Annotated in this window: 106 protein-coding genes (1 of these 106 running past the window's edge); 64 read left to right on the top strand and 42 right to left on the bottom strand. The window is 60.6% G+C overall.

The annotated features are described in order from the left end of the window. The 6 genes from yidC to WB650_RS24660 all read right to left on the bottom strand — a co-directional run. Nucleotides 1-243, bottom strand: the beginning of a protein-coding gene (gene yidC / locus WB650_RS24685; RefSeq protein WP_422303703.1) for a membrane protein insertase YidC. It extends 1467 nt beyond the left edge of the window; only the first 243 of its 1710 coding nucleotides appear in the window; the start codon lies at nt 241-243; its stop codon lies beyond the left edge, outside the window. Between the two features lie 416 nt (nt 244-659). Beyond that, complete coding sequence (locus WB650_RS24680; protein ID WP_422305647.1) at nt 660-782, bottom strand: hypothetical protein; 123 nt, start codon at nt 780-782, stop codon at nt 660-662. Nucleotides 783-791: 9 nt separating this feature from the next. Then, nucleotides 792-1112, bottom strand: coding sequence for a membrane protein insertion efficiency factor YidD (gene yidD / locus WB650_RS24675; protein WP_422305645.1), 321 nt, complete (start codon nt 1110-1112; stop codon nt 792-794). Continuing rightward, nucleotides 1112-1411, bottom strand: a complete 300-nt coding sequence (gene rnpA, locus WB650_RS24670) for a ribonuclease P protein component (RefSeq protein WP_423962446.1) — start codon at nt 1409-1411, stop codon at nt 1112-1114. Before rnpA ends, yidD begins: the two co-directional genes overlap by 1 nt. A gap of 85 nt (nt 1412-1496) precedes the next feature. Then, nucleotides 1497-1655 carry a 50S ribosomal protein L34 gene (gene rpmH, locus WB650_RS24665; protein WP_422295156.1) on the bottom strand — a complete coding sequence of 53 codons (159 nt, stop codon included), beginning with the start codon at nt 1653-1655 and terminating at the stop codon, nt 1497-1499. 477 nt (nt 1656-2132) lie between these two features. Further along, nucleotides 2133-2369 (bottom strand): hypothetical protein, encoded by a 237-nt coding sequence (locus WB650_RS24660; protein ID WP_422305643.1) that lies wholly within the window; start codon nt 2367-2369, stop codon nt 2133-2135. Between the two features lie 226 nt (nt 2370-2595). On the opposite strand from WB650_RS24660, the gene mnmE reads away from it, so the two are divergent. The 9 genes from mnmE (at nt 2596) to WB650_RS24615 (ending at nt 13707) form a co-directional block, all read left to right on the top strand. Then, the gene (gene mnmE, locus WB650_RS24655) at nt 2596-4035 is read left to right on the top strand and encodes a tRNA uridine-5-carboxymethylaminomethyl(34) synthesis GTPase MnmE (protein WP_422305641.1); all 1440 of its coding nucleotides are present in this window, start codon (nt 2596-2598) and stop codon (nt 4033-4035) included. A gap of 292 nt (nt 4036-4327) precedes the next feature. Further along, nucleotides 4328-6205 carry a tRNA uridine-5-carboxymethylaminomethyl(34) synthesis enzyme MnmG gene (gene mnmG / locus WB650_RS24650; RefSeq protein ID WP_422305639.1) on the top strand — a complete coding sequence of 626 codons (1878 nt, stop codon included), beginning with the start codon at nt 4328-4330 and terminating at the stop codon, nt 6203-6205. Nucleotides 6206-6291: 86 nt separating this feature from the next. Further along, on the top strand, nt 6292-7050 hold the full coding sequence (rsmG, locus tag WB650_RS24645; RefSeq protein WP_422305637.1) for a 16S rRNA (guanine(527)-N(7))-methyltransferase RsmG: 759 nt from the start codon (nt 6292-6294) through the stop codon (nt 7048-7050). Nucleotides 7051-7227: 177 nt separating this feature from the next. Then, nucleotides 7228-8022 carry a ParA family protein gene (locus WB650_RS24640; protein ID WP_423962414.1) on the top strand — a complete coding sequence of 265 codons (795 nt, stop codon included), beginning with the start codon at nt 7228-7230 and terminating at the stop codon, nt 8020-8022. A gap of 235 nt (nt 8023-8257) precedes the next feature. Then, on the top strand, nt 8258-9181 hold the full coding sequence (locus tag WB650_RS24635; protein ID WP_422305633.1) for a ParB/RepB/Spo0J family partition protein: 924 nt from the start codon (nt 8258-8260) through the stop codon (nt 9179-9181). Between the two features lie 332 nt (nt 9182-9513). Next, nucleotides 9514-10878 carry an aromatic ring-hydroxylating oxygenase subunit alpha gene (locus WB650_RS24630; RefSeq protein ID WP_422305630.1) on the top strand — a complete coding sequence of 455 codons (1365 nt, stop codon included), beginning with the start codon at nt 9514-9516 and terminating at the stop codon, nt 10876-10878. A gap of 12 nt (nt 10879-10890) precedes the next feature. Further along, nucleotides 10891-11436: an aromatic-ring-hydroxylating dioxygenase subunit beta gene (locus WB650_RS24625; RefSeq protein ID WP_422305628.1), complete on the top strand. Its 546-nt coding sequence runs from the start codon at nt 10891-10893 to the stop codon at nt 11434-11436. A gap of 1 nt (nt 11437) precedes the next feature. Beyond that, on the top strand, nt 11438-12250 hold the full coding sequence (gene hcaB / locus WB650_RS24620; protein WP_423962412.1) for a 3-(cis-5,6-dihydroxycyclohexa-1,3-dien-1-yl)propanoate dehydrogenase: 813 nt from the start codon (nt 11438-11440) through the stop codon (nt 12248-12250). 296 nt (nt 12251-12546) lie between these two features. Further along, nucleotides 12547-13707 (top strand): acyl-CoA dehydrogenase family protein, encoded by a 1161-nt coding sequence (locus WB650_RS24615; protein ID WP_423962410.1) that lies wholly within the window; start codon nt 12547-12549, stop codon nt 13705-13707. 309 nt (nt 13708-14016) lie between these two features. On the opposite strand, the gene WB650_RS24610 is transcribed toward WB650_RS24615, so the two are convergent. From WB650_RS24610 to WB650_RS24590, 5 genes are all read right to left on the bottom strand, one after another. After that, complete coding sequence (locus WB650_RS24610) at nt 14017-14253, bottom strand: hypothetical protein (RefSeq protein ID WP_422305755.1); 237 nt, start codon at nt 14251-14253, stop codon at nt 14017-14019. A 153-nt stretch (nt 14254-14406) separates the two neighbouring features. Beyond that, nucleotides 14407-15591, bottom strand: a complete 1185-nt coding sequence (locus WB650_RS24605) for an acetyl-CoA acetyltransferase (RefSeq protein WP_423962408.1) — start codon at nt 15589-15591, stop codon at nt 14407-14409. Nucleotides 15592-15607: 16 nt separating this feature from the next. Then, nucleotides 15608-17017 (bottom strand): OB-fold domain-containing protein, encoded by a 1410-nt coding sequence (locus WB650_RS24600; protein ID WP_422305752.1) that lies wholly within the window; start codon nt 17015-17017, stop codon nt 15608-15610. 269 nt (nt 17018-17286) lie between these two features. Continuing rightward, on the bottom strand, nt 17287-18387 hold the full coding sequence (locus WB650_RS24595) for a biotin/lipoyl-binding protein (RefSeq protein WP_422305090.1): 1101 nt from the start codon (nt 18385-18387) through the stop codon (nt 17287-17289). Beyond that, nucleotides 18360-18635 (bottom strand): YtcA family lipoprotein, encoded by a 276-nt coding sequence (locus tag WB650_RS24590; RefSeq protein WP_422305089.1) that lies wholly within the window; start codon nt 18633-18635, stop codon nt 18360-18362. The genes WB650_RS24595 and WB650_RS24590 overlap by 28 nt, the downstream gene beginning before the upstream one ends. Nucleotides 18636-18727: 92 nt before the next feature. Here WB650_RS24590 and WB650_RS24585 point away from each other — a divergent pair, with 92 nt between their 5' ends. The 4 genes from WB650_RS24585 (at nt 18728) to WB650_RS24570 (ending at nt 23189) form a co-directional block, all read left to right on the top strand. Beyond that, entirely contained in the window at nt 18728-20227 is a 1500-nt protein-coding gene (locus WB650_RS24585; RefSeq protein ID WP_422305088.1) for a TolC family protein, read from the top strand. 239 nt (nt 20228-20466) lie between these two features. Then, on the top strand, nt 20467-20640 hold the full coding sequence (locus WB650_RS24580; RefSeq protein WP_422305086.1) for a hypothetical protein: 174 nt from the start codon (nt 20467-20469) through the stop codon (nt 20638-20640). A 535-nt stretch (nt 20641-21175) separates the two neighbouring features. Then, nucleotides 21176-21562, top strand: coding sequence for an STY0301 family protein (locus tag WB650_RS24575; protein ID WP_423962406.1), 387 nt, complete (start codon nt 21176-21178; stop codon nt 21560-21562). 469 nt (nt 21563-22031) lie between these two features. Next, complete coding sequence (locus WB650_RS24570) at nt 22032-23189, top strand: TIGR03118 family protein (protein WP_422305084.1); 1158 nt, start codon at nt 22032-22034, stop codon at nt 23187-23189. A 45-nt stretch (nt 23190-23234) separates the two neighbouring features. On the opposite strand, the gene WB650_RS24565 is transcribed toward WB650_RS24570, so the two are convergent. From WB650_RS24565 to WB650_RS24555, 3 genes are all read right to left on the bottom strand, one after another. Next, nucleotides 23235-24713, bottom strand: a complete 1479-nt coding sequence (locus tag WB650_RS24565; protein ID WP_423962404.1) for a kelch repeat-containing protein — start codon at nt 24711-24713, stop codon at nt 23235-23237. Between the two features lie 52 nt (nt 24714-24765). Continuing rightward, nucleotides 24766-25656, bottom strand: coding sequence for a phytanoyl-CoA dioxygenase family protein (locus tag WB650_RS24560; RefSeq protein ID WP_422305539.1), 891 nt, complete (start codon nt 25654-25656; stop codon nt 24766-24768). Nucleotides 25657-25718: 62 nt separating this feature from the next. Next, the gene (locus tag WB650_RS24555; protein WP_422305541.1) at nt 25719-26162 is read right to left on the bottom strand and encodes a pyridoxamine 5'-phosphate oxidase family protein; all 444 of its coding nucleotides are present in this window, start codon (nt 26160-26162) and stop codon (nt 25719-25721) included. A 133-nt stretch (nt 26163-26295) separates the two neighbouring features. On the opposite strand from WB650_RS24555, the gene WB650_RS24550 reads away from it, so the two are divergent. The 3 genes from WB650_RS24550 to WB650_RS24540 all read left to right on the top strand — a co-directional run bounded on the left by WB650_RS24550 (nt 26296) and on the right by WB650_RS24540 (nt 30350). Further along, nucleotides 26296-27597 carry a hypothetical protein gene (locus WB650_RS24550; protein WP_423962402.1) on the top strand — a complete coding sequence of 434 codons (1302 nt, stop codon included), beginning with the start codon at nt 26296-26298 and terminating at the stop codon, nt 27595-27597. Nucleotides 27598-27820: 223 nt separating this feature from the next. Continuing rightward, entirely contained in the window at nt 27821-28486 is a 666-nt protein-coding gene (locus tag WB650_RS24545; RefSeq protein WP_422305545.1) for a hypothetical protein, read from the top strand. Between the two features lie 244 nt (nt 28487-28730). Next, nucleotides 28731-30350 (top strand): pentapeptide repeat-containing protein, encoded by a 1620-nt coding sequence (locus WB650_RS24540; RefSeq protein WP_422305547.1) that lies wholly within the window; start codon nt 28731-28733, stop codon nt 30348-30350. Between the two features lie 8 nt (nt 30351-30358). On the opposite strand, the gene WB650_RS24535 is transcribed toward WB650_RS24540, so the two are convergent. Then, nucleotides 30359-30763 (bottom strand): YybH family protein, encoded by a 405-nt coding sequence (locus tag WB650_RS24535; RefSeq protein WP_422305549.1) that lies wholly within the window; start codon nt 30761-30763, stop codon nt 30359-30361. A 117-nt stretch (nt 30764-30880) separates the two neighbouring features. On the opposite strand from WB650_RS24535, the gene WB650_RS24530 reads away from it, so the two are divergent. After that, on the top strand, nt 30881-31786 hold the full coding sequence (locus WB650_RS24530; protein WP_422305551.1) for a LysR family transcriptional regulator: 906 nt from the start codon (nt 30881-30883) through the stop codon (nt 31784-31786). Nucleotides 31787-31881: 95 nt separating this feature from the next. Here WB650_RS24530 and WB650_RS24525 read toward each other — a convergent pair whose 3' ends face one another. After that, nucleotides 31882-32583 carry a PaaI family thioesterase gene (locus WB650_RS24525; RefSeq protein WP_422305553.1) on the bottom strand — a complete coding sequence of 234 codons (702 nt, stop codon included), beginning with the start codon at nt 32581-32583 and terminating at the stop codon, nt 31882-31884. Nucleotides 32584-32708: 125 nt separating this feature from the next. Here WB650_RS24525 and WB650_RS24520 point away from each other — a divergent pair, with 125 nt between their 5' ends. Next, nucleotides 32709-33494: a hypothetical protein gene (locus WB650_RS24520; protein ID WP_423962399.1), complete on the top strand. Its 786-nt coding sequence runs from the start codon at nt 32709-32711 to the stop codon at nt 33492-33494. Nucleotides 33495-33509: 15 nt separating this feature from the next. Here the strand turns inward: WB650_RS24520 and WB650_RS24515 are convergent, their stop codons facing one another. Then, entirely contained in the window at nt 33510-33890 is a 381-nt protein-coding gene (locus WB650_RS24515) for a hypothetical protein (RefSeq protein WP_423962397.1), read from the bottom strand. Nucleotides 33891-33980: 90 nt separating this feature from the next. Here WB650_RS24515 and WB650_RS24510 point away from each other — a divergent pair, with 90 nt between their 5' ends. After that, nucleotides 33981-34925, top strand: a complete 945-nt coding sequence (locus tag WB650_RS24510; RefSeq protein WP_422305559.1) for an alpha/beta hydrolase — start codon at nt 33981-33983, stop codon at nt 34923-34925. 10 nt (nt 34926-34935) lie between these two features. Here WB650_RS24510 and WB650_RS24505 read toward each other — a convergent pair whose 3' ends face one another. Continuing rightward, nucleotides 34936-36300: a hypothetical protein gene (locus WB650_RS24505; protein ID WP_422305561.1), complete on the bottom strand. Its 1365-nt coding sequence runs from the start codon at nt 36298-36300 to the stop codon at nt 34936-34938. A gap of 74 nt (nt 36301-36374) precedes the next feature. On the opposite strand from WB650_RS24505, the gene WB650_RS24500 reads away from it, so the two are divergent. From WB650_RS24500 to WB650_RS24470, 7 genes are all read left to right on the top strand, one after another. After that, nucleotides 36375-37247 (top strand): ion channel, encoded by an 873-nt coding sequence (locus tag WB650_RS24500; protein ID WP_422305563.1) that lies wholly within the window; start codon nt 36375-36377, stop codon nt 37245-37247. 92 nt (nt 37248-37339) lie between these two features. Next, complete coding sequence (locus WB650_RS24495) at nt 37340-38437, top strand: acyl-CoA desaturase (RefSeq protein ID WP_423962394.1); 1098 nt, start codon at nt 37340-37342, stop codon at nt 38435-38437. 174 nt (nt 38438-38611) lie between these two features. After that, a complete protein-coding gene (locus WB650_RS24490; protein ID WP_422305567.1) occupies nt 38612-39895 on the top strand; it encodes a class I SAM-dependent methyltransferase in 1284 nt (427 codons plus the stop codon). Nucleotides 39896-40217: 322 nt separating this feature from the next. Continuing rightward, on the top strand, nt 40218-40721 hold the full coding sequence (locus WB650_RS24485; RefSeq protein WP_422305569.1) for a Fur family transcriptional regulator: 504 nt from the start codon (nt 40218-40220) through the stop codon (nt 40719-40721). 52 nt (nt 40722-40773) lie between these two features. Then, the gene (locus tag WB650_RS24480; protein WP_422305571.1) at nt 40774-41190 is read left to right on the top strand and encodes a rubrerythrin family protein; all 417 of its coding nucleotides are present in this window, start codon (nt 40774-40776) and stop codon (nt 41188-41190) included. Between the two features lie 117 nt (nt 41191-41307). Continuing rightward, on the top strand, nt 41308-42651 hold the full coding sequence (locus WB650_RS24475; RefSeq protein ID WP_423962390.1) for an anaerobic glycerol-3-phosphate dehydrogenase subunit C: 1344 nt from the start codon (nt 41308-41310) through the stop codon (nt 42649-42651). Nucleotides 42652-42656: 5 nt separating this feature from the next. Next, a complete protein-coding gene (locus WB650_RS24470; RefSeq protein WP_423962389.1) occupies nt 42657-43238 on the top strand; it encodes a DUF3501 family protein in 582 nt (193 codons plus the stop codon). A gap of 90 nt (nt 43239-43328) precedes the next feature. Here WB650_RS24470 and WB650_RS24465 read toward each other — a convergent pair whose 3' ends face one another. After that, entirely contained in the window at nt 43329-44864 is a 1536-nt protein-coding gene (locus WB650_RS24465) for a hypothetical protein (RefSeq protein ID WP_423962387.1), read from the bottom strand. A gap of 354 nt (nt 44865-45218) precedes the next feature. Between WB650_RS24465 and WB650_RS24460 the strand changes: the two genes are divergently transcribed. The 26 genes from WB650_RS24460 (at nt 45219) to gmd (ending at nt 77909) form a co-directional block, all read left to right on the top strand. Next, nucleotides 45219-45383, top strand: coding sequence for a hypothetical protein (locus WB650_RS24460; RefSeq protein WP_423962386.1), 165 nt, complete (start codon nt 45219-45221; stop codon nt 45381-45383). Between the two features lie 328 nt (nt 45384-45711). Next, on the top strand, nt 45712-47610 hold the full coding sequence (locus WB650_RS24455; RefSeq protein WP_422300619.1) for a hypothetical protein: 1899 nt from the start codon (nt 45712-45714) through the stop codon (nt 47608-47610). 140 nt (nt 47611-47750) lie between these two features. Further along, a complete protein-coding gene (gene nusG, locus WB650_RS24450) occupies nt 47751-48266 on the top strand; it encodes a transcription termination/antitermination protein NusG (protein ID WP_422300618.1) in 516 nt (171 codons plus the stop codon). 3 nt (nt 48267-48269) lie between these two features. Further along, on the top strand, nt 48270-48848 hold the full coding sequence (locus tag WB650_RS24445; protein ID WP_422300617.1) for a hypothetical protein: 579 nt from the start codon (nt 48270-48272) through the stop codon (nt 48846-48848). A gap of 413 nt (nt 48849-49261) precedes the next feature. Beyond that, nucleotides 49262-52294: an SLBB domain-containing protein gene (locus tag WB650_RS24440; RefSeq protein ID WP_423962382.1), complete on the top strand. Its 3033-nt coding sequence runs from the start codon at nt 49262-49264 to the stop codon at nt 52292-52294. 19 nt (nt 52295-52313) lie between these two features. Next, entirely contained in the window at nt 52314-53042 is a 729-nt protein-coding gene (locus WB650_RS24435) for a lytic transglycosylase domain-containing protein (RefSeq protein WP_422301519.1), read from the top strand. Further along, nucleotides 53029-54708 carry a capsule assembly Wzi family protein gene (locus WB650_RS24430; protein ID WP_422301517.1) on the top strand — a complete coding sequence of 560 codons (1680 nt, stop codon included), beginning with the start codon at nt 53029-53031 and terminating at the stop codon, nt 54706-54708. The genes WB650_RS24435 and WB650_RS24430 overlap by 14 nt, the downstream gene beginning before the upstream one ends. A 25-nt stretch (nt 54709-54733) precedes the next feature. Then, nucleotides 54734-55783 (top strand): hypothetical protein, encoded by a 1050-nt coding sequence (locus tag WB650_RS24425; RefSeq protein ID WP_422301516.1) that lies wholly within the window; start codon nt 54734-54736, stop codon nt 55781-55783. 33 nt (nt 55784-55816) lie between these two features. Then, nucleotides 55817-56995: a glycosyltransferase family 9 protein gene (locus WB650_RS24420; protein ID WP_422301514.1), complete on the top strand. Its 1179-nt coding sequence runs from the start codon at nt 55817-55819 to the stop codon at nt 56993-56995. A gap of 1 nt (nt 56996) precedes the next feature. Continuing rightward, a complete protein-coding gene (locus WB650_RS24415) occupies nt 56997-58214 on the top strand; it encodes a glycosyltransferase family 4 protein (RefSeq protein WP_422301512.1) in 1218 nt (405 codons plus the stop codon). 54 nt (nt 58215-58268) lie between these two features. Continuing rightward, complete coding sequence (locus WB650_RS24410; RefSeq protein WP_422301510.1) at nt 58269-60689, top strand: arylsulfatase; 2421 nt, start codon at nt 58269-58271, stop codon at nt 60687-60689. Between the two features lie 68 nt (nt 60690-60757). Next, the gene (locus WB650_RS24405; protein ID WP_422301508.1) at nt 60758-61468 is read left to right on the top strand and encodes a DUF4410 domain-containing protein; all 711 of its coding nucleotides are present in this window, start codon (nt 60758-60760) and stop codon (nt 61466-61468) included. An 85-nt stretch (nt 61469-61553) separates the two neighbouring features. Continuing rightward, a complete protein-coding gene (locus WB650_RS24400; RefSeq protein WP_422301506.1) occupies nt 61554-62900 on the top strand; it encodes a glycosyltransferase family 4 protein in 1347 nt (448 codons plus the stop codon). Continuing rightward, nucleotides 62897-63928, top strand: coding sequence for a glycosyltransferase family 2 protein (locus WB650_RS24395; RefSeq protein WP_422301504.1), 1032 nt, complete (start codon nt 62897-62899; stop codon nt 63926-63928). The genes WB650_RS24400 and WB650_RS24395 overlap by 4 nt, the downstream gene beginning before the upstream one ends. Further along, on the top strand, nt 63925-64956 hold the full coding sequence (locus WB650_RS24390; protein WP_422301502.1) for a glycosyltransferase family 2 protein: 1032 nt from the start codon (nt 63925-63927) through the stop codon (nt 64954-64956). Before WB650_RS24395 ends, WB650_RS24390 begins: the two co-directional genes overlap by 4 nt. Before the next feature lie 208 nt (nt 64957-65164). Then, nucleotides 65165-66277 (top strand): glycosyltransferase family protein, encoded by a 1113-nt coding sequence (locus WB650_RS24385; RefSeq protein WP_422301501.1) that lies wholly within the window; start codon nt 65165-65167, stop codon nt 66275-66277. Next, nucleotides 66278-67162 carry a class I SAM-dependent methyltransferase gene (locus WB650_RS24380; RefSeq protein ID WP_422301500.1) on the top strand — a complete coding sequence of 295 codons (885 nt, stop codon included), beginning with the start codon at nt 66278-66280 and terminating at the stop codon, nt 67160-67162. 12 nt (nt 67163-67174) lie between these two features. Next, on the top strand, nt 67175-68347 hold the full coding sequence (locus tag WB650_RS24375) for a glycosyltransferase family 4 protein (protein WP_422301499.1): 1173 nt from the start codon (nt 67175-67177) through the stop codon (nt 68345-68347). Then, entirely contained in the window at nt 68328-69428 is a 1101-nt protein-coding gene (locus WB650_RS24370; RefSeq protein WP_422301497.1) for a CgeB family protein, read from the top strand. The genes WB650_RS24375 and WB650_RS24370 overlap by 20 nt, the downstream gene beginning before the upstream one ends. After that, nucleotides 69421-70932 carry a hypothetical protein gene (locus WB650_RS24365; RefSeq protein ID WP_423962377.1) on the top strand — a complete coding sequence of 504 codons (1512 nt, stop codon included), beginning with the start codon at nt 69421-69423 and terminating at the stop codon, nt 70930-70932. Before WB650_RS24370 ends, WB650_RS24365 begins: the two co-directional genes overlap by 8 nt. A 5-nt stretch (nt 70933-70937) precedes the next feature. Beyond that, entirely contained in the window at nt 70938-72182 is a 1245-nt protein-coding gene (locus tag WB650_RS24360; RefSeq protein ID WP_422301493.1) for a glycosyltransferase, read from the top strand. Further along, nucleotides 72183-73955: a carbamoyltransferase gene (locus WB650_RS24355; protein ID WP_422301491.1), complete on the top strand. Its 1773-nt coding sequence runs from the start codon at nt 72183-72185 to the stop codon at nt 73953-73955. A gap of 57 nt (nt 73956-74012) precedes the next feature. Further along, the gene (locus tag WB650_RS24350; protein ID WP_422301489.1) at nt 74013-75035 is read left to right on the top strand and encodes an NAD-dependent epimerase/dehydratase family protein; all 1023 of its coding nucleotides are present in this window, start codon (nt 74013-74015) and stop codon (nt 75033-75035) included. 6 nt (nt 75036-75041) lie between these two features. Then, complete coding sequence (locus WB650_RS24345) at nt 75042-76373, top strand: glycosyltransferase family 4 protein (protein ID WP_423962375.1); 1332 nt, start codon at nt 75042-75044, stop codon at nt 76371-76373. 19 nt (nt 76374-76392) lie between these two features. Then, the gene (locus WB650_RS24340) at nt 76393-76755 is read left to right on the top strand and encodes a D-lyxose/D-mannose family sugar isomerase (protein ID WP_422301485.1); all 363 of its coding nucleotides are present in this window, start codon (nt 76393-76395) and stop codon (nt 76753-76755) included. A 137-nt stretch (nt 76756-76892) separates the two neighbouring features. Continuing rightward, nucleotides 76893-77909, top strand: coding sequence for a GDP-mannose 4,6-dehydratase (gene gmd / locus WB650_RS24335; protein WP_422301483.1), 1017 nt, complete (start codon nt 76893-76895; stop codon nt 77907-77909). A gap of 9 nt (nt 77910-77918) precedes the next feature. Here gmd and metH read toward each other — a convergent pair whose 3' ends face one another. Next, the gene (gene metH, locus WB650_RS24330) at nt 77919-81449 is read right to left on the bottom strand and encodes a methionine synthase (RefSeq protein ID WP_423962373.1); all 3531 of its coding nucleotides are present in this window, start codon (nt 81447-81449) and stop codon (nt 77919-77921) included. Between the two features lie 52 nt (nt 81450-81501). Between metH and WB650_RS24325 the strand changes: the two genes are divergently transcribed. Both WB650_RS24325 and WB650_RS24320 read left to right on the top strand, forming a co-directional pair. After that, nucleotides 81502-81744, top strand: coding sequence for a hypothetical protein (locus tag WB650_RS24325; RefSeq protein ID WP_423962371.1), 243 nt, complete (start codon nt 81502-81504; stop codon nt 81742-81744). Between the two features lie 49 nt (nt 81745-81793). Then, nucleotides 81794-82714 carry an NAD-dependent epimerase/dehydratase family protein gene (locus WB650_RS24320; protein ID WP_423962369.1) on the top strand — a complete coding sequence of 307 codons (921 nt, stop codon included), beginning with the start codon at nt 81794-81796 and terminating at the stop codon, nt 82712-82714. Between the two features lie 130 nt (nt 82715-82844). Here WB650_RS24320 and WB650_RS24315 read toward each other — a convergent pair whose 3' ends face one another. From WB650_RS24315 to trmFO, 10 genes are all read right to left on the bottom strand, one after another. Next, nucleotides 82845-83930 carry a Zn-dependent alcohol dehydrogenase gene (locus WB650_RS24315; protein WP_423962367.1) on the bottom strand — a complete coding sequence of 362 codons (1086 nt, stop codon included), beginning with the start codon at nt 83928-83930 and terminating at the stop codon, nt 82845-82847. A 26-nt stretch (nt 83931-83956) separates the two neighbouring features. Continuing rightward, complete coding sequence (locus WB650_RS24310; RefSeq protein WP_422301473.1) at nt 83957-85042, bottom strand: Zn-dependent alcohol dehydrogenase; 1086 nt, start codon at nt 85040-85042, stop codon at nt 83957-83959. 144 nt (nt 85043-85186) lie between these two features. Next, on the bottom strand, nt 85187-85849 hold the full coding sequence (locus tag WB650_RS24305; protein WP_423962365.1) for a hypothetical protein: 663 nt from the start codon (nt 85847-85849) through the stop codon (nt 85187-85189). A 634-nt stretch (nt 85850-86483) separates the two neighbouring features. Continuing rightward, nucleotides 86484-86909 (bottom strand): hypothetical protein, encoded by a 426-nt coding sequence (locus WB650_RS24300; RefSeq protein WP_422300666.1) that lies wholly within the window; start codon nt 86907-86909, stop codon nt 86484-86486. Nucleotides 86910-87028: 119 nt separating this feature from the next. Then, nucleotides 87029-88570 (bottom strand): hypothetical protein, encoded by a 1542-nt coding sequence (locus tag WB650_RS24295; protein ID WP_422300667.1) that lies wholly within the window; start codon nt 88568-88570, stop codon nt 87029-87031. Nucleotides 88571-88575: 5 nt separating this feature from the next. Continuing rightward, the gene (locus WB650_RS24290; protein ID WP_422300668.1) at nt 88576-90135 is read right to left on the bottom strand and encodes a hypothetical protein; all 1560 of its coding nucleotides are present in this window, start codon (nt 90133-90135) and stop codon (nt 88576-88578) included. Nucleotides 90136-90147: 12 nt separating this feature from the next. Next, nucleotides 90148-91002 carry a class I SAM-dependent methyltransferase gene (locus WB650_RS24285; protein ID WP_422300669.1) on the bottom strand — a complete coding sequence of 285 codons (855 nt, stop codon included), beginning with the start codon at nt 91000-91002 and terminating at the stop codon, nt 90148-90150. A gap of 6 nt (nt 91003-91008) precedes the next feature. Continuing rightward, nucleotides 91009-92358 (bottom strand): glycosyltransferase family 39 protein, encoded by a 1350-nt coding sequence (locus tag WB650_RS24280; RefSeq protein WP_422300670.1) that lies wholly within the window; start codon nt 92356-92358, stop codon nt 91009-91011. Nucleotides 92359-92471: 113 nt separating this feature from the next. Beyond that, a complete protein-coding gene (locus tag WB650_RS24275) occupies nt 92472-92741 on the bottom strand; it encodes an HU family DNA-binding protein (protein WP_422292440.1) in 270 nt (89 codons plus the stop codon). A gap of 22 nt (nt 92742-92763) precedes the next feature. Further along, on the bottom strand, nt 92764-94113 hold the full coding sequence (gene trmFO / locus WB650_RS24270; RefSeq protein WP_423962362.1) for a methylenetetrahydrofolate--tRNA-(uracil(54)-C(5))-methyltransferase (FADH(2)-oxidizing) TrmFO: 1350 nt from the start codon (nt 94111-94113) through the stop codon (nt 92764-92766). A gap of 124 nt (nt 94114-94237) precedes the next feature. Here trmFO and WB650_RS24265 point away from each other — a divergent pair, with 124 nt between their 5' ends. After that, on the top strand, nt 94238-94591 hold the full coding sequence (locus WB650_RS24265; protein WP_422302883.1) for a YciI family protein: 354 nt from the start codon (nt 94238-94240) through the stop codon (nt 94589-94591). Between the two features lie 95 nt (nt 94592-94686). Further along, nucleotides 94687-95943, top strand: a complete 1257-nt coding sequence (locus tag WB650_RS24260; RefSeq protein WP_422302885.1) for an RNA polymerase sigma factor — start codon at nt 94687-94689, stop codon at nt 95941-95943. Here the strand turns inward: WB650_RS24260 and WB650_RS24255 are convergent. The 3 genes from WB650_RS24255 to dprA form a co-directional block, all read right to left on the bottom strand. Next, nucleotides 95927-96850 (bottom strand): hypothetical protein, encoded by a 924-nt coding sequence (locus WB650_RS24255; RefSeq protein WP_422302887.1) that lies wholly within the window; start codon nt 96848-96850, stop codon nt 95927-95929. The two genes, WB650_RS24260 and WB650_RS24255, sit on opposite strands and share 17 nt — an antisense overlap. 32 nt (nt 96851-96882) lie before the next feature. After that, nucleotides 96883-99201 carry a type I DNA topoisomerase gene (gene topA / locus WB650_RS24250; protein ID WP_422302889.1) on the bottom strand — a complete coding sequence of 773 codons (2319 nt, stop codon included), beginning with the start codon at nt 99199-99201 and terminating at the stop codon, nt 96883-96885. Nucleotides 99202-99290: 89 nt separating this feature from the next. Next, entirely contained in the window at nt 99291-100490 is a 1200-nt protein-coding gene (dprA, locus tag WB650_RS24245; protein ID WP_422302890.1) for a DNA-processing protein DprA, read from the bottom strand. A 263-nt stretch (nt 100491-100753) separates the two neighbouring features. Between dprA and WB650_RS24240 the strand changes: the two genes are divergently transcribed. Beyond that, nucleotides 100754-101335, top strand: a complete 582-nt coding sequence (locus tag WB650_RS24240) for a hypothetical protein (RefSeq protein ID WP_422302892.1) — start codon at nt 100754-100756, stop codon at nt 101333-101335. Nucleotides 101336-101526: 191 nt separating this feature from the next. Here the strand turns inward: WB650_RS24240 and pyrF are convergent, their stop codons facing one another. Continuing rightward, nucleotides 101527-102447: an orotidine-5'-phosphate decarboxylase gene (gene pyrF, locus WB650_RS24235; RefSeq protein WP_423962359.1), complete on the bottom strand. Its 921-nt coding sequence runs from the start codon at nt 102445-102447 to the stop codon at nt 101527-101529. 68 nt (nt 102448-102515) lie between these two features. Here pyrF and WB650_RS24230 point away from each other — a divergent pair, with 68 nt between their 5' ends. Together WB650_RS24230 and WB650_RS24225 are read left to right on the top strand one after the other, a co-directional pair. Next, on the top strand, nt 102516-103223 hold the full coding sequence (locus WB650_RS24230; protein WP_423962357.1) for a hypothetical protein: 708 nt from the start codon (nt 102516-102518) through the stop codon (nt 103221-103223). Nucleotides 103224-103248: 25 nt separating this feature from the next. Continuing rightward, nucleotides 103249-103659 (top strand): GFA family protein, encoded by a 411-nt coding sequence (locus tag WB650_RS24225; RefSeq protein WP_422302898.1) that lies wholly within the window; start codon nt 103249-103251, stop codon nt 103657-103659. Between the two features lie 3 nt (nt 103660-103662). On the opposite strand, the gene WB650_RS24220 is transcribed toward WB650_RS24225, so the two are convergent. Then, nucleotides 103663-104343 (bottom strand): DNA-3-methyladenine glycosylase family protein, encoded by a 681-nt coding sequence (locus WB650_RS24220; protein WP_422302900.1) that lies wholly within the window; start codon nt 104341-104343, stop codon nt 103663-103665. Nucleotides 104344-104418: 75 nt separating this feature from the next. Between WB650_RS24220 and WB650_RS24215 the strand changes: the two genes are divergently transcribed. The 3 genes from WB650_RS24215 to WB650_RS24205 are packed head-to-tail and all read left to right on the top strand — an operon-like array spanning nt 104419 to nt 106333. Then, entirely contained in the window at nt 104419-104868 is a 450-nt protein-coding gene (locus WB650_RS24215; RefSeq protein ID WP_422302902.1) for an FAS1-like dehydratase domain-containing protein, read from the top strand. Further along, a complete protein-coding gene (locus tag WB650_RS24210) occupies nt 104865-105302 on the top strand; it encodes a MaoC family dehydratase (RefSeq protein WP_422302904.1) in 438 nt (145 codons plus the stop codon). The genes WB650_RS24215 and WB650_RS24210 overlap by 4 nt, the downstream gene beginning before the upstream one ends. Then, nucleotides 105299-106333 carry a lysylphosphatidylglycerol synthase domain-containing protein gene (locus WB650_RS24205; protein WP_423962354.1) on the top strand — a complete coding sequence of 345 codons (1035 nt, stop codon included), beginning with the start codon at nt 105299-105301 and terminating at the stop codon, nt 106331-106333. The genes WB650_RS24210 and WB650_RS24205 overlap by 4 nt, the downstream gene beginning before the upstream one ends. Before the next feature lie 3 nt (nt 106334-106336). Here WB650_RS24205 and WB650_RS24200 read toward each other — a convergent pair whose 3' ends face one another. The 6 genes from WB650_RS24200 to WB650_RS24175 all read right to left on the bottom strand — a co-directional run bounded on the left by WB650_RS24200 (nt 106337) and on the right by WB650_RS24175 (nt 111748). Beyond that, nucleotides 106337-106492: a hypothetical protein gene (locus WB650_RS24200; RefSeq protein ID WP_422302908.1), complete on the bottom strand. Its 156-nt coding sequence runs from the start codon at nt 106490-106492 to the stop codon at nt 106337-106339. Nucleotides 106493-106761: 269 nt separating this feature from the next. Continuing rightward, entirely contained in the window at nt 106762-107073 is a 312-nt protein-coding gene (locus tag WB650_RS24195) for a type II toxin-antitoxin system Phd/YefM family antitoxin (RefSeq protein WP_422302910.1), read from the bottom strand. Nucleotides 107074-107155: 82 nt separating this feature from the next. Continuing rightward, nucleotides 107156-108016: a hydrogen peroxide-dependent heme synthase gene (gene hemQ, locus WB650_RS24190; protein WP_422302911.1), complete on the bottom strand. Its 861-nt coding sequence runs from the start codon at nt 108014-108016 to the stop codon at nt 107156-107158. 17 nt (nt 108017-108033) lie between these two features. Next, nucleotides 108034-109461, bottom strand: a complete 1428-nt coding sequence (locus WB650_RS24185) for a cobyrinate a,c-diamide synthase (protein ID WP_422302913.1) — start codon at nt 109459-109461, stop codon at nt 108034-108036. 27 nt (nt 109462-109488) lie between these two features. Further along, nucleotides 109489-110259: a VOC family protein gene (locus tag WB650_RS24180; RefSeq protein WP_422302915.1), complete on the bottom strand. Its 771-nt coding sequence runs from the start codon at nt 110257-110259 to the stop codon at nt 109489-109491. A gap of 148 nt (nt 110260-110407) precedes the next feature. Then, the gene (locus tag WB650_RS24175) at nt 110408-111748 is read right to left on the bottom strand and encodes a cytochrome P450 (RefSeq protein WP_422302917.1); all 1341 of its coding nucleotides are present in this window, start codon (nt 111746-111748) and stop codon (nt 110408-110410) included. A gap of 141 nt (nt 111749-111889) precedes the next feature. Here WB650_RS24175 and WB650_RS24170 point away from each other — a divergent pair, with 141 nt between their 5' ends. Continuing rightward, nucleotides 111890-113473, top strand: a complete 1584-nt coding sequence (locus WB650_RS24170; protein WP_423962352.1) for a DHA2 family efflux MFS transporter permease subunit — start codon at nt 111890-111892, stop codon at nt 113471-113473. An 848-nt stretch (nt 113474-114321) separates the two neighbouring features. Next, nucleotides 114322-115020: a hypothetical protein gene (locus tag WB650_RS24165; RefSeq protein WP_422302921.1), complete on the top strand. Its 699-nt coding sequence runs from the start codon at nt 114322-114324 to the stop codon at nt 115018-115020. A gap of 129 nt (nt 115021-115149) precedes the next feature. Here WB650_RS24165 and rpsU read toward each other — a convergent pair whose 3' ends face one another. Beyond that, nucleotides 115150-115311, bottom strand: a complete 162-nt coding sequence (gene rpsU / locus WB650_RS24160; RefSeq protein WP_423962444.1) for a 30S ribosomal protein S21 — start codon at nt 115309-115311, stop codon at nt 115150-115152. Between the last annotated feature and the right edge of the window lie 32 nt (nt 115312-115343).

The following is a 115343-nucleotide window of genomic DNA, read 5'->3' as shown; positions in this document are numbered from 1 at the left end:
CTGCCCGGTTGCTCCCGCCGTCGCAGCTGCTCCAGGAGCCGTCGAGTTGCTCAGCGTCCCGAATGCGTTCGTCCCGTTATCAGCCGCATTCCCCTGCGCAGCCTTGGCCGCCTTGGCCTGCTCAGCCGCCTGCTGCTGCTGTTGCGTAGGGGCAGGAAAAAACCGCTTCAGCACCAACTCCTGGTAAGCCACCACCAGAATGATCGACAAAATAACCGCAAGCAGTACGCGACTAGAATCCAACTTTATTTCTGTTCCTGCGATTCTCCCCCTTCCCTCGAGGGAAGGGGTTAGGGGTTAGGTTGCCCGGCATCGAGCTGAATCCGTGCGCTCCAAATGCCTCGCCCGTTATTTCACGGGAGAGGAGGCTGGCCGCATCGCGGCCAGTAGGTGAGGGTTCTGTGATCACATCGCAAAAGCTCGCACTGACATTTTTTTGTGTCATTCTGAGCCGCCGCAGCGAAGAATCTCGACGGACGCTCCGGCGTTCGGCGCCAGCCATGCAAGCGCGCGCCGACGCGCGAGATCCTTCGCTACGCTCAGGATGACACAAAGAAAGATCACCCGATCCCTTCATCTCTCGACTCCACGCCCGCACGCCGGATCAAGTGAGGGTTCCGTGATCACCTCGCAAAAGTCTGCACGCACATTTTTTTGGGTCATTCTGAGCCGCCGCGGCGAAGAATCTCGACGGACGCTCCGGCGTCCGGCGCCATCCATGCAAGCGCGCGCCGACGCGCGAGATCCTTCGCTGCGCTCAGGATGACACAAAGAAAGATCATCCGATCTCCTCATCTCCCCACCCCATGCCCGCGCACCGGATCAAACCCATGCCCACCCATCGGATTGCACCGCGCGATTCGCCACAGCGCCATCGCACCGCCGCGAACGATCCCGTACTCCCCAATCGCGTCGCGCGCATACACGGAGCAGCTAGGCTCGAACCGGCACGCCGGCCCGTGTATCGCATGAATCACCGGCGACACCGCCGCGCGATAAATCGCAACCACCCCGACCGCAACGAATCGCGGCAAGGCACCAATCTTTCGCGTCGTGCCATCCGGTCCCCCTTCCCACCATGGGAAGGGGTTAGGGGTTAGGTTCTTCGCCATCAATCACCCCGCCCGCCAATTCGCCCCTTAAGATTCCGCGCCGCCATCATGAGCTCATCATCGATCGTCGCCGATTCGAGCGCACCTGCGCCGCCGCGCGCGATCACCACTAAAGAGGTCCCGACTGGCAGAGATGCCCGCAGCCCTTTCCTGAAAATCTCGCGCACCCGTCGCTTCACCCGGTTCCGCAGCACCGAGTTGCCGATCCTGCGCGACACCGTCACCCCCAACCGCGACCGCTCCGGCTCGTGCTCGAGTCGCGACGCATACACGACAAAATGAGGACTCTGAAAGCGCACTCCATTTCGCTGGAGGCGCAAAAATTCCGCGCTCCGATGCAGCCGGTCTGCCGCCGCGAAGCTCAATTGCGCGCGCACCGGATGGTTAGCCTGGCTGCTTGGGCGGGATCGAGATTGCAAGGCGTGCACGGCCCTTCGCACGGCGGCGCTTGAGTATCTTGCGTCCGCCCGGCGTGGCCATCCGCGCCAGGAATCCATGGGTTCGTTTGCGTCGGCGGTTATGCGGTTGGTAGGTCCTTTTCATTACTCGGGGCCAGCTTCACTCGTTTTTAGAATTCCGACCGCGAAGGTCGGTTAATAAGTCGGGTATCTTTTCGGCGCGATCTCTTTCAGTTTTTGAGGTGGATATAAACTTCGAACGACCCCGAACACGCAATCGAACCATACCGCGCGCCATTGAGCAAGCGCCAAAGGCCAGCAGAGAGCGGGAACTTGATTGTATGTGAAACCCGCGGTCGGTTTCACACTTCCGTCGGCAGGGGTGACCCCTGCACCCAGTGATAAAGAAATCGCGAAATGTCGAAGACGCCATTTCGCTCCCAGGTTCCTGACTTTGGTGGCACAGGCTTTAGCCTGTGATTTTCTAGTCCAGGCGAATCCAGGAAAGAATCACAGGCTGAAGCCTGTGCCACGTGCTACACGGCATTCTGGTCCCCCTTCCCGCTCGGGAAGGGGTTAGGGGTTAGGTTCTCAGGCCTCATCCACGACGCTCGCCGCGTCACTACTCCCCCTTCAACCGGGGATCATCATCCGGCACACAAATCGAATACGAATACCGCTGAACATACACGTTCTCGCTATCACTCTTCTCCGTATCGATCACAGTCGCGCGAAAATCCTCGCAACTCTCCCGCGACGAAAAACCATCGACATGCTCCCACTCCGACAGCGGCGTCTCCCGCTGCAACCCCCGCCGCGCACAATCAATCGTCGGCGCGATGAGAATCCATCCAGCCAACACAACCGCCGCGAAATGCGAGAACTGCCAACCGGCTCTTTTGCACTCATTGGACACAGCACCGGGATTCTTCGCTTCGCTCTAGAATGACACAAGAACAAAACCTCGGAGCAAAATGGCGTCCTCGCCATTTTGCGATTTCTTTTCACTAAGGTGCAGGGCTTAGCCCTGCCCGCGGAGGTGTGGAACCCGGGAGGGTTCCACTACAATTCAATTCCTGAGTTCCATGTACCTCCCCGACACGATCGTAGCCCCTGCCACTGCACCTGGCCTCGGCGCCGTCGCGATCGTCCGCCTGTCCGGCCCGCGCGCATTCGAAATCCTCGACGCTATCTTCCGCCCCATGCATTCTGCCGAGTTCACGCCGCGCATGATGCGCCTGGGCGACGTTGTCGATCCCGCCACCGGCGCGCGCATCGATCGCGCGCTTGCAGTCGTGATGCCGCATCCGGCGAGCCTGACCGGCGAAGACGTAGCCGAAATCCAATGCCACGGTGGACCATACGTCGTCCGCAGAATCATCGCGCTTGCCCTCGATGCGGGCGCGCGCGTCGCAGAGCCAGGCGAATTCACCCGACGCGCATTCCTCAACGGCCGGATGGATTTGGCTGAAGCGGAGGCAGTCGCCGATATCGTCGCTGCGCGCAGCGATTCCGCGCTCGCAAATGCGTTATCGCAACTCTCCGGCGCACTCTCACAACGCGTCGATGAACTGCGCGCACAGGTGATCGCGATCCGCGCGCATCTCGAGGTCGAGATCGATTTCTCCGACGAGGACATCCGACTACCGTCGCGTCGCGAAGTCGCCGCCGAAATCGAGCGCTTAATCGCAGACGTTACCGTCTTGCACGACAGCTTTGCGCGCGGCCTCCTGATGCGCGACGGCGTCCGCGCGACTATTCTCGGCAAGCCCAACGCCGGTAAGTCGAGCCTTCTGAATCTTTTGCTCGGCGCCGACCGCGCGATCGTGACCGCGATCGCCGGCACCACCCGCGATGTGATCGAAGACTCGGTCCAGCTCGGCCCGTACGCGCTCGTCCTCAACGATACGGCGGGTGTGCGCGAATCGACCGACGACGTAGAGAGAATCGGAATCGAGCGCACGCTCCGGTCTGCCCGCGACGCCGACCTGCTGATCGCGATGTTCGATTCCTCGCGTCCGCTCGAGCCGTCCGACCTCGATGTGATTCGGATAACGAACGACCGCCCAGGCCTCGCAATCCTGAACAAGCGCGATTTACCTGCGGCAATCGCGTCCGCCGATCTTCGCGACCAAGGCTTGCGGATTCCGATCCTCCCATTCTCAGCAATCAACCTCGACGAAGCCGCGACGCTACGTGCGGAGCTCATCAAAGCAATCGACGCGCTCATTGCTGATCCCTCGCCCGTTATTTCACGGGAGAGGTTAGGTGAGGGTTCTGCGGCCGCGGCCACAATTCCCACTAATGATCAAATCGCAATCTCCCGCGAGCGTCATCGCGATGCGCTCGCGATGGCTCTGGAAGCGCTCAAGAACGCGCGCAACGCTGTGCTATCGTTGATGCCGCCGGAGATCGTAGCGGTCGATATAATGGCGGCCGCATCCGCACTTGGCTCGATTACCGGCGAAGTAAGCGGCGAGGACGTCCTCGACGCAATCTTCCGCGACTTCTGTATCGGCAAGTGATGCGTGGCACAGGCTTCAGCCTGTGATTCTTTCCTGGATTCGCATGGAGCAGAAAATCACAGGCTAAAGCCTGTGCCACCAAAGTCCGGAACCCGAGAGCAAAAGGTCGTCCTCGACATTTCGCGATTTTCTTCTAACTGGGTGCAGGGGTCACCCCTGCCGAAGGAAGTGTGAAACCCACCGCGGGTTTCGCATACAATCTAGTAGTATAATTTCCCTACTATCAGGCGTGACGCTGCGTCAGCGCCGCTTTGCGCGACGCGTCGATGCGGGCCATAATCGCTGGTTCGCTATGAAGTATGACGTGATCATTGTGGGCGCCGGGCATTCCGGGATTGAGGCGTCGCTGGCGGCGGCCCGGATGGGCGCCAGCACCCTGATGCTCACGCTCAATCTCGACCATATCGGGCAGATGTCGTGTAATCCGGCAGTGGGCGGGATTGGCAAGGGGCACCTGGTGCGCGAGATCGACGCGCTCGGCGGCGAGATGGGCCTGGCGACCGACGAGACCGGGATCCAGTTTCGATTTCTGAACACGCGCAAGGGGCCCGCGGTGCGCGCGCGTCGCGCGCAAGCCGACAAGGCCGCATATCGCACGCGGAGCAAGCGTGTGCTGGAGCGCACTGCCAACTTGCAGGTGCGGCAGGCGAGCGTCGAGCGCCTGATCGTCGAGGACGGCGCGGTGCGGGGGGTCGAGTCGCAGATTGGCGAGGTGTTCGAGGCGCCGACTGTGATTCTCACCACCGGCACATTCCTCAAGGGCCTCGTCCATATCGGGATGAAGAATTATTCGGCGGGACGGGCCGGCGATTTTGCCGCGATGGGTCTCAGTGAGAATCTGGCGCAGTTGGGTTTTCGAATCGGGCGGCTGAAGACCGGCACGTGCCCGCGTCTGGATGCGCTCACCATCGACTACTCTGCGTTGGAGATCCAGCCGGGCGACGAGCCGCCGCCGCCGTTCTCGTTCCGCACTGAGAGAATCACGCAGGAACAGATTCCCTGCCATCTGACGTTCACCAACTCGCGCACTCACGAGATAATCCGCGGCGGGATCGACCGCTCCCCGATGTATTCGGGCGTGATCCAGAGCAAGGGGCCGCGGTATTGCCCGTCGGTCGAAGACAAGGTGATGCGCTTCCGGGACAAGGAGCGGCATCAGATTTTTCTTGAGCCCGAGGGACGCGACACGATCGAGGTTTATCCCAACGGGCTGTCGACCAGCCTGCCGCTCGACGTGCAGGTGGCGATGGTGCGGTCGATCGCCGGGCTCGAGCAGGCTGAGATAATGCGGCCTGGATACGCTATCGAGTACGATTTCTCTGACCCGACGCAGTTAACGCCGTCACTGGAGACCAAGCTGGTGCGCGGGCTGTTCTTTGCGGGCCAGATAAACGGCACCACCGGCTATGAAGAGGCGGGAGCGCAGGGTTTGATCGCGGGAATCAACGCGGCGCTCAAGGTTCGCGGCGAGCCGGCGCTGATTCTGCGGCGCGATCAGGCCTATATCGGAGTGATGATCGACGACCTGGTGACGCGCGGGATTGGCGGCGAGCCGTACCGGATGTTCACCTCGCGCGCCGAGTATCGGCTGCTGTTGCGTGAGGATAATGCAGACCGGCGGCTGTCCCCGATTGGGGAGGGGCTGGGATTACTCGACGCGTCGGCGGGTGCGCGCGTCCGTGCCAAGACTGAAGCGGTGGCGCAAGAGATCGAGCGCCTCAAGTCGGCGCTGATACCGGCATCCGACGAGGTCAATGCGATGATTGTGGCGCATGGATCGACGCCTATCGCGCAGCCGGTCCGCGCGATCGAGTTGCTCAAGCGCCCCGAAATCGGCTACGACGCTTTGATCAAGATGAGCGGGGTGGCCTCGACCTTGAACCTCGATGAGGCGGCTGAGCTGGAGACCGAGATCAAGTACGAGGGCTACGTTCGGCGGCAGGTCGAGGCAGTCGAGCGGTTCGCGCGGCTGGAGGACACGACGATCCCGGACTGGGTCGATTTCAAGGGTGTGATGGGGTTGTCCACCGAGGTGTCCGAGCGTCTATGCGCGGTGCGGCCGAGGTCGCTGGGGCAGGCGGCGCGGATGCCGGGAATCACGCCGGCGGCAATCTCCATTCTGGCGGTCCATATTAAGAGTCGTCGGGACCGCAATGCCCGCGCCATTTAAGGCTGATTCCGACGTTTCACGTGAAACGTTTTGGCGCGATTAATCAATAAAATCAGGCACTTAACTTTTAGCATCCGACGTTTCACGTGAAACCTAAAAGCACGGGAAAAGCCCCCGCAAAGCGGAAACCGGCCAAACCTGCGGCCCGGAAGAAGGCTCTCAACCCCGATCAGATTGCGGCTGCGGTGCGCGCTCAGCTCGCGCCTGCGATCGCGCCGCTCGGAGTCGTCAGCAATACCGTCCAGTTCCTGAACCGGATCGAGCGGATGGCGGCGATGCTCGCGGTGTGGGGGCCGAAGATCAACCTGACGGCTCATCCGCAGGACCCCGACGAGATCGTGTTTCACGTCTTCGACAGCATCATCCCGATCTCACTCGCGGTCAGCGCGAAGATCCTGCGGCTGGGTAGGACGCATCGATTTCTCGATATCGGCAGCGGCGCCGGCTTTCCGGGACTGGTGATCGCGGCGGCGATCAACGCGAGCGTGACCTTGGTCGAGGCGCGGCGCAAGCGCGCGACGTTCCTGAGCGAGGCTGCGATCGAAATGGGCTTGCAGAACGTGCGGGTCGAATGCGCGCGCGCCGAGTCGTTCGACGTGCGTGACGGGTATGACGTGGTCACGTCGCGAGCGGTGGGAAACCCGGCGGCTTTGTTCGAGATAGCAGGGCGCGCATTGCGGGTCGAGGGCGTGCTGATGCTCTACGTCACGGCGGACCAGACCTTCGAGCAGATTACCGAAGGGTCCGGTGAGGTAGGGCTCTTCGACGGAATCCGATCGGTCTATGACCTGAGGCACGGCCGCGACGTGCTCCATCGCGCCGCCGCGACCTGGATCCGTCGCTAGTCCTGGTTCTCCGACGTTTCACGTGAAACGTTCTGTCGCGAAACTTCAATAAATTCAGGTAGTTGCGTGAATCGGATCGCGCGGTTTGCATTTAATTGCGAGCGCGCATTTAATTATTCGCAGCCCGGAACGTTTAAACCTGAAACGTCACCGTGCGCTCGGAGCTGTGGGGTTGTCGTGGGGCGGGTAATCGCAATCGCTAATCAGAAAGGCGGCGTCGGCAAGACTACGACGGCTATTAATCTGGCGTTCGCGCTGGCTGATAGCGGTCGCAAGGTCCTGCTGGTCGACCTCGATCCCCAAGGCAACGCCTCCTCCGGTATCGCCACGCCCGAGGACGTGAGTGCGTCACGGCGCGAGGGCAAGACTATTTACCAGGCGCTGGTCGGCGGCTTGGCGATTGCGGAAATCGTAAGGCAGGTGAGGCCGACGTTGTCGCTGGCACCGGCGGGCGACGACTTGGTCGGCGCTGAGATCGAGCTGGTGACGATGGAAGGACGCGAGCGACGCTTACGAGCGCTCCTGGAGCCAGTGCGGGAAGAATATAACTATGTTCTAATCGATACGCCTCCCTCGTTGGGGATTCTCACGTTGAATGCGCTGGTCGCCGCGGATTCCGTGCTGGTGCCGATGCAATGCGAGTACTACGCGCTCGAGGGTCTGAACTCTCTGCTCGGCACGATCAACAAGGTCAAGGCGGTGCTGAGGCCGGAGCTCGAGCTCGAGGGTCTGGTTCTCACGATGTTCGACTCGCGAAATCGTCTCAGCCATGAAATCTCTGACGAAGTGAGAAAGCATTTTCCGGAAAAAGTTTTTCAGAGCGTGATCCCGCGCAGCGTGCGATTGTCGGAAAGCCCGAGTCATGGACTGTCCGTGTTCGAATATGAACCGAAGTCGTCAGGCGCGGATGGGTATCGCGCGCTGGCGGCGGAGATCGTCGCGCGTGGGGAGAATGGAGCAGGAACCAATTGAATGTGAAACCCGCGGTGGGTTTCACGCTTCCTTCGGCAGGGCTAAGCCCTGCACCTTAGTACCGGAGAAGATGCGGGACTTCGTCCCTGTTAGAGCTTTGTAAGGGAAGAGGTTTTCTTTTGCGTCCGGTTCCCCTTCCCGTTCGGGAAGGGGTTAGGGGTTAGGTTGTCCGCTTCAAGCGCGACGCTGAATGAACGGAGAAGATGATCGAAAATTTTAGAGGACTAACAGGATGATGCGGAAACCATTGGGACGCGGGCTTGATGCGCTGATCGGCAATGCGGCGGGGGGAACTGAAACTGGCGCGGCAGTCGACAGCGGCGGCGACTCGCAATTCAAGATGGCGCCCGTCGGCAGTATTGCGGCCGGTGCGTTTCAGCCGCGGATAAATTTCGACAAGGAACGGCTCGCCGAACTTACGCGCGCGATCCAGAGCCAGGGGATTATCGAGCCGCTGATCGTGCGGCGTATCGACGCGCCCGAAGCCGACGGGCCGCGCTACGAACTGATCGCGGGCGAACGGCGACTGCGTGCGGCGCGAGCCGCAGGCCTCGAGACGGTGCCGGTGGTGGTGCGCGAACTCGACGATCGCGCGGCGCTCGAGATGTCGCTGGTCGAGAATATCGTGCGCGAGGATCTGAACGCGGTCGAAGAAGGACTCGCGTTTTTCCGCCTGGTGGACCATTTCGGGCTCACTCATGACGAGATCGCGACGCGGGTCGGGAAGAGCCGCCCCTACGTCGGCAATACGATTCGATTGCTGGAACTTCCGCAGCCGATTCTAAATATGATCGCGAAAGGAGAGCTGACCGCAGGACAGGCGCGGCCGCTGCTCTCGATAGGATCGACGGAGGCGCAACTGTCGGCGGCGCGGCGAATCGCGGCAGTCGGAATCTCCTCGCGCGGGGCCGAAGAAATGGCCACCGCAAATCGCCCGCACAAAACCAAAAATGCCGAATCGCGATCGTCTTCCGGCGGTGACGCGAACCTCAACGCGCTGGCCGAAGGCCTGCAGCGGGCACTCAAGCGCAAGGTACGGATTTTCAAACGTCGCGGGCGTAATCCAGGGCGAATCGAAATCGATTACTACGACGATAACGATCTGACGGCAGTCGCGGAGATGCTGCTCGGTAATTCGCGGGCATCGATGCGGGCGTAGAGCGGGAAGGGGAAATCACTTTATTTAATGTGAAACCCGCGGTGGGTTTCACACTTCCTTCGGCAGGGCTAAGCCCTGCACCTTAGTGAAAGGAAATCGCGAAATGTCGAGGACGACCTTTCGCTCTCAGGTTCCGGACTTTGGTGGCACAGGCTTTAGCCTGTGATTTTCTGGTTCATGCGGATCCAGGAAAGAAACACAGGCTGAAGCCTGTGCCACGTGGCTACACTCCTTCCGCTACCGGTGCAATTCAAATTTATGTTATCGATCCGTTCCGGACCTGCGGCGGATTCGTCGTCGCGGCACGCTGCTTAAAAGGAAGGTTCTGCATGATGTCGCAGAGCATTGAGATAGACGAGATGGTTTCGCTCGAGCGGGGCGAGATTGATCGCCGTATCTACAGTGATCCCGCGATCTTCGAACTCGAGATGGAGCGGATCTTTGCCCGTTCGTGGCTGTTCCTCTGCCACGAATCACAAATTCACGAGCCCGGTGATTTTTTCCAATCAGTTATGGGGCGCGACAACGTGCTGGTGGTGCGGCAGAAGGATCAAACTGTCAAAGCCATGCTCAACACCTGCGCGCATCGCGGTAACGCCGTCTGTCGGGCCGAGGAAGGCAACACCAAGAGCTTCCTGTGCACCTATCACGGGTGGTCCTACGGCATCGATGGAAAACTTCTCGGCGTGCCGGGGTTCAAGACCTTCTACGCCGGTCAGCTCGACAAATCGAAACACGGGCTGGCACAAGTGGCCCAGGTGGCAAGCTACAAGGGATTCATATTCGGGACGCACGACATTTCCGCACCGCCGTTGGAACAGTTTCTCGGCGCAACCGGGCGGCTCGGCCTCGATATGATTGCAGCGCGGGGCGACATGGCCGTGGTCCCCGGCATCCAGAAGTTCATCATCGATTGCAACTGGAAAATCGCAGTCGACAATCTCTTCGATTGGTATCATCCGCAGATCACTCACGTGTCGGCATTCTCGCCCGGTGTCCTCGGCCTCGATCCGGGCCGCACGACGACTGAGAAGATCGACATGAGCGACGTGAACATGGACAGCGGCGGCGCGCTTGATATGCCCGGCATCGGGATCATCGGCACAAAGTTCGATCAGGTGGTGGTACTCGGCGAATATGGGCACGCGATCGGCGGGCCTACCGCGTCTTCTTTGGGCAATCCCGACTTCGACAAAGGCTGGCGCGCCACGCCGCAAGCTCGGGCCGCCCTGGGCCCGGTCGGAGTGGAAGTGGCAGGACACCCTAATATCTTTCCGACCACGTGGGTGACCTCGGTGACCGGACAGCTATCGCTACGAATACCGCGCAGCCCCGCTCAGACCGAGATCTGGTGGTTCACCCTGGTCGATCGCAACCTGCCCCGCGAGACACGCGATTTCATTGTCAGCTCCGCATGCCGCGTTTTCGGTCCGGCCGGCGTGCTCGAACAAGACGACGGCGAGAACTGGTCGCAGGCCACGGCGCAGACGCGCGGCGTCGCAAGCAGGCGGATGAAGCATCAGCTCACCATGGGTCTGGGCCGGGGCAAGATTATCAAGGAAGGCGGTTTGGCGCGGGTCGAGGGTCTCACCAACGAGCATGGCCAGTTGTGGACGTATCATTCGTGGGCGCAGTGGATGAAGGGCCTCGGCTGGGAAGAACTGCTCAAGGCGACCACGCCGGGCGAATATATCTAGCGAGTCATATAGATGTCCGGTGACTCAGGCTTGCGTCCGAACGACGACCGAATCGCGGCGATGGTTCGCCAGTACGAGGTCGAGCGCTTCTACTACGACGAGGCAGCGTTGCTCGACGCGCATCGATACGAGGAGTGGATCGCACTTTTCAGCGACGACGCGCACTACTTCATGCCGATCCGCCGTACTCGAATGCAACGCGAGCTGAACAAGGAATTCACGCAGCCCGGTGAGATGGCCTTCTTCCATGACGACAAAACTCTGCTCGCCGGAAGGGTGGCGAAGCTCAAATCGGGGCGCTCATGGGCGGAGGATCCACCCTCGCGCACGCGTCATCTGATCACCAATGTGAGAGTGCTTCGCGATAGCGGCCGCGAGCTCGAAGTCGAGTCGAACTTCCACGTTTACCGGACCAGGCTCAATTCGGAGGAGAGCTCGTGGATCGGATCGCGACGGGACCTGCTGCGGCGCGTCGAAGGATCGTTCCAGATCGCAGATCGCAAGATTTTTCTCGAGCAGACCGTGCTGCTGTCGCGCAACCTGAGCAACTTCTTCTGATATGGGCTGGCTGGAAAACAAAGTGGCGCTCGTCACCGGCGGCGCATCGGGGCTTGGGCGGGCAATCGTCGAGCGATTTGTCGACGAGGGCGCGCGAGTCGCGATCCTGGATCGAGCGCGCGAGCGCACCGAAAGACTGGCGAAGCAGCTGGGTGAGCGGGTCGCGGCGATCGTCGGCGACGTCACGGACCTTGCCGACAATCAGCGAGCGGTTGCGGAGACAGTCGCGAAGTTCGGACAACTCGACTGCTTCGTGGGCAACGCCGGAATCTGGGACTTCTCGATTTCGCTTGCAGCATTGCCCGACGATCGAATCGGCAACGCTTTCGATGAACTGTTCGGCGTGAACGTCAAGGGCTATCTGCTCGGCGCGAAGGCTGCGTACCGCGAACTTGCGAAGACCAACGGCAGTATCATCTTCACGGTCTCGAACGCGGGCTTTTACCCATGCGGCGGCGGTCCTCTATATACGGCTTCGAAGCACGCCGTGGTCGGGTTGATTCGCCAACTGGCCTACGAGCTGGCGCCCAAGATTCGAGTCAACGGCGTGGCGCCGGGTGCGATCCCAACTGACTTGCGCGGCCCGCGCTCGCTCGACATGGGAGAACAATCGATCGCTTCGGTGCCGCTCAAGGCGGCGGTCGAGCGCGGAATTCCGCTCGGCAAGCTGCCCGAGCCGCGCGACTACACCGGATCGTATGTCCTGCTGGCGTCGGCCGAGAATTCTTCCACCGCGACCGGCGGCGTCATCCTTTGCGAAGGCGGTATCGGCATCAGAGGTTTCACTGACGCGGCCGGCGGCCGGAACCTGTAAATCATTTTATTGAATGTGAAACCCGCGGTGGGTTTCACGCTTCCTTCGGCAGGGCTAAGCCCTGCACCTTAGTATTAAGAGAAGATGCGGGACTTTCGTCCCTGTTAGAACTTAATGTGGGGAGGCATCTCCAACTTCCTTCGAGTCACCGCCCCTGAGAGCAAAGTAGCGCCTCGCGCAACTTTGCGTTTCTCACCTTCACACTGGGTGCAGGGGTCACCCCTGCCGCCCGCCGCGCAGGCGATTATAGATCTGGCGGGCTTGATTGTGGTGCGCGGCAACATGAAGATGCCTGAATGATGCGACGAGATATTTTTTCTGAAGAGCGTGAGATGTTCCGGGCGCAGGTGCGGCGGTTCGTCGATGCCGAGATCGAACCGAAGGTGCCCGAATGGAATCGCGTGGGGATGAGCGACCGCGCGAGCTGGCGGAAGATGGGCGAGGCCGGCTTTCTTGGCGCCAATGCGCCATCTGAATACGGCGGCGGCGGCGTGGATTTCATCTACGACGCGATCGTGATGGAAGAACTGTCGCGCGTGCGCGCGCACGGCCTCATGATGTCGCTGCATTCGGATATCTGCATGCCGTACATCACGAGCTTCGGCAACCAGGAGCAGAAGCGCCGCTACCTGCCGGGTGCGATCAGCGGCGAGATAATCCTCGCGATCGCGATGACCGAGCCGGGCACCGGATCCGATCTCGCTGCGGTGCAGACCACAGCGCGTCGCGACGGCGACCATTATGTGATCAACGGATCGAAGATTTTTATTTCCAACGGGCAGATTGCCGATCTGGTGATCGTCGTGTGCAAGACCGACCCCAAGGCGAATCCGCCGCACAAGGGCGTCAGCCTGATGCTGGTCGACGCGACCGCGCCCGGTTTCGTGCGCGGGCGCAAGCTCGACAAACTTGGGCTGCGCGGGCAGGACACCAGCGAGTTGTTTTTCGAGGACTGCCGCGTGCCGGCCGGGAATCTGCTCGGTAAGGAAGGGACGGGCTTCAAGATGCTGATGGAGAAGCTGCAGCAGGAGCGGCTTTGTATCGGAGTGTCGTCGATGGCGAGTTGCCGGCGCACGCTCGAGGACACGATCGCCTACTGCAAGAATCGGAAAGCATTCGGGCAGCCGATCGCGGAATTTCAGAATACGCAGTTCAAGCTCGCCGAGATGATGACCGAAGTGGAAGTGGGGCAGGCGTTCGTCGACAAGCTGCTGCAGGCGCACGTGCGCGGTGACGAGATCGTCGCGGAAGTGAGCATGGCTAAATGGTGGACGACGGACTTGCAGAAGAAGATCACCAGCCAATGCCTCCAGCTACACGGCGGCTACGGCTTCATGATGGAGTATCCGGTATCGACGGATTATGCGGATGCGGCAGTGCAATCGATCTATGCGGGCACCAATGAGATCATGAAGGTGATCATCGCGCGCCGGATGGGGTTGGAGACGCGCAAGTAGATCGATCCGAAATACCTCGCCCGTTCGTTTACGGGAGAGGAGGCCGGCCGCATCGCGGCCGGTAGGTGAGGGTTCTGGGCGGCGGCGCGAAGGCCAGTGTGTTCACTTTTTGTGTTGGATTGCATCGACGATATCAGCAAAGGAGCGCTGCGCGATTTCAGAAACCGGAACCGGCTTCGCTGCGCGGAGCTGTCCGAGATCCTTCCTGCCGCTCGCGTTGCTCGCTTTGTCAGGATGACAGAAGCGCGCGAAACGCGCGCGGAGCGAGGACCCTCACCTTCGATCCTCTCCCTTATAGGGAGAGGGGGATCACAAATTCACCTGCTGGGTTCTGTGACGTTTTACGTACCAGCATGGGTTGTAGCCCATGTGGGGGAACATCGAATTGACGCAGGTTTGAGTTTCCTGGTCACCGGGCTCGTAGGACGTCTTGCCGTCCTTCTGGGGGACTGCGTAGAACTTGCTAACCTGAATGCTGCTCAATGGCTCGCGTCTTAGTTTCAGCGAAAGGTAGTCGCCGATGTACCAGATGATTAGTAACGCCACTGCTGAGATGGCGATTCGTTTCAGTAGTCGCCTCACGTCCTGCATTTTGGTCGCGCAAAAAGAAAGACGGCCGGCATTCTATGATGCCGGCCGTTGTGATCAGTCTAGCAAAAGAACCGGGATTCTTCGCTTCGCTCTAGAATGACACAAAACCTACCCGACCTGGCTGCCTACTACTGAGACGAAGCTGACGCATCGGCCGGGGGCGCCACCTAAGTTGTGCGTGAGTCCTACCTTTGGGTTCTTGATTTGACGCTGGCCCGCTTCGCCGCGCATCTGGAGCCACATTTCGTACATCATGCGCAGACCGGACGCGCCGATCGGATGGCCGAACGACTTGAGGCCGCCGTCGGGGTTAACCGGCAGCTTGCCTTCGAGGTCGAAGAATCCGTCCATCACGTCCTGCCATGCGGTCCCGCGCGGGCTGAAGCCGAGATCCTCGTAGAGGACGAGCTCGGTCGGCGTGAAGCAATCGTGAACCTCGGCCATGCTGATCTGCTTGCGCGGATCCGTGATGCCGGCCTGCGCGTACGCGTCCTTGGCGGTGGCGACGACTTCGCGGAAGGTGGTGAAATCGTAGTCTTGCGAAAGCGGACCTTCGGCCGGTCCCGCGATGAACGACAGCGCCTTTATGTAGATGGGATTCTTGCAGTACTTGTGCGCGTCCTCGGCGCGGACGACGATCGCGGCCGCCGAGCCGTCGGACACGCCCGAGCAATCCATGATTCCGAGCGGGTCGGCAATCTTGGGCGAGTTCTTGATAGTCTCGAGCGACACTTCCTTCTGGAACTGCGCCTTGGGATTCTTGGCGCCGTTCTTGTGATTCTTCCACGCGATGCGCGTCAGCACGTCCTTGCCCTTGTCGGGGTCGAGTCCGTACTTCTTGAAGTAGGCGGGCGCCAACAGCGAGAACGACGCAGGCGCGGTCATGCTGCCCTCGGTGCCGTCGTTGGGCGGCGCGCTCATGACGAGGCCAGAGTAGCCGGAGTCCTTGAGCTTCTCGACTCCGATAGCCATCGCCATGTCGAATGCGCCCGAGGCGACCGCGTAGCATGCCTGCCGCAGCGCTTCGGAGCCGGTCGCGCACATATTCTCGACGCGGGTGACGGGCTTGTACTGAATCTTGAGCGGCTCGCTCAGCGTCAGGCCCGAGATGCCGGAGCCCATCGTGCCGAGCCAGTACGCGTCGACGTCGTTGGGCTCGACGCCGGCGGATTCGTAGGCCTGGTAGGCCGCATCGACGAGCAAGTCTTCGGGACCCTTGTCCCAATGCTCGCCAAACTTGGTGCATCCCATCCCGATGATCGCGACGCGGTCCTTGATTCCTCTGCTCGCCATGATTTTCTCCTCGGTGCTAACGCCTTGGGCGCGCTTTCCAGAAATAGTTGTTAACGCCGTCGGCGGTAAAGAGCCGGCGAAACGTCATTTCCACTTCGTCGCCAATCGCGACCTTGTCGGGCTCGCAGTCGGTCATCTCGCACAGGAAGCGGCCGCCGCCCTCGAAGTCTATCACGACGTTAACAGTCGGCGGATTAAGAGAATAGGCGAGGCGATCGATTGCGTAGGTCGCGATTTTCGCGGTGCGGTCGGCGAACTGGTACGGCTCCATGAAGCCGCGCTTGTGGCATTTGACGCAGACCAGTTGCGGCGGAAGTTGGGGCGTGCCGCAATTGGTACATCGCGAGCCGATGAAGCCGAACTTCCATTTCTCGGAGCGCATCATCGGCGGTCCCGCGGGGCGGTCGGGATCGGGACGGCGCGGCGGCTCGGTCGGCAGAATCTCGCGCCACTTGAGATAGTTGGCGTACGACACGTCGCCCTTGGACTCGATCATGCGGCCGACGGAATGAACCGGCTTGAAGGCGGCGTTGGCGGGCGTGACGCGGAACAGGATTGCGTCGGCGCCGTCGGCGACTGTCGCGACCAGGATTCGGTCGCCGGGTTTCGCGGCCGGCAGCGCGGCGGAAAGCATCAGGCCCGCATGCGCGGCGCCGGTCTGCCCGACGGTCAACGCGAATGAATCGGAAAATTTTGTGGGATCGATTTTCAGTGCGCGCGCGATTTCGTCGGCCGCGCGGGCGTTGGGCGCGTCGAGGATTACTTTCGACAGATCGCCGGGCGCGACTTTCGCCTTCTCGAGCACGTTCTTGATGACGGTGCCGAGCAACGGAGAATGCGCCTGCGTGAGAGTGAAGCGCTCTTCCCACGAATGCGCAAAGCGCTCGCCATTCGCGCGCCAGGTGTCGAGGAACTCGCGCGTGAGCGAGGCGGTCGCCTCGATTTCGGCGATCACATTGTCCGCACCGAGCACGAACGCGACTGCGCCATCGCCGGTGGTCTGCTCGGCCTTGCCCTCAGGCGCGGCGAGGCGGCTGTCACCGATTGCGACCAGCGCGCGCTTGGCGCCGCCGCTGACCGCGTCGGCGCCTTGCAGAATCGCCGACATTCCGGCGCGGACCGAGCCAGTCATATCCGACGCGCGAATCTCTGCCGGAAGTTGCGCGGCGGCTCCGATCACCGCGGCACTGAGCTTCTCAGCATACGGCGGCGTCGTGGTCGCGAAGATTAGAGCCTGCACTTCCCCCAGCGGCGCGGCTTTCAGCGCGTCGCGGGCGGCCTCTACCGCCATCGAGACACTGTCTTCGTCGAAGCTCGCGATTGCGCGCTCGCCCTTGCCGGCAGGCGTGCCAAGGACAGCGGCGATCGCGGAGCGCTTCAAGCGTCGGTACGGGACGTATGAACCGTAGGAAACAATTCCAGCCATGGAGGGCATTAAAGGCCGAGTGCTGGCGTGCGGTCAACCGGCGGCATAGTTGTCATCCTGACGTAGCGAGCAACGCGAGCGGCAGGAAGGATCTCGGACAGCGGGGCGCAAGCACCGCCGGTTCCGGTTCTGAGTTGCCGCTTCCAGTGAGAATACCAAAGGGACCGCTTCGCGATTTCAAAACCGGAACCGGCTTCGCTATCGCGAAGCTGTCCGAGATCCTTCCTGCCGCTCGCGTTGCTCGCTTTGTCAGGATGACACAAAAAAATTCAGTGACTGCTCTGCTCGCGATCATCCTGATCGCGGAAGCCTTGGATTGTTACTACTGCGGTTGTGCCGGTTCTGAACGGGAACTTCGGGTCGCGATCTTCGAGCACGATGCGCACCGGGAAGCGTTGCGAGAGGCGCACCCAGTTTAGCGTTGCCTCGGTCTGTGGCAGGCCCTCGACGGTCGCTCCGTTTTGCTGATAGAGGGCCCATCCGACGCCTTGCACGCGGCCGCGAAAGCGTTTGTTGGGATAGGCCAGGATGAAAACCTCGGCGGTCATCCCGGGTTCGATGTGCGAGAGAAACGTCTCGCGAAAATTCGCGATGACGTACCATTTGCGGTCGTCGATCAGGCTGACGACTTCGCGGCCTTCGTTGGCGTACTGGCCCTCCGCGATGTTGAGGTTGGTGACCCATCCGTTGTACGGCGCGCGCACGTAGCAATAACCGACGTTGAGTTTGGCGTCGTAGACCGCGGCTTCCGCGGCTTTGCGCAGTGCGTTGATATCGCCGTACTGGCCGAGCTGGTTCTGCGCCTTGGAAACGTCGGAGTGCGCGGCCTGGACCGCGGCCTCCGCAGCGCTGACGCGCGAGCGCGCGTTGAAGACGTCGTTGGCGGTGACGAAATGCTTGGCCAGCAGCGGCTCGATGCGATTGAGATACTGCTTGTCGTAAGCCGCGTCGGCTTCGAGCCGTACCTGATCGGACTTCGCGGTCCGTATTGCGTCCTCGAGCGCCCTGATATCGAGCTCGGTCAATTGCAGCTTGGCCGTCGCCGCGTCGAGCGTCGCTTGATAGGGGCGAGGATCGACGACGAATAGCAAGTCGCCCTGCTTGACGTACTGGTTATCGACGATCGGCAGTTCCGTAATCGGCCCGCTCACGTGCGGCGCGATTCCGACCATGTTGGCGCGGACGTATGCGTCGTCGGTGCGCGGATATAGGTAGTAGAGGCGCGCGACGTAGAGAGCCACGATGATGGCGGCGATTACAATCGCGGCGCTGAGCAGGTGACCCGCGAAGCGCAAGGTTATCGAGGATTCGGTCTCGGTCTCGATCCTGGTCGCGGTATTCATCAGATTCGATTGAAAAAGATGAGCCATACGATGCATCCGAGCAGCACCGCGAGGCTCGAATACACGATCGGCAGCGGCCAGAGGTAGGGCTCGAGGCGCGTCGCGACGAAGATTGGCCGAATCGCGACGGTCAGGATGCCGCCGCAGATCGCGCAGAACAGCCAGCTCGGAAAGTTAGCGCCTGCAATATTGACGACCGGATCACATCCGGCAAGCAGGAATGCCGCGGCGGCCGGAATTGCGAATCTGCGTGTGGTCGCGAAGAGGAATCGCATAGCGGGAGAGATTCTACGCGCCGGATTGTGCAAACGCACGTCGCGCGATTCAATGTTCCCCGACCGCATCTTGCAGCATTTGGGGATGTTCTATGAAAGCCGATTTTGAGAAGCGTTGCACGCGACGGAAGCTGGTGGTGGCCGCGATCGGCCTGGCGCTATGCGCGAGCGGCTGTACTTATTTTGCCGAGCAGCCGGAAGTCTATCCCGACAAATTCGCGGCGGCGGAATCGGATCGCGCGTGGACGCCGAATCACGGCGGGGCCATCGAATACACGATACCGATGCAGGATCGGCCGGCAAGTACGCTGCCGGAGCCGCGCGTAACGGGGGTGGGCACCAAGTACGACCTGTCCGCGTTGATCGATATCGCGCTCAGCAACAATCCCGACACTCGCGTGACGTGGGATCAGGCTCGCGCCGCCGCGGATGCCTACGGGGTCTCGCGTGCACCGTATTATCCAGTCGTGAGTTCGCCGGTTTCGGGTGGATATGAGCGCGAAATATTTGAGTTGCCCGGACAAAACGCGGTGCTGCGGCAATGGCAGATAACTCCGATGCTCGAGTTCACCTATATCCTGCTCGACTTCGGACGCCGCGACGCCGGCGCAGCCGCCGCGCGCGCGCAACTCGCGGCCGCCAACTTCTCGTTCAACCGCAAGCTGCAGGACGTGGTGTTTGCGACGCAGCGCGCGTTCTATTCGATCGGCGCGGCCAAGGCGGCAGTGCAGGCGGCGGAAGAAAACGTCGAGCTGGCGAAGACCGACGATGATGCGGTCAGCCGCCGGGTCGATCTCGGACTGGCCACCGAGCCCGAGCTGCTGCTCTCGCGTCAGACCGTCGCGCAATCGCAGTACGATCTCGCCAGCGCGCATCTGCTGGTGCGCGAGGCGCAGGCGAATATGGCCGTAGCGCTGGGCGTGGCAGCCAATACTCCACTCGACGTGCCGAATCTCGCCAGTATCCCGATTCCGGCGGGACTGGGCAGCGAAGTGGATCAACTGATCGAAACGGCGGTGCGCAGTCGTCCTGATCTGGCGGCGCAGGTCGCGACGCTCGATGCGCGCCGGGCCGCCGTCGATCAAGCCAAGGCGCAGTTCTATCCGACCGTCGGAGTCGCCGGCACTTATGGCCTCCAGGCGTGGCAATATAAATACGACGGTACGCGGACCGTCGACGCCAACCAGCCGCAGTACACAGCCGTGCTGACAATCAACTGGGACATCTTCACCGGATTCAAGCGTCTCAACGACGTTCGCCAGGCCGAGGCTAATCGCGACGCCGCCGGTGCGCAGCTCGAGTCGCTCGAGGTCGACGCGATAAGCTCGGTGTGGCGCGCGTACTACGAGTTCCAGACTGCGCTAAGCCGGTACCAGTATGCGAAGGCGCTGCTGGCAGCGTCGGAGGAGTCGTACGACGCCAACCTCGACACCTACCGCCAGGGGCTGAGCACGATCGTCGAGTTGCTGACGGCGGATCGCGATTTAGCGAACGCGCGCTACACGATTGTCCAGAGCCGCGCGGATTTGCTGACGTCATCGGCAGCCGTCGCGTACGCCGTGGGAGCTATCGAGATGCCGCGGCGTCCGTAACGCGCGCGTAACAATCGGCGCGTTGTCGGCGGCGTCGATCCGCTGCATGCAGTCGCGCGGCTGCTGCGATGAGTATCCGCAAATAGCGGAGTTTTCGCGAGAAAAGGGCGCCGTTTTGCGAAACGCAAATCGAAAAGACTGCACCTACAAAAATAGTTGAACTAAACAAAGGCTTCGGTCATTGGCATCGGCCTTGCTCTACCCCCACTGTCAAACGAACTTTACGGGAGGCAAGGACAATGGCTGCTACCACGATTAATCAAACGCTCGCAGGCTTTCAGAATGTGAAGGAGCAGACCGAGACTGTCGCCGCGGATCGAATCGCGCAGAACAGTATGCTCAGCGAATTGCCCGGTGTCGCGTTCGCGTTCCTGACCCTGGCGTACATCATTCTCTCGTTCGTGAGCCTGTAAACCAAGACGCATCGCGTACTACGCGCGGGAAGACACCGGTTCCAGGCGAATCAAATCGACTCTCGAATCGGTTTCTCGGGTTCCCGCAGCGTTCCTGAAAAACCTCTTCGACAGATGCGCGCGTCGCGGCACGAATGGTACTGGCGATTAGCCAGTGCGGCCCGGGAGCAAAGTAAAATCGATCTGAAATCGCGCGCGGTTGGAAATTGACTATCACAGTCGGGACGCGCGCAAGTGAGTTAGTATGATGGAAGTTTTATCATTGCTGGCAGGACTGGCTATAGCGGTTGTGATAATCGCGCGGCCGACCAGAACCTACTTCAAAAGACCAGGTGTCGAGCGGTAAACCCGATTCGACCATGCGCGCGGCGGTCACGCCGCGAGCGACTTATCCGCGGGGCGGGAACGCGAAACATATCGCGAGTCCGCCCCGCGCTCGTTTTTCCTCGCGCGGCATTCTAGACTTGCGTCGCGGCTGCGCGAGGTCACGAGATGAAGCGACTGACACTTATTCTGATTGGGTTCACGTGCGCAATTGCGCCGGTGCATTTTCGCGCAGGCCGAGTCCGCTTGTCCTGCGACTATTTCGGTCGAACAAAGAGGCTCGGCACCTGCCCCCGACTGGACAGTTTCCTACTCTGGCTACCAGACTGCGGTTGCGGGCGTCACAATTTTCGATGGGCCGCCATCCGGACAGGCCTCGCTGGTGCCCGACAGCGAGAAGCCGAGCGGCGACAACATAATTCAGATTTGGCAATTGCCGAAAAGCGATCGCGGATACTGGCTCCAGTGCAACTATGCCAACACCACCGCGCAGATCTCGCGGCAATTGCCGGCAAGCGTCTCGCGATGCGACGTCGTTTACGATCACAACATGCACTTCGCCGGCGGCGACGTCGTCAAGAGCGTGAACTGCAAATAGTCGACGTTCTAACGTGAAACCCGCGGTGGGTTTCACACTTCCTTCGGCAGGGGTGACCCCTGCACCCAGTGATAAGAAATCGCGAAATGTCGAGGACGACTTTTCGCTCTCAGGTTGGCGGAGAATGGCCTCTCGTCGCGAGTGTCGCTCGCCGATCGACTGACGAACTGACTATATCTTCAATAGTATGTAGCGACCAGCGTGCTATAATCGCGCATGCTGCACTGAGTAGTTGCTACTATCACTTTTTTCGCTACTGAGTAATCCTTCCGCTCGCGACTAGTATTCTGTTTGAGGCTCGCGAGAGTCAAGACGGAATTTTATCAAGCCGCTTACCAATTCACGCGACCGCGGGAACCATCTGAGTTCATCGTCGGTTTAGCCACGAGGAGCCGGCCAAGTTTTCATGCGCTGGTTTTTCAAATGGAGGAAACGATGAACCGTAAAACATTAACCTTGCTGGGCGCGTGTGTTCTCATGCTCAGCGCGGCGGCGGCCGCATTCGCGCAGATGCCGTCGATGCCGGATAGCAAGACGGCGAACGCCTTCTTACGCTCAGACCAACCTGGTCGTTTCGCAAAAGTCTTTGAAGGGGAAGATCCGCGACAAGAATCTTTCCAACCCCTGGGGCCTGGTGCAGGGGCCGACGCCGTTCTGGGTTTCCGACAACAATGCGGGAGTATCAACTCTCTACGATGGCAACGGGAAGATTTTTACAGTCGCTGACGGCAAAAAGCAGGTGCCCTTCGTCGTCACGATTCCGCCGCCTAACGGCAGCAACGTGGTCGCGGCGCCGGATGGAATCGTTTTCAACGGCGTGACGGCGGATTTTGGCGGCGACATGTTTATCTTCTCGACCGAGGACGGGACGATTTCGGGTTGGCAAGAGGCCGATGGCACCAGCGCCACACTCCACGTGGATAACTCCCAGGTCCCTAACTCGACCAACGGTGCGGTGTACAAGGGGTTGGCGATCGCGACAGTCGGCGGCAACCAGTTTATTTATGCGACAAATTTCCGGTCGGGCGATGTCGACGTCTTCGATAGCTCCTACAACCCGGTTACATCGCTGACCGGGACCTTTACCGATCCGAATCCGATCGCAGGCTTCGCGCCATTCGGAATTACGCTCTTCGGCACCAGCAATCTGTGGGTGTCATACGCGATGCAAGATGCGGCCAAGCATGACCCGGTGCATCAGGTGGGCGCAGGCTATATCGATATGTTCACGACCGAAGGGGTCTTCGTCGAGCGTTTCGCGACCGGTGGGAACCTCAACGCGCCGTGGGGGATGGTGCTGACGCCGTCGAGCTTCGGTCCGTTGGGCGGAGATTTCTGGATTGGAAATTTCGGCGACGGGAATATCAACGCGTTCAATTCATCAGGCACGAATGTCGGCCAGCCGACCGACAGCAAGGGCACGCCGCTGAATGCCAATGGACTGTGGGCGCTGGTCTTTGGCAATGGCAGCAACAATGCGGCGACCACCTCGCTCTATTTCACGGCAGGCCCGAATATGGAGACCGAGGGTATCTTCGGCAAGTTCGATGTCACCACCAAGAAATCTCCGGGTATGGGTTCAGGAGGAGGCGGAGTTGGACCGTACGGCACGATGCCAATGATGTAGGAACTCGCGGGCCGCGTCCGACTCTGCTGGCTAATTCTTTCACTGCTAGCGGTCGGCGCGGCTGGCCTTGTCGGGGAACAGGGCATTACGGATCGTGCGAGACCAGGAGGCAGGCTCGGTGAGGCACACAGGGATGGACTCGAATAGTCTGTTCTTCGGATTGAATATCAAGGCGGTTTTGCTTAATTCCTGCGCCATCGAACTTGCCTGAATTCCCGTCATGTGAGTTCCCATCCATCCGTATCCTCCTGCCATTCCAGGCGGAAACAGCAAGACACGTCCGTCCTTCAGCTCGGCCACGGGACTGGCCGCGTAGCTCATTCCTTCGAGCGCTTCGAACTTGCCGGACAATGGATCATAAAGCGCTGCCGTGTACGGATGCGAAATGGAGACACCTGTGTAAAGAACCTGGCCGTTCTGGAGCAGCGTGAGTTTCTCGTTCCCGTTGCCGCGAAAATCAGCGAGCTCGCTCGGGAGGCTTCCAGTTTCCCGAAAGGTATTGTCTTCCGGGTCGTAGATTTCCGCGCTCTCTAATGACCGAGAGGGCCAGTTCGATTTTGGATTCCCATATCCGCCAACCAGCAGAACGGTGCCGTCTTTCAGCATCACAGTAAGTGGATGCCACCGGGCCACCGTGGTGTGAGGCGTCGGCACGAGCTTTCCTTTGACCGGATCGTAAATTTCCTCGACGCCTTGGGGCGGTACTATGGCATGCTCGCCGGCGCCTCCTTCGCCGCCGACAATAAACACACGTCCGTCGCGCAGCGTCACCGCAGAAGATGGGGCCCAGTTTTCGGGAAAATTGCCGACGGAAGAGAAGGACTCCGATCGCGGGTCATACACTTCTGCGCTCGAACTGCTGCCGAAAATGAGCACCTTGCCGTTCTTCAGCAAGACAGTCACCGGATTCAGCATGCCTTGAAGTGAATGGCCGATCACTTTGGTGCTACCGGTCGCCGGATCATAGACCACCGCAGGCTGATCCCATCCACCCGCCATCAGCACTCTGCCGTCTTGAAGCAGTGTCGGAGTGCAATACGCGGTGAACCCGCGCAACGACTCAATCGTCTCGAATTCGCCGGTCTCAGGATCAAACGATTCTGGCGCCGGTGCGGGATCCTTCGGTCCCAGCTTTCGGCCGGCGGTGAATATTACTCGCCCATCCGAGAGTACCAACGAGGTGTAGTCTTGCTTCAGCGCAGCCATCGCGCCCGCGTAACTGAACCGCTCAGTCGCAGGATCGAATAGAACTGCGTTCAGCGTTTCCTGCGGGCCCATCGCTGCTTCGGGCCGTGGAGGTCTATCGCCCTCCAGCCAGCCGATTAGCCTCGCACTCCAGGATCGAGGGTCGCGGTCGTATCCTTCCGCGTGAAAGTTCGGGTCGCTGGTCAGAAGAACGCGACCATCCTTAAGAACGGTCGTGACCATCGGATGCGCTCCCACGGGGAGCGTGAGAATCGCAGCAAAAGCCATCACGAAGATTCGCGTCGTGCGGCTCGCGCGTCGCGCTAGACGAGTACGCATAGTGATATCGTCAAAATCTCCCGCCGGAGATTTAATTGGCACAGGCGAAATTCTAGCGGTCGGCGCGGCCGGCCTTGTCGGGGAACGCGCCGAGCTTGACTGCGTTCGCGAATAGCTCGGAGATGGGAGCGTTGGGCGGTTCCGGCAGATCGCCTGCCGCTCGCGGCCATGCGATTGGGGTGACGGGACTGTCGATCGGTGCGCCGATCGCGATGTGATAGCGCTCGACGGAGTCATGCGGGAAATTATTCTTGCGGGTCGATCCATTGCGGAAAAAAATCATGGTATGCACGCGGCGTGTCCGCGAGCCGAGATTCGGCTTCGCCATGTGCACCGTCAAACCGTGATGGAACGCGACTCCGCCGCGCGGGACTTCGACATACACCGGCGGCGTGTCCTTGATTTCGGGCATCTTGAGAATCTCGAGCGCGTCCTCGGGCTTGAAGATGTTCACGAACACTCGCAGCCCGACCGCATGCGAGCCTGGCACGTAGCCCATGCATCCTGTTGTGTGCGACGAGCCGTCGAATGGAATCCACGCGGTGATCGTGTCGGTCTCGACCATCGGCCAGTACGGTTGATCCTGATGCGGGTCGGTCAGGCGGCCGCTGGCCTCTTTATATAGCGCCTGGTCGTGCCAGAGGCGGAGTTTGTCGATGCCGAGTAATCGCGCGGCGGTCTCGCAGACGACGGGATGGAACGTGAGCGGGCGAACCGCGGGCGTGTCCTCCCACAGATTGATGCACTGGATGAAGGACTGCTCGTAGGGCGTCTTGTCGCCGAGCTTGCGATTGTCGAAACGTTTGCGGCGCGCGACCGCGTCGTCGACCGCGGCGCCGTACCGATCGAGTTCGTCGGCGCCGAGCAAGTCGGGCACCATGACGAAGCCGTCGCGTCGGAACGCTGTGGCGTACGGCGCGAGTTTGTCGGCGAGAGTCGTCACTCGTGAATCCTAGTCACTGTCACAGTCCAGTTCTTACAATACGCGATGCGCACCCGCAATTCTCAGAATTCCACTTTGAACGCGACGCGATCGGCGCCGGCGTAGGATAGGCGCTTGGGGCGCACGCGCATCATGCGCAGCGTCGGGAACTTGAAGAACGGCGCTTCGAAGGGGCTCTTCTTCAGGAACACGGCCTTCATCGCGTCCCATTCGGCGCTCTCGCGCTCGACTTCGATAGCGACTCCCTGGATCAGCAAGCGCGAGATCTCAAAGGTCTCGACCTTGCCCTTTTCGCGCGCGTCGAGGAAGACAGTGACGTGCGGATGCTTGAGCAGATTCTGAAATTTCTCGGTGGTGTCGTTCATGATGAACAACAAATCGAACTCCGGCGTTTCCGCGAACGCCTGCATCGTGGCGGTCGGCCATTGATCACCTTGTGTCACGAGGATTGCGACCTGGACCTCGGCCAGCATCGCGGCGACTCTGTCTTTCTGTGCAGCTTCCACGGATGACTCCTTTGGCAAGTTGAGCCAGAAAAAATTCTAAGCATTGACGATACGATTGAAGCAAATGCCGAACGTGTCGATTGACACTTCGCGAAGGGTCGTGGCACGGTCGTTTTTCAGGTGAACTCGCTCGATGAAATTTGACAGCCGAGGCCTCGAAGTCAGTAGCGAGTCTGACGACGCGGTCCGCGCGATCGATCACTACGCTCACGAATTGCTTTCGCTGGGCACCGATGCTGTCGCTGTTCAGTCTGCCGCCGACGCGAATCCTGACTGCGCGATGCTGCAGGCATGCTGCGCGTCCACCTTTCTCTATACGCAGACGACGGCTGGCTCGAAAAGGGCGGCGCCTTATCTCGCTCGCGCAGAGACTCGGCTCGGCGATCTCACAGAGCGCGAGCAGATGTTCATCAATGCGGTGAAAGTTGGATGCGCTGGCGATTTCGAAGGCGCACTCAAACTCTACGAGCGAATTATCGATCGATGGCCGCGCGATATGGTCGCGGCCAAGCTCGCCGAGTTCCATTTTTTCCAGACCGGGCTCGCTTCGCGCCAGCTCGAAATGATGGGCAAGGCGGCAGCGGCAAATCCCGACGTCAGTCATGTGATCGCGATGCACGCGTTCGCACTCGAGCTCAACGCCGAGCGCGAGCGCGCCGACAAGGTTGCCCGGGCTGCGCTCGCGATCGATCCGGACACGATGTGGGCGCAGCATTGCCGCGCGCACGTGTTCGCCGGACAGTCGCGGATTGCGGAAGGAATCGCCGCGATGGAGCAATACGCGCCGTCATGGAATAAATTCAGCCATTACACAGTCGCGCACAACTGGTTCCATCTGGCTACTCTGTATTTGAGCGATCTGAGATTTGACGACGTCCGAAATGCATATCGAAAGTATATTTGGAGATACTCACCCGACGCGGTGGTTGAGCAGACCGACGCGATCCTGTTGCTGTGGTACCTCGAGCTGGCGGGCGAAAAAGTTGAGTCCGAATGGCGCGCGATCGCGCCGCATATCCGCACTAACGCGCGCGACACGCTGTTCCCTTTCCTGAACTGCATCTACTTGTACGCGCTCACCCGCGCGGGCGAGACCAGGGAAGTTGCGAGCGCGCTCGACGGCATGACTCGGCACGCCGAAAAGCAAACCGGCGGCCTGGCACATGTATGGAACGACATCGGCGTGCCGCTGGCGCGCGGATGCGTCGCGTTCGCGTCCGGCCACTACGATCGCGCGAGCGAACTGCTGCAGCCAATCCTGAATGACGTGCCATGCGTCGGCGGGAGCGACGAGCAGCGCGGCGTCTTTGCCGAGTCACATCTCGTTTCGCTGATCAGAGCGGGTCGCAAGGCAGAAGCGCGCGCGGCGCTCGCCGATCATATCGCGCGGCGTCCAGAGACGGCGCTCGAGCGTCGATGGGCTGAAATGATCTGATCGGCGCGATCCTCGATTTCCAACAGATATTCATCTTGTACCGTCATTTAGCGACATGACGGCATCTAAAACATTTAATACGGGCAGAATTAAGCTCAAACGGCCCAAAGATGGTTGAGAGCTGAGCAGTCTTTACTTGGAGACAGTTTATCGTCACTATTCTGGCGGGGTAGGGTTTTTTTCGTACGCAAGCAAGATCCGCAAGCTGACACGGAGGATAGCGATGAAATTCTCGTTACGAGGTCTTTTGATAGGTTCCTTAGGAGCGGCGGTGCTCGGCCTGTCTCCTCAGGCGGTATCGCAGGCACAGGCGGTTACGCTCCAGGAAATCGTTCTGAACGCAGACAGAGTCCAGATCGTCCACAACGGCGGCGGCACTTCTGACAGCACCAATTTCAATATTACTTTCACCAACTTTGGCGAGGGAGATTGCGACGGCGGCGAGGATGACGCGATCGCTTCGGGTGTCGAAGTCGCGCTGTCTCCGGAGACTTGCGACATTTGCGCCGGCCGTGCTCCTTGCGAGGTAACGAGTCCACCAATCGTCTCGGAATTCCCGTTCGATTACGTGATCAACCCGTTCGTCTCGCATACTGTCGGCCATCAGACCTACGGAACATTCTCAGGACTTAATCCCATCGGAGTGGGACCGGGCACAGTAACGGCGAGAATCGTCCTGCTGTCCGTTCCTCCCAACGGTTGCGGCACCTGGAACTTGAACGTCGAGGCGACTGGGCTTGACCTGTCGTCGATCACGTCTAATCCCATGTCGATCTGGTTGAACGATGCGGACGATTCCGGTCCTTTTTGCTTCGATATCAACAATGCGATAATCGGCGACCCGATACCGAAGCCGGTGCCGGTCGTTCGCCGGGGAGTGCGGCGCTAGCAAAACCTCTCCCCTAACCCCTATCCCTTCAGGCTAGGGGAACCAGAGAGCTGACACAGTAACCTGATCGCTTGACCTTGCATGGCCGCGCCGAATCGAATCGATCCGGCGCGGCTTTTTTTCGCGCGCGAGGAGGTGCGTCGAGAGCAGTCGATTCGATTCCCCGGTTGCATCTTCCGGCTCGCCGCTGATATTCCCGGTTCGACCTTCGCACCGACGCGGAGACAGAGCATTGATCCCGCCGATGTTCATAGAACGAAAAGCAATCGCCGCGGCGGTCGCGATCGTGTTGCTGATGTTTGCGGCGCCGGCGTCGTTCGCGGCCGAGGCGCATCGAGATGAATCTGATACGGCTGGCCCGAGTCCGGCTGCCACGCTCGAGATGATGGCGCAACAGAAGTTCGGCCCTGCACTGACTGCGGCTGAACGAAAGCTGATGCATGCAGCTCCGATGCGCGACGTGCCGTGGTTCGGCCCGAGCGATGATCCCGACAACGCTAGCAACGATACCGCGCAGGGCGATAAGTGGGGTGCTGAGCGCACGGTGCGGGCCGAAGTTGTCGCGTGGCTGCTCGGCGATGCGCAGGCCTCGCAGTACATTCATCCGAGCGGACTCGCATTAGCGGGCGCGCGGATTACCGGCAATCTCGATCTATCGTACGCGACGGTAAGCAAGCAGCTGACTTTGATCCGCTGCTATGTGCCCGAGGGAATCAACCTGCTGTCGGCGCATCTGCAGGACATCACGGTAAGGCGTTCGCGGATCGGTGCAGTGTTCGGCAACATGGCGAACATCCACGGCGACGCCACCTTTATAATGGGCGACTTCGGGCCGGTGAGCTTCCTGCGGGCCCGAATCGACGGGACGCTTGATTTGACCGGTGCGCGAATCCTCGATGCGGGCGAGGATTCGGTCAACCTGGTCGAGGCGAACGTCGCCGGCGACGTGCTGTTTCATGACGGCTTCACGACCGACGGTATCGTGTACGCGCGGCTGGCGAAGATCGGGCACGACTTCAGCGTTCACGGCGCCGAGTTCCGGGGCGATGGAGAACTAGATGCCGAGCGCTCCACAATAGACGGCACGTTTTATTGGGTTGACGTGAAGCATACGGCGAAGACCGCGCTCGACCTCGAGGACGCGCACGCGGGAGCAATCTGGGACGACGAGGCGAGCTGGCCCGCGCCCGGCAACCTGATGCTCAACGGGTTCGTGTATGGCGACATCGCAGGCGGTCCCAGCGACGGTGACTCGCGACTGCGATGGTTAGGACGGCAGCCGGCGGAATACCATCCGCAGCCGTATCGGCAACTCGCAAAGGTGCTCAGCGAGATGGGGCGCGACGACGGCGCGACCCAGGTGCGCATCGCCAAGGAAATCGCGCAGCGCCGGCTCGGTCACGAGAGCCTCACGCAGCGGATATGGAGCCTGATGCTGCAATACACGATTGGCTTCGGCTACGTGCCGCTGCGCGCGCTCTGGTGGATCGCGGGCTTCGTGGGACTCGGCGCGATTCTATTTGGATGGGGCTATCGGATGCGTATCATCACGCCGACCGAGGAAGCCGCGTATCGCGAATTCGTCGCGACCGGAGAAGCGCCGCCGCATTACCCGGTTTTCAACCCGGTGGTGTACTCGCTGGAGAATTTCCTGCCGGTAGTCGAGCTGCATCAGGACAAATACTGGCGCCCAAATCCTCGCCACAGCGTGAGCGGCAGAACGACGCGCAGCGGCGAGCCGCGCGATCCAAGCTCAATCCCGAGCCGCCTGCTGCGATGGTACCTATGGCTGCACATCCTGGCAGGATGGACAATCACCCCGCTGCTATTCGCGGGATTGTCGGGCCTGGTGCGCCCCGACTAGCTTCTGAGTTACGGCTGCGGCAGCGGATTGGTACTGGAGAAGCTGTAGCGTGCGATTTTCCATCTTCCATCGGCGCCCTTCTTGAAGATGAACAACTCCTGGTTCGCTTCGGCGCTGTTCACGCCGGTCGCGTTGACTGTGACGGTTCCGGCAGAATTGGTACGCGCGAAGGTCCAGTTGGGTGCTATCTCCACAACCTCGGCTACGTTGAACTTGACGCTCAGCTTGATGGCCTTGAACACGGCGTCATAGGCCTGGCGCACGGCATCCACACCGATCGCCGATTGGCTATAGGGCGGCATAAACACTCCGTCTTCGGCGTAGAGCCGCATGACGGCATCGGTATTGGACGCGTTCAATGCGTCCTGGTAGCTCGCGAGAACAGTAGCGACCGCTTCTTCGTTGGCGTTCATGGTTTCACTCCTTCGGATTTTTGCTTCGAGAAACCCGATTGCTGAAGAATAGGCGAGCGGCAAGTTATCGACTAGGCGGCAAAATCGGAAATTAGATTTCCATAGTTGGAAATAGCGATGACGGACCTCAATTCGCTGGTGATTTTCGCAAAGGTGGTCGAGGCGAATGGCTTCTCGGAAGCGGCGCGTCGCCTCAAGATGCCGACCTCGACTGTCAGCCGGCGCATTGCCGAGCTCGAGGGTCAGCTGGGCGTCCGCTTGCTGGAACGTTCGACGCGGAGCTTGCGGCTCACCGATGTCGGGGCCGAAGTTCTGGAGCATGCGCAGCGTAGCGCCGGACTAAGCGCAGCGGTCGACGATATCGTCTCAAACGTTCGGTCCGAGGTTTCAGGAGTGTTGCGGCTTTCCGCGCCACCCAGCATCTCCGAGTCGTTGATCGCGCCGCTGGTCGGCGCATTCCAGGCATCGTACCCAAAGGTCCGCGTTCAGGTTCTTGTCACAGAAAGGTTCGTCGATCATATCGCCGATGCGGTCGACCTGGTGTTCAGGTTCGGCGCGCTCAAGGATTCAACTCTCGTCGCGCGTAGGATCCTGACCTACCGGCATCAGCTGGTAGCGAGCCCTTCCTACCTCGAAAAATGCAAGGCGCCCAAAACCCCTCAGGATCTGATCGGCCATCGGCTGCTGGCGTTCTCATTTTGGAAGCCCGAGAATAACTGGCGCTTTGTTCATGCGAACGGAAAGAAGGAAACGGTGTCGTTCCAGCCTTTTTTGTCGAACGACTACGCCGGCCTGGCGCACGCACTGGTCGCAGGCGCTGGCATCGGCGACCTTCCGCCGGTGGTGCATCCCGAGCTGCTGCGCGATGGGCGGCTGATCGAGGTCATGCCGAAGTGGCACTTCCGCACGTTCAATCTCTCGCTCGTCCATCTCGGCAATCGGTACATTCCGCGGCCGGTGCGTATTTTCGAGGAACTTGCCGCGCAAATAGCGCCGAAGCTTTTTTCAACACTCCCGACTTAAACGAAGATTCGCCCCCGATTGTGAGTAAGTAGTGGGCGGGCCGCCGTGCCCGCCATGGCGGCCCGGTCCACTACACTCATTAATACAGTCACTAGCTATTTTTTTGGCGGTGCGGTGGTGCGATCCGATACCATTGCGGCCATCGCGGCGAAGCGCTCCTGGCCTACTGCGATGAAGAGGCCTTCGGCTTCGGCGGTCAGGAGGCCGTTGGCCGAGAGGGTGCCGTGGGTGAAGATTTTGCGGCCCTCGACGCGATCGACGTGAGCCTCGAAGACCAGCTCGGTCAACAGCGGGGTCGGCCGGCGGTAGCGAATCGTAAGAGTCCCGGTCATGCCGGGATTTCCGGTCAGCGACTGCGCCATCCCGAGAACTTCGTCGAATGCGGCTGCCAGAAATCCGCCGTGCACGTGCCCCGGAGGACCTTCGTAGGCGACGCCGAAAGTCCCGCGCCCTTCAACCTTGTCGCCGAGCACGGCCAGCCGAATCGGCGGCGCGAGCGGATTCGAGATTCCAATCAGCGGGCTGTGATCGAAAAACGCGTGCGGATCGCCGGCGTTGGCGCTCTCGGCGAAACCCTCGTAGCTGCGCGAAACCGGATACTTCGACAAACGTTTGGCGTAGCGCTCCAGCGCGTCGGCGGCGGCGGACAGGTCTTCCTCGGGGGCGGCGACCTGCACCAGATGGTCAATCACGCGACGCATCGCGTTGGCCAATCGATGCGCCTGGGCGCGCCGACCGGTTGCGGGTGCCTGGCTGACAGCCCACGCCGCTTCGAAATTTATGTTTTGATCGCTCATATTCTTCGGGAACCTACACGCGAAACCGTTGCGAACTTTTTTCGATGGTAACTGCCGCCCCGCGCGCAATCTACGCTGCAAACGGGGGGATGAAGCGGCATTGGATATGCAGCGTATATAGTAGAGTGGAAGAAGCGACCGGCTCGATGCTCACACGTATCCTGATATTTTGCGCGGTTTTAGGCGGCCTCGTTTCGATTGGCGTCCGAGCCGCGCGTGCGCAGTCGTCGCTCGAAGTTCCCGGACCGTCGAATCAGTATCAGCCTTATATTCCACCGCAGCAGGCAACGCCGCCGGTAATCAGGCTGGCGCCGTCTGACGGTGACAGCGGCAACACGATTCAGTTGCTGCCCGGCTGGAATCAACCCGCGCAGCCGCAAGCGGCGGCGACACCACCACCAGCACCGCCGGCGCACCTCAACGTCGCGCCGATGACGGCGCAAGCGGCTCCAGCGTTGCCGGCGGTGTTTCGCGGATGCTGGCAAGGGCAAGTGAGCGAGCTCGATTGGATCAGGAGCGAACCTGGCGCGCACAAGATCGGGTTCTGGACGCCGAAGACATACAGGTTGTGCTACGAACAAATCGGCAACCAACCGTTTCAGCTAACGTTCACCGAAACCGGGGTCGAGGCGAACGACAAGATTATCAATCCGCGCGGCCGCGTCGTGCCTATCTCGACCGACGGGCGCGCCTACGCCACGATGCGCTCGCAGCTGGATTTCAACGAATACAAAACCCACAACGACGGGTTCTCATTCTCGCCTACCTTCGCGGTCGATGAAATCACCAATCTGGATTGCCGCATCGCCGGCAATGACATGCTCGTCAGTGCGGATGTATTCGGCTCTCGCGACGGCGACCCGTGGTTCCGCGCCCATTGGCGCGCGGACTTTCATCGTTTCGAGAATTAAAGTTGTGGCGCTCGTTCATTCCTTTTCCACCCGTCTCGACGCGAATATAAGCTCCCCATATCGAAGAAACTGGATAGCTATGAAGTCATTCCAAATGAAAACCAGGAGCACCAGCAATGGCTGGCTAAACCAGACCATTATCTTGACGGTCACAATCTCCGCGACACTGGCCGCGACAATCGAGTAGAAGAGCCTTCGTTCTGCCAAGGATTTGGCAGATAGAGCCGATACTACACCAGAAACGCCGAGCAGAATCGGAAACTCGATGCTTCGCAGGATCGAATACGGGAACGGACTCCTCAATCCCCAAAACGGCACTGGATACACTAACCAGAGTTGCAGCGCGAACAGCAGCAAACCCAGCGCAACATAAATTCCCGTTTTCAATAGGCGCATGATACCCAAATGTTTCTGCGTGCGGAAATTGTTGCACGCATCGATACTGCGGCGCTTGCCTCTCAGACTCACCTCACCTAATGATCGCGAATGGCTACTTCCCTCGATCCCCAGATGAAGGTCATGCTCGATGCGTTCAATGCGACGGGGCCGATGTTCCTGCGCGCAGAGACTGCGGAGCAGGCGCGGGCCAAGATGCGCGCGTTGCTCGAGGCGAATCCGATTCCGCCGCCGGAGATCTATCGCGTCGAGGATCGCAAAATCCCAGGTGCCGGCGGCGAGGTTGCGGCGCGCGTGTATACGCCCGAGGGGAATCCGCCGATGGGCGTGCTGGTTTTTTTTCATGGCGGCGGATGGGTCCTCGGCGATCTCGAGAGTCATGACCGCGTATGCCGCGCGCTCGCGAACCAGGCGGGATGCGTCGCCGTGGCTGTAGACTACCGGCTCGCGCCGGAGCATGTATTTCCGGCGGGCGCTGAAGATTGCTACGCGGCGACCAAGTGGGTTTCCGAAAATGCGGCGTCGCTCGGGGCGGACGGGGCGCGGCTGGCAGTCGGCGGCGACAGCGCGGGCGGAAACCTGGCGGCCGTCGTCTCGATGATGGCACGCGACCGCGGTGGACCGCCGATCGCGTTCCAGCTGCTGATGTACCCGGTCACCGATTGCGCGCTCGACACTCCGTCGCAGAAGGAATTCGCGGCCGACGGGTATGTGCTGTCGCGCGCCGACATGGAATGGTTCTGGAAAAATTACACCGACCCCGTCGCTGAAAAAAATAATCCGTACGCGTGCCCCTTGCGCGCGAAGGACTTGAAGAACCTGCCCCCCGCGCTCGTGCTCACCGCCAGTCACGATCCGCTGCGCGATGAAGGCGAGCGATTCGCCGAGCGCCTGATAGCCGCCGGGGTCAAAACCACCTGCACGCGCTACGAAGGCGTCACCCACGGCTTCGTCAGCTTCGCCGACGGTCTGGACAAAGGCAAAGAGGGCCAGCGCCAGGCCGCTGACGCGTTGAGGGCAGCGTTCGCGCGCTAAATCGCAGAGGTTACTCCTTCGGCGGCTCGATCAATCCCGCCATGAATTGCGGGTAGCGCCAGTAGAAGACGTCGGTCTGATGCGCGCCATACTTGCCTGCGCTCCAATTCAGCGCCTCATAGGACCACGCACCTCGCGCGTTCATCGCGACGCTTACTGCCAACAGAACGATTGCAGCCGCAATTTCCATCCGATGACCCGACGCGTCCGGCGTCCGGCGCATCGCATCCAGGCCCAGGACCGCTAGCACCACGAACCACGGAATTGCGTCGGTGAAAAATCGCGGCCCGTAGCAGAATCCCGCCGACCAGATCTTGTTCGTACACATTACGATCTCGAGCGCGACGATCTGTGCAAATGCCAGCACTGCAAGCGGCTTGTACGCCAGATTCTCGCGATAGCGAACCGCCACGTACACCACGAAAATCGTGGTCGGGACGTATACCAGCAGTCCTCGCGATGAACTGATCAGGTTGCCCGCCAATGGCACTATCAGGTCATAAAGTTTCAACCGCGAAGCAGAGTAGTAAGGCGGGATTATCGTGCCGAACACCGCCCACGAGTATCCGACAAATGCCGCCAGCCATCCTGCGAGTACGGCTGTGTACGCGACGAAGTCCTCGCGATGAACGCAAAATACGTAGGCGCTGACCAGCACTATGGGTAGGGCTCCCGTCGGCCGCACGTAGTAGGTCCATGCCACCAGAGTCGCCAGCCAGATAGAACGAATTCGCGCGCCGCGGTGCTCGGCGCTGAAGGTCGAATGCGCGATCAATCCGACGATGAAGACCTCCCAGGTATGCGCCCACAGGCCGCGCGATGCGGTGCTAAAGATCTGCGATCCCATCGACGCGCCAAGCGCGAGCACCACGCTCCACGTCACCGGCAGCATCGTCTGCGCCATTGCGAAGAATACGCACGTCAGCGCTGCCATCAGTGTTGACGCGATCGCGCGCTGGATTCGAATCTCACCGGCCAGGCTCAAGCGTCCGTGCGGCGTCGCGGCCGAAATCCCCACCGCGTTCATTGCCGCCACCAGCGGCATCGACAGCATCGAGCTGCCATGCCCGAAGAAATAAGTCACATGCCCGCGCGCCTTGACCAGTTGGTAGTCGTACGCATCTTCAGGATTCGCGGTATCTCCCGTGACCCACGGCACCGGCACCTTGTAGTGCTCGTCCAGATTGGGCGTGAGATGGTGCAACAAGCTCTCGCTCAGCAGAGCCGTGTATCGGGAATCGGAGACCTCGACGACGGGCGCCACCAGGAACACCACCAGCGAGAATAGGAACACCATTGTCTGAAGCCGGACGACGATTCTTGCGTCGGCGCGATTTAACGATTCCCCCACCATCTTCGGCACGCAAGTTAGCATTTCGCGACCTGCCGCCGCGAATCGCAGGTTCCCCTGCTGACGGCGCGACGCGCGCTCCGCTATATTCCACCGCGATGGCGAAACGAACCATGCAGACCAGTAGCCTGAAGGGCGACGGCGCGATTCACGGCGCGCCCACCGGCATCTTCGAGGACCTTTACCATTTCCTGGTGACGTGTTCGTGGCCTGCGCTGATCGGGTTGATCGCCGCTGCCTTCACCCTCGCCAATCTGCTGTTCGCGACCGGCTACTACTTCGATCAGGGAATCGAGAATGCGCATTCCGGATCGTTCGCCGACATGTTTTTTTTCAGCGTGCAGACGATGGCGACCATCGGTTACGGCAAGATGGAGCCGGTCACGCTGTTCTCGAACATCCTGGTTTCGATCGAGGCGCTCACCGGGCTGCTCGCGCTCGCGCTGATGACGGGGCTGGTATTCTCGAAATTCTCGCGCCCCACTGCGCGTGTGAGATTCAGCCTCTACGCGGTGATCGGTCCGCGCGACGGCGTGCACAGCCTGATGATCCGCGCGGCCAACTTGCGCGCGAACCGGATCGTCGAGGCTGATATGCACGTCGTGCTTGCGCGCCAGGAAGTCACCGCCGAGGGCGACAGCATTCGCCGCCTCTACGATCTCACTCTCACGAGAAGCCGCAGCGCGATGTTCGCGTTGTCGTGGACCGCGGTCCATCAGATTGTCGAGGGCACTCCGCTCTTCGGCCAGACGCGCGAATCGATGGCCAATTGCGCAGCCGAGATCATCGTGTCTATCATTGGACTCGACGAGACGTTCTCTCAGACTGTCCACGCCCGACATACCTACGAGCTTGACGAGATCGTCTGGGGCGCCCGCTTTGCGGACGTGCTGGTGCTCCACCCCGACGGCAGCCGAAGTGTCGACTATACTCGGTTCGACGATATCGAGACGCTTACGGCCATCAAGTGACGCGTCCTGGTGCCTGTTCACATAGAACTGCAAATCTGGCCATGATGACTATTCCGTGCGGTGGGAAAACCGGGCACGGGTGGGGAGACAGAATGACGTCAGGAACGGCGGGAAAATCCCGAAGATTTCTTATTGCGATCGCGCGATGGTTTGACACGTCGGCCGGCGGCCCTCCTGATGCGGACGCGCCGCAAGAGACCGATTGGTTTCGATGCATCCCGTTCGTGGTGGTTCATCTGATGTGCCTCGGCGTGATCTGGGTCGGATGGAGCCCGGTCGCGGTGGGCGTCGCGATCGCTTTGTATTTCATCCGGATGTTCGCGATCACGGGATTCTACCATCGCTATTTTTCTCATCGATCGTTCAAGACTTCGCGCGCAGGCCAGTTTATATTCGCCGCGATTGGCGCGACCGCGGTGCAGCGCGGGGCACTGTGGTGGGCGTCGCATCATCGGCTGCATCATCAGCGATCTGACGAGCCGAGCGACGTTCATTCGCCGCGGCAGAATGGATTCATCTGGAGTCACATCGGATGGATCACGTCGGAGGCTAATTTCCGATCCGAGTTGCGCGTGGTGCGCGATCTCGCGAAATTTCCCGAGCTGATGTTTCTCGATCGCTTCGATGTGCTGGTGCCAACCATTCTTGGCTTCGCGCTGTTCGGGCTGGGCGCGTTACTCCAGCGGCATGCGCCGGGGTTGCGCACGACCGGCGCGCAGATGCTCATCTGGGGATTTTTTATTTCGACCGTAGTCCTCGCGCACGGGACTTTTACGATCAATTCGCTCGCGCACGTTTTCGGCCGCCGGCGCTACGAGACCAACGACGACAGCCGCAACAGCTTCACGCTTGCGATGGTCACGCTCGGCGAGGGATGGCACAACAACCACCATCACTATCCCGCAGCCGCGCGCAACGGATTTTACTGGTGGGAGATCGACATCACTTACTACACGCTCAAGCTGCTCGAGGCGTGCGGGATAATCTGGGACCTGCGCCAGGTGCCGCCGGAGCTGCTCGAGGAGCATCTGCTCGAGCCGCGCGTGGCGAAGTCTCGCATCGAGATCGCCCGGGTCGCGGCTGCCAGCGCTGCGAAATCATTCGCGATTTCGGCGGCGGGCGTTCCTTCGAGCGACGCGACAGCCGCCTCGGCTACGTCCGACCTGGACACCGCGACGCCTGCGGCGTAGGCGGGACATGCTCTAAACCTCGTAGCGCACTAGATTGCTCCAAACCGCCCGGCTCCATCGTGGACCGGGCGGTGTCATTTTTTGGCTCGCGTATGCTTGCACCAACATGCGACCGCGTGTATTCGATTCGGTGCTGTCCTAAATCGGGGACGTGTCACATGGTGGATTCTTACGATGGCCAAATCTGATTCTATTGTCGCATCCGGTGTCGATGCGGCCCGGGCTCGTCGTCCCGCGATCATCGATCGATTTGCGCGTGGCGCGGTCCTCAGCCGCCTGGCGGGAATCAAAACCGGACGGGTGGTGATCGAAGACGGCGGCTATCGCATCCCATTCGGCCAGGATTTGTCGGACGCCGATTTGCGCGCGACTATTCGCGTCCACGACCATCGCTTCTATTCCGACCTGGCGCTCGCCGGCAGCATGGGCGCTGCCGAATCGTACATGGCCGGATCGTGGACGACCGACGATCTGACCGCGCTCATGCAGATCATGATTCGAAACCGCGCGGTGACCGAAGGGCTCGACGGCGGCCTCGCGCGGCTTGCCAATCCCGTCCGACGCTTCATCCATTATCTCAATCGCAACACCAGGACCGGCAGCGAGCGCAACATCGCGGCGCATTACGATCTCGGCAACGATTTTTTCGAGCTGATGCTCGATCGCACGCTGATGTACTCGTGCGCGGTCTTCGAGCGCCCCGACGCGACGCTCGAGGAAGCCGCCACGGCCAAGGTCGATCGGATCTGCCGCAAGCTGGATTTGCGTGCGCACGATCATCTGGTCGAGATCGGCACGGGCTGGGGCGGGTTCGCGATTCACGCGGCAAAGAACTACGGATGCCGCGTGACAACCACCACGATTTCGCGCGCGCAGCACGACTACGCCGTCAAGCGAATCGCCGCCGAGGGGCTGTCGGAACGTATCACGGTGCTGTTCAAGGATTACCGCGACCTGACCGGCCAGTTCGACAAGGCCGTGTCGATCGAGATGATCGAAGCGGTCGGGCACCATTTTCTCGATTCATATTTCCGCAAATGCGGAGAGTTGCTGAAGCCCGACGGCATGATGATGCTGCAGGCTATTACGATCACCGATCGCGAGTACGAAGCCGCGACCCGGCGCGTCGATTTCATCAAGAAATATATTTTCCCGGGCAGCTTCCTGCCGTCGGTCACGGCGCTGTGCGATTCGCTCACGCGCTCGAGCGACTTGCGGGTGTTCCATCTCGAGGACATCACGCCCAACTACGCGGAGACCTTGAAGAACTGGCGCCTGCGGATGTTCAAGAATATCGATCGAGTGCGCACGCTCGGCTATCCCGAAGAATTCATCCGGATGTGGGAGTTCTATCTCTGCTACAGCGAGGCCGGCTTCCGCGAACGCTACATCGGCGACGTGCAGATGCTGCTGACGAAGCCGGACTGCCGCCGCGCGCCGATCCTGCCGAAATTGTAGTTCCACTAATCGAATGTGAAACCCGCGGTGGGTTTCACGCTTCCTTCGGCAGGGGTGACCCCTGCACCCAGTGAAAAGAAATCGCGAAATGTCGAGGACGCCCTTTCGCTCTCAAGTTCTGTCCTTGTGTCATTCAGAGCGAAGCGAAGAATCCCGGTTCCTTCTTCTACCTCGCCCGTTCTTTCACGGGAGAGGAGGCCGGCGGGCGCAGCCGCCGGTAGGTGAGGGTGCCGGGCTTCAGCTACACGCCAGCTAGTTCACGTCTTCGCAAGATCCCGCTTGCAACAGCCATAACTAGATGGTAATTATTATCACCTAGGTTATGGAACTACAGCTCGTAAATGAACGGCGGCGCGGACCGTACGCGGCCAGGCGGCTGTCGGAGTTCGCCGAGAGGTGCCGACGCGGCGGGCTCGCGGTCACGCCGCAGCGCCTCGCGATCATCAAGGCCCTGCTTGATTCCGGCGAGCATCCGCGGGCCGACGCGATATGCGCATCCGTCCGTATCCAGCATCCGCATATTTCGCTGGCCACCGTGCATCGGACGCTGGAGACGCTGTGCGAAATCGGAGAGGCGCGCAAGGTTACGATGCTGCACGACAGCGCCCGCTACGACGGCAATATCACTCCGCATCATCATGTGGTGTGCGTCAAATGCCGGCGCATCCGCGATATCGAGATTCCGCGGCTGGATCGGCTGCTCGCGGGGCAATCGGAGCTGGGAGAGTTCACGGTGATCGGGTCGTCGCTGGAGATTCATGCGCTGTGTGAGGAATGCGGCGCGAAACGATCGAAGGCGAATCGATCCAAAAAGGCGCGAGGCTGATTTTTCGACGCAACTAATCAAACAAAACGAATTCGAAACGGGAGAGTAGAAAATGGCAAATCTCAAAGGAACCAAAACTCATCAGAATCTGAAGGACGCGTTCGCCGGCGAGAGCCAGGCTAATCGCCGCTATCTCTATTTCGCCAAGATCGCCGACGTCGAAGGGCAGCCGGAAATCGCCGGGCTGTTTCGCGACACCGCCGAAGGCGAGACCGGGCATGCGCACGGGCATCTGGATTATCTGAAGCAGGTTGGCGATCCTGCGACCGGGCTGCCGATGGGCGATTCGCTGTTGAACCTCAAAGCCGCGGTCCATGGCGAGACGCACGAATACACCGACATGTACCCCGGGATGGCCAAGACGGCGCGCGAAGAAGGTTTCGCGGAAATCGCGGACTGGTTCGAAACGCTGGCCAAGGCTGAGAAGTCGCACGCGGGACGTTTCGCGAAGGCGCAGACCACGCTCTAAACGGCATCCGGATAGTGGAAATGGGCGGGCTTCGCGGCCCGCCTTTGTTTCCAGGACAGGCAAACCTAACCCCTAACCCCTTCCCATGGTGGGAGGGGGAACCAGACACGAAAATTGATGAGCAAACGAATCGAGTCGCGGCCTACTGACGGCCTCTCCTACAAATCTACCGAGGCGAAGTATTGGGACCGGGCTGGGCTCGACAAGGAAGTCGAGCGCGTCTTTGACATCTGTCACGGCTGTCGACTGTGCTTCAATCTTTGCCCGTCGTTTCCGGCGCTGTTCGACGCGGTCGATCGCAATGACGGCGATGTGCGAGCGCTGACGGCGGCCGAAAAGCAACGCGTCATCGATCTGTGCTACGGGTGCAAGCTGTGCGAGATCAAATGTCCCTACACGCCGCATGACGGGCACGAATTCCAGTTAGATTTCCCGCGCCTGATGATGCGCGCGAAGTCGGTGAACGCCAGGGAAAACGGTGTCCCGCTACGCGAGCGTGTGCTGGGTCATCCCGATCAGATCGGTAAGGTGGGAACGCTCACGCCGCGGCTTGCAACCTGGGGATGCCATCAGAAATTTCAGCGGGTGGTGATGGAGAAGATGCTCGGGATACATCGCGACAAGCTGTTGCCGGATTTTGCCGACGAGACTTTCGACAAATGGCTCGAGCGCAATCCGATTCCGGCGCCGCCTGCGGAGCCGGCTGCCAAGGTCGCGCTTTTTCCGACCTGTTTCGTGAACTACTACAACCCCGCGCCCGGCAAAGCGGCGGTCGAAGTATTTGCGAAGAACGGATGCGCGGTGAAATGCCCGAAGCAGAATTGTTGCGGGATGCCTGCGCTCGATAGCGGCGATGTCGAGTTCGCTCGCAAGGAAGCGCGAGCGAATGTCGATTCGATGCTGCCGTTGGTGCGCGAGGGCTACAAAATCGCCGCGATCAATCCGACCTGCTCGCTGATGATGCGACTGGAATATCCGAACCTGCTGGCCGGCGATGACGTCAAGGAATTCGCGGCCGCGATCGTCGATCCGCATGAGCTGCTCTACCATCTTCGGCGCACAGGAAAGTTCAACACGGAATTTCAATCGACGCCGGGCACGGTTGCGTATCACGTGCCGTGTCATCTGAAGGCGCAGGACATCGGGCTAAGATCGCGCGACCTGATGCGCCAGATTCCGGGGGTCGAAGTGACGACCGTCGATGCGTGCACCGCGCATGATGGGACGTGGGCGATGAAGAAAGAGTTTTTCGCACTCTCGATGAAATGGGGTGAGAAGGCTTTCAGCGGGATGCTCGAGGCGGGCGCGCGGGTGATGGCGACCGACTGTCCGCTGGCTGCGGTGCAAATCGAGCAGGCGACCGGAGTGCATCCGATGCATCCGATTGAAGTGCTGGCGCGGGCGTACCAGCGTGGCGGGTTTCCGGATGCAGTACCGCCGCCCGAGCCGGCGCAAGGATAATGACGATGAAGAAAATCTCGGCCGATGAAATACTTGGGCTGGCCGATTACGAACGCGTGCGGGGCCGGCTGCGGCCGCTGTTCATACATGAGAAAGAGCGGCGGCGGCTCCATGTTGGGTCGCATCTCACATTTATCTTCGAGAACGCGCAGACCGCGTGGTACCAGATCGAGGAGATGATCAGGTCGGAGAAGATGACGGACCGCGACCCGATTCAGCATGAAATCGACACCTATAACGAGTTGATTCCGGCGCCGGGCGAGTTGGTTGCGACGCTGTTGGTCGAGTACGCGGACGCGGTCGAGCGCGACGCGGCGCTGGCGCGGCTGGTCGGGCTGGAGAATCATCTGTGGTTGAAAATCGGTCCGAAGAAGATCGCGGCCAGATTCGACGAACGCCAGGTGTCAGAGGAAAAAATCAGCGCGGTGCAGTTTGTCAGGTTCACGCTCGAGGGTGTAGATGCGGCCAAGTTTCTGGAGCTCGCCGGCAAGGGCGAGGTATCGGTCGAAGCGGATCATCCGAGCCTGGCAGCTCGAGCCGAGATCAGCGGTCTGCTGGCGGCGTCGCTGGCTGAGGATCTGCGCTAGCGATTCCGCAAGAATGGCGCAGAAACACGAACGCCGAATCCGGTAGTCGGATTCGGCGTTCGCCGTTTAATGGTTTCGGTAAGAGGCTAGTTAGGGCGCGCCTCGCTGCCCGATTGTTTCCGTGGGCGACGGGGTGGCTGTGAGGGTCGGAGTGGCCGTCGCGGTCGGCGTGTCGGTCGCGGTCGGCGTTGGCGGAATCACGGTTGAAGTGCCCGTCGGCGCGGGCGTGGGCGTGAACGCCTGCAGGGCGAGGCCGACCGGGAGGCTCATCTTCGGTTTGTTACGATTGCCGATGACCCCGGGGAGCATATACGACGCGCGGACGTTTTGGGTTCCGCCGGCCTCAATCACACTTTCAACAGTCTCTGCTGAAAACTCCTCCAGCGTACTGATAGTGTTGTTTACGACGTACAGATTGCCCGCGGGGTCGATCGCAATTCCTTGCGGCCGCTTGAGTTTCGTCTTCGAACCTTGAATCTCGGCCAGCTCCAGGCCTGCGCAGGCAAATGGGAGATCCTCCGTAAAGCAACTTGCTGGGTAGAAAGGAGCGAAGATTTTGATGCTGTTGTCGCCCGCGTCGGTCACGAAAATAATATCCTGCGGGAGCGGGACATCATCTACATCCACTACCGGACCTGTCTCGACTGCGACGAACGCCGGGTCGACAAGCGGGGAAGGGGTTAGCTCGTTAGCCGGACCCGCACCTACAATGGCTATTGGCAATGCGTTGCCAAAGCCGCCGTACGGGGCAGGCAGATTCGGATCATACGCGGTTACATAAGAGGTCGTCGGCACGAAACCGGCGTTCACCGCGAATAGATCTCCGGTGCTGTCGAACGCAACACCCACCGGACCAGCAAGATAAGTGTCGCATCCGCCGATGGTGGCGTTCTGCGAGATTTCAAAAGGCAACGCAGGGGGCGGCGGCGTGATGAGCGCTGTCACCGGGGTGTTATTGGTCGGAGGGATGTCGTTGACGCCGTTAAATCCAGGAGAAAAAGGAGTCAAGCCATCGGTGGGATACTCGGTTATCGTGCCCAAACTGAAACCCGGCGAATTAGGCGTGCAAAGCCCGAGGCCAGGGATGTCGAGATCGGGGCCAACCACCACCACCGCGAAATTAGAAACCGCGATTTCATCCGATCCAATCACAAACCCATCCGAATACGCGACACCCTGCGGCAGGTCCAGACCGGTTAAATCGGGCGCGCCCACGCCGGTCGGCGACGCGATGACTGCGTCGGGCTGCGAGTTACCATTGGCTCCGGCGGAGAAGATCGAAATCCAACCGTTGAGGAAAGGGGTGAATGCGATAAGCTGGAGAGGATTCGTCACCGCTATTTGACCGGTGATCGAGCTCTGCGCATCGCCGGCCGGTCCGGTGGCAGCACCCAACAGAGTGTTGCCGCCTTTGACGTCCTTGAACGGACTCGCATTGTTGAGCGAACCCGCGATAAATGTCTCGAGGCTGCCGGCGAACGCAGCGCCGTAGTTTGAGACTATCACCGTGTCCGACAGCACCTCCTTCGCGTAGCTGGTGCCGGTTGTCCCCGCGATGAGCGCAGTGCACAACATCATTACGGCCGCGACGGCCCCGATAGACGACGGCCGATGAGCGACCCCCATCAGCCTCCGCGCTCCCCTCGGCGCCCACGAGATCCCATCCCTACCCTGAGTCATCGTCTGCATCCTTCCATGCGTCATGTTATCTAACCCCCGCCCGAGTCGAATCGGTGCCCATCTGCTGACCAATCAACCACGAAACCCCCGCGGCCATCGGTTCGTTCCCCACCGGGCAAGGGTAACAGAGCCCCCGCCAAGGTCCGGAAATCCCCCCGGACGCGTGTTCGGTCGTCGTACCTACACTGATCAGGTGACAAATTCAAGTGCGGCGTAATTCTTTGTTCATGATCGCAACGAACGAGTAATCCATCTTGCGCCTTGCGATTGCCGGCAATCGCAAAGGCGCGAACCTTGTGAGTGACGGCCTTTCCAGCCTCCATCGAGGCAGTCGCGGCCTTTTTGGGCGTCACACCTGTGGCCGCTGAAGACGAGATCGTTTCTTTTCAACGGACTTATGGAGGAGGACTCAATCCGATTAATCAGGCTATCGAAGAGACAGGCAAGCAACGCGGCGCGGCGTGATTCATTACAACTATCCCGGGATTGCGCAGGGGCATAAACAAACTCGAAACGTTCAAATCGAGGAATCGCCACAGGTCACGCTGTGCTAACGGCGTGTTGCAGAGGTGTGATCGGGGCATGCAGCCTTCTTGACAAGGTAGTGAGCGGAATGGTAGCTAAGCCGCGTTCGTAGGTTTCCTTGCGCGAATGGGGAAATAGGTGTCTGACGCTTGCCTGGTGAGGAATAATCAGGCGAGGAGTTCGACGTAACCACGAGGGCTCCGGCTTGGGGGTGTCTATGCAGAAGGGCAATACGGTATTCGGAGGAACGCGGTGGCGGAGTTTGATGGTGGCCGCCGTAGCAGCAATCGGGACGCTCTGGACCTCAGTCGCGATGGCGACGATCACGCAGGGCGACTTTTCGGTTTTTGGATTTTTCGAAACTCGCGAGGCGGGTCACTGGGGTGAAGGCAGTGCGAGCCGTGACTCAACCTCGACGACTCTTATTCATCCGACGCCGACGTCGACGTTCGCGATTCCCGGCAAGTCGTTCGGCTATACCGGGGGCAGTTTCGATTTCAATCACTGGGATCTGGCCGAGCAGCGTAACCTTGCAGACGTACGTCCCGACTATCACATGATCAAGAACTACAAGATGCTGGGCCGGTTCGACACGCTGATTATCAAGGACGCGGATTTCTTCGCTTACTATCGCCCGTGGTATGACTCGGTGGGCTCGATAAAGAACATTGGCCGTGCGGAACCGAACACCGATGCAACCCCGTACTCGATGAACCACAGCTCGAACAACGGACTTACTGGGGTTCCCTCACTCCAGAACAGTTACTTCAAGAACGATCTGCGCGAGTGGTATGCGCAGTTGAATTTTACCGACAACCTGTCGGCACGCATCGGCAAACAGCAAGTCATCTGGTCGGAAGCCGACGCGCTGTCAGGAACCGAAGTCACCAACCCGGTTAACGCAACCTGGCACGGAGTTTACGGGGCAGAAGCAGCGGAAGACGTGCGCACGAATCTCCGGATGATCAAGCTTAACTACATCCTGCCGGACTTCCTGAAGACCGCCAACAACGAAGTGGAAGCCTTCATTATCCCGGGCGACTACGAGGCCAGTACGCTCACCAGCGGACTTCTCACCCAAGCTGACCCGCGCAATCCATACGTTGTCCCGGCCACATTTGATGGCGCCTGCACCACGTGCAACGCCACCACGGCTCCGTTCGCCTCCGCATTCCCGGTGAATATCAACCAGGAAGGCCAGATCATCAACGCCAGTGAGATACCCAATTGGGATGCGAAAGGTATGATTTTCATACCTATCGGGCCAGTAGTTAAAGGGAAGGCCTCGGGTCAATTTTACGACTTTTATTCGAAAGATCTCAGCAGGACACCGTCAAATTCGCTTGAAAACAGCGAATTCGGCGCCCGTTATTCGAGCCTGCTGCCGATTGGAAACGGACTCCAGGCGAGCTTTATCTACTTGTATGAATTTCGCAGTGCGCTGACGAAAACCTGCTACGCCTGCACCGGCGCTGTCACTGGATTGCCGGGTGCCTTCGCGATTGCGCCGGGCACCTTCCTGGCTCCCGGGACCTTTCTCAACCGTCCTCGCCGGGGAGTTCCGGTGGGCGGAACCGTTGAGGCGGTTAGTACGACCGACTATCGGCGCAACCATTTCATCGGCTTGACCGGAACCTACTACGACAAAGATCTGACCGATATCGTGTATCGCTACGACATTCTGTATCAGCCGAAAATTGGCGTCGCGGTTCCGGCCTTCGTTAATCCGAACGAGGAACAATGGACCGAGTTCACGCGTTGGATCATCGCCGGCGACCGGCCTACTTACATCCCGTGGATATCGAAGCAGCACACGTTCATTACCGCGCAGTTCACGGAAACCTGGTATCCCGATCGTCCGACCGACGCGGTGCCCCAGATAACCACCAGCGGGAAGGTCCGCGAGTTGAGCAGCTTGGCGTTCATCAATTTCACGAACTGGCTGATGAACGGACAGTTGACGGCAGGCAACCTGCTCCTGTGGGACATCGACGACAACGTTGGCGAACTCGCGACCACCAACGTTTATCGATACTCGCGAAACGTGCTGTTCGGAGTGAACGCGCAGTGGTTCATCGGACGCAGCGGACGCTATACTGATCCGTACCTGCTGAGCCGTCAGCAGCGTTTCAACGAACTCGAGTTCACGTTCACGTACGAAATCTAGCAGTTGATTGGACTGACAGGGCGGCTGTAGCGTATGCTGCAGCCGCCTTTGTTTTTCCGGCAGCATCAGGGCGTTGCCGCATCGCTGCTTCGATGCGGTCTTTCGCCCCAACCAGTGCTCCGGACCGCTGCGTATCCGCGATGGACGACAACTCACAGACACATTGGTACCTGGTGCGCACCAAGACCGGTAAGGAGCGATGGGTTCGCGATCAGCTCGCCCACGTTGTGCCGGAAGTCTTTCTGCCGATGCTCAAGGCGAAAGCACCGCGATGGGGACGGATGGCGGTGTCAATCACGCCGCTGTTCCCGTGTTACGTGTTCGCGAGGTTCGATCTTCAGAGCCAGTATTTCGACGTTAAGTACATGGCGGGAGTGCGCGCGATCGTGTCGGCGGGAACCGATCCGCTGGCGGTGCCGCCGGCGATAGTGTCGGAAATCCGCAACCGCGGGGTGGACGACGTGATCGAAATCCCGGACAAGCCGATTGACGCCGGCGAGCGGGTGGTGGTGGTCGAGGGACCCTTCCGTGGATTCGAAGCGATCTTTCAGCGCTATCTCGCCGGCGCGGAGCGAGTGGCGATTCTGCTCAGCGCGGTCGAGTCGGGCGGATTGCGGGTCGTGCTGTCGGCTTCGGCGGTCGTCAAAGACTCGTGACGGATGCGGTCGCGGGGCTTACTCACGATTGTGCGCGAATTGATGGTGGTAGTCGCGGGAGCGATCGCGTGCGCGGCCTGTTCGTCCAGTTCAGCCGCAGTGGTATCGGTGCAAAAGAAGGTGCAGGGGATCCTGGGACAGCCGAACGTCACCTCGTTTCTGGATGTCAGATTCGGCGATTCGCTGTACCGGGTCCAGAACCGGTTTCCCAACGGCAGTGTCGAGACTGCTCCTTACGGCGCCGATACCTACCGACTCAACAACATCGAGGTCGATGGAATCCGGTATGCCCGAGTCAAGTACGAGTTCACCTCTTATTCGGGCATGCAACTGGTGATGGCGTGGTTTACGCCCGATTCGAGCGGGAAGGTGCTCGAGAAACTGGTCGCGGCCGTCGGTCCGCCGACAGAGCAAAACAGCGCCAAGGGCAGCTCGCCTACAGATACGCAGGCCATCTGGCAGCTACCGCACGGGGAACGCGTCGTCTATGACGGTCCGAAGCGATTCGTTGCAGTGGTGGGCCCTGGTGGCGGGCCGCTCAAGCAAGATGCGGTAGAAAATGAAGCGCTCGACAGTCCGTAGCACTAGGGTTGACGATCGGGGCACACTAGAGCGCTCAAACATGCTTGGAAAGCTGGATTTTGCTTGACGTTCGTCCCATTAGCGTGTTATAACGCGCTTTCGGAGTTCTCGACAGTATTAAACTAACGAGTTCGACTACTACAGAACGGGTGGGGTCGTCGAAGCCGGTTTGTGCGGACCGTTGGGAGGGGCGGGTTAATTGTGACTATGCCACAGCCCGATAAGACGGGAGGGCGGACGCATTGTTGAAATCGATTCACGGTAAGCTGATTAAAAGACAGCCTGTCCGCCCATGACTAGCTGCCACCCTTTCTTTAATCAAGATTTTAGCTATCATGGCGGGGCTCATGATTTCACAGGAAGCCCGAGGTGCGCGCGATCCGATCGATAGCGAGCCCTTAGGGTGTCCTACTATGAGTAATAATATTAGACAAGCAGTTCCGCCAGCGCTGAGAGCTCTCGTTCTGTTGTTCGCGGTACTTCTGTTCTGCCCGACTGCGCGCGCGCAGATGAACGATTCGGGTGCCGGCGCGCTCAGCGGCGCTGGCGGCTCGGATCCTTCGAGCGCGGACAGCGATTCGCAAAATGGCGCCGTGGGCAACACGATGCGCCGTGGATGCGTTGATTCGAGCGATCCGAATGCCGCCGACTCCGGGCTGCCGCCGTGCGCCAGTTCAGATAACAGCGTCGAATCCAATCAGCCTTCTCAGGGAAATCCGTCAACTCTCTCGGGCGGCGTTCCTGGAGTAGCGGGTTCATCGGCGATGAGCGGTGCGCAAGGCCTCGGCGGCGCGCAGGGCTTCGGCGGCGCGCAGGGGTTCGCCAATACCATGAACAAGCAGTCGATGGCGGCGGTCATCCAACAGCTTGGAATTTCGCCCGACGAACTTGGCAGCTTGAAAGGTGAAATGGCGTCGGGCGGTCTCAGCTCCGACGACATGCAGGAATTGTGTCTCCATTTTGCGGCGAAGCAGCTCAGCGCGAATGACATCACCGGCATCGCGAAGTCGCTTGGCCTGAACTTCACCGATCAACAGCTTGCGCAACTTAGAAGTTGCACGGGACTCGCGGGTCAAGGCGGATCGGACGAGACGACGAGTTCGCCCGGGCAGCAGATGGGGATGACGCCGCAGCAGTCGATGTCGCCGGCAAATTCGAATCAGCCTGCGTCGTCGGTTGAATCGCAATTCCGCGCGCTCGATTCCGCGGTTGCGCCGGCTGCGCCGAGCACCCGCAACCTGCAGCAGTTCGGTTACTCGCTGTTTGCCTCGAACGTGTCCACGTTCGCTCCTGTAGCCAACGTCCCGGTCAGCGATGATTACGTGATCGGCCCCGGCGATCAACTCAAGATGCTGATGTGGGGACGAATCAACAACACCATCAATCTCACAGTCGGCCGCGACGGCTCGGTGAGTATTCCTGAAATTGGGCCGCTGCAGGTCGCGGGCTTGAACTTCGCGCAGACCAAGAAGCTCATCGAGGATCACGCCGGGCAAATCACCGGGGTCAAGGTCGACGTGACGATGGGCAAGCTGAAGACTATCCAGGTGTACGTCGTCGGCGAAGTCGCACAGCCCGGCGCATACACGGTGAGCGCCTTGTCGCACGTATCGAACGCGCTCGGCGCCGCCGGCGGGATCACGAAGATCGGCAGCCTGCGCAAAGTCGAACTTCGCCGCGGCAATCAGCTGGTGCGCGTGATCGATCTTTACACACTGCTGCTGGCCGGCAATGAACAGGGCGACGAACAGCTACAACCGGGCGACGTGATCTTCGTGCCGGTGATCGGGCCGGTGGTTGGAATGGTCGGCGACGTCAAGCGCCCTGCGATTTACGAGCTTGGGCGAAGCGGCGAGCCGCTCGACTCCGTAATCAAGCTCGGCGGCGGAATCAGCGCCTTCGGATACTCGCAGCGGGTGCAGGTCGAGCGGGTGGACGCTCATCAGAAGCGAATCGCGCTCGACGTCGATCTAAACGAGATCCGATCGCAGCGCTTCGACATTCGCGACGGCGATCTGATCAAGATTTATCCGGTGCTGCCCACTCAGCAGGACATCGTGACCGTGCGTGGCAGCGTAAATCGTCCCGGCAAGTTCGAATGGCATCAGGGGATGCGCGTGGCGGACCTGGTGCAGCTGGCCGAAGGGCCTGCGCCGCATACTTTTTTCAAGTACGCGCTGATTCGCCGCAAGGAAGGCAAGGCCAAGACGGTGCGGCTGGTGCCGGTCGATCTCGGTGAAGCGATGTCGGACATCGTCGGCGGGCCGCAGAATATCGCGCTCGAGCAGGAAGACGAGCTGACCGTGTTCAGCGAATCGCAGATGAAGTATCTGCCAACGGTGCAGGCCTTCGGCGAGGTTCGAAATCCCGGCTACTACGTGATGAGTCAGGGCATGCACGTGAGCGACCTGATTTACCTCGCCGGCGGTCTCAAGGATGATGCGTATCAGAAGGACGCCGAAATCGCGCGCACCCAAGTGATCAACGGCAGTCATACCAGTCACACTTTCATGGACGTCGATCTGCGCGCGGCCTTGTCCGGCAACGACGAGCACAATCCCGAACTGGTGGCGAACGATCAGTTGTTCGTGCGCCGCGCGTCAGACTGGCATCTGCCGTGGGTGGTGATGGTCAAAGGGATGGTCGCGCGGCCGGGGCCGTACACGATTCACGATGGCGAGAGAATGGCGTCGGTGCTCGAGCGATCGGGCGGCTTGCTGCCGGACGCTTATCTGCCAGCCACGGTCTTGATTCGCCAGTCGATAAAACAGCTTCAACAAAAGCGCCTGGACGAGGCGCGCGCGCGGTTGCAGCAGTCGATCGTGCGGATCCAGATGAATCCGGGCACGATGAATCAGCTGGCTGCCACGCAGAATCCTCAGAATCAGAATCCCGCAACGAGTCCGCAGACTCTTGCCGCACTCCAACAAGTGCTGACGGAAACCGAGGGCCAGCAAGCGCAGGGCCGCCTCGTCATCCATATGCATCCGCTGAACGAGCTGGCCAATTCGCCGGATAACGTGGTGCTGGTCGATCAGGACCAGGTGACGATTCCGCGGCGTCCGGACGCGGTCAACGTGCTCGGTCAGGTGTACAGCCCCAACGCGATCGTGTTTCGCCCCGGGCTGACCACGCGCGACTATCTCAATCAGGCCGGCGGCCCGAACGAAGGGGCGGACCCCGACCACATCATGGTGATCAAGGCCGACGGATCGGTCATCACCGACGAGGGAATCAAATCGAGCAAGGAATCGACGATGTTCCCGCTGTTGCCGGTGATATCGGGTGGCCTTATGTCGGCGCGGCTCGACCCTGGCGATACCGTGTACGTTCCCGAGAAACTGATTTACGAAAATAAAATACAGGAGACGGCGACGATAACGCAGATCATCGCTAATGCAGCTTCGTCGCTGGCTGTGATAGGAATACTGGGCGCAAGTTTGTAGCGGTCGAAGGGCCAACGGGGTGGGGGTTCGAAAAGCAATCATCGCGGCCGCGATGACGTTCGCATTAGTCGGCGCGGCCACGGCACGGGCGCAACAGCCCGCGACCACGCGCGCGGAGAACGACCGTCTATTCCGCGCGGCGGCGGAGCTATACAGCATCGATCCCGATTTGCTGGCCGCGATCGCGAGCGTAGAGTCGGGCGGCAACTCCGATGCAGTTTCGCCGAAAGGCGCGCAGGGCTTGATGCAGCTGATGCCCGCGACGGCGAACCGCTTCCGCGTGCTGGACCCGTACGATCCGGTCAGCAATACGCTTGGCGCCGTCCGCTTCATCAGTTTTCTCAGGCAGTACCGCACCGCGCACGGCGACGGCGCGCCATTGAGCCTGCCCGAGCTGCTGGCGGCGTATAACGCGGGCGAAGGCGCGGTCGACAAGTACAACGGCATCCCGCCGTATCCCGAGACGCAGCAATACGTGCGCAAAGTGCTCGTCGCCTACCTGTTCCGCAACAGCCACAGTTCGCTCGCGGAGCGGCTGGGCGCGCGTCCGGTGGAGCAGACCGATTCGGCGGTGCGGCCGATTCGAGCGAAGCCGCCTATCAGCCATCTACATCCGGTATTGACGCAGCAGAAAAATCCGCCGACCGATTCGATCGACAAGCTCACGGAAATTCAGCGCCTTCGACAAATCGAGCTCAGCAAACAACAGACCGCCAGCCGCTTCGGTGAAACTGATGGCCCTCGTTAACGGTTGGCGACGCGCGCGCCGGATAAAATTTCCGCTGATGCTGGCGGCGCTGGCGATTGCGATGATCGCGCGCCCTGCTTTCGCCTCCACCTACGCGGCGTATATCCCGCTCGACAGCTCGATCTACGACGAGCTCGATACGCTGAACGACCTGGGATTGGCGGACAGCTACCTTTCCGAAATTCAGCCGATTAGCCGGGTCGAAGCGGCGCGGATCACGGTCGAGGCGGAATCCAAGCTGTCGGAAATGCAGAATCCGAATGAACTGGCGCGCAGTATCATCAGCGAGCTGCGGCTCCAGTTGCCCGACGAAGTGCAATGGATCGAGCAGGACAGCGAAGACAACCTGCCCACGATGTTCCATCCGCTCGATCGGGTCGAGGGCGAGTACGTTTTGTCCGAGGGCAAGCGGCGGGAGCTAAATACCACTGCAGCCAATGGAAGCGGAATCGACTATCAGGAAGGAACTCCGCTGCTGCCGAACAACGACGGTCTCTCGACCGACCAGGGAAGCAATGAAATCCTGCGCTGGTCGGGATGGGGCGGGGTCGGCGGCTTTATCACCGGTTACGGCGAAGGGGCGCTAGCGGGTCCGCTTACTGATAGTCCGAGCCAGGCGAGTCGCGCGCAACTTTTGACGGGCGCGATGGTGGTCAGTCTCGGCAACACTGCGATCTCCTTCGGGCAGGAGGAGATGTCGTGGGGCGTCTCGCACTACAACCAGCTTTCGCAGTCGAATAACGGGCAGCCGTTCCCGGCGTTGCGCATCCAGAATATTCATCCCGGACATCTGCCGGGCGTTCTGCGCTACCTTGGACTGTATCGGTACCAAACTTTTCTGGGTCAGCTCGACTCAGGACGAAAATACTCGCGGCCGTGGCTCTCCGGCCAGATAATCACTTTCAGGACGCTGCCGAACTTCGAATGGGGCATCGAGCACACGATCATGTTCGGCGGCAGCGGCAATAACAATTACGGTCCGGGCGGATTCATCGGAAATCTCACCGGTCTCAGCACGGGTAACTCGGGTCAATACAACACCAACACGCGTTTCGGTATCTTCGGCAAGGTGTACATCAAGCAACTGCGAGATACGCAAATCTACGCCGAGGATTTATCCGAGGACTTTTTCCAGTTGGGCGGTAACAGCGGGATCAAGCTGCCCTTCAAGGGGCCGTCATACACTGCGGGAATTTACGTCCCGCGGCTCACGATCGACGGGCGTACCACCGCGCGATTCGAATACGCACTCACTGACAAAGAGTATTCGGTGCATAGCGACTCGCTGTACTGGACTTACAATAATGCCCTCATGGGCAGTTCGCTGGGGCCGGGCGCGTGGCAGGCCAATTTCGAGATCGATCGATGGCTCAATCTGCAGTCGCGCGCGGGCATCGACACCTTCTATACTCGTCGGCAGGCGATCGCCACGCCGTTTTATTCACCGCCGTTACGCAATACCGAAACCGGATACGGGCTTGCGTTGAACTTCCTGCATCTGCCACTCGAGATAGCGCCGCTGGCGAATTCGCTCGGTGAGATGAAAGCGCGCGCGGGAATCGAATACGTGACCGACATCAACTACACCAACAATGATTCTTTCCGCGCACTTCTCCAGCTAAGCCTCGCGTTCAACCCGTCATGGGGCGGCTTGGTCTGGCATTAAGCAGAAACGCCAGCCCGGCAAATTGATGGATCCCTCAGGCAGCAACGGACATTCGACTCCGTCGGCGGGCGGCAACGCTACCGTCGCGGGCGCGCATGCTCATCTCACAGAAGCGCAACACGCGACGCTGCAGTTTCTCTACTACGTCAATCTGCTGCGAGCGCGATGGATCCTGATCGTATCGCTCACCATCGGAATCGGACTCGCCTGCGGCTTGTACACAAAATTCCTGACCGTGAAATGGTATCGCGCGCAGGCGATCGTCACTCCAGTCGCGCCCGAGGCGAGCCTGTCGATGGGCACCGGCGCGGCAGGCGATATGGTCGACGGACTGGGGGGAGGAATCGCGTCGATACTGGAAGGCGGCGGCGCAGACACGGTGACACTGGCGGAACGCTACACGGCGATCATGAACAGCTACGCGTTCACGACCGACCTCGTCAGCAAATATCATCTCGAGCACAACATCGTGGGCGCTCGCAGCCCCAACGCGCCGACCGTGACGAAGTGGTCGATGCATACGATGATCACGGATCGGTTCAGCACCGAGTACGATTACAAGAGCGGCAATCTGACGCTGTACTTCCTGGATCCGTCGCCGGTCGAAGCGCAGCGCGTGCTCGGATATTACCTGGACAGCCTGCGCGACAAGCTGCGCAACGAGGAAGTGCAGGCGGGCGCCAGCGCAGCCGCGTCGCTCGAGGAAGAAGTGCGGAAAAGTTCGGACGCACTGCTGCAGACTCAGCTTTACGAGTTGATGGCGCGGCAGATTCAGCGCGAGAAAATCGCGGAGGTGCAATCCGACTTTGCGTTCAAGGTGGTCGAGCCTCCGGTGGTGCCCGACAACTATTTCTCGCCGAAGGCGCGGCACAACGCGACGCTGGCATCCTCGATCACCTTGGTACTCGTGTGCACGTGGATTCTCGCGTCGGACTTTATTCGCCGCGCGAAAGAGCAATTCGCAGCAGTCAATCAGGAGCCGACAGCGCCGTCGGCAGATGATCAGCCGCCGCGCCCCGATGACAGCGAGGAAGTGCATCCTCGCTTCGTTCGCAATCTTCGCCCCAAAGGCTGACGGCGCATCGCGCGCGTCACCGCTCAATTCGAAATGCCGCTGGCCAGACAGCAAGCGCTTGCGGCCCGTGCGCTGCGAGCGTCTGCCAACGCGATTCTGCAAAGCGCGGCGCGATGCGCATGGCCGCGGCGGCGACCGATCGATGCGAAGCGGGTATGCATCTACCGGATAGGAAATATCGGGGACACTGCGTGCGCGATTCCCGCGATGCATGCGATCCGGCGCGCGTATCCCACGGCGCATCTCACGGTTGTGACGTCACCGGGCAAGGCGGGCTCGATTGGGGCGCGTGAGCTGCTCGAGGGCGTAAGCTGGATCGATGAAATCGTCGTGTATCACGCCGAAGATATCGCGAGTGCGCGGGGCCGGCTCGAGTTGGTACGTAGTCTGCGCGCGCGCAAGTTCGACGTATGGATCGAATTGCCGGTGGTTGCCGCGCCGCTGGCGACCTTGTTCCGCAATTTGATCGTAGCGCGATCGGCCGGCGCGCGGTGGGGATTTGGCTGGCGATACGAACCAAGGTTTGCGGCGCCGGCGCAAACTCTATTCAACGATTTCCCGGATGAAGTGGACCGCTTGCTCGAGATTGTACGCTCGGCAGGATTCGCGGGAGAAGATACCGACTTCCCGCTAGAGCTCACGGACTCGAATCAGCGGGCGGTGACCGATTTGCTCGATCGGGCGGGAGTGGCGGCGTCCGACCTGATGATTGCATTCGCGCCCGGGGCGAAATTGGAGCCGAATCGATGGCCGGTCGATCGGTTCGTCGAGGTTGGGAACAGTCTGGCGGCGCGCGGGTATCGGATCGTCGTACTCGGGGGCGGCTCCGACGTACCGATGTGCGACCGGATTGCGAAAGCGGTCGGTCGCAACGCCGTGAGCCTCGCGGGCAAGACCAGCGTGCGCGAATCGTGCGAGGTGCTTGCGCGCTGTGCGATGCTGGTTTGCAACGACTCGGGCGTGCAGCATCTGGCGGCTGCGGTTGGAACGCCATGCGTGTCGCTTTTCACGCGGCGCGAATTTCGCGGGATGTGGTGGCCGCATGGCCCGCAGCATGAAGTGCTGCTCAAGGACGTCGAGTGTCACACCTGCTTTCTCGACGCGTGCCCGTTCGACAACAAATGCATCAAGGCGATCGGCGTCGACGAAGTGATCGCGGCCGCTGGACGCGTGCTCGCGCGTCATCCTGATGCGAAGCCGCAGGTGGCTTGAGATGGACGGCAGCTACCGCGTTGCGTGCCTCGTCAGCCATCCGATCCAGTACCAGGCGCCGCTGTTTCGCTATCTTGCGGCGCGTCCTGGAATCGAGCTGACAGTTTTTTTTCTCAGTGATTTGTCGGTCCACGCGTATCGCGATTCGGGCTTCGGCGTGGACGTGAAATGGGACGTGCCGCTGCTCGACGGCTACCGGCACGAATTTTTGCCGCGCGTCGGCTCTGGAAGCGGGCTGTCGTTTTGGCGTCCGTGGACGTTCGGGCTTCGCGCTCGCCTGCGGCACGGGCAATTCGACGCGCTGTGGGTTCACGGCTATGCGCATCGCGGGTGTCTCGCGGCGATCGCGGCGGCGAAGTCGTTGAATATCCCGGTGATGCTGCGCGGAGAATCCAATCTGCTGAGCGAGACCGACGACGCGCTGAAGCTGGGCGTCAAGCGGATCGCGATGCCGGCGCTGCTGAAGACGATCGACGGCTTTCTGTCCATCGGGCGGCTGAATCGCGACTACTATCTTCATTACGGGGTCGAAGCCGGACGAATTTTCCCGATGCCTTACGCGGTGGACAACGAATTTTTTCTGACTGCCGCGGAACGTGCGCGGCCGAATCGCGAACGTCTGCGCGCAGAGCTTGGGTTGAATCCGGGGCGTGCGGTGATCCTGTTCGCGTCGAAGATGCAGCCGCATAAACGCGCCGCCGATTTGCTCGAAGCGTACGCGCGGCTCTCGCCTGACGGAGTTGCCGAGCCCGCGGCCTATTTGGTCTTCGCCGGCGACGGCGAGGAGCGGGCCAGTCTCGAACGCCGCGCGCGCGAACTGAAATGGGATTCGATCCAATTCATCGGCTTTCGCAATCAATCCGAACTGCCGGCGATGTACGATCTATGCGACCTGTTCGTGCTGCCTTCCGAGCACGAGCCGTGGGGCCTGGTCGTCAACGAAGCGATGAACGCGGGTAAGCCCGTGATTGTGAGCGATCGCGTCGGCGCGGGGCCCGATTTGATCGAGGACGGCGTCAACGGATTTGTGTATCGGACGGGCGACGTTGCGGCGTTGGCGGATCGGCTTCGACGGCTGGTCGATAGTTCGGAGCATCGTGCGGCGATGGGCGCGCGCGCTCTCGAGAAGGTCGCGCTACTCGATTTCGGCGCGGATCGACAGGGGTTGCTAGGCGCGCTGGATTCAATCGTCGGCAAGAAGGCGCGCGCGGCGGCGTGACTTGCGCTTGACTTGGGCCGGATTTAGGGTTGCCGGAATGGAGAAGGTCCGAAAATGAGGAAGTTATTCCTGGTTCTCGGAGTCGCGATTTGCCTTGTGATCGGAACGAGGATTGCGCCCGCACCCGCGCAACAAATTGATCGCACTCGACTGCCGATACCGGACACGCAGTACAAGTATCCGGGCAAGGTCCCGCTCGACGCACGTGATGCAAAGTTTCCTCCGATTGAGCTGCTCAGGCCGCCCGAAGGCGCGCCCAATGTGATCGTGATTCTGCTGGACGACATCGGCTTCGGCGCGCCGAGCACCCTCGGTGGAGGCGTCAACATGCCGACGCTGGATGCGCTCGCGAAGGATGGACTTCGGTACACGCAATTTCACACGGCCGCGCTTTGCTCGCCGACGCGCGAGGCGCTCCTGACCGGCCGCAACCATCATTCGGTCGGGATGGGATCGATCACCGAACTGGCTACCAGCGCGCCCGGCAACACCGGCATGCGGCCGAACGAGGCGGCCACGGTCGCGCAGATCCTCGAGCTGAATGGGTACAACACTGCGGCCTTCGGCAAGATGCATCAGACGCCGGTGTGGGAGATCAGCGTATCGGGACCGCTAACGCGCTGGCCTATCGGCGACGGATTCGAAAAGTTCTACGGCTTTCTGGGCGGAGAGACTAACCAGTGGGCGCCGATGATCTTCGACGGCGTGACACACGTCGAGCCTCCGCACACGCCCGGATACAACTTCATGACCGATATGACCGATCAGGCGATCGCCTGGATGCGATTCCAGCATACGATGACCCCGGACAAGCCGTTCTTCGTGTACTTTGCGCCCGGCGCGTTGCATGCGCCGCATCACACGCCCAAGGAGTGGCGCGACAAGTATGCGGGCAAGTTCGATGAGGGCTGGGACAAGTATCGTGACGAGACGCTGGCGCGTCAGAAGCAGCTGGGCCTGGTGCCGGATACGACGCAGCTCGCGCCGTGGGCGCCCGGAGTCAAGCACTGGGACGAACTCAGCCCCGACGAGAAGAAGGTCGCCGAGCGGCTGATGGAAAACTACGCCGGCTTCGGCGAGTACACGGACCACGAAATTGGACGACTGATCGATAGTCTCAAAGGGCTCGGCGTTTATGACAACACACTGGTCATCTACATAGCCGGCGACAACGGCATGAGCGCTGAGGGCGGCCTCGCCGGGACTCTGAATGAGATGGCGCTGTTCAATGGGACTCCGGACACAACGCAGAATATCCTCGAACATCTCGACGATATCGGCGGACCAAACAGTTTCCCGCATATCCCCGTCGGTTGGGCGCTGGCTGGCGACACCCCATTCCAATGGACCAAGCAGGTGGCCTCGCACTATGGCGGCACACGCAATGGGATGGTGATCTCGTGGCCCGCAGTGATAAAGGACGTCGGGGGAATCCGCCCGCAGTGGCATCACGTCGTCGATATCACGCCTACTATCCTGGCAGCGGCAAAATTGCCGCAGCCGAAGACTGTCGACGGCATCAAGCAGAAACCAATGGAAGGGGTGAGCATGGTCTACTCCTTTGCCGATGCCAAAGCGCCGACCACCCATACCACTCAATACTTCGAGATGTTCGGCAATCGCGGAATTTACCATGACGGCTGGACCGCCGTGACCCGCCACAGTATCCCGTGGGAACCCCTGGCGCCCCTGCCCAAGTTCACCGAGGATACGTGGGAACTGTACAACACCAACGAAGATTTCAGCCAGGCGCAGGACGTCGCTGCGAAATATCCGGACAAGCTCAAGGAACTGCAGCAACTCTTCCTCGACCAAGCGGAGAAGTACAACGTCCTGCCGCTCGACGACAGGCGGATCGAGCGCTTTGTGCCGACAATTTCAGGCAGGCCTTCGCTGATGTGGGGGCGGACTTCCGTAACGCTCTATCCCGGTATGACGGCGATGCTGGAGAACGCGACCCTGGACATCAAGAATCGGTCGCACAGCATCACCGCTGAAATCGCAGTGCCGCAGGGCGGCGGCGAGGGCGTCATAATTGCGCAGGGCGGACGCTTCGGCGGATGGTCCTTCTACATGAAGGACGGGAAGCTCAAGTACTGCTACAACTGGCTTGATCGGGAGCGCTATACGATCGAGTCAAACGAAGCGCTCCCTGCCGGCAAAGTCACAGTCAAATTCCAGTTCAACTATGACGGCGGAGGAATCGGCAAGGGCGGCACCGGCCAACTCTTTGTCAACGGCCAAAAGGTTGCGGAAGGCCGAATCGAGCATAGCCAACCCTTTATTTTTTCAGCCGATGAAACCGAAGACGTCGGTGAGGACCTGGGCACGCCCGTCAGCGAAGACTACAAAGAAGGCGACAACAAATTTACCGGCACGATCGATAAGGTGACGATCGCGGTGACCCCGCCTCCCGCGGAGGTGCAAAAGGAAGAGGAGCGACAGGACGCGGTGATCGACGAGGGCATTAACTGAACATCGACCTGGTCGATCAGCTATGCCCTACGGAATTCCGCTCCGGCATCGCGTTAAGGAGGTTCGTGATGAAGTCTATTAGCCGTATGGTGCTGGGTCTCCTGGCCGTATTTGTCGTGGCGGGGTGCGCTTCGACCAACGTAACCCAGCAGACACCGATGAGCAGCCCGGGGCTCGCGCGGCCCAATCGGATTTGGGTGTATAACTTCGTCGCCAACTCGGCCGACATGCCGACAAACTCCTCGATCGGCGGCCAGGTTGGTGCGCCTAGCACTCCACCGACGCAGGAACAGATCGACGAAGGGCGTCAGCTCGGCGCGCTTATCGCGCAGCAGCTGGTCGCGGATATCAATGCGATGGGACTTACTGCCGTGCAGGCGGGACCAGGATCGACGCCGCAGGTCGGTGACGGCGTGATTCGGGGCTATCTCGTATCGGTGCAAAGCGGGAGCGCAGCTCAACGCTTCGTGATCGGATTCGGCGCCGGAACCTCTGAAATGGACACGGTGGTGGAAGGCTACGCGGTCACGCCGCAAGGCTGGCGCAAGCTCGGGTCAGGGACGCTTACGTCTTCTGGAAATAAAACCCCCGGAATGGTGGTGCCCGCCGCGGTGGCGATTGCCACTGCCAATCCGATCGGGCTGATCGTGGTCGGCGGCGCGAAAATCTATGGCGAGGCGAGCGGCAGGAGCGGACTCGAGGGAAGAGCCAAATCGACCGCCGACGAAATCGCCGCGCAGCTCAAGATCAGATTCCAGGACCGTGGCTGGATAAGCTGAAGATCGTGGAAGCGGCGCGACCACGGGAGACGCATTCACTTAGTCTGATGTGAAACCTGCCGTGGGTTTCGCTCTTGCCCAGCCAATGAAGACTTTGCACCTTCCGTTCAGTTTTTATCCTGATCAGGTTGGTGGGACCGAGATATACGTCGAATCGCTGGCTACCTGCCTGCGCAGATTGGACGTTGAGGCCGAAATCGCGGTCCCCGCTCCTGACCAGCGTTCATATCGATACCACGAACTCACGGTGCATCGATTTGCGACCGGGATTCCTGACCTGGCCGATCTATATGGCCTTGGCGATCCGGTTGCGGCCCGGTCGTTTGCAAAAGTCCTCGAGTCTTCCGCACCGGATGTCGTGCACTTGCATTCCTGGACCACCGGGGTCTCGCTCAGGCTATTGCGCACCGTCAAAGCCGCCGGCATCCCGGTGGTCTTCACCTACCACACCCCAACTGTCAGTTGCGTTCGCGGAACTCTGATGCGATGGGGGAGCGACCAGTGCGATGGTGATCTGGATTCAACGCCATGCGCTGCTTGCATGCTTCACGGCAAAGGACTGGGCCGCGCACTCAGCAGGGCAGTAGCCAGTCTGCCGGCCGCAATAGGCAGAGGCGTCGGCAAGATCGGGCTGAATGGAAGAATGATGACAGCAGTACGGGCGTCGGAGCTGGTACAACTGCACACCGACTCTCTGAAGGGGCTGCTCGAGGAAGCTGACGCGATAGTCGCGGTGTGCAATTGGGTTTACGATTTGCTGCTGCGAAATGGGGCGGACAAATCGAGGCTGACGATCTCGCGTCACGCGCTGCGCAACCCGGTGGAGTTGAATCGCCCAACCAAGCCTCGAAGCGCGGATGAGGATATCCGCATCGCCTTCCTGGGGCGGTTGGCGCACGAGAAGGGCATCGGAATTTTGCTCGAGGCGATGCGGCGAATCAGCAGCCGCCGACTCAAGCTTGATATCTTCGGGCTGACGGGCGACAGCGAAGCGGAATCCCTCAAGCAAGCGGTGATAGACGCGGGCGATCAGCGCATCCGGCTGCTCCCGCCATTTCCGAACTCGAATGCGATATCAGAACTTCGCGCATACGACTGTCTCGCGGTCCCCTCGCAATGGCTGGAGACCGGTCCGCTGGTAGTGCTGGAGGCGTTCGCCGCGGGTATTCCGGTGATTGGATCCAACCTGGGTGGAATCGCGGAACTTGTCGAGCACGAGAAGAACGGGTTGCTGGTCGAGTCTGCTTCGATCGAGGGGTGGGTCATCGCGTTCAATCGATTGCTCACAGAACCCGGGCTGTTGTCCCGGCTTCGACTTGGCATTCCGAAAGTTCGAACGATGGGGGATGTCGCGGACGAGATGCTGACGGTGTACCGCAGGCTTGTGCCCGCGTCGATGCCGTTCAGCGCGCTGGAGGAACGACCGCAATGAAAGTGTCGGTGGTGATACCGACCTATAACGACGAAGGCACGATTGGGGCCACGGTGGAGAGCGCGCTGGCGCAGAAGTTCGCCGACAGGTTCGAAGTGATCGTGGTCAACGACGGATCGACCGACGGTACGCGGGCGAAACTCGCACAGTTCGGCGATCGGATCCGCGTGATCGATCAAGCGAACCGGGGAGTCTCGGCGGCGCGCAACGCGGGCATCAGAGCAGCGGCGGGAGAATATGTCGCGCTGCTGGACGGCGACGATACGTGGACGGAGGACAAGCTGGCGAAGACCGTGCCGGTGCTCGATGAAAATCCGGGGTGCGTGGCGGTGTCTTCGAACGCGATCGGGGTGGACGGCGCCGGCAATGTCGTGGGGTATCCGGTTACGCCCGAATTCCAGCATTCGCCGACGTTCGACGAGATGCTCGATCGGTTGTGGGCGTACCTGCCCAGCACGGTCGTCGTACGGCGAGCCACGCTACAGGCAATCGGCGGCTTCTCGGAGGAATTCAAGCCGGAACATTACGCCTGCGAGGACACTTTCATCATGCTGCTGGTGCGGGAGCGCGGCGAAATCATCTATGTGCCCGAGACGCTGGTCCAGTACCGGCGCAGGGACTTTCATGCACGCCTCGCCAACCGCCTGCCGAGCCGGCGTTTCGAGGTCGATTCAGCGGAGGCCTTCAGCAAGTTCGAGCGTCGATACGAAGCAAATATTATTCTTGCGCGATTGACGCTCGAGCACTTCGGCGCGCGCGGCCGCAAAATTGCCGCATTGGCGATCGACGGCGTCGCACACGAGTTGATCGGAGTCGGGCTGATGGCAATGCACGAGGGCAATCGCGCACTCGCGCGGCGATGCTACCGCGCATCGATTCGCTATAGTCCGCTGACGTTGAAAACCTATTTCCGGCTCGGGTGGGCGATGCTTCCCGCCCAAGCTGCGCGAGCGTTGTCATCGATGTTTCCGCCGGGACTGCGGCGCAGCCTGTCAGGTCCTCCCATGCTCGAGGAACGACCGCAATGAAAGTGTCGGTGGTGATACCGACCTATAACGACGAAGGCACGATTACGGCCACGGTGGAGAGCGCGCTCGCACAGAAGTTCGCCGACAGGTTCGAAGTGATCGTGGTCAACGACGGATCGACCGACGGCACGCGGGCGATACTTGCAAAGTTCGGCGATCGGATCCGCGTGATCGATCAAGCGAACCGGGGAGTGTCAGCGGCGCGCAACGCGGGTATCAGAGCGGCGGCGGGAGAATACATCGCGCTGCTTGACGGCGACGATACGTGGACCGAGGACAAGCTGGCGAAGACCGTGCCGGTGCTCGATGAAAATCCGGGGTGCGCGGCGGTGTCTTCGAACGTGATCGGGATAGACGGCGCGGGTCGGGAAGTTTGGCGCTATGTTGCGCCCGAATTCCAGCATTCACCGACGCTCGATGAGATGCTCGAGTGGCCGTGGCCGCTTTTGCCCAGCGCCCAGGTCATACGGCGGGACACGCTGTTGGCGATCGGCGGCTTCGCGGAGGAATTCAAACCGGAGCATTGGGGCTGCGAAGATATTCTCGTCATGCTGCTGGTGCGGGAACACGGCGAAATCATGTATGTGCCGGACACGCTGGTCCGGTACCGGTGCCGGGACTTTCACGCATACCTGGCCAGTCGGCTCCCGAGTCGGCGTTTCGAGGTCGATTCAGCGGAGGCATTCCGCGCGTTCAAGCGACGCTTCGAGGCAAACACTGTTCTTGCGCGATTGGCGCGCGAGCACTTCGGCGCGCGCGGCGACAAGATTGCCCAATGGGCCATCGACCGGACCGCAAATGAACTGGTCACCGCTGGGTTGATGGCGATGCACCAGGGCAATCCCGGCTTCGCGCAACGATGTTACCGCACATCGCTCCGATATCGTCCGCTGACGTTCAAAACTTATTTCCGGCTCGGTTGGGCGATGCTTCCTGTCGGAGCCGCGCGAATGCTCTCGTCGATGGTTCCGCCCGGGTTGCGGCGCAGCCTGTCAGGTCCGCCGACTATGGAGGAACGTCCGCAGTGAATATCCTGGAACGAGCCGGCTACAGAGTCGAAGGTATGCAGGGCGCGCCAGTTTCGAGCATCAGAGATTACGGGCACGTGATCGCGCTTCGTAAATGAAACCGCGATTGCTCATTACTATATACGCGAATCCGGATTACTATCCGCCGACCGTGTATGCAGTCCGGATACTAAGTAAGTATTTCAAAATACATATTCTCTGCCGGAATATGAGTGAACCGTTCCAGCAATGGCCATCTGAAGTAGCTATCGAGCGAATGGGCGAGTACGCGTCGGCGCGGGGAAAAGAAGCCTCGAGCGCGATCGCCAAGCTGACCGAATACGCGAAATTTGTTGCGCGAACGCGCGTGTTGATCAGGCACATGCAGCCGCTGAGCGTGTATTCGTACGACCCGCACGCCTTGGCCGCAAGCATTGTGGGGCGGGCTGGCCGGCGATCTACACCGCTGATATTTCATGCGCACGAGCTGCCCGAGACGCAGAATCTTTCGTGGCGATCGTTGGAGGGATGGGTAGTAAGGGCCGCATTATTAGGTACCAAGTCGGCTGACACAGTAGTATTTCCGGAGAAGAACCGGGCCCGTCACTGGCTAACTGCGGCGCGCGACCCGCGCACGCCGATTATCGTGCCGAATTGTCCCGATCGAAGTTACTATTCGCCGCCGGCGGATTGGAGCGAGACGATCGCCGCCCGCTATCGCGCGCGCGAAGTGGTGTACGTCGGTTACGCGGGAGCCGAGAACGGCCACCTGGAAGGGCTGCGCGCGATCGCGATGACCGGGGACGGAATTCGAATGCGGATAATTGGCGGCTATCGTCCGGAATTCGGGATGAAGTTCAACGCGCTCGCGCGCGAACTTGGCGTGACCGAACGAGTCAGTCTGGACGGATGGCTGCGACAAGATGAGTTGCTGGCGCGCGCGTCGGCGGCAGGCGCGGGGCTCTCGCTGCACAAGGCGGTTTCGAAAGGTCTCGAGTACCAGGGTTCGGCGAGCAACAAGTTGTTCGAATACGCCGCGATGGGATTGCCGGTGGTGGTGCCGGATCGCAAGAGCTACCGCGACTTCCTGGGCGATGCGGAGTGGGTGACGTATGCGGACATCGACGAGCCGGAATCGATCGCGCGCGCGATCACGTCGATCTTCGCGGACCGCGAGCGCTATGTCGCGATGAGCCGCGCGGCGCGGCGCGCGTTCGAAGAGCAGTACAACTACGAGCGCGTATTCGCGCCCGCACTCGAAAGAATCTGCGCCCTCGCCGACAACGTATCTCCTGAACGGGCAAAGTTGGTCGCCGAAGAGCCCGTCAATCGAGCGTTGTAGATGGATTTGACGAGGGCGAAACTCGATTACCTGGTGCGCGTGGTTGGGCATCGCGTGCGGCTGCAACCGCGGATCTGCCCATACTGCGGCGAAGCGCGGGATCTGCGGCTGCTGGGCCGCAAGAAACTGATCATCGAAATCTTCCGTTGCCAGCGCTGCAGATTGATCTTTCGTTATCCTCGGGAGACTGCGCGTGACAACACCGAACGGTATCAGCTTACTTACGACCAGGCGGAAGTAACGACGCTGCCGACAGAGGAAGAACTCGCACACTTCGTTGCCGACGGATTTTCAGGCAGCTCCGATTTTGGGCCGAAGCTCAGAGCGCTGGCCGCGCTCATACCGTCTGGCCGGGTGCTCGAATTCGGCTGCTCCTGGGGGTACGGAGTCCATCAGCTCAGAAGTTCGGGTTTCGATGCGACGGGATTCGAGATCTCCAAACCACGCGCCGGATTCGGCAGAGAAAAACTGGGCGTGCCGATAATCGACGACCTCTCGGCGCTCGAGGGACTTCCCGCGCACTCGTTCGACGCGGTTTTTTCAAGTCACGTCATCGAGCATTTGCCCGACCTGGCGGCGTCGTTCGATCTGTTCAGCCGTCTGTTGATTCCCGGCGGACTGCTGTTTGCGACGATTCCGAATTTCAGCGGCAGCGCCGCGCGGGCCGGGCTCTTCTGGCATTGGATTGGCCAGGATCATCCGATCGCTCCCACTCACGAATTTCTTGCACGCGCACTGATCGAACACGGATTTGCAAGTGTGCGCTTCGGCTCCGGACCATTCGACGAACTCCTGACAGAACGGCTTGCAGCGCGCGATTTCGACGCTCTCGATACCGAAGGCGAGGAGCTGCTGATAATCGGCAGGACGCCCGGGTCCCGCTGACGAGTCGCACAGGTGAAAGTCGCGGTTGGCAGCGCCGGTCCTTTTTACACGTTCGATCTCGCGCGGCAGCTCGATCGGCTCGGCCATCTCGAGCATCTCTACACCGCGTATCCGTCGTGGAAAGTGGACGGGCTGCCGAAAGAAAAAGTGAGCACGTTTCCGTGGCTGATGGGGCCTGCGATGCTGGCAAATCGTTTCGGCTTCAACCGGGTGCGCGACCGCCTGAATTTTCCGATGATCGAGACGTACGATCGGTGGATGGCGGAGCGGATGGCGCCGTGCGACGTATTCCATTGCCTATCCAGCTTCGGCTTGCAGAGCCATCGAGCGGCCCGCTCAAGGCATGGGGCACTGACCGTATGCGATCGCGGTTCGACTCATATCGAGTATCAGAACGAAATCATGCGCGAGGAATTCGAGCGGTTTGACGCGCACTTCCCCGGTATCGATTCGCGCGTCGTCGAACGCGAACTGGAAGAGTACGCGTTTTGCGATCTGATCTTCGTGCCATCGTCGTTCGCGATGCGCACGTTGGTCGACAAGGGCGTTCCGCGCGAGAAGATTCGACTCAATCCTTTTGGCGTCGACCTCGCGATGTTTCGTCGCCAACCGAAAGGCGATCGCACTTTCCGGGTATTGTTCGTCGGCACGGTATCGTTGCGAAAAGGGTTGCCCTATCTATTCGAAGCGCTGGCGGGATTTGGACATCCTGAGGTTGAGCTGTGCGTGATCGGAGCGCTCGAGGCCGAGATGCGTCCGCTCATGGCGAAGTACGAAGGGACTTATCGTTACCTGGGAGCCGTGCCTCGTGGCGAGTTGCACAAGCATTACAGTCAAGCGTCGGTATTGGTGCTGCCGTCGATCGAGGAAGGGCTTGCCCTGGTGCAGGCGCAGGCAATGGCTTGTGGCGTGCCGGTAATCGCAACCGAAAATACCGGCGCCGCGGATTTGTTCACGGACGGTGTCGAGGGTTTCATCGTGCCGATTCGCGACGCCGGGGCGATTCGAGAGAAGATTCTGACGCTATACGAAAATCCCTCGATGCGAGAGCAGATGGGCGAGGCGGCGCTGGCGCGGGTCACAAGGATCGGCGGATGGGACGACTACGGCGTGCGCGCGGCGGAGTATTATCGCGATGCGCTGGAGATGAGAGCGGGCGAGGCCAATGCGGATTCTCTACGCTGAAACGACCGCGTATGCGCCGTCGAGCGCGCACTTCCTGGAGGCTCTGGAAGCCAGTGCGGCGCGCGGCGAGCATGAGTTCCGATTTCTCGACGAAGCGGACTTTATCAAGAGCGCTCGGTCGATAGCGGAGCGGATAGCGGATCGAGTCGCGGGCCGCCCGCTGAGCGGCTATCAGCAATTGAATCGCGCGCTGATCGAGAACGCGGCGGCCTTCTCTCCCGATATGATTTTGATCGGCAAGGGCCGCTGGTTTACTCCGGTGGCGCTCGAAGCGGCGAAGAAAGTCAGCGGCGCGATGCTGGTGAACTGGGCGACTGACGATCCGTTCAACCGCGCCGACAATTCGCGCGAGCTGCTCAAATCGATTCCGCTGTACGATCTGTACGTGTGCACTAAGAAGGAGATAGTGAGCGATGTTCGGCGCGCGGGATGCGCCGACGTCGCGTACGTGAGATTCGGCTACAAGCCCGAGGTGCATTTTCCAGAAGCGCCGGCGACTGACGAGGAGCGCGAGCGCTTCGCATGCGACGTGATGTTCGTCGGCGGCTGCGACGCGCATCGCATTGAGTATTTCGAAGCGCTGATTCGCGCGATGCCCGACGTGAAACTGCGCCTATACGGAGCCTACTGGGAGCGCGCGCGAGCGTTGCGGCCGTACGCGCGCGGATTTGCCGTGGCGCGAGACTATCGGCTTGCGGTCGGCGGCGCGAAGATAGCGGTGAACCTCGTGCGGCGCTCGAATCGTGACGATCACGTCATGCGCACGTTCGAAATTCCAGCGTGCGGCGGCTTCATGCTCACCGAGAGATCCTCGACTCACGAAGAATTATTCCAGGAAGATCATGAAGCCGGGTTTTTCGGATCGCCTGACGAATTCGCCGCTAAGGTCCGCAGCTATCTCCCGCGCGACGAAGACCGGGCCAGAATTGCCGCGGCGGGGCATCGCAAAATTGTGCGAGGGCGACATGCTTACGGCGATCGGCTCGCGGAAATCATCGACGTCGCGCGAACTTTGAAGGGATCGCAAAAGCTGCTCCCTGCGGGCACTGCGCAAAGCCGCGAGTTCGAATCGAATGGCTGAACAGTTCGAATCGCGTCCGGGGGACGAGTGGTATGCGTTGGTCAGCGTGCCGAGGCCGGGGTCCGCCAGCCTCGGCAAGGCAGTGATGCTGGCTGCCTCGATCGCAATCGCTCTGATCGCATTGAACTTTTACGCGCCGGGCTCGCCGACGCTGCTGGAGCGGGCGTTTGCGTCCGCGATACTTGCATCGCTGGCGCTTCCGGTCTGGCTCTGGATGTCCGGGGCGGATCCGACGATTCCATTCATGCCGTTCCTGACGTTGGTCTTCGCATATTACTTTGCGCTGCCGGTCTTCCTGTTGAGGAAATTCGCCACCGCATTGTTCAAACCGCCCGTTCCCGAATACTACATCACGCTCGCGCTTGGATACTCACTAGTCGGGCTCTATTGTATGTTTGCCGGATACTATGGACCGGCGAAATGGCTATTCAGCCCAATACTACCTCGATTCAATTTGCAATGGCGTGACCTGCGAGCGGTAAAGCCATTCGCGCTGATTCTCGGGTTCGGCGGATTGTTTGCGTCACACGTGGTCGAGTTTCTGCCGGAGAGCCTGGCGCAGATCGGTGTATTCGCGGCTGACTTGTCGATGGTCGGAATCTGCATGCTGGTCGCGCTTCACCTGGCCGGAAAACTAGATTGGCTAACGGCGGCATTTCTCTGGGGATTTCTGATTCCGGTCCGAATCGCAATCGGACTGGGCACCGGCTCCGCTGCCAGCGGCCTGATTGTGGGCATTGCCGTCGCGATGATGTTTGCTTCTGTGCGCCGATCGATCCCGTGGAAGATGATGGCGCTCGGGACCGTCGCGCTGTTTATTCTGCGGCCTGCCGAAGCGCCATACCGCATGGCGATCTGGGGCGGCAGGTTGTCGGACGCAAGCATGATCGAGAAAGCGCAAGTATTCGGAAATATTGTTTACCGCATCACCGTCGGCGGAGCGGTACCGCCACAAGTTCTGATCGACATTGCGAGCTTGCGACTGGCGCAGTTCACTGTGTTCGGCGAGGTAATCGCAGACACGCCGGCGATGGTGCCGTTTTGGGAGGGCGAGTCTTTCTACCCAATCCTGTTCAAACCGATTCCGCGCTTCATCATGCCGGACAAGCCCGAAGAAGTGAGTGGAAGTTGGTTCGGACATCGATACGGAATAATCACGCCGGAAAACATTAAGACGTCCATCAATCTGCCGCAGATAGTCGAGTTGTACGGGAACTTCGGACTCATCGGGGTGATCGTGGGGATGTTTATCTTCGGGCTCATCTATCGCCTGCTGCTCGAGATGTACGTTCACCCCGGAATGGGGCTCGGCGCGCTGGTCGGCGGCGTTTACGTTTCGTCCAAGTTGATCGACATCGGGTCGGCCACCTCGCTCACCTTCGGCGTGATTCCCTGGAGCATGGTTTTGATCGGGCTGATTCATTTGATCGTACAGCTCGCCGAGATTGACGCGCGGTCGCTCGACTTGCGCGCGCCGGCGACTGCAAGGGCGCGTACGACTTGACGCCGTTGACGCAAAACGCGGCAGCGAATTTGGCGTCGATCGAGCCGCTTTCGCACGGCGCCGATGACGCCGCTGTGCGCGTCCTGCACGTAACTCCCTTCTTCGCGCCGGCGTGGGTTTACGGCGGACTGCCTGAATCGGCATACCAGTTCGCGCGGCACCTGGCGCGCGCCGGCGTGACGGTTCGGGTGCTGACCACGGATGCGAACGGATGGGGACAGCGGCTGGATGCGGCGTCGATGGCGGCATACGCGCATCGCGACGGAATCGAAGTTCGGTACTGCGCGCGCGTCGCGCGCCAGTCGGTGTCGCTCGAGTTGCTCGGCGCACTGGCGGAACAGGTGCGATGGGCCGACGTGGTCCATCTGCACGCCGCGTATTCGTTTCCGACAATTCCGACGTTGCTCGCCGCGCGGATGCTGAAGCGGCCGGTGATATGGACTCCGCACGGCGCGCTGCAGCGCTGGAGCGGATCGCGACGCGTGGGGTTCAAGTCGCTGTGGGAGAAGGTCTGCGTAGCGGTTGCGTCGCGCGAGTTGGTCCTCCATCTGACATCGGATAACGAGGTTGCGGAAACGCGATCAAGATTTCCGCGTGCCAATATCAACCTGATTCCCAACGGGGTCGAATTTCCGCAAACGCTTCATCGCGAGCCGCGAGGCACACAACTTAAGCTCGGATTTGTAGGGCGTCTCGATCCCAAGAAGGGAATTGAGAATCTGCTCGCCGCTTGCCGCATCGTGAAGGAACGGAGTGGGCCGGATTTTGCACTCGCAATCGCGGGTTCGGGTTCGAGCGAATACGAAGCGCAGCTTCGCCGCGAGATCGATCGGCTGGAACTGGGCAACGAGGTCGCGATGCTTGGCGATGTTCGCGGAGAGGAAAAACGGCGGATGTTCGAGCGGACTGACGTCGTGGTGGTGCCGTCGTTCACAGAGAATTTCGCGATAGTCGTAGCCGAAGCGCTTGCTCACGGCGCCGCCGTGATTGCGAGCAAAGGCACACCGTGGAAAGAAGTCGAGCGCGTCGGCTGCGGGCTCTGGGTCGGCAACGATCCAGTGAGCCTCGCGGACGCGATCGTCAAAATGAGCTCAATGCCAATCGCCGAGATGGGCGAGCGTGGCCGGCGCTGGATGGCGGCAGATTTTTCGTGGGAGAAATGCGCGTCGGAAATGATCGCGCTGTACAGAAACATCCTGACGCAGAGCAGTGACCGGCGCCTGGCAACAGCCCTCTCGTCCCACTCATAAATGTTAATCGTTGGAATTAATGCCTATCACGGCGATGCTAGTGCGGCCGCGATTGTGGACGGCCGGCTGGTGGCGGCCGCTGAAGAAGAGCGGTTCACGCGTATCAAGCACGCGGCCGGGTTTCCCACCGAGGCTTTGAGGTACGTGGTGAAGGCGGCGGGCGCGACGCCGCGCGAGATCGACATGCTGGCTGTTGCGCGCGATCCGTGGGCGCGAATTATGCGCAAGGCGTGGCACGCGTTCAAGATGCCGTTGGTTGCGCGCGACCGGCTGAGTGCGCAATCGCACTTTGCGTCGATCGGTACGGAAGCCGCGCGCGCTCTGGGAGCGGGAGAGAGCTCGATACCGGTGGGACGCGTCGAGCATCATCGCGCGCATCTGGCGAGCTCGTTCCTGGTCTCGCCGTTTGACGAGGCGGCGCTGTTCTCGATCGACGGCCTGGGCGACTTTGCCAGCGCGATGTGGGGCGTAGGGCGCGGAGACAAGATTTCGCCGATGGGCGTGGTGACGTTTCCGCATTCGCTCGGAATGTTCTACACCGCGTTGACGCAATACCTCGGATTTCTGAAATACGGCGACGAGTACAAGGTTATGGGGCTGGCGTCGTACGGCGAGCCGGAAGTGCTCGAGGAGTTCCGCAAAATAGTGATCGCGCCGAACGGCGGGCGCATGGATTTCATGCTCGCGCCCGAATATTTCACCTATCAGAAGTCGGGCGCCGAAATGACTTGGAGTGCGGGCGAGCCGACGATTGGAAGGCTCTACTCGAATTTTCTTGCGACTCGGCTGGGTGCGGCGCGCGATCCGGCCGAGACGGTGGACAAGCGGCATATCGCGATCGCGGCGTCGATGCAGCGTCGGCTCGAGGAAGTGATTCTTGATCGCTTGCGAAGCCTGCAGCGCGCCACCGGACTCAAGAAGCTGTGTCTCGCAGGCGGCGTCGCCTACAACTGCGTCGTCAACGGCAAAATTTTGGAGCAAACTGGCTTCGAAGACATCTATATACAGTCGGCTGCGGGAGACGCTGGACTGGCTATTGGCGCGGCATTCGATCAATGGCATTCGAGCGCGCCGCGACAGCGTGAATTTGTGATGGAACATGCGAATTGGGGGCCGGAGTTCCACGCCGACGAGATCGCCGCAATACTCAGTTCGCGCGAATCTGAAATAGCCAGTCAGGGCTGCGTGATTAGCCAGATCGAAAATGAAGACCAACTTTGCCGCCTGACCGCGGCGACGATCGCTGAGGGGCTCGTCGTGGGATGGTTCCAGGGGCGGATGGAATGGGGTCCGCGCGCGCTGGGTAATCGCAGTATCCTGGCCGATCCTCGGCGGGTCGAGATGCGCGACATTCTCAATTCCAAAATCAAGCGGCGCGAGATGTTCCGGCCGTTCGCACCTTCGATTCTCGAGGAAGCTGCCGGTGACTACTTCACGCAGTCGTATGCGTCGCCGTTCATGTTGATGGCGTATTCGGTGCGGCCCGAGAAGCGCGCTGCGATTCCAGCCACCACGCACGTTGACGGGACCGGACGCTTGCAGACAGTGAATGAGCGCCAGAATCCCTTGTATTACAAGCTGATCCGCGAGTTCGGCCGTCAGACTGGCGTGCCCGTGCTGCTCAATACTTCGTTCAACGAGAACGAACCGGTGGTTTGCCGCCCGGAAGAAGCGCTCGATTGTTTTCTCAGAACCAAAATGGACCTTCTGGTAGTGGGCCAGTTCACCGTTCGCCGAAGCTGCGAAAATCAGCTATCGTCGGCCCGCCAGTAGCGTCGTAGGAGCAGTGCGTGGGGGAGGGTTTCGTCTCACGCCGGAGGGGAGCACTGAATGAAGAGAGTCCTGGTTACGGGAGCTGGTGGCTTCATCGGCCACCATCTGGTGAGTTACCTCAAAAAGAAGAGCTACTGGGTGCGTGGGGCGGATCTGAAATACCCCGAATATGAGCCGACTGCGGCGGACGACTTCGCGCTGCTGGACTTACGCCGTTGGGAAGACTGCCTGCAAGCCACCGATGGAATCGACGAGGTGTACGCGCTCGCCGCCGACATGGGAGGCATGGGATTCATCTCGGCGCATCACGCGGAGATTCTTCGCAATAATTCGCTGATCAACATTCATACCCTGGATGCGGCGCGCGAGAATGGCGTGAAACGATACCTATACGCTTCGTCCGCATGCGTTTATCCCGAGTATAGGCAGACCGACGCCAACGTCACTGCCCTCAAAGAAGAAGACGCCTATCCGGCACATCCCCAGGATGCTTACGGCTGGGAGAAGCTGGTGACTGAGAGGCTATGCACACACTACCTGGAAGACTATGGGCTGGAGACGCGCATCGTGCGCTTCCACAACATCTTCGGCCCGCTGGGCACGTGGGATGGCGGCCGCGAGAAGGCGCCCGCGGCGCTGTGCCGCAAGGTGTCGCTAGCCAAGCATAGCGGCAGTTTCGAAATCGAGATTTGGGGCGACGGCGAGCAGACGCGCTCGTTCTGTTACATCGACGATTGCGTCGATGGCATTTACCGGCTGATGCGGTCGAACCACAGGGAGCCGCTCAATCTTGGCCAGGATCGGTTAGTAACTATCAACCAACTCGCCGACATGGTCGCTAAGATCGCCGGGATCAAACTAGCAAGGAAGCACATACCGGGACCGCAAGGAGTGCGCGGCCGCAATTCGGATAACACACGCTTGCGCGAAGTCCTTCGATGGGAGCCGCAGATAAGCCTCGAAGAAGGTCTTAGACGTACCTACCTATGGATCGATAGCCAGGTCCGCGCGGCCGAGCGTGGGGCTCTCAAGTCAGTGCCGAATAGATCGAGCGTGGGGCGCCCAGTGTCCGTATCGTAGTCGCGAATGGCTAGCGCAGGAAAACGAACGGCTTTTTCCGCGGCGCCGACCGAGTCGGCCCGGGAGTTGGACTTTTTTGAAGAGGCATCGGAGCGCGAATCCTCCGTCACGTCGAACGTTCCTGTCAACCGGACGCGAGTGCTGTTCCTGAACCGTTCGTTCTGGCCGGACCGCGAAGCCACCGGCCAATTCCTGACCGAACTCTGCGATGATCTTTCGACAGACCATGAAGTCACAATCGTGGCGGGACCGTCGTATCATACGAACGACGGGAACACCGCCGGCTTTCGTTTGTGGTCGCGTGAACGTCGCGGCAAAATCACGATCATTCGCACCTGGGGCACCAGATTTTCAAAGACCAATCTCGCTGGCCGCCTCGTCAATCTGGGTAGCTACTACCTATTGGCGGCAATAGTGGCATTCCGGCTGCCGCGGCCGGATGTGATTGTCGCGGAGACCGATCCTCCACTGCTTGGCGCGTTGGCCGCCGTGCTGAAACGGCGCTGGGGATGCCGGCTGGTCTACAACGTGCGCGATCTCTATCCGGATATCGCGGAAGTTACCGGCGGCGTGCGCAGTCCGTTCCTGCTCGAGATGCTGCGCCGCGGCAACGATTACGCCTATAAACGCGCCGATCTGATCGTGACTCTCGGCAATGATATGGCGCGGCGAATCATCGACAAGGGCGTGCCGCCGGACAAGGTCGTGGTGGTTCCGGATTGGGTCGACTGCGGGCGGATTCGTCCGCTCGACTGCAATCCGTTCCGCCGCAGTTTCGGCGACAAGTTTGTCGTGATGTATTCGGGCAACATCGGATTGTCGCAGCAGTTGGAAGGCGTGCTCGAGGCGGCGGACAGGCTGCGCGATGATGAGCGAGTTTTATTTGCTATAATCGGTGAGGGCGCGCGCAAGCGTTGGCTCCAGGAGCGGGCGCAGGCGATGGGATTGACCAACGCGATTTTTCTGCCCTATCAGCCGCTGGAGAAACTTGGCGAGTCGCTGAGCGCCGCCGATCTCCACCTGATACCGCTCGCGCCGGGCGCGGCCGGATGCCTGGTGCCGAGCAAAATTTATGGAATCCTCGCGGCGGGCCGCCCGTTCATCGCGATGATGGAAGAAAACGCCGAGGTCGCGCAAATCGCGCGCAATGCCAAAGTTGGTTTTGTCGTGCGCCCGGGTAACGTCGAGGCTCTGATCGATGCGATTCGCGAGGCGGTCGATTCTCCCGAACATCTCAAGCAGATGGGTGCGCGGGCGCGCCGCCTGGCGGAACTGCGGTTCGATCGAATCAAAGTCACCAGCATGTTCGGCTCGATGTTGACCGGGGTCACAGCGTAGAATCTTAACTGGAGAAAAAATGAGTCGAGCAAGACAACCGGTCCGAATCGTACCCAAGGGATGGGGCCGCGAAGTTTGGATCGCGAATGGCGATCTCTACTGCGGAAAAATCCTGGAAATTCGCAAGGGCAAGAAGTGCTCGCTGCATTACCACAAGATCAAGAGCGAATCGTTTTATCTGCGCACCGGCAAGCTCCTCGTGCGAGTAAAAGCGTCGCCCGAAAGCGAGACTATCGAGGAGTTCGAATTGGTGGCGGGCGAATGCATGGACGTCCCGATTGGATTGGTGCATCAGATGGAAGCGATCGAGGACGCCGAACTGTTCGAATTTTCCACCCAGCACTTTGACAGCGATTCGCATCGGCTGGTGCCCGGCGACTAGCGCGGTACTGGTGCAAATCGATCTATGTGCCTGTATGGGCGCGGCAGAATACGCCGCGCCTTTGTTGTTTGTGCGGAATGGTTTGCACTCAAAAGGACGTGGTATATTCATCCGTCGCTCCGCGATAAGGAATCTGGATGGCGCAAGTAGCATTAATCACCGGCGTGACCGGGCAGGATGGCTCATATCTCGCCGAGTTTCTGCTGAACAAGGGCTACGAAGTGCACGGGATGGTGCGGCGCACTTCGAGTTTCGCGACCGGACGAATCGATCATCTGCGCAAGGGCTTCGGCCCCGGATCCGAAGGTCTGCAACTGCATTATGGCGACCTCGGTGACGGCACTGGCCTTCGGCGAATCATCGAGCAGGTGCGTCCCGACGAGGTTTACAATCTCGCGGCACAATCGCACGTGCGTATCTCGTTCGATCAACCTGAATACACCGCCGATGTCGTAGGGCTCGGAACGCTGCGATTGCTCGAGGCTCTGCGCGATCACAACAAGCGTCGCGGACGCGCGTCGAAGCTTTACCAGGCGGGCTCGTCGGAGATGTTCGGCAAGATAACCGAGAATCCGCAGCGCGAGACCACGCCGTTTCATCCGCGCAGTCCTTACGCGTGCGCCAAGGTTTACGCGCACTGGCAGACGGTCAACTATCGCGAGGCCTACGGGCTGTTCGCGTGCAACGGGATACTGTTCAATCACGAGTCGCCAAGGCGCGGAGAGAACTTCGTGACGCGCAAGATCACGCGCAGCGCGACGCGAATCAAAATGGGCATCCAGGAGAAGCTGGCGCTCGGAAATCTCGACGCGCAACGCGACTGGGGATTCGCCGGCGACTACGTCGAGGCGATGTGGCTGATGCTGCAGCAGGAGCAGCCCGACGACTACGTAGTCGCGACGGGAGAGACTCATTCGGTGCAGGAGTTTCTCGAAGTGGTGTTCAATCGCCTGAAACTGAAGTGGCAGGATCACGTCGAGATCGATCAACGGTTCTTCCGTCCAGCGGAAGTCGATCTGTTGATCGGAGACGCCTCGAAGGCGAAGCGTCAGCTCGGTTGGACGCCCAAAGTTAAGTTCGAGAGGCTCGCTGAATTGATGATCGAAGCGGATCTCGAACTGGCCGAGCGCGAACTACGCAGCAAAGCGCAATAACGATAGTGGTTAGCTGGCGGCGCGGCTAAGTGGGGGCGCGCTTGACGGCGGCGGCTCGAGCCGTTCGATGTCGGCCGGTGAGAGGCTGAAATATTTAGCCTCAGGATGATGGAAGACGACGGCGCTGACGGCGCTCTCGGGATCCATCATGAAGCCTTCGGTCAACTGCACGCCGATCGCATTTTTCTCGACCTCGAGCAGTCGGAACAGTTGCTCCTGATCTTCGAGGCGCGGACAGGCAGGATAGCCGAACGAGAAACGCTTGCCATGGTAGTGCGCCTGCACGAGATCCTTGAGCGAGAGTCCCGGCGGATCGCCGATTCCCCACATCTGGCGAATCTTCACGTGCAACAGCTCGGCGAATGCCTCGGCGCCTTCGAGCGCGAGCACCTGCAGGATGTGCGAGCGGAGATAGTCGCCCTTGTTTTTCCAATCCTCCGCGAGCGCGCGCACGCCGGTGCCGATAGTCGTGACGAACATGCACAGATAGTCGGTGCGGCCGGAATCGCGAGCGGCGACGTAGTCCGCCAGGCACAAATACGGCGCTTCGCTCTGGCGGCCGAAGGTGAAGGACTCGAGCACGGTCTTGCCGTCCGGTGAAAAGATCATGACGGTGCGATCGCCGTCGGATTGCGCGGGGAAAAATCTGTAAACCGCGTTGGCGGAAATGTCGGAACGCGCGAGAATCTGTTGCGCGACTTCCTCGACGCGATCGTGCAGGTCTCGCGCCTTGGGGTCGCCGGCCTCGAACGCCTCGACGTAGTTTTGAAAACCTAGATGCTTCGAGTAGAGACTCTTGGGATTGATGTACTCGAAGATCTCGCCGAGATCGTAGTTACGGATCACGTGAGTCTTCAGGTCGGGCGGCTTCGGAATCTCGACGTCGCGACGCACCGATGAAGTGCGCGGCGTCGCGTCCGCTGGCGCGTCGACGACCTTCGGCGCCGCCTCGAGCATCTTCTTTGATTGCTCGGCGAGCACGTGCTTGAGCGATTCGCGGCGTTCGAAGTCCATGATCTGATTGGCCAGGTCCAAGCCGTTCATCGCGTCGTTGGCGTACGCGACAAGTCCCGGATACTCGGGCGCGATTTTCATCCGCGTGAAACGGTTCGACAGCGCGGCGCCGCCGACCAGGATCGGACAATCGATGCCCGCGGTTTTCAAGTCCTGCGCCGTCGCGACCATCATCTGCGCCGACTTCACCAGCAGGCCCGACAATCCGATTGCGTCGGGTCCATGCTCGCGGAACGCCTTGATGAGTTCCTCGGGGGGCACCTTGATCCCGAGATTCACGACGCGGTAGCCGTTGTTGCTCAGAATGATTTCGACCAGGTTCTTGCCGATGTCGTGAACGTCGCCTTTGACGGTCGCGAGAATAATCTTGCCCTTGGTCGCGCTCTCGGATTTCTGCATGTGCGGCTCGAGATGTGCGACCGCGGCCTTCATCGCCTCGGCCGATTGCAGAACTTCGGCGACAATCATCTGGTTGGCGTTGAACAGGCGCCCGACCTCGTCCATGCCCTTCATCAACGGGCCGTTGATGATTTCGAGCGGGCCGCGGATCGTCAGCGCCTGGTTGAGGTCGTCGACCAGGCCGTCCTTTGAACCTTCGAGGATGTAGCGCGCCAGGCGATCATCGAGTGGCATTGATTTCCGATCTTCGGCGGTGACCGTGCTTTTGCGCGCGCGGAAATATGCGGCAAACGCAGCAATCGGATCGTCGCCGCGCCACCAGATCAAATCCTCAGCGAGTTTGCGTTCCTCTTCGGGGATCGTCGGATAACGGTGCAGCTTTTCTGAATTAACGATCGCGAGATCGAGACCCGCCTGCACGCAGTGATAGAGCATCACGGCGTTCAGAACTTCGCGCCCCGCCTCCGGCAGTCCGAACGATACGTTCGAGATGCCGAGGACCGTCTTGCAACGCGGCAATGCTTCCTTGATCAGCCGGATGCCTTCGATGGTCTCGATGCCGGAGCCGATGTAATTTTTGTCGCCGGTGCCGACCGGGAAAACGAGCGGATCGAAGATGATGTCTTCGGGCTCGACGCCGTATTTTTCGGTCAGCAGCTTGAACGACCGCTGCGCTACCTCCAGCTTGCGCTGGCGGGTGACAGCTTGCGCCTGTTGCTTATCGTCGTCGATGCATCCGACGACGAGCGCGGCGCCGAAGCGGCGCGCGAGCGGCACGACCTTCTTGAAGCGATCCTCGCCGTCTTCGAGGTTGATCGAATTGATCAGCGACTTGCCCGGCGTGCGTTTGAGCGATTCTTCGATCACGCGATGGTCGGTCGAGTCGATCATCAGCGGCACTTTGACTTTTTTGACTTCGATTTCGAGGAAGCGCGTGACGTCGGCCATCTCGTCGCGATCGGGGTCCTGCAGGCATACGTCAAGGATGTGCGCGCCGCGGCGCACCTGCACGCGCCCGACTTCGGAAGCCTCTTCGACCTTGCCTTCCGCGATCAGCCGCTTGAACTTGCGGCTGCCGAGTACGTTGGTCCGCTCGCCGACGATCACCGGCCGCGTGTCGTTGTCGATGACCAGAGACTCGATGCCGGAGACGACTGAGCGCCTAAGTGTCGAGCGCTCCCGCGGACGCTTGCCCGCCACCGCTTGAACCAGCAGGCGGATGTGTTCGGGCGTCGTGCCGCAGCATCCGCCGACCAGATTAACCCATCCGTTTTCGGCGAAGCGCGCAATTTTCCCCGCGAGCATCTCGGGCGTTTCATTATAATGCCCTTCTTCATCGGGCAGGCCCGCGTTGGGCACGCATGCGACGAAGAATTTCGAGATGCCCGACAGAGTGCGCAGATGATCAGTCATGAAGTCGGGACCGGTCGCGCAGTTGAGGCCCATCCAGAGCAAGTCGCGATGCGCGAGCGAGGTGTAGAACGCCTCGATGTCCTGCCCGCTGAGCAGAGTGCCCATCGTCTCGATCGTTCCCGACACTGCGACTGCGGGCGCGACGCCGAGTTTCGCGATCGCAGCCTCGATAGCGACGAGGCCCGCTTTGCAGTTCAGCGTGTCGTTAACGGTTTCGAGCAGCAGGATATCGGCGCCGCCTTCGATCAACCCTTCGGCCTGAATTTGGTAACCGTCACGCATCTGGTCGAAGGTGACGCCGCCGGTGACCGAGATGCTCTTGGTCGTCGGGCCCATCGAGCCCGCAACGAAGCGCGGCTTGTCCGCAGTGCTGAATTTTGCGGCCTGCTCCCGCGCGAGAGTCGCGGCGATGCGGTTAAGCTCGCGCGTGTCCGGCTCGAGCCCGTATTCGGCGAGCACGATCGGACTCGCCTGGAAGCTCGCGGTCTCGACGATGTCGGCGCCCACTTCGAGGAAGCCGTCATGCATCCGGCGAATCAGATCCGGCCGCGTGCGGACGACGTTCTCGTTGCATCCTTCGTAGCGAGCGCCGCCGTAGTCCGCCGCGCTCAGATTCTCGCCGAGGACGAAGGTGCCGAATGCGCCGTCCAGAACGAGAATTCGTTCGGCGAGCAACTCCTTGAGGAGCTTGATCCTATGCGCATCGGTGGTCATTGTTGGATGCCCGTTTCGGATGCGGGCGGTAATCAACTAAGTTATCCTAGCGATGCAAAGCACGCAATTTTGGAGGCTGCGCGTGCGCTTTCGAGGGACCGGCGACGCGCGCTCGATAATGACGGGGCCATACGTGCCAATCATGCGAAAGGCCGTCGGCCAGACCATGACCGAGTATGCGCTGATACTCGCTGGGCTGGCGCTCGTCGCCTACGGGCTGTCGCCAACCTCGGGATACAATTACGTCGACGACGCGATCAACGCGTTGATCGGGAAAGTCGTGTCGTTCCTGTAGATGAAGGCTCGCTGCTCGGGCGCACCGAATTGTAGAGCCACTTCCAGCCATGACCACAAAATCGGAATCGCAGCGTCTCGTGCTGGTAACTGGCGGCGCGGGATTTATCGGATCGCATCTGGTGGACGCGCTCGTCGGTGCGGGTTTGCGCGTGCGGGTGATCGACAATTTTGCGACCAGCACGCGCCAATATCTGAATCGCGCGGCAGAACTGGTCGAAGCAGATATTCGCGACGCGTCGTCGATTGGCGATGCGTTCGAGGGCGTCGAGACCGTGTTCCATGTTGCGGCGTTGCCCCGGATTCCGCTCTCGATCGCGAAGCCGGTCGAAACGCACATGACCAACGTGGTCGGGACGCTGAACGTCTTGATCGCGGCGCGCGATCGGAAGGTCAGACGCGTGGTGTTTTCGGGATCGTCGTCGGTGTATGGCGAGCAGGCGAAGATGCCGCTGGTCGAGACGATGACGCCGAATCCGCTCAATCCGTACGCGCTCCAGAAATACGTCGGCGAGCAGTACGCGCGCATGTTCCATCGTCTGTTCGCGATGCAGACCATCACGCTGCGCTACTTCGGCGTGTACGGTCCGCGTATGCCGAGTGAGGGATCGTATGTGCTCGCAGTAGCGGCGTTCCTGAAGGCGCGGCGCGAGGGCCGGCCGCTCGAAATTTTCGGCGACGGCGAGCAGACGCGGGACTTTACGAATGTCAGTGACGTAGTGTCGGCCAACATGCTAGCGATGGACTGCGAGATTGCTTTCGCTGACGGGCGCGCAGTCAATATCGGGCGCGGCGAGAACGTCAGCGTGAATCGCATTGCGGCGATGATTGGAGGCCCGACTATTCATCGCGAGGGGCGCGCGGGCGATATGCGCGATACGCTGGCGGACCGCATGGAAGCTGAGCGAGTGCTCGGATGGCGTCCGAAGGTGTCGATTGAGGAGGGCATCGCGGAGTTGTTGAAAGGGTAGTTGATCCTCGGCAACCTAACCCCTAACCCCTTCCCATAGTGGGAAGGGGAACCGGAATTTAGGATTTTGAAAGGGCCGATCGGATTTTTCCTACCGGCCCTTTTTCCTTGATGCGATTTGAGCGGCGCGGTTAGTCGAACATCAGGACGGTGCGGGCTACCTCTCCGGCTTTCATCGCGCGGAAGGCTTCGTTGACGTCTTCGAGTTTGCCGCGGCGGGTGATCATGTCGTCGAGGTCAAGGCGGCCTTGCTGGTAGAGCTCGATGATGCGCGGCATGTCGATGCGGAAACGGTTCGATCCCATGAAGCATCCCTGGATGCGCTTCTCGAACAGCAGCGAGAAGCCGTCGACGTCAACCTTTTGCCCGAGCGGGACCATCCCGACAATCGTGGCGATGCCGCCTGGGGCGATCGATTCGTAAGCCTGCTCGGCTGCCACCTTGAGGCCGATCGCTTCAAACGAATACTCGACGCCGCCGTTGGTTAGCGCGCGAATCTGATCGACCGCGTCGCCCTTGGACGCGTCAACGGCGTGAGTCGCGCCGAGCTTTTTGGCGAGCTCGAGCTTGGCCGGGAATTTGTCGACTGCGATGATCATTCGCGCGCCTGCGATTCGCGCGCCCTGGATGATCGCGAGGCCGACACCGCCGGCGCCGAACACCGCGACAGTTGAGCCCGGTGCTACTTTCGCCGTGTTGAGTGCGGCGCCGACCCCGGTCATGACGCCGCATCCGATTAGCGCGGCGCGATCGAGCGGGACGTCGTCGGCAATTTTCACCAGCGCATTTTCGTGCAGCAGCATTTTCTCGGCGTAGCCCGACAGGTCGGCGAACTGATTGACCATCTTGCCTTTCTGCGAGAGGCGCGGCTTGTCGCTCGCGCCGCGTTGGGTGGCGGCCTTGTTCGAGCAGAGGTTCGGATGGCCGGACATGCATTCCTCGCAATAGCCGCAGAAGACCGACAGGCACGCGATCACGTGATCGCCCGGCTTGAGGTACGAGACCTGCGAGCCGACTTTCTCGACGACGCCGGCGGCCTCGTGGCCGAGGATCGCGGGCGTCGGCCACATGTACAGGCCGTCGACGAAGTGCAGATCGCTGTGGCAGACGCCGCTCGCGACCGTGCGCACGACGACTTCGCGCTCTTTGGGTTCGTCGATATCGACCTGCTCGATCGTGAGTGGCTGACCGGGACCGTGGAAGACAGCAGCTTTCATCTGGATTGCTCCTTGTTTTCAGTGAATCAGTTGAACATCAGAACCGTGCGCGCGACCTCGCCGGCCTTCATCGCTCGGAAGGCGTCGTTGACGTCCTCGAGTTTGCGGCGCTGGCTGATCATGTCGTCGAGGTTGAGGCGGCCCTGCAGATAGAAATCGATGTACTTCGGCATGTCGATGCGGAAGCGGTTCGATCCCATGTTGGAGCCTTGCAGTTTGCGCTCGGTGAGGAACATGTAGCCGTCGATTTCGACCTTCTGGCCGACCGGGATCATGCCGATCACGGTCGCGGTGCCGCCGGCTTTGAGCGAGTTGAAGGCCTGCTCGGCGGCTTTCTTCAAACCGATGGCCTCGAAGGAGTAGTCGACGCCGCCGCCGGTTATCTTGCGGATTTCATCGACCGGGTCGCTGCTCGACGCGTCGACGGTGTCGGTCGCGCCCAGCCGCTTGGCCATCGCGAGCTTGCCCTCGAACATATCGACCGCGATTATTTTGCGCGCGCCCGCGATTCGCGCGCCCTGGATCGCCGCGAGTCCGACGCCACCCGCGCCGAAGACTGCGACTGTAGAGCCGGGCTCGATCTTTGCGGTATTGAGCACCGCGCCGACACCGGTGGTGACGCCGCATCCGATGAGCGCGGCGCGGTCGAGCGGCAGGTCCTCGCGAATTTTCACGACTGCGTTCTCATGCAGCAGCATCTTCTCGCAGTAGGACGAAATGTCGAGAAACTGGTTGACGGGCTTGCCCTTCTGCGAGATGCGCGGCTTGTCGGAAGGATTGCGCTGCGTCGCGGCCTTGTTCGAGCATCGATTCGGATGCCCCGACATGCACTGCTCGCAGTTGCCGCAGAAGACAGACAGGCAGCAGATCACATGATCGCCCGGCTTCACATAGGTCACCTGTTTGCCGACTTCCTCGATGATGCCGGCGGCCTCGTGACCGAGCACCGCGGGCGCGGGGTACGGATAGAAGCCGTCGACGAAATGCAGATCGCTGTGGCATACGCCGCTGGCGACGGTTTTGATCAGGACTTCGCGGTCCTGCGGTTTGTCGAGTTCGACGTCCTCGATGCTGAGCGGCAACTTGGGCCCGTGGAAAACGGCGGCTTTCATCCTGAGTGCTCCTTGAGTGTGGCGATAATGTCGGCTGCGCGCGCGAACAATGCATCGTCGCGAAGGCAGTGACGAACACTTACTACCACACTGACGACGCATTTCCAGTGCTGGCTCGCGCCGCGCCTCAGAGATGTGAACGTTCTACCTTGAGACAAATAGCCTGCCGATTCGAAATACGATGTCTGAAAACCAGTCCACAATGGGTCCGAAGGCAGGAGAGAAGTGTCCTAGATCCCCCCGTAGCGCCAGCATCGTCAGAACCCCGAGGAACAGATAACTGAGAAGGTTTGATTTCGCAGTAACCTTCCAGACGATTTTCTGCGGAAAATCCGAAAGCCCTAAGTGGTTGATCGGTGCCTCGACCAACACTGAAACCGCGAAGCAGGGAATGGCAAAAAATAGGAGCGCAGCGGGGAGCATCCAGTGCAGGTCGTTTTCATAAGGAATCAGCCAAGGGGCCTGAACGGTCACTGAGTAGGCTCTGGCGCCTACCGTTCCCAACCCGCGTGCTGTGCCAAAAAAGAGCAATTCAAGTGTCGCGAGAAATACCCAAGTGAGCGGAATGCCAACAATCGCCGAGGCTAGATTACCCAGCGTAGCTGGCAGGAGAGTTCTCCGAAATGGAATTGAAAGGAGGCGGCAGTTAACGAAGGCTTCCACAAGGATGATTGGCACCAAGCCCATCCACAATGACGGCAAGAACGCAGCGACTAGCGGGACACCAGCATCTGCTGCTGCCGTCGCTGGCCTTAGGAAGAAAAAACATCCGAGCAACACGACCGCGACAGCGTGGCGGAGCTTCATCCGCGCCACCTTACAAGGATCGACAGAAGCGTCCAATGGTATTTTTTGTGCTCAGAATTGAACGAAGTTGGGACGCGATTTGAATCGGAGAAATCTGAGGCAGGTGAGTGCGTCCTGCTGGTTTTCGCCAGCCGAGTAAGGCCGCAAACCGCGATGAGAGTCGAACCTCGTCGGCGACGACGACGGCGATTTTCCGCGCAAGCGGGAGCGGGCGATACCCCGCGATACCCCCTTGTTTACGGCGGGCAGTCTAGCGGAATATCGATGTAAGGAAACACGACGTGCGGGCTCCGTCGATCCCTTGACCAAATGTGGCCGTTCGACATCGACCAACGCTTTGACCCTGTCTTCATCTCGTTTCTTTTGCTTTTGGGAATCTGGGGTTATTGGCGAACGAGACGACTGCCTTATTTGTTAATGGCTCAAACTGCCTTGCTGGTTATCGTAAGCGCCACGCTCACCAAAGGCAGGATGGCTTACACCGTTTACCTTGCACTGAATTACTTGCTCGCGATTTTCGTCTCTTGGTCGCTGATTTGGTCCCTCTTGAAGTTAAGGGCTAATCTAAGAGAGAAACGGACACTGTCTTAATTTCCCGCGCTCAGTGTCTTAATTCAGCCAGTACCGGGCGCTGTCAGCGTCTAAGAAACGAGTAGCCCCTTGGCGCGTGCTCTTTTAGATAGGTGCGCATCGTATCGAAACCGCGGTCGCGAACCGTGATTTGCCTGCCGCGCGGAGTCCGCTCTTCGATCCACCATTCGTTGGCAGCAAGCCTGATGTGGGCGATGATGTTCCTCCCAATCTCGACGCTGCCGCGACCGCCAAAATGGGTCAAACTCAGGTCGAACTCGCCGAGCAGTTCCTTCCAGTAGTCCCAGTTTAAGCTGAAGGGTCTCGACGTGGTTTGGCCATCAGGAATTTCCTGATCCTTGATCGCGTAGCGCTCCATCAGCGCCTTTTGCAGGCGGTACGCAGCCTCTCGCTCCGCCGCCAGGGCGCCCTTATCAGTACTGACCCTGCGTAATAGGGCTATCTTTCGCCGTGCGTCTTCGACCGTCATCGACACACCCCCCTAGGTTGGCGATTCATGATCAGAAGTAAATTACCATATCTCACCATAGTTGCAAGAATCTCTTGATGACTGGTCTAAGTTTAATTTCCTGCGCAGAACAGCAGATTTTAGGGAAAAAATGCACGCGTTGCCGTGCCTTTGAAGGGAACGCCGTCGAGGCGAGCGGCTGGAGAGTTCACACGCGCATAAAGACTCGCGGCGTCGTCGCGATAGATAAGGCGCCAATCGCGTTGCGAGTCCATCACCGTTGCCTCCCGGCCGCGCGGATTAGTCAGGACGAAGTCAGTCGGGTAGGCCTCGAGCGTGCGGGCGGCGCCGGCCTCGTCGCGGTCCAGTGCCAGGAAGTCCGCGATGACGGCCGGGGGATAGCCGAGGTCGTAGCGGCTGTCGATGAATACTTTCGTGCCGGAGCCGCCGTGCCAGATCACGAAGCCGCCCCATGCGTAGTCAGCCAGCACGTTTCCCGCGAGCGCATGGCGGTTCATGAAATTGACGGCGTCGGCAGGATAGCCGGGCGCAGCTATTCCGGGTTTGAGAATCCCGCTCGACCGTGCGATCGCAATCGCGACGATTGCGATCAGAGCTTCCATGACAAACCGACCCGCGCGCGGCGTCGCAGGAGCGGTCGCCTCATGCCGCCGAAGCAGCAGGCCGAGATGGTTGGCGAATACGGGCACGACGGCAATCGTTGCGATCGCGATGTTGCGCTGGGCGGCGAAGGCGGTCGCGAGCAGAACTGCGGCGACTGCGATCAGCGGTGCGTCGTTGCCTTTCGGCTTGAGAATCACGGATACCACTGCGGCGCCGAAAAAGGAGAGCACCAGGAAGAAATACTTTTTCTCGAGGCTGCCGCGGGGCGCGGTCGTCATCGAGGCGATTAGAGGTTTCCAATCGGTGATCGTGCCGGCCGTCGTCGGGTTCCGAATCGAGTAGATGAGCGTGAACCAGGTTTCGCGCGCGGGCGGGATCAAGAACGTGCACAAGGTAGATGCGGCAGCGGCGGCGGCGATCGCGAGAATGACGAGCCCTCGACGCGGTCCGCGACCCATATAGATGTCCTGCAGCAGCGTCGCCGTTCCGTAAACGCCCATCGCGGTGAGACCAATGAAAAATCCTCCGTGGAGATTGCTCCAAATCGCGACGATCGGAATCGCGAGCCACAGCGGCGCCGTGCCGCGCCAGTTGTGGCGGCAAAGCATTGCGACGATTGCCGACAGCGCGAAGAAATCAAATAGCTGCGGCCGGAACTGCATCGACGGCACCAGGATCACCGCCGCCACCACCAGAATTGTCGCCTGCACGCCTGCCGGCGCGCCGGTTTCGGACTCTGCGAGAACGACAAATGAAATCGTGCCGGCCGTGCAGATAAATTTGAGCAGCTTCAGCCCGAACGGCCCAAAGCTGTCGAAGAGCGAGCTCAAGATGACCTCGCTCAGCCATTCGTGATGCAGCCAGCGGAAGGTCGGCGCTGAGTACGAGTAGATGTTGGTGGACGGCAGTGATCCGTGCGCGAGCAGTTCGCGACCGGAGAGGATATGCACCCACAGATCGGCGTCGCTCAGCTGGCGAACGTCCGCGATCACGATCGCGAACAGAATGATCGCCGGTGAGTAGCGCCAGAGCGAGATGCGAGCGGGACCGGCGGTCATCGTGACTATGGAAAAAATGCCGGCGGCGACGTGCCGGCGAACGGCACACCGTCGAGGCGTGCGGCAGATGAGTTCGCGCGAGCGTAGAGGCGCGCGGTGTCGTCGCTGTAGATGAGGCGCCAGTCGGGTTGCGAGTCCATCACTTTTATGGCTGCCGAGTCTTCTTCGAGCAAAACGAAATCGTGCGGATAGGCCGCCAGCGTGTGCGCGCCGCCGTCGAGGTTGTTGGCGAGCTTCAACCAGTCCCAGACTACGGTGGGCGGATACGCCAGGTCGTAGCGGCTATCGATGAAAACTTTCATGCCGGGCGCGCCGTGCCAAATGACGTACTGGCCCCATCCGTATTGCGCGAGCACGTTGCCTTCGAGACCGTGACTTTGCATGAACTCGACGGCGCGCACCGGGTTTCCATTGGCGTCGATTCCGGGCGTCAGCACTCCGTCGTGCCGCGCGAACGTAATCGCAACCACCGCGATTAGGATTTCCACGACCCATCGTGCTGCGCGCGGCGCCTCGCGAGCGGTCGCGTCGGATGCGCTGGGAAGATCGCGCCGCCTGACCAGCAAGCCGAGATGGTTCGCAAACACGGGAGCAATCGTAATCGCGGCAATCGGGATGTTGCGTTCGGCCGCGAAGGCCGTTGCGAGCAGCAAGCCGCCGACTGCGACCAGCGGAGCGTCACCACCTTTCGGCGTCAGCAGCACAGATACGACGGCGGCGCTAAAAAAGAACAGCACCACGATGAAGTACTTCTGCGGGACGCTGCCGCTGTCCGCGGATTTCAGCGCGGCGATCAGCGGTTTCCAATCCTCGACCGCGTAATGCGTCATCGGGTTCATGATCGAGTGGATGAGCGTGTACCAGGTGTCGCGCGCGGGCGGAATCAGAAACGTGCACAAGGTCGATGCGGCAGCAGCCACGGTAATGGCGATTATGCCAAGCCCGCGACGCGGTCCCGCGCCGTCGACGACGTCGGCCAGCATGACAGTGGATCCATAAACCCCCATCACGATGATGCCGACAAAAAATCCGCCGTGAAGGTTGCTCCAGATCGCAACGATCGGAATCGCAAGCCAGAGCGGCGCAGAACCGCGCCAATTGTGGCGGGTCAGCAGCGCGAATAGCGCGGACAAGGACAGAAAATCGAACATCGTCGGCCGGAACTGGATAGCAGGCACCAGCATCAGCGCCAGGATCAGAAGGATTGGCGCCTGCACGAGCACCGGAGCCGCGGTTTCTGACATCGCGAGAACCACGAAGCAGAGAGTGCTTGCGGTGCACGCGAACTTGAGCAGCTTCAGGCCCAACGGTCCGAAGTGGTTGAAGATCGATCCCATCAAAACTTCGCTCAACCATTCGTGACGCAGCCACAAGTAGCCGGGCGCCGAATATGAATACGGATTTCCGCGCGGCAACGAGCCATGCGCGAGTAGCTCGCGGCCCCACAGCACGTGGCCCCAGAGATCGGGATCGCTGAGCTGGCGCGCGTCGGCGATTACGATCGCGAACAGAATCAATGCCGGAGAATAGCGGAATAGCGAGACGCGCGTCGGAGCAGCAGTCACTGTGGAATCCCGCTATGCACGCGCGCCGAAACAGATCGTCTCGTTGCTGAGTCGCACGACGCCGCCATCCGCCGCGTATTTCTGCGCCGACGAGACGACAGCGTCGCGCACATCGCGGGCGACCTCGGCCGGCATTTTTGAGAGCATCGCGCGGGTGCCGCCGATCTGTGCGCGGAAGTCCGCGAACGCGTCCGCCGATGGAAACTCAAACGTTACGATCTGCCGCTCGATCGTCACGTCGCGAAAGCCTGCACTGGCGAGCGCGCGCTCGAGGATCGAGGTGTCCGCGAGCCTGATCGGGTCGGGCGCGTTGGGCGGCGGCACGATTCCGGTAATGCGCCGTATCGCGTCGCGCGCGAGGCCGCACATCGGCACCTTGTCGGCCACCGACCAGACCGCAGTCGCGAAGTGTCCGCCAGGCTTGAGCGCGCGACGCATCCCGCGCACCACGCCGTCGAGATCAGGCATGAACATGAGGCCCCATCGGCACAACACGGCATCGAACGAATTCGCGTCGAGACTCAAGGACTCGGCGTCGGACTCGACCAGGTCGACGTTGGTCAGTCCTGCAGCGTCGATTCTCTCGCGCGCGATCGCGAGCATCCCCGGCGACATATCCACGGCGACGACTCGCCCCGATTGTCCGACGGCGCGCGCGGCAGTCAGCGCAGGCTCGCCGCTGCCGGTCGCGATATCGAGCACGCGATTTCCCGCGCGCACTCCCGCAAGCTCGACCAGCCGATCGTTGACCGTCTGCGCGGCGCGCTCGAACGTCGGCCACCATCGCTTCCACCCCTCGGCGCTGTCGTTCCACGCGGCCTTCTGCTGGCCCTTTATTTTCAAATGCTCGGGATTCGGATCGTTCATCGCAATTCACCTTCGCATCACAGTTACGCCGCGCAGCCGCGCGATCACCTGAGGATACTCACTTCTATATGATTGGGCGGCGCCAGGCGCGAGGTTCTGATTGCCAAGAATCAACACGGCGGCCGGTGCTGACGGATCATAACGAACGGCGCGATCGAGTTGGTCGGGCGGAAGGTAGTAGCGCAGCACCTGGATCGCATACGACGGAACGACGGTCATGACCTCGCCCGGTTTGAGCGCGGAGTCAGCCGCCGCGATCGCTTCTCGATACTGCGCGTCGTGCGGTTTGCGATCGTACGAAACGATATGGCCGAGCGAGAATGCGACTGCGAGTGCGAGCGCGCCGGCGCGGAGGAGATCGCCGGGCAGCTCGAAGATTCCCAGGGCCGCGAGGATGAAAAACGGGACGAAGCATGACAGCGCGTAACGCTCGACGAATACCGGTGCGATCGTGTACGACGCAGCGACCATCATGAGCGGAGGCGCCCACATCCACAGCAGCGCGAAGGCGATCGAGTCGCGAACACCGCGGCGCCATCCGCGGATCGCGCCCCAAATCGCCAGCGCCGCAAGAATCGGAAATGCGAAGCTGCCGGTGGCCTTGTTGAAGAGCGCTAAAGGCTCGTACCACGCGGGAAGTTTGCGCCATCCGCCGAGGCTTCCGGCAGAGGCCGCGTGCAGCGACGAGAAGAGTCTCGGCACGAGAATCAATCCTGCCGCGGTCAGCGCAATCGCGATTGCCCACCCGCGCCGCGCCTTCGCACCGTCGGGGCGCCATAATGCACGCACGATTATATAGAGGAGCCATAGGCCTTCGGTCGCGGGTATCAGGAGGGCAGCGAAGTTCGAGGCGATCGCGAGCGCCGTCAGGACTACGACTGCGGCGTAGTTCGCGAGGCCGCCGAGGCGCAGCGCGCGGAGGAACATCGCCACTTGCGCGAGGATCGCCGCGAGCATCAGCGGATACATCCGCGCCTCGTGCGAGTATTTGATCGTGACGAGATTCATCGCGAAGAGCAGAGCGCTGAGTCCTGCGACTATCGTGACGTCGTCGCGAGTCAGCGCGGATTCCTCGAACAGTTCGCACACAACCAGATAGACCAGCAGAATCGACGCGACGCCGAAGGCGGCAGACAGCGCGCGCATCGCGGCGAGGCTCGATCCGAAGAGCGCGATCCATGCGTGCAACAATAAGTCATGCACCGGCAGCTCGCCGGGATTCAGCGCGGGTTGACGCGCGATCACCTCGGCGGCTGTCGGCGCGGAGGCAGCCGCCCATGACGCGCCCTCATCGGGCGACATCTCGAGACTCCCGAGATTGGCGAAACGCAACGCGCCGCCTGCGGCGAGAGCCACGATGAGCAGGATGAGACTTAGCGCGCGGGCAGAAACGATCGGGCGGGAGGTCGTTTGATCGAGCGAACGATCAGGCGGTTGATCGCGCTCGTCGGCTTTGGATGCGGCCGTGGTCAGAGACCCTTCCTTAGCTGGGGCGCGGGACGAAAGCCTACCGTGCGCGCCGCGGGAATCGTCATCGGCGCGTTGGTGCGAGGATTGAACCCCGCGCGAGCTTTGCGCCGACGCACGGAAAAAGTTCCGAAGCCCGGCACCCAGAAGCGCTTGTCCTTGCGAATCGAGCGCGCGATTTGTTCGAAGGCGAGGTCCAAAGTGGCGGCGACCTGCTTCTTCGGCTGGTCGGTGGACCGCGCGATCATATCGATCAATTCCGCTTTGGTCATCGACGGGACCTCCAGCGATTTTCTATAGCCGAACTTCGCACGGAGCCATAGATGGGGGCGGTTGGATCTGATTGCGATCGATCCATCCATCGATTGCCGCCAGCGCTCGCGCACCCATCCCGATTTTTTTCTCGCGGCCACGCGCGCGGATTTTCAAGTCCGGCATCAGGCCGTAGTTCGCGTTCATCGGCTGAAAATCGCGCCGCGTGGTGTCGGTGATATATGCGATCAGCGAACCGATTGCGGTCTCAGGCGGCGGCACGACCAATTCGCGATTCATGACGAGGCTCGCGGCGTTGATTCCGGCGAGCAATCCCGCGGCCGCAGACTCGACGTAGCCTTCGACCCCCACCATCTGGCCCGCCAGAAACAAATCGTCGCGCGTTTTGAGCTGGAGAGTTGGGCGGAGCAGGCGCGGCGAGTCGACAAAGGTGTTGCGATGGATCGAGCCGAGGCGCACGAACTCCGCTTTCTCAAGTCCGGGAATCATTCGCAGCACGCGGCGCTGTTCGGGATACGTCATCTTGGTCTGGAAGCCAACCATATTGTAAAGACGGGCCTCGGCGTCATCCTGTCTCAGCTGCACGACCGCAAACGGCCGCCTGCCGCTGCGTGGCTCTGAGAGCCCGACCGGACGCATCGGGCCGAACGCGAGCGTCATCGGCCCGCGCCGCGCCATTTCCTCGATCGGCATGCATCCTTCGAAATAAACCGGCTTCTCGAACGGGTGCAGATCGATCTTTTCAGACGCTATTACGGCGTCGACGAACGCCCCGTACTGAATCTCGGTCATCGGGCAGTTGATGTAGTCGTCGCCGCCCTTGCCGTAGCGCGAGGCCATGAACGCCACGCTCATGTCGACCGAATCGGCGGCGACGATCGGCGCGATCGCGTCGTAAAAATATAAATTGCGCGAACCGATAACCCGGTTCAGCGCCTGGCCGAGATCGGGACTGGTGAGAGGACCAGTCGCGAGAATTGTCAGACCGTCGGGTATCTCGTATGCCTCAGTGCGCGAAATCTCGACCATCGGATGATTCTCGAGCGCTGCGGTGATCGCGCGTGAGAAATCGTCGCGATCGACCGCGAGGGCCGAGCCCGCCGGCACTCGCGCGCGATCCGCGGACGCGATCACGAGCGAGCCGAGCCGGCGCATTTCTTCTTTCAGGACGCCGATGGCGGTTTCCATCGAATCGTTGCGCAGCGAATTCGAGCACACGAGTTCGGCAAAGTTTGCGGTGCGATGAGCCTCGGTCATTTTAACCGGACGCATTTCGACCAGCCGCACGCGGATACCCCTGCGCGCGAGCTGGTATGCCGCCTCACTGCCTGCGAGTCCGGCGCCCACGACGGTTACTTTGCTTTCACTCATGGCGTAGATGCGGCGAAAGGTGATCGTGGCGTTTTTCAAGGGTCGTGTAAACCGGGTTGTCGATCTGGCCTGTCGTCGTTCGACTAATAAACGAAGCGCAAATCGGGCAACAAGGAGAGACGCTATGGAATACGTGCTTTTGATCTACATCAGCGAAGCAGACGGAAAGAACATGAGCGCCGCCCAGCAGGGTGAGATTCATCAGGAGTACATGTCCTTCACGCAGGACCTGAGCAAGAGCGGGAAGAACAAGGGCGGCAACGCGCTCGAGCAGAGCACGACGGCCACCACCGTTCGCGTGCGCAACGGCAAGACAGCGGTGACTGACGGGCCGTTTGCGGAGACCAAGGCGCAGCTCGGCGGATATTACCTGGTCGAGGCTAAGGATCTCGATGAGGCGATTTCGATTGCTGCGCGAATTCCCGGCGCGAAGCATGGCTTCGTCGAAGTGCGGCCGGTCCGGAAGCTCGAGATGTAGGTGAGCGTTGAGGGAGGAGTCGCGATGAAGTATGCGGGTTAACTGGTGGCGGCATGCGCGGCGGGCGGCTAGCCTGCCAGCGGACGGACTTGCCGATGGACAATACCGCCGCCGGGATCGAGCAGTTTTATCGCGAGGAGTTCGGCCGAATACTCGCCACGCTCATCCGCGTGCTGAGCGACTTCGACCTCGCGGAGGACGCGGCGCAGGATGCGTTCGCGAGCGCGGTCGAGCAGTGGCCTCGCGACGGACTGCCGGACAATCCGCGCGCGTGGATCGTCGGCGTCGCGCGGCACAAGGCGATCGATCGCATCCGCAGACAGGCTCGCTTCAACGATCGCCGCGAGGAATTGATCCGCATGGCTGAGAGCGGCGACGACTGCGGCGAGGAGAGCGACACGGCAAGCGCGTTGCCGGACGAGCGTCTGCGGCTGATTTTTACCTGTTGCCATCCGGCGCTGGCCGATGACGCGCGCGTCGCGCTGTCGCTGCGCACGCTGTGCGGGCTCACGACCGAGGAAATCGCGCGCGCGTTCCTGACGGCGCCGGCGACGATGGCGCAGAGGCTGGTCCGGGCCAAGCGGAAGATTCGCGCGGCGCGGATTCCCTACGAGGTGCCGTCGACCGAGTTGCTCGCCGAGCGGCTCGACGCTGTGATGGCCGTTATCTACCTGGTCTTCAACGAAGGCTATGCGGCGAGTTCCGGTGAGCGACTGCTGCGAACCGATCTTTGCGCGGAGGCGATTCGGCTCGCGCGAATCCTGGTCGCACTGATGCCCGCCGAGCCGGAGCCGCGCGGATTGCTAGCGATGATGCTGTTGCATGACGCGCGGCGCGACGCGCGAATCGACGATCGCGGCGAACTCGTCCTGCTCGAGGAGCAGAATCGCGCGCGGTGGGATCGCGTGCAGATCGCTGAGGGTCTCGCTCATTCCGAAGCCGCGATTGCTGCCGACGCGCACAGCCCGTATGCAATTCAGTCGGCGATTGCGGCGGTTCACTCGCGCGCCAAAAGCGGCGACGCGACCGACTGGCGCGCGATCGCAAATCTTTATGCCCGCCTCGGCGCAATACGACCTTCGCCCGTGATCGAGTTGAATCGAGCGGTCGCGATCGCGATGGCCGACGGTCCCGCGGCCGGTCTCGAATTGATCGACGCGATCGAAGCCACCGGCGATCTTCGCGACTACTACCTGATGTGGTCGGCGCGCGCGGATTTGCTGCGGCGTCTCGGAAGATGGAGCGAAGCGGCAGAGTCGTATCGCGCGGCGCTGTCGCGAGTGGGCAGCGCTCCCGAGCGCCGATTTCTACGGCGTCGGTTAGAAGAGATGTCGGCTAAGATGAAGCCTTAGCGGTGTTCATCGCCTCGACGGTGGGCCAATACTTGCTCTTTGCAAGCTGTGCGCGAAAGTCGCGCGCGAAGGCGTCCTTGCCTTGCAGGTTGGGCGGCCACGCGTCGTCGAGGAACTTCCACGCATCGTCGGCGTGCCCGCTGTAAATCAGATCGAGCATCGTACCCCATAACTGCGGCGCAACCTTAGCGTGTGGCCACATACCGCCCTTGGCGCTGGGCGCGTAACTCTTAACCTCGGCGGCGCGCGCTGCAAGGTCGCTGGCGCTGAGAACAGGAGCGCGCATCAGGTCGGGCGCCACCCGGTACGCATTGTCGCTGAAGCGCAGAATGACTTTCGGCGCGGGCGAATCGGCGAAGTCAGTGTTCCAGTTGGCAAATGTCCAGTCGTGAATCTCAATCGCCAGCCCGGTGCCCTTCGAGTCCTTGTCCGGATGCACGAAGTGCGGGCCCGAGTCGCCGAACTCCGCATCGATCGTCCCGAGTTTTTTGAAGGTCGGTCCGATTTCGAAGATGTGAAACAGCAGGCAGCAGTTCGCAGAGCCGGTGTACTCCGAGATCACCAGGTCGGGCTGACCAGCGCCGGTGATGTCCATCCCCATCTTGACCATCGCCGCATCGGGATCGTCTTTGTACATCGTGCCGATGAAAAATTTCTCGCCCTTGGTCCTGGCCTTCTGCACATAGACGCGTTTGCCGTCCTTCAGAATCTCGAAGTAGGAGTCGCTGCCATCTTTCGCCTTAGCATCGAAGTAAACTCGCGCGACGTACGGCGCTACCGTCTCTTCCTGGTGCGGCGTCACTTCGACCGGGGTATCGCTGAGAGCCTCAACCGGCAGTCCTGCGATCAACGCGAGGATCAGAACTGAAACCGCGGCGCGAGCGATGCGATCGAGGGTTCTAGGCAAATCCGACACGTCGAAACGGCGAAGCGAAAAGGCTACGCGGGCGGCGTCGAGGCGGGCGCCGGCTCGACTTGCGCGACGACCGGCGCGGGAGCTTTGTAGCCGCATTCCTTGTTGGCGCACTGCCAGGTGATACCGGTGCGCTTCAAGTCTTTCTCGACCATGTAGTTCGCGCCGCACGACGGGCACGGCTGCGGCACGACTTTGTTCCATGCCGCGAACTTGCACTTGGGATAGCGGCCGCATCCGTAGAAAATCTTGCCGCGGCGGCTGCGACGCTCGAGGATTTCGCCCTCTTTGCATTCCGGGCAAGCGACTCCGGTCTTGACCGGGTCGGATTGCAGGCGCTTGATTCCGTCGCAGTCGGGGTAGCCCGAGCATCCCAGGAATTCGCCGAAACGCGATCGTCGCTTGACCATCGGCTTGCCGCATTTCTCGCAGACTTCATCGGTGGGCGCGGGCGCCGACGGCTTCAGCGTGATGTTGCCCTGGTCGTCGCGCGCGATCTCGCCGGTGTTGGTGCATTTGGGGTAGTTGGAGCAGGCGAGGAATTCGCCGTTGCGCCCCCATTTGATCACCATGTCTCCGCCATCGAGTTCGCACTTCAAGTCGGTGGCCAGGCCCTTGTGCTTGACCTCGGGCATCTTCTTCTTCGCGTCGGCCAGATCCTTCGCGAACGGCCCGTAGAACCGCTTCATCGTCTTGACCCAGTTCTCGGTGCCCTCTTCAACCTTGTCGAGGTCCTCTTCGAACTGCGCGGTGAAACTGGATTCCAAAATGTCGGGGAACGCCTTTACCAGCATGTCGTTAACGACGCGCCCGAGCGACGTCGGCCGCATCCGCTTGCTCTCGTCCTCTTCGACGTACTCGACTCGCAGGATGCTCGTCATAATTGCGGCGTAGGTCGACGGCCGCCCTATTCCCTGCTCCTCGAGCACCTTTATCAGCGTGGCCTGCGTGTAACGCGGCGGCGGCTGCGTGAAATGTTGTTCGGGATCGAGTCCCAACAGTGTCAGCACCTCGCCTTCGTTGAGCAGCGGCAGTGTGCCCTCTTCATCTTCACCCGGTTCGTCCTGCCCTTCGATATACACGCGCATGAAGCCGTCGAATTTCATCACCTGGCCGGTGGCGCGGAAAATCGCGTCGGCCGATTCGATATCGACGGTCGTGCGGTCATACACCGCGGGCATCATCTGGCTCGAGACGAAGCGATTGTAGATCAGCGTGTAGAGCGCGAGCATGTCCTTGTCGAGGAAACGCGCGATCGACTCGGGATCGCGCTCGACAGCCGTCGGGCGAATCGCCTCGTGGGCGCCCTGCGACTGTTTGCTGGACTTGTACTGGTTCGGCTGCTCTGGGACGTACTCTTTGCCGTAGCGCGAGCCGATATGGTTGCGGACGGACTCGAGCGCCTGGTCCGACACGCGCGGCGAGTCGGTACGCATATAAGTGATAAGGCCAACCGCGCCCTCCTCGCCCAGCTCGACGCCTTCGTACAGCTTCTGTGCAATCTGCATTGTGCGCCGCGGCTGATAGTACAGTTTGCGCGACGCCTCCTGCTGAAGCCGCGACGTGATAAACGGGGGCGCAGGGCTGCGGCGGACTTCCTTGCGCTCGACGCTCTTTACAGTGAAAGGGGCCTTTTCGACCGCCGCGATGATCTCGCGTGCCTGCGCCTCGGGCAGCTTATAGGCCTTGTTGTCGATGCGGTTGTCTTTGTAGCTGTAGAGCCGCGCCTTGAACGGCGGCGGATTCTTTCCAGTGAGGCGCGCGTCGAGGGTCCAGTATTCTTCGGCGCGGAACGCCTCGCGCTCACGCTCGCGGTCGACGATTATCCTGAGCGCAACCGACTGCACCCGCCCGGCGCTGATTCCGCGTTTGACCTTTTCCCACAGCAGCGGGCTCAGCTTGTAGCCCACCAGCCGGTCCAACACCCGGCGTGCCTGGTAGGCGTCGAACAGGTGCCGGTCGAGCTTCGACGGATTCGCAACCGCCTCTTTCACCGCCGCGGACGTAATTTCATGCAACAGCACGCGGCTGACCTTGGATTTCGTCTTGCCGAGATGCTCAGAGATATGCCACGCGATAGCCTCGCCCTCGCGGTCGGGGTCGCTGGCGAGGTAGACGTTATCCTTGCCCTTCGCGGCGCTCTTGATCTCGCTGAGGACCTTCTCTTTGCCCTTGATTGTTACGAAATCCGGAGCGAAATTGTGCTCGATATCGACTCCCAGCTTGCTTTTGGGCAGGTCCACGACGTGGCCGACCGAGGGCATGACCTGGTAGTCGCTACCGAGGTAGCGCTTGATAGTTTTCGCCTTTGCGGGCGATTCGACTATTACGAGATTTTTTGCCACCGATTTAGGCGCCTCCAAAGCTCCCGTACCCCGCGCAGGTTTCGCGCCAGCCAAAATCCCCGACGCCTCAGGGCTTCACCCTGCCAGACTTATGCAAGCGAGAAAAGCTTGCCGGGATGCTGGGTGACGCGACCTTCGAGTTCCAATTCCAAAAGTAACCTAAGCACGGTTTGAGCATTGAGCCCGGAGGACTCGATTATCGAGTCAACGTGGAGTTTGTCAGACTCTTTTAGATTGTTTAAAATTGTCGTAGTGCTGTCAACTGGTCCTTCGAGAGAGTTAGCATCTTCGGGACTTTGAGTCACCCAGACTACTTCAGGTCTCGCACTTGTATTAGACGTTGGCGGCGTCGGAACCTTTTCACTCGGAGCGACGGGTATCCTTTCAGCCATGCGCGGACGACCGCCGCCAATCATCTGGGGCGCGAGCTCCTCGATCACGTCCTCGACGCATTCGACCAGCTTCGCACCCTCCTTTAGAAGGCGATTGCTGCCGCGAGTCTTGCCGCTGAGCGGACTGCCGGGCACGGCGAACACCTGGCGATCCTGCTCGAGCGCCATTCGCGCCGTGATCAGAGAGCCGCTTTTTTCAGCAGCCTCGACAATTACGACACCGAGGCAGAGTCCCGACAGGATGCGATTGCGCGTCGGAAAGTTCTCGGCGAGCGGCTGCATTCCAATCGGGAGCTCGCTAATCAGCCCGCCACCACCGGCGATTATCGCCTCGGCCAGGTTGCGATGCTCGGGGGGATAGATCACGTCGACGCCGCATCCCAGCACCGCGAGCGTCTTGCCATGCGCGTCGAGCGCGCCCTGATGCGCATCGCCGTCGATACCGCGTGCGAGCCCGCTGACGACGGTGAAGCCCTTGGCCGCGAGCTCAAGCCCGAGCCTCTGCGCCATCCGCCGGCCGATGTCGCTGGCCGCGCGCGCGCCAACGATAGCGATACAGTTGCCGTCAGTCAGTTGCGCGGGACCTCGAACGAACAGGAACGGAGGCGGGTCGGCAATCTGGCGCAAATTCGAGGGATAGTCGGCGTCAGTCCATTTGACCAGCCGCGCGCCGATATTCGGCAGCTCGCACAGTTCCTTCTCGAGCGGCTCGAAGTCGCGAAACTCGACGATACTGCGCGCGGTGTTGCGCGGCACGCCGGCCGCCGCGATCTCGTCAGAATTGAGCTGAAATATTTTTTCCGGCGTGCCGAACTTTTCGATCAGCAGCTTGCAGGTGCGCGGACCAACCCCGCGCGCGCGTCTTAACGCAAGCCAGTAAACGTCTGGTGAAGGCATATAGACAATAAGTTGTTCTCAACGGCGGGGATTCGCAAGCACGCCCCGGATTTTCTTCCCCACTCTGGACGCTTCCAGGGCGAGGGGAAGAGCGCAACCGTCTGGTCAAAGAAGCGTACTGTCAGGATGCTCGCTCGGGCGAGGCGGCGCGCCTATTTTGTTGACCATGCAAAACGAATCGCATAAGTTATGCGCAACCGTCCTATCTGATACTATTAGACATTGGCCGTGTTGTGCGGGCGGCTGACGGGAGGATTTGGCTATTGAGCGCATCACTTGGAACTATGAATTTCACTGGAATGTCCGCGGCGGACAAGCAGATTCTTATCTTCAGCTTTTACCGCGACGCCGAGTTGCGCGGTGCGCGTTTGCTCTTCAATCTTCTCTCCCACATGAAAGACGGCGAGTCGCAGCTCAAGATGACGGCTCACCTGGCCGATGAAACCCGACACGCCTATCTCTGGACCAAGCGAATCTCGGACCTCGGCGGCGCCCCCATCCTTATCGACGACGGCTACCAGCGCCGGCTCGGGCTGCGAACCGGCGTGCCCAAGACAATCATCGATCTGCTCGCGTTGACGGTCGTGGTCGAAGAGCGCGCGCAGAGCCGCTATAACGCGCATATGGCGCTGCCCAACGTCGACGCGGAAACGATGGAAGTCCTGAAGTCAGTCACCAAGGACGAATCGTGGCATCTATCGTGGATCGAAAAAGAGATGCACGAGATCGCCAAGGAGCAGGGTCACGAGGAGCAGGCGGCAAAATCGCTCGATCGCTATCGCAAGATCGATCGCGAAGTCTACGCCACCATCGCCGCCGACGAAGCCGAGCTGATGCGCGCATAGCCCGCGCGCGCCGGCTGATTCGATCACTGTGCGTTCATTGCGAGCCGCGTGCGGCGGCAAGACGCATGGACTTGCAGCACAAAATTCTTTGCCGCGAATTTGAACAACCCCGCCAAATAGTGGGTGCAGGGGTCACCCCTGCCGAAGGAAGCGTGAAACCCACCGCGGGTTTCACATTCGATTAAGTTCCGCTACGCGGTACGCGCCAATGCTTCGGTGCTGCGCGTCGCGAGCGCCGCGTTGATCTCGACGCGCATCGCTTCTGCGTACTCCGCGGCGGCCTCGATCGGCTGGGCGCCTTCTTTCTTCCGATACGCGTACATCAGGCTTCGGCTCGCATTCACGATGAATCCCGTTCCGTCCGCGCGCGCCGACGCCACCGCGTCAGTGGCGGTGCCGCCTTGCACGCCATATCCCGGCACGAGAATCGTCGCCGCCGGCATCAACTCGCGCGCGCGCCGCGCCTGCACCGGATAAGTCGCGCCGACCACCGCACCGACCGAGCTGAGCCCGCTCGCGCCGATAAAATCGCCGCCCCATCCGTTGACGCGCGCCGCCACCGACTCCCATATCGGGCGACTGGGCGCATTGAGATCCTGAAATTCGCCCGACGAAGGATTCGATGTCTTCACCAGCACGAACACGCCGCGCCCGTTTTTGACCTTCGCGATAAACGGCATCAGCGCATCGCTGCCCTGGTACGGATTGACCGTGACCGAGTCGCAGTTGAAATCCCCGTCGCCGAGAAAGGCCTCCGCGTACGCGGCCGAGGTCGTACCAATATCACCGCGCTTCGCATCTGCGATTGTGATCAAGCCAAGGCGTCGCGCAAGCTTGATGACCTCGCAAAACGCGCGCATCCCTTCAAGACCGCGCGCTTCGTAAAACGCAAGCTGCGGCTTTATGGCGATCGCAGAGCGCGCGCAAGCCTCGACGATTTCACAGCAGAAGCGCGCGAGCGTGTAACCGGGCGGGATTCCCGGAGCCCCGGGAGCGTCGAGCTGAGGATCGATGCCGAGCACCACGACGCTGTCTTTTGCGCGCGACGCTTGAGCAAGGCGATCGGCAAAGTTCATCGCGAGAATTATTGCATACGGCGGCGCGGAGATCATATCGGGCGTTGCGTTTTCGCATCCGTCGCGGGCATCCTTTGGGATAACGACGGGAACGAAAGAACTGCATGAACAACCTGACTATCGTCACCAAGCTCCGTTTCGTTGCCGCGCTCGCGCCGGCAATTCTGCTAATCGCGGCGGTTGTAATTGCCGGCGGGTTCCACGCATTCGGCACCTTGCCGCGTGAAATCAATGACAACGAATATGCGGCGGAGCGCGCCGCCGAGGGGATGGAAACCGCGCTCTACAAGATGGATTGGGGACGCACGCAGCCTGACGCCTCGCAAATCGTGATGGACCAGCAGCGCGGTTTCATTTCCGAGATCGAAGTCGCGCGGCAGCATATCGGTAGCCGCGAACAAGCCGAACTAATCGAAAAAATCGCCAACGACGCCCGTCCGTTGTTCGACGCGATGCGCACCGCGTCGCCAAGCGACGACAGCCTCGAGCCGAAGCTCCGCGATCTGCAAGGCAGCGTCGCCGATCTGATGAGTGTCGACGACGCCGCCGTGATAGCGGTCGCCAACAGCGCCGAATCGCAAGCCCGCACGATGATCGCAATTACAGTGATTGCGCTGGTGGCAGTCCCGTGGATCTGCTTCGCACTGATCGCCAGCCTGTCCGGCAATCTCTACAAAGAACTAAAAGAAATGCGCCGCCGCGTCGACGATCTCGCCGAGCACGCGCCCACTCCATCTGACGACATCCGCACCCTCGACCAATCCCTCGCAAAACTAGGCTTCCCAAAACCAAACCCAATGCTGGCCGAATAAAAAGAGCTGCATAGAGGAGAGCAGTATGTCCACGCCGATTTTTGGTGGATGCGCCTGCGGTGCGATTCGGTACAGCTATGAGGGGGAGCCAGCGCTGGCCCTGAATTGTCACTGTCGGGATTGTCAGCGTGAAACCGGGAGCGCCTTCGCCTCGATTCTAATTGTTCCCAGCGCACGCTTCAGACTAGTCAAGGGGACGCCGAAGCACTTCGCACTCACCGCCGACAGCGGGCGCACAACCACGCGAGCCTTCTGCGGCGATTGCGGATCGCCCCTGTTCGGCTTCGGCCCCGACTTCGCCAATATCCGAGTCGGCAGCCTGGACGACCCAAGTACGTTTCGTCCCACGCAGGACATCTACGTTTCGAGCGCCCAGCCGTGGGATTACATGAACCCCGAGTTGCAAAAATCTTCGAAGCTGCCGGGCAACCGATGAGTCCTACTTCTTCTTCCTCTTCGCGACGTTCTTCGTCGGCGCCTTCGCGCTGCCGTCGGGCAGAACGATGTCGAGGCTGCGCCATAGGTACCATGCCGCCGCGGTTCTGTAGGGACGCCATCGCTCGGCGTGTTTTAGCAGGCGTTTGCGATTGGGGCGTTGGCGCATCCGGTAGTGGCGTCTGATTGCATTCTGGACGCCCAGGTCGTCGGCGGGCATCACGTCGGGCCGCCCCAGGTTGAACATCAGGAACATCTCGGCGGTCCATCGGCCGATTCCCTTGACCATGACGAGATGCTCGATGATCTCTTCGTCGGACATGCGGTGGAACAGGTGGAAGTTGAGCTTGCCGTCCCTGATGTGCGCGGCGAGGTCTTTTATATAGAGTGCTTTCTTTCCCGAAAGGCCTACGGCGCGTAATTCGGCGTCGGTCTTGGCCAGCACTTGTTCGGGCGTCGGAAATTCGGCATCGGGGAACAGCCCGACGAAACGGCCGTAGATCGCATTGGCGGCCGCGCCCGCGAGCTGCTGAAAAATGATCGCCCGCGCCAGTGCCTGGAAACGCTCGCGCCGCGGCTGGATTCCAAGTGGACCGACTTCGGCAATAATCCGCGCGAGGATCGGATCAGCCTTGCTGAGATGAATCCGCGCTTTACGTGCGTAATCTGCTTTGTTGGTAGCCACTTTCCTGAAAAACCATTTTCTTGAAAGACGGTTCGCCGAATCTTGCACGCCTGCTAATGTCGTTCAATCGGTACCATGAGTGACGACGCGAGACTCCCGATGTGTCCCGAGAACCTCCACGAGGGAATGCGCCTCGGGCCGATTAACTACGTCGTCACCCCGGAGCGCGCGCGATCATTTTCTGATGCGGTCAAGGCTACGAATCCCGACTTCATCCCGACTGCGCAAAATCCCAACGCGATCGTGCCGCCGACGATGCGCCTGCAGGATTACGCTCTTCTTATCGCCACGCATCTGAAAGGCGGCAAGGGCGGCGTCCACGCCAAGCATTGGTGCGAGTTCCATGAGCCGATGCGCGTCGGGCAGGCAGTCAAGGTCGAAGGAACGATCACCGCGACGTACCGCAAGCGAGGCAAGTTTTATTTCACGCTGGAATATGAATCGCGCGACGCCGCGACGAATCAACTGCTGATACGGCAGGCGATCACGTCGGTCCTGCTGAACGACAAAGGCGAAATGCAATGAGCGCGGCGGCAGGCGAGATTCGAATCGGCGCGGAGCTGGTCTCTGCTCCCTACCTCCTCGACGCGGCTGCGGCCAAGGCCTATCACGATGGCATCGAAGGGCCACCGCGGCGCCGCCCGCCACGCGGTATCCACGACGACAAGGACGCAGCGCGCAAGGCAGGGTTCACGGCACCGATCGCCGGCGGCGAGCAGACGATCGCGGTAATCGCGCAATTCCTCGCCGACAACTTCGGCATGCGCTTCGTTCGCGGCGGACGCATCGAAGTATCGCTCACCAAACCGGTGCTCTTTGGCGACACGTTGCTCTCGCACGCGAAAATTATTTCCGTCGATCTGAATGCGAATCGCGCAGAGCTGCAGATTCACGTCGACAATCAGCGCGGCCAACAGGTGCCGACCGGTACCGCCGCAGTCAGGATCAACGACGCATGAGCGCCGGCCCGATTCCCGACACGACCGCGATCCAGCGCGACGACGTCCCCGCGGCACGCGCGACACCGCTCTGGCGCAAGGCGCTCCCGTATCTCGGGACCGTCGCGATTTTTGCTTTGATCTTCTGGCGCATCCCGATTCGCAAAGTCGAGCAGGCGCTGTCGCAGGTGCCGATACTCGATTTCCTGGCGGTCTTCATGCCCTACTCGCTCTTCTACTGCGCGATCGATTCCGCCTGCCTCACCTGGGTCGTGCGACGCTTCAACGCGCGGATGCGCTACCGCGACATCCTGCCGATTCGCGCGAGCATGTACGTGCTGGCGCTAATCAACACCAGCCTCGCGCAGGGCGGCGTCGCGTATTATCTGCATCGCAAAGCCGGTATCACCTTTCTGAGCGCGCTCAGCTCGGTGCTCTTCATCGCGATGCTCGAAATTTACCAGCTCTTTCTGTTCTCGACGCTCGGCGTGATCTTCTACACACCGGTAGGCGCCGCGCAGATAAGGATCGTCGCGATTCTGCGCATCGCGTACATCGCGGCCTGGGCTCTGCTTGCGGGAGTCATGATTTTTTTCGCGATTGCCCGTCGCAGCGCCCGGATTCGCGACTGGGTCGAGACTGGACGCGCAGGAGCACTGCTCGCGACGTTCGTCGAGGCGCGCCCACTCGACTACCTGATGGTGCTGGCGATCAAGGCGCCGACGTTTCTCGCCTCGGTCGTCGCGCAATATTACGCGCTGGCGCTGTACGGAATCGCGATCCCGTTTGTGAAGCTGATGCTGTTTCTGCCACTGGTGTTCCTCGCCGCCGCGCTGCCAATCTCGGTGGCTCATCTCGGCACCAGCCAGGCCGCGTGGCTGCTGTTCTTCTCGACCAACGCGACGCCCGCAAAAATCGTCGCCTACAGCCTCGCGGCGCAGCTAACGTTCATGCTGTGCAACGCGCTGATCGGGCTGGTGTTCCTGCCGCGCGCGAGTCGCGAGCTGACAGCCTTGCGCGCAGAGGACGCGAGCACTCCGACAACCGCTTAGGATCTACCGCACCGTGAGGACAGGAAACCCTTCGCGCCGTGCCGCTTCTGCGAGTCTGTTATCGAGCGTGACGAGTTCGAGAGATTGCGGGTCGCCGTCGGCGGCAACAATGGCGGCGCCGAGCTGAAGGGCGTCTGCCGCGCGCAGTGGATAGTCCATGACGATGCGCTCAGCGTGAAGGCGAGTGGCGGCGGCGTCGGAAATTTAACTCCATCTCGAAGCGACTTCGTGCACTTCCCGAACCGCTCGGTTCCATCGAGCTAGCAGTTCCGGCCATTCACGTTTCCTTCTTGCGATGCCTGAGATTGCTTCGACTCGTGTCATCATCCAGGTCGTGATGCCAGGATCGGCGGCTCGCCAGCCCTGAACTTCCGCGGTCGACGCCTCTTCAATGAATAAAGGGACCAGCGCCGAGGCGTCCCAGTATCTCACCGGCCGTTCTCTCGCTCCTCCAACAGTGCCTGCAGAACGCTAGCGCCTTCAGGGATCTTGATGGGCTTATGAGTCTTGAACCATGCAACCAAATCGCCGGTGCCGCGCCTGATAGCGCCCTTTCGTTCAAGCCGCGCCGGGCGTTCCTCATCACGGTCCTGTTTGCTGACAGCTTTGCCCTTTGTGAGAGGAACGATCTCGGCGATTGAGGTGTCGCGGTCGTACACGATTACGGAACCGCCCGCACGGACGTGATCGAGATAGCGGGAAAGGCCGTTTCGAAGCTCCGCGATTTTGGCTTTCTTCATAGTGAAGGGATCATAGCCAAGTTGGCGCTGTCGGGCTACGCAGTTGATGCGGTCAGCGCCAGTGCGTGAGTTCTCGCTCAGGTCAGAAGAGTTTGCCGAGCGCGCCCGGCTCGAGCCGGATGCCGACATAGAAGGGACCGAACTTCGCGTACGACGCGCTGGCCTCGTCAAAGCGCATCTCGTAGACGAGTTTCTTGAACACGATCGGATCGTCGGCAAACAGGTCGACCCCCCATTCCCAATCGTCGAAACCGATCGAGCCCGAAATGATCTGCGTCACCTCACCCGCGAAACGCCGCCCGACCATCCCATGATTGTGCATCAACCGCTGGCGATCCTCGATCGGCAATCGGTACCAGTTGTCGGCGCCGTCGCGTTTCTTGTCCATCGGATAGAAACACAGGAATGGGCGCGTGGGAATTTTCGGAAACAGGCGCGGCGATATCTTCTCGCGCTGGCGGGCAAGCTCGGACTCGATTTCCGATTTCCATTGCGGCGAATGCGGTCCGACGCCGCTCTCGACGAGTTTGCGATAGAGCGCCACCGTCGCTTCGTAAAGCCCGATCTCGATCACCGACAGATACGACGTAGTCGGCTCCAGGTAGTCGCTGAGCGCGAGCCCCGCGACCGCCTGTTCAGCATCGCGGAGTTCCTCGAAGCTGCGCCGAAAATGAACGATCATCAGATCGCCCTTGTGTCCCAATGCTGAAAAAAGCGCGCTCTCACCGTCCTCGCGCCGCGCCATCTCGGCGAACATCTTCGACGCGTCGTTGATTGCCGCGTCGAGTTTCGCGGCTTCGATGGCGCGCAATTCGCGCCGCCGCACGCGGAACATCTGATGCAGAATGCTGTAGCCCTCGAGCGTCAGCGGCGCGGCGGGAAAATCGCCGGGAATCTTCGTGCGGTCTTTATTTCGATTTTGCTCTGCGCGGTCGCTGCTCATGACGGCAATTCTAGACGCTATCCAGCCGGTTGTCTTGATACGCGCGAATGAATGCACGCATCGACTAGCGCCTCCGCGACGGCGGGATTCGAGGCCCAATGCGCGTGAACGTACGACGCGAGAACATTTGCGACACGGTAGCCTTCGGCGAACGGAGCGCCACCCCATCGCGGCGCAACCTTGTAGATGCGATCGATGTAGACGCGATCGATCCGATCGGCGCCATCAACAGCTTCGAGCGTCGAATGGCGAAACTGATGCCCTCGAAATCGCGTCTGGGTAGGACCGAGAATCGAATCCGCTAGCGTCTCGACCTCGACGTAGCCAATCGCCTGCAGTCTCTCCGACATCACCGCGACGCCGGGGATGATCGCAGCCATCGGCCATCGCGCGCCGTCAAGCGTTTTGATTGCGTCCGTCAGGTACATCAGTCCGCCGCATTCGGCATAAATCAGGCCGCCGCTAGCCGCGAAGCGCCGAATGGCCGCGAGCATCGCAGTGTTCGAAGACAGTTCGCGCGCGAACGCCTCGGGATATCCGCCGCCAAAGTAGAGTCCATCGACTTCGGGCAGTTCGCGATCGCGGATCGGCGAGAAATTTAGAATCTCCGCGCCGAGCAAACGCAGCCGATTCAAATTATCTTCATAGTAAAAGTGAAACGCCTCGTCGTACGCAACGCCGATTCGGCATCGCGGCCGCGCACTCGGATCGATCTTGCTCAGCACAGACGCGCGACCAACTTCAAGCGCGGGCGCCGATCGCGCAATCTCGACAATCGCGTCGAGATCGAGCCACTCGGCCGCAAGCCGGCTCCATCCGTCGATCAGCCGCTGCGGCACATTCGATTCGTCCGCCATCAGCAGGCCGAGATGACGCTCCGGAAAAGCGAGATCGGCATTTGCGGGAAATCCACCGACTATAGGAACTTCGGGCTGGGCGGCGCGCAACAAATCCAGATGCCCGCGCCCACCAACGCGATTGCAAATCATCCCGGCCACGCGCACCGCCGGATCGAAACGCGCGAAACCCGCTGCCACCGCGGCAATCGTGCGCGCGACGCCGGACGCGTCAGTAACAAGGATCACCGGCGCGTCGAGCCATTTCGCAAGCTGGGCGGTCGAGCCTTCATCACTGGTCGGCGTCGCCGAATCGAACAGCCCCATCATCCCTTCGATCACCGCGATGTCAGCGTCGGCGGACGCGCGCGCAAAAGTCGCGACTACCGCGTCACGATCCATCATCCAGCCGTCAAGGTTATGCGAGCGAACGCCGGCCGCGCGTTCGTGATAGGTGGGGTCGAGATAATCAGGCCCGCACTTGAAGGCCGCGACTTTTAGCCCGCGCGCGCGCATCGCACCGATCAGCGCAACCGTGGCAGTGGTCTTGCCAGCGCCACTGCCAGTCGCTGCTATGACGATGCGAGGAATGTTGCCCGAGAGGTCCATCGCGTTCGCGATCCTACTACAACACAATCACGCGAACCTGATGCGCGCGCCTTGCAGGAGTGAGGCGTCAAGCGTCGTCGCACCAGCGCCCGGATTCGCGAGGACGAGCTCGAACGGCGATTGACCATGATCGCGAATCCATTGCGCCAGTGGGCCATTCTCGCTTTTCGACGCAAGCAACTGCACCTCGTTCGGACCAATCGTGAACACAACGCCCGCCGCTTCGAGGTCTGGACGCTGCACAGGCGCACCGGGACGCCCGAGCACGCGCGCATAGCAGCGGCTGGTCGTGCCGGGATCGTCCACCGCGATCGCCAGCGTGCGAATCCCACCGGCGCCGTTGCGATGCGACCGCGCACGCGGGACCCGCTCATCGCGCGGCGTGTCGTCCTTGATCAGAAACGGCAACTGGCCGCTGAATGGAGTTTCGGGAGTCGCGAGCAACCAACTGAGGTGATAGCCGTCGGGACGATCGCGGGTCAGCGAAAAAGGATCGCCAATCTTCGCGCCCCCGCGGCGCATCGACTCGACGTCCGCCGCAAGATCGTCGGTGCTCAGGCAAAAATCGACGATGCCGCTGCCCTTCGCGAGCGCCCGCTGCCAGCGATGCCCCGTGTCCGGTTTCGTAAACGCGATCAGTTCGAGATAGCTGCCGTCGGCGAACGCGATCAGCGCGTTGTGAGTTCCGATCGGATGCTTCCCGCCTCGAACGACCGTGAATCCCACGCGCGAATAACTCGCAATCGCCGATTCGAGTTCGTTAACCACGATCGCGACATGGTCGATACCGGTGAACATGCATGTCCGAATACTAGAAACTCGCGCGAGCCGGAAGCAGCAGGCGCCGCTGCCGCAGATGCTCGGGGGCGTCGAGGAACACTTGATTGTAGTGGAACCCTCCGTGGGCTTCACGCTTCCTTGGTCAGGGGTGACCCTGCACCCAGTGTTAAGAACGATTTGTCGCAATTACAGGGAGGCCATCACTCGGTGCGAATGCGATGCCGCGGCGGGTGGCGCTCGCTTTGTAGCCGGGGGCTGGCTTCAGATTCACGCGCGCCAGGATTTCTGCGATCACGATTTTCATCTGATACGTCGCGAAGGCTGCGCCCAGGCATCGGCGGGCGCCGCCGCCGAAGGGGAAGAAGCTGTAGGGGCTTTGGCGCGCTTCGAGGAATCTGTCGGGGTTGAATTGCTCGGGGTTTGGCCATAGCTCGGGGCGTCGATGCACCAGGTAGATGCATGGCGCGATTGTCACGCCCGCCGGCAGGTCGCGGCCCGCGATTTTCAACGGCCTGGTCAGGGTGCGGCCGAAGTTTGGGATGACGGGGTCCAGGCGCATCGTCTCGTTGATCACCGCCTCGACGTACTTCAATTTCCCAACGTTAGACGAATCGAGTTGTTGGTCTCTTAATACTGAAGAAACTTCGGCGCGCGCGCGTTCCATCACGTCGGGATTTGTGATCAGCCGGTTGATTACCCATGCCATCGAGGCGGCGGTGGTTTCGTGTCCCGCTAGCATCAGCGTGTACATCTCGTCGCAGATTACTTCGTCGGGGAGCGGTTGTTCGTTTTCGTTGCGCGCAGCTAGCAGCATCGAGAGAACGTCCGCGCGTCCCTCGACGCCCTCCTTTCGCCGCCGCGCGAATTCATTGAACAGTATTGCGTCGACCTGACGCGTCAGCCTGACCGCACGTCCCCATGGACTCCACGCGCCGGCGTCGATACGCATCGCGGGCAAGCTGAAGAGTGTGCCGAGGCGGCTGGAAAAGATCTCGAATAGTGCTTTCAGCGATGCGCGCAACTCGGTGCCGGTGCTGTCATCTTCGAATCCGAAAACCGTACGGATGATCGTCTCGAAGGTGATCGCGCGCATCTGCGGATGAATCGGGAACTGCTGCCCTAAAGGCCACGACGCGATCGCATTGTCAGCCGCCGTGCGCATCGCATCGGCGTGCGATGCGACCTGCTCGCCATGAAACGCCGGCAGCAGCAGGCGCCGCTGCCGCAGATGCTCGGGGGCGTCGAGGAACAGCGACGACCGCTCACCCATGAACGCGCCCAGCGGTCGGTTGGCCTCGCCCGCATGCAGCGCGTCGGGATCGCCGAGGAAGACCTCACGCACCGCATCGGGAGCGCTCGTGAAGACGAACGGCAAGACTCCCGGCACCCGCACCGTGAACCAATCGCCGTAGCGCTGTGCGCATTCGTCGAGAAATCGAAAGGGATTCCGCACGAAGCCGAACGTCGCGATCAGGTTCGGGCCTGGCGGCAGGACGGAGAGAGGCATGAGAACTTGATTGTAGTGAAACCCACGGCGGGTTTCACATTCAATAACGTTTCCTTCGATTCTCCTGCAATGACCGCATCGACGTTCTCAGTCTTTTGCATCCTCGACGCTCGCTTTGTACCGTAGGCGAGGATTTCCGCGATGGCTGTCGCGCCCAAACCGCTTACCCAACCGACGCACGAGGTGCATGAGTTCTCCTCGAAGCGTAAGTGGATCATCGCGTTCTCCGTGATGCTGGGCACCGTGCTCGAGGTCCTCGACTCCTCGATCGTCAACGTCTCGCTGCCGCATATGCAGGGCAGTTTTTCCGCGAGCGTCGACGAGATTGCGTGGGTCGTCACGTCGTACCTGGTCGCCGCGGGAATCATGATCCCGATGACCGGGTGGATCGCCGAGCGCTTTGGGCGCAAGCGCTACTTCGTCGCGTCGATCGCGATGTTTATCGTGTCGTCGGCGCTGTGCGGCGTGGCGCAATCGCTCAACCAGATAGTGTTTTTCCGGCTGATGCAGGGTGCGGCGGGCGCGGCGATGATGCCTTTGTCACAGGCCATCCTGATGGAGACCTTTCCGCCGCGCGAGCAGGCGATGGCGATGGCGGTGTGGGGAATCGGGATGATGGTCGCGCCGATCATGGGCCCGACCATCGGCGGCTATATCACCGACGCGTGGAGCTGGCGCTGGAATTTCTACATCAACGTGCCGATCGGGACGTTGGCGGCGTTCATGGTCTACCGCTTCGTCGACGACCCGTCGTACATGCGCAACCTGCGGCGCGGACGCGTCGACCTGCTTGGGATCGCATGCCTGTTCGTGACGCTCGGCCTTGGCGAGATCGTGCTCGATCGCGGCGAGCGCGCCGATTGGTTCACCAGCCCGTGGGTGGTCTACTGCACCGCCGCGGCGCTCGTCTCGCTCGCGATCCTGGTTTATCACGAGCTGCATACCGAGGATCCGGTCGTCGATCTCTCGATTCTCGAGAACATGAACTTCACGCTGCCGGTAGCGCTGGTAATTTTCCTGACCTTTACGCTCTACGGCACCGCGATTCTGAATCCGATCTTCCTGCAGGAGACTCTCGGCTACACCGCGTCGAAGGCTGGACTCGTGATGGCGCCGCGCGGCTTCGGCACGATGTTCTCGATGGTCATCCTCGGCACCTACGCGCGCCGCGGCGGTGACATCCGTCCGCTGGTCGGTATCGGCTTTATCTTCGTTGGCCTCGCGATGTGGGAGATGTCGGGGCTGAATCTCGCCTCCGACGTGCGCCGAATCGTATGGCCCACTGTTCTCCAGGGCGTCGGCACCGGCCTGGTGTTCCCGGGCTTGTCGGCGGCGGCGCTGAGCTCGATGGAGAAATTCAAGATGGGGCGCGCGGCGAGTCTCTACTCAGTCACCCGCAACCTCGGCGCCGCGATCGGCACGTCGTACCTGACGACGCTCCTGATCCATCGCCAGCAGGTCAATCAGAGCTACCTCGTCGAGCACATCACGGTCTTCACGCTCCCGCATATGCAGATGCCGGGCGGCCTGAACATGGGCGACGAGTTCGCGATGGGCCACAAACATGGGATGGCGATGCTCTACGGAATGGTGCAGCGGCAGGCGATGATGCTGTCGTTCAACGACATCTACCGAATCCTGTGCGTGCTGATGCTGATACTGGTGCCGACCTTCCTGTTCCTCAAGCGCGACACGCGCAACCTGCCGGCTGAAGCGGCCCACTGAAAAAATTCTCGAGACTGGAAATTTTCTGACTGGACCGTGAATCGTGTTGTGGTCATCGCGCTGACAGCAAAGGATTTGTTCTCTTAATTCTCACGCACTGGTCGATCATGATGCGGCGCATTTGTGCTGGTCGAGGTTGGAGACGACGATCAAAATGTCGCATGCGCGACAAACCCTAGCCCGGCTTGAGTCCCTGATAATTTTATCCCAGCCGCATCCTGTTGAGTCTCGTCGGACCGCCGATAGAGTTCCATTAGCGCATCTCATTCTGACGCTGCCGACGCGATGGGAATGCCCACGAAAAGCTGCATTTGAGCAACCGGTTGTCAAGTTTGAACATCGGATCATTATCGCTCGAACGATATTGCCCGACCACGGTACGCGCGCTAGTTAAGATGCCGTCTTAGGATCTTGATGGCCTGAAAACGTCGCGCGGACCGCAACGGCCAAGTCGGGGATTTGACCACCAGTCGACGCGCGCATTATCCATCGAGCCGCTGCTTGGATTGAGTTGTGGGTGCGGGCAGGCGGGCGGGCATCGCAAAGATGCCGAGCTGGGCTGATGGTCCGATGAAAAGAGCCGGTGCGCATGGCGCAGTCTTGTTTTGGCGCTTTTCGATCTTGCAGCCCTGAAATCGGCGCCGCCGCGCGCCGCGGCCGTCAGTATTGGCGCGGCGCCATGGCAATCCGACCTGTTTTGAACCACGCCCGAATCGATTTCTCTCGCCTCAGTCGCATTAACAGTTCAAAATTTAAGTTGGATGACCAACGGCCCTTGACGGTGTCCGGCGGTAAGGTCGCGTGCACGGCACGCCGACCGGAACACGAAGCCCTTGGAGGTTGAGACTGTGCGAAACGGACCCTTGGTTCATCGACGCGCCAACGCAACCCGATTTGCTTATGGCGCGCCGTCGCCGTTGGAGCGTTTGCAATCACTTTCAGTATTCAACAGCCCTCGGACGTTCTCGCGTTGCGGGCGCAGCATCCCAATCGAGCCAGCGCCGTTCGAGACTCAGCGCTTGCAGCTCGGCAGCCGATTGCCGATCAACTTGCGCCATTTCCTGACCGAGCAATTGGGTGCCTCGATGCGTATCGAGGACGACTCGATCGTCGCGCTCGAACCGCGCTCGAATGAAAACCTGATGCGCGAGCTGGCGCGCGCCATTCGGCGCTTTTCCGCCGAACGCGCACGCGAAGCATGGTGTGAATGCGCGATGGGCCTCGATCGGCTCGAGCGCGAGTTCTTCGCCGCGCCCAGCGACGACCGTGGGCCGGTAGTGCTGTGCCTGCGATGTGCTTGCGTGGGCGCTGGTCCTCTCGATCAGCATAGCGGCCCTCGATGTATCTCCGTGCACCTGGGTGCTGAGGTCCGCGCGCAACAGCTCGAGGGCAAATGCGTCGACGGAACCCTGACGCCCGACGCGTTGCATCGCGCAGTCGAAAATTTCCGCCTGCATCGTACCGAGGCCGGTCAGCCTCACTATGATCTGGACTGCTACGTAGCCGGCGGGCAGGTAATCTTCACCTGGCGCCCCCTGCCGTCGTAGGAGCGTCGCGCGACAGGAAGGAAATTTCCCTCGATCATCGGCTGACCAGCGGATTCACTGAAAAAACTGAAAAAAGAAAAGGTGCTGGATTTCTCCAGCACCTGATTGGAATCAAAAAATTTTCGGTACTTACATCGCGGACGCGCGACGGCGGCGCTGTTCCTTACGACGACGGCGCTGGGCTTCCGAACGTTTGCGCTTGCGGCGGACGCTGGGCTTCTCGTAAAAAGCCCGCTTCTTCATCTCTTTGAAAACGCCCTCCTTGGCCAGCTTGCGTTTGAGCACTCGCATCGCTTGATCAAGAGAGCCTTCGACCCGAATTT

This window comes from Binatus sp. (SeqCode), from assembly GCF_049584895.1.
In the GTDB taxonomy this organism is placed as follows: Bacteria; Desulfobacterota; Binatia; order Binatales; family Binataceae; genus Binatus.
The sequence above is the reverse complement of the archived record's forward strand: the minus strand, read 5'-3'. Positions and strand labels throughout refer to the sequence as shown.

Coding starts and splice junctions, on each gene's coding strand:
- WB650_RS24600 (WP_422305752.1), bottom strand. CDS start 17,017: ATGGCTGGAATTGTTTCCTACGGTTCATACGTCCCGTACCGACGCTTG.
- WB650_RS24635 (WP_422305633.1), top strand. CDS start 8,258: ATGCGGAAACCATTGGGACGCGGGCTTGATGCGCTGATCGGCAATGCG.
- WB650_RS24200 (WP_422302908.1), bottom strand. CDS start 106,492: ATGGACTATCCACTGCGCGCGGCAGACGCCCTTCAGCTCGGCGCCGCC.
- WB650_RS24535 (WP_422305549.1), bottom strand. CDS start 30,763: ATGAACGCCAACGAAGAAGCGGTCGCTACTGTTCTCGCGAGCTACCAG.
- rpsU (WP_423962444.1), bottom strand. CDS start 115,311: ATGCGAGTGCTCAAACGCAAGCTGGCCAAGGAGGGCGTTTTCAAAGAG.
- rpmH (WP_422295156.1), bottom strand. CDS start 1,655: ATGAAAAGGACCTACCAACCGCATAACCGCCGACGCAAACGAACCCAT.
- WB650_RS24305 (WP_423962365.1), bottom strand. CDS start 85,849: ATGAAGCTCCGCCACGCTGTCGCGGTCGTGTTGCTCGGATGTTTTTTC.
- WB650_RS24170 (WP_423962352.1), top strand. CDS start 111,890: ATGGCTGTCGCGCCCAAACCGCTTACCCAACCGACGCACGAGGTGCAT.
- WB650_RS24680 (WP_422305647.1), bottom strand. CDS start 782: ATGATCTTTCTTTGTGTCATCCTGAGCGCAGCGAAGGATCTCGCGCGT.
- WB650_RS24210 (WP_422302904.1), top strand. CDS start 104,865: ATGAGCGCGGCGGCAGGCGAGATTCGAATCGGCGCGGAGCTGGTCTCT.
- WB650_RS24530 (WP_422305551.1), top strand. CDS start 30,881: ATGACGGACCTCAATTCGCTGGTGATTTTCGCAAAGGTGGTCGAGGCG.
- WB650_RS24275 (WP_422292440.1), bottom strand. CDS start 92,741: ATGACCAAAGCGGAATTGATCGATATGATCGCGCGGTCCACCGACCAG.
- WB650_RS24380 (WP_422301500.1), top strand. CDS start 66,278: ATGGATTTGACGAGGGCGAAACTCGATTACCTGGTGCGCGTGGTTGGG.
- WB650_RS24265 (WP_422302883.1), top strand. CDS start 94,238: ATGGAATACGTGCTTTTGATCTACATCAGCGAAGCAGACGGAAAGAAC.
- WB650_RS24510 (WP_422305559.1), top strand. CDS start 33,981: ATGGCTACTTCCCTCGATCCCCAGATGAAGGTCATGCTCGATGCGTTC.
- gmd (WP_422301483.1), top strand. CDS start 76,893: ATGGCGCAAGTAGCATTAATCACCGGCGTGACCGGGCAGGATGGCTCA.
- WB650_RS24225 (WP_422302898.1), top strand. CDS start 103,249: ATGTCCACGCCGATTTTTGGTGGATGCGCCTGCGGTGCGATTCGGTAC.
- WB650_RS24175 (WP_422302917.1), bottom strand. CDS start 111,748: ATGCCTCTCTCCGTCCTGCCGCCAGGCCCGAACCTGATCGCGACGTTC.
- WB650_RS24430 (WP_422301517.1), top strand. CDS start 53,029: ATGGCCCTCGTTAACGGTTGGCGACGCGCGCGCCGGATAAAATTTCCG.
- WB650_RS24475 (WP_423962390.1), top strand. CDS start 41,308: ATGAGCAAACGAATCGAGTCGCGGCCTACTGACGGCCTCTCCTACAAA.
- WB650_RS24405 (WP_422301508.1), top strand. CDS start 60,758: ATGAAGTCTATTAGCCGTATGGTGCTGGGTCTCCTGGCCGTATTTGTC.
- WB650_RS24410 (WP_422301510.1), top strand. CDS start 58,269: ATGAGGAAGTTATTCCTGGTTCTCGGAGTCGCGATTTGCCTTGTGATC.
- WB650_RS24355 (WP_422301491.1), top strand. CDS start 72,183: ATGTTAATCGTTGGAATTAATGCCTATCACGGCGATGCTAGTGCGGCC.
- WB650_RS24545 (WP_422305545.1), top strand. CDS start 27,821: ATGAAATTCTCGTTACGAGGTCTTTTGATAGGTTCCTTAGGAGCGGCG.
- WB650_RS24525 (WP_422305553.1), bottom strand. CDS start 32,583: ATGAGCGATCAAAACATAAATTTCGAAGCGGCGTGGGCTGTCAGCCAG.
- WB650_RS24550 (WP_423962402.1), top strand. CDS start 26,296: ATGAAATTTGACAGCCGAGGCCTCGAAGTCAGTAGCGAGTCTGACGAC.
- WB650_RS24445 (WP_422300617.1), top strand. CDS start 48,270: ATGCGGTCGCGGGGCTTACTCACGATTGTGCGCGAATTGATGGTGGTA.
- trmFO (WP_423962362.1), bottom strand. CDS start 94,113: ATGAGTGAAAGCAAAGTAACCGTCGTGGGCGCCGGACTCGCAGGCAGT.
- WB650_RS24320 (WP_423962369.1), top strand. CDS start 81,794: ATGACCACAAAATCGGAATCGCAGCGTCTCGTGCTGGTAACTGGCGGC.
- WB650_RS24505 (WP_422305561.1), bottom strand. CDS start 36,300: ATGCTAACTTGCGTGCCGAAGATGGTGGGGGAATCGTTAAATCGCGCC.
- WB650_RS24605 (WP_423962408.1), bottom strand. CDS start 15,591: ATGGCGAGCAGAGGAATCAAGGACCGCGTCGCGATCATCGGGATGGGA.
- WB650_RS24490 (WP_422305567.1), top strand. CDS start 38,612: ATGGCCAAATCTGATTCTATTGTCGCATCCGGTGTCGATGCGGCCCGG.
- WB650_RS24615 (WP_423962410.1), top strand. CDS start 12,547: ATGATGCGACGAGATATTTTTTCTGAAGAGCGTGAGATGTTCCGGGCG.
- WB650_RS24425 (WP_422301516.1), top strand. CDS start 54,734: ATGGATCCCTCAGGCAGCAACGGACATTCGACTCCGTCGGCGGGCGGC.
- WB650_RS24285 (WP_422300669.1), bottom strand. CDS start 91,002: ATGAACGATCCGAATCCCGAGCATTTGAAAATAAAGGGCCAGCAGAAG.
- WB650_RS24500 (WP_422305563.1), top strand. CDS start 36,375: ATGGCGAAACGAACCATGCAGACCAGTAGCCTGAAGGGCGACGGCGCG.
- WB650_RS24370 (WP_422301497.1), top strand. CDS start 68,328: ATGCGGATTCTCTACGCTGAAACGACCGCGTATGCGCCGTCGAGCGCG.
- WB650_RS24390 (WP_422301502.1), top strand. CDS start 63,925: ATGAAAGTGTCGGTGGTGATACCGACCTATAACGACGAAGGCACGATT.
- WB650_RS24420 (WP_422301514.1), top strand. CDS start 55,817: ATGCCGCTGGCCAGACAGCAAGCGCTTGCGGCCCGTGCGCTGCGAGCG.
- WB650_RS24310 (WP_422301473.1), bottom strand. CDS start 85,042: ATGAAAGCCGCCGTTTTCCACGGGCCCAAGTTGCCGCTCAGCATCGAG.
- WB650_RS24480 (WP_422305571.1), top strand. CDS start 40,774: ATGGCAAATCTCAAAGGAACCAAAACTCATCAGAATCTGAAGGACGCG.
- WB650_RS24515 (WP_423962397.1), bottom strand. CDS start 33,890: ATGCGCCTATTGAAAACGGGAATTTATGTTGCGCTGGGTTTGCTGCTG.
- WB650_RS24415 (WP_422301512.1), top strand. CDS start 56,997: ATGGACGGCAGCTACCGCGTTGCGTGCCTCGTCAGCCATCCGATCCAG.
- WB650_RS24465 (WP_423962387.1), bottom strand. CDS start 44,864: ATGGGGGTCGCTCATCGGCCGTCGTCTATCGGGGCCGTCGCGGCCGTA.
- hcaB (WP_423962412.1), top strand. CDS start 11,438: ATGGGCTGGCTGGAAAACAAAGTGGCGCTCGTCACCGGCGGCGCATCG.
- WB650_RS24485 (WP_422305569.1), top strand. CDS start 40,218: ATGGAACTACAGCTCGTAAATGAACGGCGGCGCGGACCGTACGCGGCC.
- WB650_RS24345 (WP_423962375.1), top strand. CDS start 75,042: ATGGCTAGCGCAGGAAAACGAACGGCTTTTTCCGCGGCGCCGACCGAG.
- WB650_RS24185 (WP_422302913.1), bottom strand. CDS start 109,461: ATGGACCTCTCGGGCAACATTCCTCGCATCGTCATAGCAGCGACTGGC.
- WB650_RS24300 (WP_422300666.1), bottom strand. CDS start 86,909: ATGACGGTCGAAGACGCACGGCGAAAGATAGCCCTATTACGCAGGGTC.
- dprA (WP_422302890.1), bottom strand. CDS start 100,490: ATGCCTTCACCAGACGTTTACTGGCTTGCGTTAAGACGCGCGCGCGGG.
- WB650_RS24205 (WP_423962354.1), top strand. CDS start 105,299: ATGAGCGCCGGCCCGATTCCCGACACGACCGCGATCCAGCGCGACGAC.
- WB650_RS24215 (WP_422302902.1), top strand. CDS start 104,419: ATGAGTGACGACGCGAGACTCCCGATGTGTCCCGAGAACCTCCACGAG.
- WB650_RS24230 (WP_423962357.1), top strand. CDS start 102,516: ATGAACAACCTGACTATCGTCACCAAGCTCCGTTTCGTTGCCGCGCTC.
- WB650_RS24495 (WP_423962394.1), top strand. CDS start 37,340: ATGACGTCAGGAACGGCGGGAAAATCCCGAAGATTTCTTATTGCGATC.
- WB650_RS24385 (WP_422301501.1), top strand. CDS start 65,165: ATGAGTGAACCGTTCCAGCAATGGCCATCTGAAGTAGCTATCGAGCGA.
- WB650_RS24295 (WP_422300667.1), bottom strand. CDS start 88,570: ATGACCGCCGGTCCCGCTCGCATCTCGCTCTGGCGCTACTCACCGGCG.
- hemQ (WP_422302911.1), bottom strand. CDS start 108,016: ATGAGCAGCGACCGCGCAGAGCAAAATCGAAATAAAGACCGCACGAAG.
- WB650_RS24350 (WP_422301489.1), top strand. CDS start 74,013: ATGAAGAGAGTCCTGGTTACGGGAGCTGGTGGCTTCATCGGCCACCAT.
- WB650_RS24590 (WP_422305089.1), bottom strand. CDS start 18,635: ATGCGATTCCTCTTCGCGACCACACGCAGATTCGCAATTCCGGCCGCC.
- WB650_RS24260 (WP_422302885.1), top strand. CDS start 94,687: ATGGACAATACCGCCGCCGGGATCGAGCAGTTTTATCGCGAGGAGTTC.
- mnmG (WP_422305639.1), top strand. CDS start 4,328: ATGAAGTATGACGTGATCATTGTGGGCGCCGGGCATTCCGGGATTGAG.
- WB650_RS24595 (WP_422305090.1), bottom strand. CDS start 18,387: ATGGCTCATCTTTTTCAATCGAATCTGATGAATACCGCGACCAGGATC.
- nusG (WP_422300618.1), top strand. CDS start 47,751: ATGGACGACAACTCACAGACACATTGGTACCTGGTGCGCACCAAGACC.
- WB650_RS24180 (WP_422302915.1), bottom strand. CDS start 110,259: ATGTTCACCGGTATCGACCATGTCGCGATCGTGGTTAACGAACTCGAA.
- WB650_RS24400 (WP_422301506.1), top strand. CDS start 61,554: ATGAAGACTTTGCACCTTCCGTTCAGTTTTTATCCTGATCAGGTTGGT.
- WB650_RS24585 (WP_422305088.1), top strand. CDS start 18,728: ATGAAAGCCGATTTTGAGAAGCGTTGCACGCGACGGAAGCTGGTGGTG.
- WB650_RS24395 (WP_422301504.1), top strand. CDS start 62,897: ATGAAAGTGTCGGTGGTGATACCGACCTATAACGACGAAGGCACGATT.
- WB650_RS24565 (WP_423962404.1), bottom strand. CDS start 24,713: ATGCGTACTCGTCTAGCGCGACGCGCGAGCCGCACGACGCGAATCTTC.
- yidD (WP_422305645.1), bottom strand. CDS start 1,112: ATGGCGAAGAACCTAACCCCTAACCCCTTCCCATGGTGGGAAGGGGGA.
- WB650_RS24580 (WP_422305086.1), top strand. CDS start 20,467: ATGGCTGCTACCACGATTAATCAAACGCTCGCAGGCTTTCAGAATGTG.
- WB650_RS24625 (WP_422305628.1), top strand. CDS start 10,891: ATGTCCGGTGACTCAGGCTTGCGTCCGAACGACGACCGAATCGCGGCG.
- WB650_RS24365 (WP_423962377.1), top strand. CDS start 69,421: ATGGCTGAACAGTTCGAATCGCGTCCGGGGGACGAGTGGTATGCGTTG.
- WB650_RS24315 (WP_423962367.1), bottom strand. CDS start 83,930: ATGAAAGCTGCTGTCTTCCACGGTCCCGGTCAGCCACTCACGATCGAG.
- WB650_RS24440 (WP_423962382.1), top strand. CDS start 49,262: ATGAGTAATAATATTAGACAAGCAGTTCCGCCAGCGCTGAGAGCTCTC.
- WB650_RS24195 (WP_422302910.1), bottom strand. CDS start 107,073: ATGAAGAAAGCCAAAATCGCGGAGCTTCGAAACGGCCTTTCCCGCTAT.
- pyrF (WP_423962359.1), bottom strand. CDS start 102,447: ATGATCTCCGCGCCGCCGTATGCAATAATTCTCGCGATGAACTTTGCC.
- WB650_RS24325 (WP_423962371.1), top strand. CDS start 81,502: ATGCAAAGCACGCAATTTTGGAGGCTGCGCGTGCGCTTTCGAGGGACC.
- mnmE (WP_422305641.1), top strand. CDS start 2,596: ATGTACCTCCCCGACACGATCGTAGCCCCTGCCACTGCACCTGGCCTC.
- WB650_RS24340 (WP_422301485.1), top strand. CDS start 76,393: ATGAGTCGAGCAAGACAACCGGTCCGAATCGTACCCAAGGGATGGGGC.
- WB650_RS24470 (WP_423962389.1), top strand. CDS start 42,657: ATGAAGAAAATCTCGGCCGATGAAATACTTGGGCTGGCCGATTACGAA.
- WB650_RS24630 (WP_422305630.1), top strand. CDS start 9,514: ATGTCGCAGAGCATTGAGATAGACGAGATGGTTTCGCTCGAGCGGGGC.
- metH (WP_423962373.1), bottom strand. CDS start 81,449: ATGACCACCGATGCGCATAGGATCAAGCTCCTCAAGGAGTTGCTCGCC.
- WB650_RS24540 (WP_422305547.1), top strand. CDS start 28,731: ATGTTCATAGAACGAAAAGCAATCGCCGCGGCGGTCGCGATCGTGTTG.